At 68.5% G+C, this 112120-nt stretch carries 114 protein-coding genes, 1 tRNA gene and 1 riboswitch (2 of these 116 cut by a window edge); of the genes, 70 read left to right on the top strand and 45 right to left on the bottom strand.

Features of this window, described 5'->3' with window-relative positions:
- Nucleotides 1-841, bottom strand: partial view of a phosphoenolpyruvate carboxylase gene (locus GLO27_RS09905; protein WP_167254621.1) — the beginning only. The gene continues 1856 nt to the left of window position 1, outside the view; only the first 841 of its 2697 coding nucleotides appear in the window; it begins with the start codon at nucleotides 839-841; the stop codon falls past the left edge of the window.
- A gap of 110 nt (nucleotides 842-951) precedes the next feature.
- On the opposite strand from GLO27_RS09905, the gene nhaA reads away from it, so the two are divergent.
- The 4 genes from nhaA (at nucleotide 952) to GLO27_RS09885 (ending at nucleotide 5054) form a co-directional block, all read left to right on the top strand.
- Nucleotides 952-2121: a Na+/H+ antiporter NhaA gene (gene nhaA, locus GLO27_RS09900; protein ID WP_029260412.1), complete on the top strand. Its 1170-nt coding sequence runs from the start codon at nucleotides 952-954 to the stop codon at nucleotides 2119-2121.
- A 136-nt stretch (nucleotides 2122-2257) separates the two neighbouring features.
- Nucleotides 2258-2863 carry a MazG family protein gene (locus GLO27_RS09895; RefSeq protein ID WP_208323757.1) on the top strand — a complete coding sequence of 202 codons (606 nt, stop codon included), beginning with the start codon at nucleotides 2258-2260 and terminating at the stop codon, nucleotides 2861-2863.
- A gap of 69 nt (nucleotides 2864-2932) precedes the next feature.
- Nucleotides 2933-4183 carry a histidine--tRNA ligase gene (gene hisS / locus GLO27_RS09890; protein WP_208323756.1) on the top strand — a complete coding sequence of 417 codons (1251 nt, stop codon included), beginning with the start codon at nucleotides 2933-2935 and terminating at the stop codon, nucleotides 4181-4183.
- 64 nt (nucleotides 4184-4247) lie between these two features.
- Entirely contained in the window at nucleotides 4248-5054 is an 807-nt protein-coding gene (locus GLO27_RS09885) for an SGNH/GDSL hydrolase family protein (protein WP_347878403.1), read from the top strand.
- Here GLO27_RS09885 and GLO27_RS09880 read toward each other — a convergent pair.
- The gene (locus GLO27_RS09880) at nucleotides 5023-5589 is read right to left on the bottom strand and encodes a VOC family protein (protein WP_167254617.1); all 567 of its coding nucleotides are present in this window, start codon (nucleotides 5587-5589) and stop codon (nucleotides 5023-5025) included. The genes GLO27_RS09885 and GLO27_RS09880 overlap by 32 nt on opposite strands.
- Nucleotides 5590-5676: 87 nt before the next feature.
- Between GLO27_RS09880 and GLO27_RS09875 the strand changes: the two genes are divergently transcribed.
- Nucleotides 5677-6468 carry a helix-turn-helix domain-containing protein gene (locus GLO27_RS09875; protein ID WP_167254616.1) on the top strand — a complete coding sequence of 264 codons (792 nt, stop codon included), beginning with the start codon at nucleotides 5677-5679 and terminating at the stop codon, nucleotides 6466-6468.
- 79 nt (nucleotides 6469-6547) lie between these two features.
- On the opposite strand, the gene GLO27_RS09870 is transcribed toward GLO27_RS09875, so the two are convergent.
- The 5 genes from GLO27_RS09870 to GLO27_RS09850 are packed head-to-tail and all read right to left on the bottom strand — an operon-like array spanning nucleotide 6548 to nucleotide 12884.
- Nucleotides 6548-7777 (bottom strand): APC family permease, encoded by a 1230-nt coding sequence (locus GLO27_RS09870; RefSeq protein WP_021199516.1) that lies wholly within the window; start codon nucleotides 7775-7777, stop codon nucleotides 6548-6550.
- Between the two features lie 4 nt (nucleotides 7778-7781).
- The gene (locus GLO27_RS09865) at nucleotides 7782-9530 is read right to left on the bottom strand and encodes a CocE/NonD family hydrolase (protein ID WP_167254614.1); all 1749 of its coding nucleotides are present in this window, start codon (nucleotides 9528-9530) and stop codon (nucleotides 7782-7784) included.
- On the bottom strand, nucleotides 9527-10825 hold the full coding sequence (locus GLO27_RS09860; RefSeq protein ID WP_031207206.1) for an MFS transporter: 1299 nt from the start codon (nucleotides 10823-10825) through the stop codon (nucleotides 9527-9529). Before GLO27_RS09860 ends, GLO27_RS09865 begins: the two co-directional genes overlap by 4 nt.
- Nucleotides 10826-10860: 35 nt before the next feature.
- Nucleotides 10861-11877, bottom strand: a complete 1017-nt coding sequence (locus GLO27_RS09855) for an alpha/beta hydrolase fold domain-containing protein (RefSeq protein WP_021199519.1) — start codon at nucleotides 11875-11877, stop codon at nucleotides 10861-10863.
- A complete protein-coding gene (locus GLO27_RS09850; RefSeq protein WP_029260402.1) occupies nucleotides 11874-12884 on the bottom strand; it encodes an alpha/beta hydrolase in 1011 nt (336 codons plus the stop codon). The genes GLO27_RS09855 and GLO27_RS09850 overlap by 4 nt, the downstream gene beginning before the upstream one ends.
- A 104-nt stretch (nucleotides 12885-12988) precedes the next feature.
- On the opposite strand from GLO27_RS09850, the gene GLO27_RS09845 reads away from it, so the two are divergent.
- On the top strand, nucleotides 12989-13993 hold the full coding sequence (locus GLO27_RS09845) for a LacI family DNA-binding transcriptional regulator (RefSeq protein ID WP_167254611.1): 1005 nt from the start codon (nucleotides 12989-12991) through the stop codon (nucleotides 13991-13993).
- Here GLO27_RS09845 and GLO27_RS09840 read toward each other — a convergent pair.
- Entirely contained in the window at nucleotides 13974-14444 is a 471-nt protein-coding gene (locus GLO27_RS09840) for a DUF4442 domain-containing protein (RefSeq protein ID WP_021199522.1), read from the bottom strand. The two genes, GLO27_RS09845 and GLO27_RS09840, sit on opposite strands and share 20 nt — an antisense overlap.
- Before the next feature lie 109 nt (nucleotides 14445-14553).
- Here GLO27_RS09840 and GLO27_RS09835 point away from each other — a divergent pair, with 109 nt between their 5' ends.
- The 11 genes from GLO27_RS09835 to GLO27_RS09785 all read left to right on the top strand — a co-directional run bounded on the left by GLO27_RS09835 (nucleotide 14554) and on the right by GLO27_RS09785 (nucleotide 25090).
- A complete protein-coding gene (locus GLO27_RS09835) occupies nucleotides 14554-14982 on the top strand; it encodes a GntR family transcriptional regulator (protein ID WP_021199523.1) in 429 nt (142 codons plus the stop codon).
- A complete protein-coding gene (locus GLO27_RS09830) occupies nucleotides 14979-16049 on the top strand; it encodes a DUF1648 domain-containing protein (RefSeq protein ID WP_167254609.1) in 1071 nt (356 codons plus the stop codon). Before GLO27_RS09835 ends, GLO27_RS09830 begins: the two co-directional genes overlap by 4 nt.
- Nucleotides 16046-16996: a type II CAAX endopeptidase family protein gene (locus GLO27_RS09825; RefSeq protein ID WP_021199525.1), complete on the top strand. Its 951-nt coding sequence runs from the start codon at nucleotides 16046-16048 to the stop codon at nucleotides 16994-16996. Before GLO27_RS09830 ends, GLO27_RS09825 begins: the two co-directional genes overlap by 4 nt.
- 31 nt (nucleotides 16997-17027) lie before the next feature.
- On the top strand, nucleotides 17028-17687 hold the full coding sequence (locus GLO27_RS09820; protein WP_167254606.1) for an O-methyltransferase: 660 nt from the start codon (nucleotides 17028-17030) through the stop codon (nucleotides 17685-17687).
- A 132-nt stretch (nucleotides 17688-17819) separates the two neighbouring features.
- On the top strand, nucleotides 17820-19100 hold the full coding sequence (gene eno, locus GLO27_RS09815; RefSeq protein ID WP_021199527.1) for a phosphopyruvate hydratase: 1281 nt from the start codon (nucleotides 17820-17822) through the stop codon (nucleotides 19098-19100).
- Nucleotides 19101-19175: 75 nt separating this feature from the next.
- Complete coding sequence (locus tag GLO27_RS19780; RefSeq protein ID WP_021199528.1) at nucleotides 19176-19751, top strand: septum formation initiator family protein; 576 nt, start codon at nucleotides 19176-19178, stop codon at nucleotides 19749-19751.
- Nucleotides 19752-19798: 47 nt separating this feature from the next.
- Nucleotides 19799-20341, top strand: coding sequence for a DUF501 domain-containing protein (locus GLO27_RS09805; protein ID WP_021199529.1), 543 nt, complete (start codon nucleotides 19799-19801; stop codon nucleotides 20339-20341).
- Nucleotides 20338-21645: a S8 family serine peptidase gene (locus GLO27_RS09800; RefSeq protein ID WP_029266635.1), complete on the top strand. Its 1308-nt coding sequence runs from the start codon at nucleotides 20338-20340 to the stop codon at nucleotides 21643-21645. The genes GLO27_RS09805 and GLO27_RS09800 overlap by 4 nt, the downstream gene beginning before the upstream one ends.
- Before the next feature lie 25 nt (nucleotides 21646-21670).
- Nucleotides 21671-23185 (top strand): FAD-dependent oxidoreductase, encoded by a 1515-nt coding sequence (locus GLO27_RS09795; protein ID WP_167254790.1) that lies wholly within the window; start codon nucleotides 21671-21673, stop codon nucleotides 23183-23185.
- A gap of 624 nt (nucleotides 23186-23809) precedes the next feature.
- Entirely contained in the window at nucleotides 23810-24418 is a 609-nt protein-coding gene (locus GLO27_RS19775; protein WP_235045223.1) for a hypothetical protein, read from the top strand.
- Nucleotides 24419-24424: 6 nt separating this feature from the next.
- Nucleotides 24425-25090, top strand: coding sequence for a DedA family protein (locus tag GLO27_RS09785; RefSeq protein WP_167254602.1), 666 nt, complete (start codon nucleotides 24425-24427; stop codon nucleotides 25088-25090).
- Nucleotides 25091-25113: 23 nt separating this feature from the next.
- Here the strand turns inward: GLO27_RS09785 and GLO27_RS09780 are convergent.
- A tRNA-Leu gene (locus GLO27_RS09780) sits at nucleotides 25114-25186 on the bottom strand.
- 86 nt (nucleotides 25187-25272) lie between these two features.
- Here GLO27_RS09780 and GLO27_RS09775 point away from each other — a divergent pair.
- The 3 genes from GLO27_RS09775 (at nucleotide 25273) to GLO27_RS09765 (ending at nucleotide 28485) form a co-directional block, all read left to right on the top strand.
- On the top strand, nucleotides 25273-26520 hold the full coding sequence (locus tag GLO27_RS09775; protein WP_021199534.1) for an alanine racemase: 1248 nt from the start codon (nucleotides 25273-25275) through the stop codon (nucleotides 26518-26520).
- Complete coding sequence (locus GLO27_RS09770; RefSeq protein ID WP_167254599.1) at nucleotides 26517-27830, top strand: D-arabinono-1,4-lactone oxidase; 1314 nt, start codon at nucleotides 26517-26519, stop codon at nucleotides 27828-27830. Before GLO27_RS09775 ends, GLO27_RS09770 begins: the two co-directional genes overlap by 4 nt.
- A gap of 88 nt (nucleotides 27831-27918) precedes the next feature.
- A complete protein-coding gene (locus tag GLO27_RS09765; protein ID WP_021199536.1) occupies nucleotides 27919-28485 on the top strand; it encodes a LemA family protein in 567 nt (188 codons plus the stop codon).
- Nucleotides 28486-28510: 25 nt separating this feature from the next.
- On the opposite strand, the gene GLO27_RS09760 is transcribed toward GLO27_RS09765, so the two are convergent.
- Both GLO27_RS09760 and GLO27_RS09755 read right to left on the bottom strand, forming a co-directional pair.
- The gene (locus GLO27_RS09760; RefSeq protein ID WP_167254597.1) at nucleotides 28511-29416 is read right to left on the bottom strand and encodes a hypothetical protein; all 906 of its coding nucleotides are present in this window, start codon (nucleotides 29414-29416) and stop codon (nucleotides 28511-28513) included.
- A complete protein-coding gene (locus GLO27_RS09755) occupies nucleotides 29413-30666 on the bottom strand; it encodes a crosslink repair DNA glycosylase YcaQ family protein (RefSeq protein WP_167254595.1) in 1254 nt (417 codons plus the stop codon). Before GLO27_RS09755 ends, GLO27_RS09760 begins: the two co-directional genes overlap by 4 nt.
- An 88-nt stretch (nucleotides 30667-30754) precedes the next feature.
- Between GLO27_RS09755 and GLO27_RS09750 the strand changes: the two genes are divergently transcribed.
- Both GLO27_RS09750 and ilvA read left to right on the top strand, forming a co-directional pair.
- Nucleotides 30755-31951, top strand: coding sequence for an AI-2E family transporter (locus GLO27_RS09750; RefSeq protein WP_167254593.1), 1197 nt, complete (start codon nucleotides 30755-30757; stop codon nucleotides 31949-31951).
- A complete protein-coding gene (gene ilvA, locus GLO27_RS09745) occupies nucleotides 31948-33177 on the top strand; it encodes a threonine ammonia-lyase (RefSeq protein ID WP_021199540.1) in 1230 nt (409 codons plus the stop codon). Before GLO27_RS09750 ends, ilvA begins: the two co-directional genes overlap by 4 nt.
- A gap of 69 nt (nucleotides 33178-33246) precedes the next feature.
- Here the strand turns inward: ilvA and greA are convergent, their stop codons facing one another.
- Together greA and GLO27_RS09735 are read right to left on the bottom strand one after the other, a co-directional pair.
- Nucleotides 33247-33735, bottom strand: a complete 489-nt coding sequence (greA, locus tag GLO27_RS09740; RefSeq protein ID WP_021199541.1) for a transcription elongation factor GreA — start codon at nucleotides 33733-33735, stop codon at nucleotides 33247-33249.
- A gap of 98 nt (nucleotides 33736-33833) precedes the next feature.
- On the bottom strand, nucleotides 33834-34220 hold the full coding sequence (locus GLO27_RS09735; RefSeq protein WP_021199542.1) for a DUF4307 domain-containing protein: 387 nt from the start codon (nucleotides 34218-34220) through the stop codon (nucleotides 33834-33836).
- 67 nt (nucleotides 34221-34287) lie between these two features.
- Between GLO27_RS09735 and GLO27_RS09730 the strand changes: the two genes are divergently transcribed.
- Nucleotides 34288-34587, top strand: coding sequence for a hypothetical protein (locus tag GLO27_RS09730; protein ID WP_021199543.1), 300 nt, complete (start codon nucleotides 34288-34290; stop codon nucleotides 34585-34587).
- A 7-nt stretch (nucleotides 34588-34594) separates the two neighbouring features.
- Here the strand turns inward: GLO27_RS09730 and GLO27_RS09725 are convergent, their stop codons facing one another.
- Complete coding sequence (locus GLO27_RS09725) at nucleotides 34595-35326, bottom strand: hemolysin III family protein (RefSeq protein ID WP_021199544.1); 732 nt, start codon at nucleotides 35324-35326, stop codon at nucleotides 34595-34597.
- 97 nt (nucleotides 35327-35423) lie between these two features.
- Between GLO27_RS09725 and GLO27_RS09720 the strand changes: the two genes are divergently transcribed.
- The 3 genes from GLO27_RS09720 to GLO27_RS09710 all read left to right on the top strand — a co-directional run bounded on the left by GLO27_RS09720 (nucleotide 35424) and on the right by GLO27_RS09710 (nucleotide 38930).
- Nucleotides 35424-36203, top strand: coding sequence for an isoprenyl transferase (locus tag GLO27_RS09720; protein ID WP_029260386.1), 780 nt, complete (start codon nucleotides 35424-35426; stop codon nucleotides 36201-36203).
- A 55-nt stretch (nucleotides 36204-36258) separates the two neighbouring features.
- A complete protein-coding gene (locus GLO27_RS09715) occupies nucleotides 36259-37389 on the top strand; it encodes an aminotransferase class V-fold PLP-dependent enzyme (protein ID WP_167254591.1) in 1131 nt (376 codons plus the stop codon).
- Between the two features lie 254 nt (nucleotides 37390-37643).
- Nucleotides 37644-38930 (top strand): PhoH family protein, encoded by a 1287-nt coding sequence (locus GLO27_RS09710; protein WP_208323748.1) that lies wholly within the window; start codon nucleotides 37644-37646, stop codon nucleotides 38928-38930.
- Between the two features lie 63 nt (nucleotides 38931-38993).
- Here GLO27_RS09710 and GLO27_RS09705 read toward each other — a convergent pair whose 3' ends face one another.
- The 5 genes from GLO27_RS09705 to xseA are packed head-to-tail and all read right to left on the bottom strand — an operon-like array spanning nucleotide 38994 to nucleotide 43268.
- Nucleotides 38994-40388, bottom strand: a complete 1395-nt coding sequence (locus tag GLO27_RS09705) for a class II fumarate hydratase (RefSeq protein ID WP_021199548.1) — start codon at nucleotides 40386-40388, stop codon at nucleotides 38994-38996.
- Nucleotides 40385-41074 (bottom strand): carbonic anhydrase, encoded by a 690-nt coding sequence (locus GLO27_RS09700; RefSeq protein WP_167254587.1) that lies wholly within the window; start codon nucleotides 41072-41074, stop codon nucleotides 40385-40387. Before GLO27_RS09700 ends, GLO27_RS09705 begins: the two co-directional genes overlap by 4 nt.
- Nucleotides 41071-41715 carry a DUF4245 family protein gene (locus GLO27_RS09695; RefSeq protein WP_021199550.1) on the bottom strand — a complete coding sequence of 215 codons (645 nt, stop codon included), beginning with the start codon at nucleotides 41713-41715 and terminating at the stop codon, nucleotides 41071-41073. Before GLO27_RS09695 ends, GLO27_RS09700 begins: the two co-directional genes overlap by 4 nt.
- Nucleotides 41712-41954, bottom strand: coding sequence for an exodeoxyribonuclease VII small subunit (locus tag GLO27_RS09690; protein WP_021199551.1), 243 nt, complete (start codon nucleotides 41952-41954; stop codon nucleotides 41712-41714). Before GLO27_RS09690 ends, GLO27_RS09695 begins: the two co-directional genes overlap by 4 nt.
- Nucleotides 41955-41990: 36 nt before the next feature.
- The gene (gene xseA, locus GLO27_RS09685; RefSeq protein ID WP_021199552.1) at nucleotides 41991-43268 is read right to left on the bottom strand and encodes an exodeoxyribonuclease VII large subunit; all 1278 of its coding nucleotides are present in this window, start codon (nucleotides 43266-43268) and stop codon (nucleotides 41991-41993) included.
- A gap of 66 nt (nucleotides 43269-43334) precedes the next feature.
- On the opposite strand from xseA, the gene GLO27_RS09680 reads away from it, so the two are divergent.
- The 3 genes from GLO27_RS09680 (at nucleotide 43335) to GLO27_RS09670 (ending at nucleotide 45995) form a co-directional block, all read left to right on the top strand.
- Nucleotides 43335-44414, top strand: coding sequence for a 4-hydroxy-3-methylbut-2-enyl diphosphate reductase (locus GLO27_RS09680; RefSeq protein WP_172889151.1), 1080 nt, complete (start codon nucleotides 43335-43337; stop codon nucleotides 44412-44414).
- Between the two features lie 2 nt (nucleotides 44415-44416).
- Complete coding sequence (locus tag GLO27_RS20255; protein ID WP_167254585.1) at nucleotides 44417-45208, top strand: IclR family transcriptional regulator; 792 nt, start codon at nucleotides 44417-44419, stop codon at nucleotides 45206-45208.
- Nucleotides 45209-45455: 247 nt separating this feature from the next.
- Nucleotides 45456-45995 carry a DUF6264 family protein gene (locus GLO27_RS09670; RefSeq protein WP_021199555.1) on the top strand — a complete coding sequence of 180 codons (540 nt, stop codon included), beginning with the start codon at nucleotides 45456-45458 and terminating at the stop codon, nucleotides 45993-45995.
- Nucleotides 45996-46088: 93 nt separating this feature from the next.
- On the opposite strand, the gene fbaA is transcribed toward GLO27_RS09670, so the two are convergent.
- Nucleotides 46089-47117 (bottom strand): class II fructose-bisphosphate aldolase, encoded by a 1029-nt coding sequence (fbaA, locus tag GLO27_RS09665; RefSeq protein WP_021199556.1) that lies wholly within the window; start codon nucleotides 47115-47117, stop codon nucleotides 46089-46091.
- 185 nt (nucleotides 47118-47302) lie between these two features.
- On the opposite strand from fbaA, the gene glpX reads away from it, so the two are divergent.
- Together glpX and GLO27_RS09655 are read left to right on the top strand one after the other, a co-directional pair.
- Nucleotides 47303-48289 (top strand): class II fructose-bisphosphatase, encoded by a 987-nt coding sequence (gene glpX, locus GLO27_RS09660; protein WP_017828697.1) that lies wholly within the window; start codon nucleotides 47303-47305, stop codon nucleotides 48287-48289.
- Between the two features lie 180 nt (nucleotides 48290-48469).
- Nucleotides 48470-48754, top strand: a complete 285-nt coding sequence (locus GLO27_RS09655; RefSeq protein WP_021199558.1) for a hypothetical protein — start codon at nucleotides 48470-48472, stop codon at nucleotides 48752-48754.
- Between the two features lie 30 nt (nucleotides 48755-48784).
- On the opposite strand, the gene GLO27_RS09650 is transcribed toward GLO27_RS09655, so the two are convergent.
- Nucleotides 48785-50080, bottom strand: coding sequence for a DNA recombination protein RmuC (locus GLO27_RS09650; protein WP_167254583.1), 1296 nt, complete (start codon nucleotides 50078-50080; stop codon nucleotides 48785-48787).
- Nucleotides 50081-50176: 96 nt separating this feature from the next.
- Nucleotides 50177-50779, bottom strand: coding sequence for an exonuclease domain-containing protein (locus GLO27_RS09645; protein WP_167254581.1), 603 nt, complete (start codon nucleotides 50777-50779; stop codon nucleotides 50177-50179).
- Between the two features lie 59 nt (nucleotides 50780-50838).
- Here GLO27_RS09645 and GLO27_RS09640 point away from each other — a divergent pair, with 59 nt between their 5' ends.
- Nucleotides 50839-51579 (top strand): class I SAM-dependent methyltransferase, encoded by a 741-nt coding sequence (locus tag GLO27_RS09640; RefSeq protein ID WP_167254579.1) that lies wholly within the window; start codon nucleotides 50839-50841, stop codon nucleotides 51577-51579.
- 143 nt (nucleotides 51580-51722) lie between these two features.
- Here the strand turns inward: GLO27_RS09640 and GLO27_RS09635 are convergent, their stop codons facing one another.
- Nucleotides 51723-52160, bottom strand: a complete 438-nt coding sequence (locus GLO27_RS09635; protein WP_021199562.1) for a hypothetical protein — start codon at nucleotides 52158-52160, stop codon at nucleotides 51723-51725.
- A gap of 77 nt (nucleotides 52161-52237) precedes the next feature.
- On the opposite strand from GLO27_RS09635, the gene ychF reads away from it, so the two are divergent.
- The 6 genes from ychF to GLO27_RS09605 all read left to right on the top strand — a co-directional run bounded on the left by ychF (nucleotide 52238) and on the right by GLO27_RS09605 (nucleotide 57333).
- Nucleotides 52238-53314, top strand: a complete 1077-nt coding sequence (gene ychF / locus GLO27_RS09630; protein ID WP_167254577.1) for a redox-regulated ATPase YchF — start codon at nucleotides 52238-52240, stop codon at nucleotides 53312-53314.
- Between the two features lie 17 nt (nucleotides 53315-53331).
- On the top strand, nucleotides 53332-53769 hold the full coding sequence (locus GLO27_RS09625; protein WP_167254575.1) for a DUF6228 family protein: 438 nt from the start codon (nucleotides 53332-53334) through the stop codon (nucleotides 53767-53769).
- A gap of 36 nt (nucleotides 53770-53805) precedes the next feature.
- The gene (locus tag GLO27_RS09620) at nucleotides 53806-54375 is read left to right on the top strand and encodes a hypothetical protein (protein ID WP_167254573.1); all 570 of its coding nucleotides are present in this window, start codon (nucleotides 53806-53808) and stop codon (nucleotides 54373-54375) included.
- Nucleotides 54376-54387: 12 nt separating this feature from the next.
- Nucleotides 54388-56049, top strand: coding sequence for an ABC-F family ATP-binding cassette domain-containing protein (locus GLO27_RS09615; protein ID WP_167254571.1), 1662 nt, complete (start codon nucleotides 54388-54390; stop codon nucleotides 56047-56049).
- Nucleotides 56046-56600 (top strand): GNAT family N-acetyltransferase, encoded by a 555-nt coding sequence (locus GLO27_RS09610; RefSeq protein WP_021199568.1) that lies wholly within the window; start codon nucleotides 56046-56048, stop codon nucleotides 56598-56600. The genes GLO27_RS09615 and GLO27_RS09610 overlap by 4 nt, the downstream gene beginning before the upstream one ends.
- A 157-nt stretch (nucleotides 56601-56757) precedes the next feature.
- Nucleotides 56758-57333 carry an alpha/beta hydrolase gene (locus GLO27_RS09605; RefSeq protein ID WP_167254569.1) on the top strand — a complete coding sequence of 192 codons (576 nt, stop codon included), beginning with the start codon at nucleotides 56758-56760 and terminating at the stop codon, nucleotides 57331-57333.
- Between the two features lie 39 nt (nucleotides 57334-57372).
- Here GLO27_RS09605 and GLO27_RS09600 read toward each other — a convergent pair whose 3' ends face one another.
- The 3 genes from GLO27_RS09600 to GLO27_RS09590 all read right to left on the bottom strand — a co-directional run bounded on the left by GLO27_RS09600 (nucleotide 57373) and on the right by GLO27_RS09590 (nucleotide 58723).
- Complete coding sequence (locus GLO27_RS09600) at nucleotides 57373-57717, bottom strand: LysR family transcriptional regulator (protein ID WP_021199570.1); 345 nt, start codon at nucleotides 57715-57717, stop codon at nucleotides 57373-57375.
- Between the two features lie 107 nt (nucleotides 57718-57824).
- The gene (locus tag GLO27_RS09595; protein ID WP_017828684.1) at nucleotides 57825-58124 is read right to left on the bottom strand and encodes a hypothetical protein; all 300 of its coding nucleotides are present in this window, start codon (nucleotides 58122-58124) and stop codon (nucleotides 57825-57827) included.
- Nucleotides 58125-58231: 107 nt separating this feature from the next.
- The gene (locus tag GLO27_RS09590) at nucleotides 58232-58723 is read right to left on the bottom strand and encodes a GNAT family N-acetyltransferase (RefSeq protein ID WP_084487307.1); all 492 of its coding nucleotides are present in this window, start codon (nucleotides 58721-58723) and stop codon (nucleotides 58232-58234) included.
- A 139-nt stretch (nucleotides 58724-58862) separates the two neighbouring features.
- On the opposite strand from GLO27_RS09590, the gene GLO27_RS09585 reads away from it, so the two are divergent.
- The gene (locus GLO27_RS09585; RefSeq protein ID WP_167254567.1) at nucleotides 58863-59405 is read left to right on the top strand and encodes a DNA starvation/stationary phase protection protein; all 543 of its coding nucleotides are present in this window, start codon (nucleotides 58863-58865) and stop codon (nucleotides 59403-59405) included.
- A gap of 26 nt (nucleotides 59406-59431) precedes the next feature.
- Here GLO27_RS09585 and GLO27_RS09580 read toward each other — a convergent pair whose 3' ends face one another.
- Nucleotides 59432-59959, bottom strand: a complete 528-nt coding sequence (locus tag GLO27_RS09580) for a DUF6328 family protein (protein WP_167254566.1) — start codon at nucleotides 59957-59959, stop codon at nucleotides 59432-59434.
- A 69-nt stretch (nucleotides 59960-60028) separates the two neighbouring features.
- Here GLO27_RS09580 and GLO27_RS09575 point away from each other — a divergent pair, with 69 nt between their 5' ends.
- Nucleotides 60029-60232 carry a hypothetical protein gene (locus GLO27_RS09575; protein ID WP_021199574.1) on the top strand — a complete coding sequence of 68 codons (204 nt, stop codon included), beginning with the start codon at nucleotides 60029-60031 and terminating at the stop codon, nucleotides 60230-60232.
- 25 nt (nucleotides 60233-60257) lie between these two features.
- Here GLO27_RS09575 and GLO27_RS09570 read toward each other — a convergent pair whose 3' ends face one another.
- The gene (locus GLO27_RS09570) at nucleotides 60258-60851 is read right to left on the bottom strand and encodes a 1-acyl-sn-glycerol-3-phosphate acyltransferase (protein ID WP_021199575.1); all 594 of its coding nucleotides are present in this window, start codon (nucleotides 60849-60851) and stop codon (nucleotides 60258-60260) included.
- A 95-nt stretch (nucleotides 60852-60946) separates the two neighbouring features.
- On the opposite strand from GLO27_RS09570, the gene GLO27_RS09565 reads away from it, so the two are divergent.
- A complete protein-coding gene (locus tag GLO27_RS09565; RefSeq protein ID WP_021199576.1) occupies nucleotides 60947-61093 on the top strand; it encodes a hypothetical protein in 147 nt (48 codons plus the stop codon).
- Between the two features lie 34 nt (nucleotides 61094-61127).
- On the opposite strand, the gene GLO27_RS09560 is transcribed toward GLO27_RS09565, so the two are convergent.
- Nucleotides 61128-62606 carry an MDR family MFS transporter gene (locus GLO27_RS09560; protein WP_021199577.1) on the bottom strand — a complete coding sequence of 493 codons (1479 nt, stop codon included), beginning with the start codon at nucleotides 62604-62606 and terminating at the stop codon, nucleotides 61128-61130.
- A 165-nt stretch (nucleotides 62607-62771) separates the two neighbouring features.
- Between GLO27_RS09560 and GLO27_RS09555 the strand changes: the two genes are divergently transcribed.
- On the top strand, nucleotides 62772-64829 hold the full coding sequence (locus GLO27_RS09555) for an ABC transporter ATP-binding protein (RefSeq protein ID WP_167254788.1): 2058 nt from the start codon (nucleotides 62772-62774) through the stop codon (nucleotides 64827-64829).
- A 43-nt stretch (nucleotides 64830-64872) separates the two neighbouring features.
- Here the strand turns inward: GLO27_RS09555 and GLO27_RS09550 are convergent, their stop codons facing one another.
- The 7 genes from GLO27_RS09550 to GLO27_RS09520 are packed head-to-tail and all read right to left on the bottom strand — an operon-like array spanning nucleotide 64873 to nucleotide 72241.
- Nucleotides 64873-65646 (bottom strand): SDR family oxidoreductase, encoded by a 774-nt coding sequence (locus GLO27_RS09550; RefSeq protein WP_029260361.1) that lies wholly within the window; start codon nucleotides 65644-65646, stop codon nucleotides 64873-64875.
- Between the two features lie 31 nt (nucleotides 65647-65677).
- Nucleotides 65678-66625: a glycosyltransferase family 2 protein gene (locus GLO27_RS09545; protein ID WP_167254563.1), complete on the bottom strand. Its 948-nt coding sequence runs from the start codon at nucleotides 66623-66625 to the stop codon at nucleotides 65678-65680.
- 22 nt (nucleotides 66626-66647) lie between these two features.
- Nucleotides 66648-67784 carry a cysteine desulfurase family protein gene (locus tag GLO27_RS09540; RefSeq protein ID WP_031207225.1) on the bottom strand — a complete coding sequence of 379 codons (1137 nt, stop codon included), beginning with the start codon at nucleotides 67782-67784 and terminating at the stop codon, nucleotides 66648-66650.
- Nucleotides 67785-67819: 35 nt separating this feature from the next.
- On the bottom strand, nucleotides 67820-68671 hold the full coding sequence (gene nadC, locus GLO27_RS09535) for a carboxylating nicotinate-nucleotide diphosphorylase (protein ID WP_021199582.1): 852 nt from the start codon (nucleotides 68669-68671) through the stop codon (nucleotides 67820-67822).
- Nucleotides 68671-70194, bottom strand: coding sequence for an L-aspartate oxidase (gene nadB / locus GLO27_RS09530; RefSeq protein ID WP_167254562.1), 1524 nt, complete (start codon nucleotides 70192-70194; stop codon nucleotides 68671-68673). The genes nadC and nadB overlap by 1 nt, the downstream gene beginning before the upstream one ends.
- Nucleotides 70191-71528, bottom strand: a complete 1338-nt coding sequence (gene nadA / locus GLO27_RS09525) for a quinolinate synthase NadA (RefSeq protein ID WP_167254560.1) — start codon at nucleotides 71526-71528, stop codon at nucleotides 70191-70193. Before nadA ends, nadB begins: the two co-directional genes overlap by 4 nt.
- Nucleotides 71525-72241, bottom strand: coding sequence for an NUDIX domain-containing protein (locus GLO27_RS09520; RefSeq protein ID WP_167254558.1), 717 nt, complete (start codon nucleotides 72239-72241; stop codon nucleotides 71525-71527). The genes nadA and GLO27_RS09520 overlap by 4 nt, the downstream gene beginning before the upstream one ends.
- A 269-nt stretch (nucleotides 72242-72510) precedes the next feature.
- Between GLO27_RS09520 and GLO27_RS09515 the strand changes: the two genes are divergently transcribed.
- The 13 genes from GLO27_RS09515 to GLO27_RS09455 all read left to right on the top strand — a co-directional run bounded on the left by GLO27_RS09515 (nucleotide 72511) and on the right by GLO27_RS09455 (nucleotide 88788).
- Nucleotides 72511-74199, top strand: coding sequence for an ABC transporter substrate-binding protein (locus tag GLO27_RS09515; protein WP_029260355.1), 1689 nt, complete (start codon nucleotides 72511-72513; stop codon nucleotides 74197-74199).
- Nucleotides 74200-74239: 40 nt separating this feature from the next.
- On the top strand, nucleotides 74240-75235 hold the full coding sequence (locus GLO27_RS09510) for an ABC transporter permease (protein ID WP_021199587.1): 996 nt from the start codon (nucleotides 74240-74242) through the stop codon (nucleotides 75233-75235).
- A complete protein-coding gene (locus GLO27_RS09505; RefSeq protein WP_021199588.1) occupies nucleotides 75228-76205 on the top strand; it encodes an ABC transporter permease in 978 nt (325 codons plus the stop codon). Before GLO27_RS09510 ends, GLO27_RS09505 begins: the two co-directional genes overlap by 8 nt.
- Nucleotides 76202-77053 carry an ABC transporter ATP-binding protein gene (locus GLO27_RS09500; protein ID WP_021199589.1) on the top strand — a complete coding sequence of 284 codons (852 nt, stop codon included), beginning with the start codon at nucleotides 76202-76204 and terminating at the stop codon, nucleotides 77051-77053. Before GLO27_RS09505 ends, GLO27_RS09500 begins: the two co-directional genes overlap by 4 nt.
- Nucleotides 77050-77925: an ATP-binding cassette domain-containing protein gene (locus GLO27_RS09495; RefSeq protein WP_167254556.1), complete on the top strand. Its 876-nt coding sequence runs from the start codon at nucleotides 77050-77052 to the stop codon at nucleotides 77923-77925. Before GLO27_RS09500 ends, GLO27_RS09495 begins: the two co-directional genes overlap by 4 nt.
- 145 nt (nucleotides 77926-78070) lie before the next feature.
- Nucleotides 78071-78165: riboswitch (glycine riboswitch) on the top strand.
- Nucleotides 78166-78319: 154 nt separating this feature from the next.
- Nucleotides 78320-79444, top strand: a complete 1125-nt coding sequence (gene gcvT, locus GLO27_RS09490) for a glycine cleavage system aminomethyltransferase GcvT (protein WP_167254554.1) — start codon at nucleotides 78320-78322, stop codon at nucleotides 79442-79444.
- Nucleotides 79441-79818 carry a glycine cleavage system protein GcvH gene (gene gcvH / locus GLO27_RS09485; RefSeq protein ID WP_167254552.1) on the top strand — a complete coding sequence of 126 codons (378 nt, stop codon included), beginning with the start codon at nucleotides 79441-79443 and terminating at the stop codon, nucleotides 79816-79818. Before gcvT ends, gcvH begins: the two co-directional genes overlap by 4 nt.
- Complete coding sequence (gcvP, locus tag GLO27_RS09480; protein WP_167254550.1) at nucleotides 79796-82729, top strand: aminomethyl-transferring glycine dehydrogenase; 2934 nt, start codon at nucleotides 79796-79798, stop codon at nucleotides 82727-82729. The genes gcvH and gcvP overlap by 23 nt, the downstream gene beginning before the upstream one ends.
- A gap of 217 nt (nucleotides 82730-82946) precedes the next feature.
- Nucleotides 82947-84581, top strand: coding sequence for an ABC transporter substrate-binding protein (locus GLO27_RS09475; RefSeq protein WP_292776304.1), 1635 nt, complete (start codon nucleotides 82947-82949; stop codon nucleotides 84579-84581).
- A 104-nt stretch (nucleotides 84582-84685) separates the two neighbouring features.
- A complete protein-coding gene (locus tag GLO27_RS09470; protein WP_045263068.1) occupies nucleotides 84686-85612 on the top strand; it encodes an ABC transporter permease in 927 nt (308 codons plus the stop codon).
- On the top strand, nucleotides 85605-86546 hold the full coding sequence (locus GLO27_RS09465; RefSeq protein WP_045263069.1) for an ABC transporter permease: 942 nt from the start codon (nucleotides 85605-85607) through the stop codon (nucleotides 86544-86546). The genes GLO27_RS09470 and GLO27_RS09465 overlap by 8 nt, the downstream gene beginning before the upstream one ends.
- Complete coding sequence (locus GLO27_RS09460; RefSeq protein ID WP_167254546.1) at nucleotides 86543-88216, top strand: ABC transporter ATP-binding protein; 1674 nt, start codon at nucleotides 86543-86545, stop codon at nucleotides 88214-88216. The genes GLO27_RS09465 and GLO27_RS09460 overlap by 4 nt, the downstream gene beginning before the upstream one ends.
- Before the next feature lie 2 nt (nucleotides 88217-88218).
- Nucleotides 88219-88788 (top strand): PH domain-containing protein, encoded by a 570-nt coding sequence (locus GLO27_RS09455; RefSeq protein ID WP_167254544.1) that lies wholly within the window; start codon nucleotides 88219-88221, stop codon nucleotides 88786-88788.
- A gap of 848 nt (nucleotides 88789-89636) precedes the next feature.
- Here the strand turns inward: GLO27_RS09455 and GLO27_RS09450 are convergent.
- Complete coding sequence (locus GLO27_RS09450; RefSeq protein WP_167254542.1) at nucleotides 89637-90443, bottom strand: type II CAAX endopeptidase family protein; 807 nt, start codon at nucleotides 90441-90443, stop codon at nucleotides 89637-89639.
- 102 nt (nucleotides 90444-90545) lie between these two features.
- On the opposite strand from GLO27_RS09450, the gene typA reads away from it, so the two are divergent.
- The 4 genes from typA to GLO27_RS09430 all read left to right on the top strand — a co-directional run bounded on the left by typA (nucleotide 90546) and on the right by GLO27_RS09430 (nucleotide 96336).
- Nucleotides 90546-92459 (top strand): translational GTPase TypA, encoded by a 1914-nt coding sequence (gene typA / locus GLO27_RS09445; RefSeq protein ID WP_021199602.1) that lies wholly within the window; start codon nucleotides 90546-90548, stop codon nucleotides 92457-92459.
- Nucleotides 92460-92654: 195 nt separating this feature from the next.
- Nucleotides 92655-93551: a hypothetical protein gene (locus GLO27_RS09440; RefSeq protein ID WP_021199603.1), complete on the top strand. Its 897-nt coding sequence runs from the start codon at nucleotides 92655-92657 to the stop codon at nucleotides 93549-93551.
- A 98-nt stretch (nucleotides 93552-93649) separates the two neighbouring features.
- Complete coding sequence (gene glsA, locus GLO27_RS09435) at nucleotides 93650-94690, top strand: glutaminase A (protein ID WP_167254540.1); 1041 nt, start codon at nucleotides 93650-93652, stop codon at nucleotides 94688-94690.
- Entirely contained in the window at nucleotides 94687-96336 is a 1650-nt protein-coding gene (locus GLO27_RS09430) for an MFS transporter (RefSeq protein ID WP_243844758.1), read from the top strand. The genes glsA and GLO27_RS09430 overlap by 4 nt, the downstream gene beginning before the upstream one ends.
- On the opposite strand, the gene GLO27_RS09425 is transcribed toward GLO27_RS09430, so the two are convergent.
- Complete coding sequence (locus GLO27_RS09425; protein ID WP_029260342.1) at nucleotides 96317-96865, bottom strand: XRE family transcriptional regulator; 549 nt, start codon at nucleotides 96863-96865, stop codon at nucleotides 96317-96319. The two genes, GLO27_RS09430 and GLO27_RS09425, sit on opposite strands and share 20 nt — an antisense overlap.
- A gap of 104 nt (nucleotides 96866-96969) precedes the next feature.
- Between GLO27_RS09425 and GLO27_RS09420 the strand changes: the two genes are divergently transcribed.
- The 6 genes from GLO27_RS09420 (at nucleotide 96970) to GLO27_RS09395 (ending at nucleotide 101397) form a co-directional block, all read left to right on the top strand.
- Nucleotides 96970-97692 carry an AzlC family ABC transporter permease gene (locus tag GLO27_RS09420; protein ID WP_167254538.1) on the top strand — a complete coding sequence of 241 codons (723 nt, stop codon included), beginning with the start codon at nucleotides 96970-96972 and terminating at the stop codon, nucleotides 97690-97692.
- A complete protein-coding gene (locus tag GLO27_RS09415; RefSeq protein WP_021199608.1) occupies nucleotides 97689-98003 on the top strand; it encodes an AzlD domain-containing protein in 315 nt (104 codons plus the stop codon). The genes GLO27_RS09420 and GLO27_RS09415 overlap by 4 nt, the downstream gene beginning before the upstream one ends.
- 50 nt (nucleotides 98004-98053) lie before the next feature.
- Entirely contained in the window at nucleotides 98054-98464 is a 411-nt protein-coding gene (locus GLO27_RS09410) for a hypothetical protein (RefSeq protein WP_052514691.1), read from the top strand.
- Between the two features lie 9 nt (nucleotides 98465-98473).
- Nucleotides 98474-98794 carry a ferredoxin gene (fdxA, locus tag GLO27_RS09405; protein ID WP_021199610.1) on the top strand — a complete coding sequence of 107 codons (321 nt, stop codon included), beginning with the start codon at nucleotides 98474-98476 and terminating at the stop codon, nucleotides 98792-98794.
- A gap of 9 nt (nucleotides 98795-98803) precedes the next feature.
- Nucleotides 98804-99916, top strand: a complete 1113-nt coding sequence (dapC, locus tag GLO27_RS09400) for a succinyldiaminopimelate transaminase (RefSeq protein ID WP_167254536.1) — start codon at nucleotides 98804-98806, stop codon at nucleotides 99914-99916.
- 191 nt (nucleotides 99917-100107) lie between these two features.
- Nucleotides 100108-101397, top strand: a complete 1290-nt coding sequence (locus GLO27_RS09395; protein WP_046398932.1) for a citrate synthase — start codon at nucleotides 100108-100110, stop codon at nucleotides 101395-101397.
- Between the two features lie 73 nt (nucleotides 101398-101470).
- Here the strand turns inward: GLO27_RS09395 and GLO27_RS09390 are convergent, their stop codons facing one another.
- Both GLO27_RS09390 and dapD read right to left on the bottom strand, forming a co-directional pair.
- The gene (locus GLO27_RS09390; protein WP_167254534.1) at nucleotides 101471-102856 is read right to left on the bottom strand and encodes a DEAD/DEAH box helicase; all 1386 of its coding nucleotides are present in this window, start codon (nucleotides 102854-102856) and stop codon (nucleotides 101471-101473) included.
- A gap of 282 nt (nucleotides 102857-103138) precedes the next feature.
- Nucleotides 103139-104086: a 2,3,4,5-tetrahydropyridine-2,6-dicarboxylate N-succinyltransferase gene (gene dapD / locus GLO27_RS09385; protein WP_021199614.1), complete on the bottom strand. Its 948-nt coding sequence runs from the start codon at nucleotides 104084-104086 to the stop codon at nucleotides 103139-103141.
- Nucleotides 104087-104151: 65 nt separating this feature from the next.
- Here dapD and dapE point away from each other — a divergent pair, with 65 nt between their 5' ends.
- The 3 genes from dapE to GLO27_RS09370 all read left to right on the top strand — a co-directional run bounded on the left by dapE (nucleotide 104152) and on the right by GLO27_RS09370 (nucleotide 106692).
- Nucleotides 104152-105225: a succinyl-diaminopimelate desuccinylase gene (dapE, locus tag GLO27_RS09380; protein ID WP_021199615.1), complete on the top strand. Its 1074-nt coding sequence runs from the start codon at nucleotides 104152-104154 to the stop codon at nucleotides 105223-105225.
- Nucleotides 105207-106424, top strand: a complete 1218-nt coding sequence (locus GLO27_RS09375; protein WP_167254532.1) for a hypothetical protein — start codon at nucleotides 105207-105209, stop codon at nucleotides 106422-106424. The genes dapE and GLO27_RS09375 overlap by 19 nt, the downstream gene beginning before the upstream one ends.
- A 94-nt stretch (nucleotides 106425-106518) precedes the next feature.
- Entirely contained in the window at nucleotides 106519-106692 is a 174-nt protein-coding gene (locus GLO27_RS09370; RefSeq protein ID WP_017203323.1) for a DUF3117 domain-containing protein, read from the top strand.
- Between the two features lie 86 nt (nucleotides 106693-106778).
- Here GLO27_RS09370 and GLO27_RS09365 read toward each other — a convergent pair whose 3' ends face one another.
- Nucleotides 106779-107417, bottom strand: a complete 639-nt coding sequence (locus tag GLO27_RS09365) for a class I SAM-dependent methyltransferase (protein WP_167254530.1) — start codon at nucleotides 107415-107417, stop codon at nucleotides 106779-106781.
- Nucleotides 107418-107506: 89 nt separating this feature from the next.
- Here GLO27_RS09365 and GLO27_RS09360 point away from each other — a divergent pair, with 89 nt between their 5' ends.
- Entirely contained in the window at nucleotides 107507-107914 is a 408-nt protein-coding gene (locus tag GLO27_RS09360) for a twin-arginine translocase TatA/TatE family subunit (RefSeq protein WP_021199618.1), read from the top strand.
- 47 nt (nucleotides 107915-107961) lie between these two features.
- Here the strand turns inward: GLO27_RS09360 and GLO27_RS09355 are convergent, their stop codons facing one another.
- Genes GLO27_RS09355 through GLO27_RS09340 form a run of 4 tightly spaced genes read right to left on the bottom strand, consistent with a single transcriptional unit; the run spans nucleotide 107962 to nucleotide 111411 of the window.
- Nucleotides 107962-108456, bottom strand: coding sequence for a YcxB family protein (locus GLO27_RS09355; protein WP_167254527.1), 495 nt, complete (start codon nucleotides 108454-108456; stop codon nucleotides 107962-107964).
- Nucleotides 108457-108476: 20 nt separating this feature from the next.
- Entirely contained in the window at nucleotides 108477-109598 is a 1122-nt protein-coding gene (locus GLO27_RS09350) for an Mrp/NBP35 family ATP-binding protein (protein ID WP_021199620.1), read from the bottom strand.
- Nucleotides 109595-110107, bottom strand: a complete 513-nt coding sequence (locus GLO27_RS09345; RefSeq protein WP_021199621.1) for a DUF1003 domain-containing protein — start codon at nucleotides 110105-110107, stop codon at nucleotides 109595-109597. The genes GLO27_RS09350 and GLO27_RS09345 overlap by 4 nt, the downstream gene beginning before the upstream one ends.
- Nucleotides 110107-111411 carry a CBS domain-containing protein gene (locus GLO27_RS09340; RefSeq protein WP_167254525.1) on the bottom strand — a complete coding sequence of 435 codons (1305 nt, stop codon included), beginning with the start codon at nucleotides 111409-111411 and terminating at the stop codon, nucleotides 110107-110109. Before GLO27_RS09340 ends, GLO27_RS09345 begins: the two co-directional genes overlap by 1 nt.
- 85 nt (nucleotides 111412-111496) lie before the next feature.
- Between GLO27_RS09340 and GLO27_RS09335 the strand changes: the two genes are divergently transcribed.
- On the top strand, nucleotides 111497-112120 hold the 5' portion of the coding sequence (locus tag GLO27_RS09335; protein WP_167254523.1) for a general stress protein. The gene runs 135 nt beyond the window's last position; 624 of the gene's 759 nt are visible here — the first part of the coding sequence; its start codon is at nucleotides 111497-111499; its stop codon lies beyond the right edge, outside the window.

The raw sequence follows: 112120 nt of genomic DNA, 5'->3' as shown, positions 1-112120 counted from the left end.
CGCCGACCCACGAGCCGATCCGCACGAAGGCGGGGACGACGGGGGCGCTGGCACCCGAGTCCTCTCCCCGGAGCGCGTCGTCGATGCGACGGTACACATGAGGCACCGTCGTGAAGAGCGTCTCGTCGAAAACGCCCATCACGGTGCGGACCTCGTCGGTCGGAGACGGCTTCTGGGAACGCAGCGGAGCGGTGCGCCAGAGCGTGTCGATCTCCTCCAGCATCCGTCGGCGGGCACGGTGCTCTTCCGATCCGCCCTCGCTCGCGGCGTCGTGCTGCGTGAGCAGTTCCGACAGGCGGCGGATGCTCGACGAGACCGCACGGCGGCGGGCCTCGGTCGGGTGCGCGGTGAAGACCGGGTGGAAGCGGAGGCCCTCCAGGCGGCGGCGCGCCTCGTCGTCGCCGACCTCGGTGCGCAGTCGGGCGTACGCGGTCGCGACGGTGTCGGCGGCGTCCTCACGTCCCGGCTGTCCGGCACGCTCGCGCAGCACGCGCACACGCTGGTGCTCCTCGGCGAGGTTGACCAGGTGGAAGTAGCAGGTGAAGGCGCGGGCGACCTCGTCGGCCCGCTCGACCGTGAACGACTCGGCGATCGCCGCCGCGCGCTCGAACGCGTCGGGGGTCTCCTCGTCGTAGGCCTGGATCGTCGCGAGTCGCAGCCGTTCGACGTCTTCGAAGAGGCCGTCGCCGCCGGCTTCGCGCAGCACCTGCCCGAGCAGCTGCCCGAGCATCCTGACGTCTGTGCGCATCGCATCCGGGATGCCGCGGCCGGCTTCGAAGCGGCCGATCACGCGGATGGCCTCGGTGTTCGTGGGCTCGGAGAAAGAGTGTGCGGGGGTCACCCTTCGAGAGTATCCCTCGGGGAAGGGGTGTCCTGCACGCATGACGGACTGCGTCCGGGCACGGGATCGAGAGAAGCACCGGGGCTTCCCGGCGACCTACGATGGGGGGAATGCGCATCTCAGCGAATCCCCTCCGCGGACAGCAGTTCCCTGCCGTCCTCCTCCTCGTCGCGGCCGGGCTCGGGCTGCTCCTCGCGAACCTCCCGACGCACGACGCGCTCGCCGCCTTCCTCGACTTCCACATCGCGATCCCCGGCACCGCTCTCGACCTGTCCATCGCGCACTGGGTGTCCGACGGTCTTCTCGCCGTCTTCTTCCTCGTCGTGGCCATCGAGCTGCGTCACGAACTGACCCACGGCGAGCTCGACTCCCCACGCAAGGCCGTGCAGCCCGCGATCGCGGCAACCGGAGGCGTGCTCGTCCCGATCGCGGTCTACCTCCTGATCGCCGGCGGCGACGGCACCACGGCGCCGGGCTGGCCCATCCCCACGGCGACCGACATTGCCTTCGCCCTCGGGGTGCTGGCGATGTTCGGCAAGGGGCTGCCGTCGCGGGTGCGCGTCTTCCTGCTCGCGCTGGCCATCCTCGACGACATCATCGGCATCATCTTCATCGCGGTGCTGTTCGCCGACGACGTGCAGTGGCTGCTGTTCGGCCTCGCGATCGTCGGCGTCGCGGTGTTCTGGGCGCTGAGCCGGCTCCTGCACGCCAAGGGGCACCCGCTGATCGCGGTGGCGATGGTCCTGGTCGGCGTGCTCACCTGGGGCCTGGTCGCTTCCTCCGGCATCCATGCCACGATCGCCGGTGTGCTGCTGGGCCTCGTGATGTCGCCCGTTCCCGCCGGTCGCACCCGGCATGCGCTCGAACCGACCGTGAACGGTGCGATCCTGCCGCTGTTCGCGTTCGTCGCGGCGTTCGTCGTGATCCCCGCCGTGTCGATCACGCAGCTGTCGCCGGCGTTCTGGGCCATCGTCGTGGCCCTGCCCGTGGGCAAGATCATCGGCATCTCGCTGTTCGGCTGGCTGGCGATGCGCATCCGCCCGAAGGGCGCCGATCCGGCGCTGCCGTTCGCCGACATCCTCGCCGCGGGAGCCCTCGGCGGCATCGGCTTCACGGTCTCTCTGCTGCTGGCGAATCTCGCCTTCGCCGACGACGGCGGCATCAGGGACCAGGCGATCCTCGGCGTGCTCGTGGGGTCGCTGATCGCTCTCGTGCTCTCTGGGATCATCGTGTCGCTGCGGGCCCGCTGGTACCGTCGGGTCGCATCCGCAGCATCCTGAGAGGCATCATGACGGGAAGTCCGACTCGGGGCCTCTCCGCGCCCGACCGATTCGAGGAGGAAGCGTGAGCGCTCAGCCCGAGACCGATGCCGGCGTCGACGACGCACAGGATCCGCTCCGTCAGGCCGCCGACACCATGCACGCGGTCAGGGACCGCTGCGTGTGGTCGCAGCAGATCACGCACCGCGACCTCGTGCCGTACCTCATCGAGGAGTCGCACGAGGTGATCGACGCGGTCGAGGCCGGCAGTCGCGACGACCTTCGCGAGGAGCTGGGCGATCTGCTGTGGCAGGTGCTGTTCCACTCCGCCATCGCGGCTCAGGACCCGGATGATCCGTTCGACATCGACGATGTGGCGCGCACGCTCACCGAGAAGATGGTGCGTCGCCATCCTCACGTGTTCGCCGGGGAGGTCGCTGACACCCCCGAACAGGTGCTGGTTCACTGGAACGCGGCGAAGGCGGCCGAGAAGCGCACGCGACGCAGCGTGCTCGACGGTGTGCCGCGGGGGATGCCGGCGCTCGCGCTCGCGCAGAAGCTCGCGGGCCGCGCCGCCGGTGCGGGCGTGACGATCGACCCGACACCGGCCGCCGTCTCGCCGGACTCGGAAGCGGAGCTCGGCGAAGCGCTCCTCGCCCTCGTCGCGACGGCGCGCGCCGAGGGCTGGGATGCCGAGCGGGCGCTGCGCGAGCGGCTGCGGGTGCTCGAAGACGACGTGCGCGCGGCCGAAGCCGCCTCCTGACGCCCGGCGCGACGACGCCGACAGACCTGGGAAGATGGAACCGTGGCTACCGTGAATCCGCCGCGCGGCATGCGCGACATCCTCCCCGCCGACAAGGCCCGCCGTGAGCGTGTGCTCTCCGTCATCCGCGAGCGCTACCTCGCACACGGATTCGACGAGATCGAGACGCCCGTCGTCGAGGACTACGACCGACTGCATGCCGGTATCGGCGGCGACAACGAGAAGCTCTCCTACAACATCCTGCGCCGTGGTCTCGATGCCGATGCGATCCGCGCCGCCGCCGACGACCCGGCCGCGCTCTCCGATCTCGGCCTCCGGTACGACCTGACCGTGCCGCTCGCGCGCTTCTACGCGAGCAACCGTGGCCAGCTCCCCACCGTGTTCCGCTCGATCCAGATCGGTCCGGTCTGGCGCGCCGAGCGTCCGCAGAAGGGCCGCTACCGTCAGTTCGTGCAGTGCGACATCGACATCATGGGCGATGACTCCTCGCGCGCCGAGGCCGAGCTGATGGTCGCCTCGCTTGACGCCGTCGACGCGCTGGGCCTCGAGGGCGCGACCGTGCGCATCAACGACCGCCGGGTGCTGGATTGGATGCTCGACAGCTTCGGGTTCACGGCGGAGGAGCGCCCAGGGGTGCTCATCACGATCGACAAGCTCGACAAGATCGGCCCCGAGGGGGTGGCGGCCGAGCTGCGGGAGCGCAGTGCCTCGACTGCGGCCGCCGACGCGTTCGACGCCTTCCTGCGACGTCCGCAGACCATGGAGTACCACCCGTTCGGCGAGCGGCAGATCCGCAAGGCGCTGCCCGAGGGGGCACCGGCCGAGCTGATCGAGCACCTGGTCGGCATCGGCGAGGCCGTGGCCGCGGGGCGCGGGCAGTCCGACATCCCGCTCGTCTTCGATCCGTTCCTCGTGCGTGGCATGGGGTACTATACGGGCACGATCTTCGAGCTCGCGCACCCCTCCGTCGGGTACTCGCTCGGAGGTGGCGGCCGGTACGACGGCATGATCGGGCGCTTCCTCGGGCAGCAGGTACCGGCGGTGGGCTTCTCGCTCGGATTCGAACGCCTGGTCGACTTGATCGCCGATGAGGCCGATGCCGGGGCGCGGGCGGTCGTGCTCATCCACGATGCCGAAGTTCCGGTGCACGAGCTGGTCCGGCACAAGGCGGCACTGATCGCCGGCGGGGCCAGGGTGCGGCTCGAGCGACGCACCAAGAACGTCAAGGCGCTGCTGGAGCGATCGGCTGCCGACGGCTACACCGCCTTCGCGACCGTCTCCACCGGTGCCGACGAGCTGGAGCTCAAGCCGCTCTCCTGACGAGCCGGGGTCGTCGCCGGATCCCGTTCACGCCGCGTTCACGGTGTCGGGATGGAATCAGGGCGTGAGCCGCTTCCGCATCCCCGTTCTGGCCGGGGTGACACTCGTTGCGCTCCTCATCGGCTTCCGGCTCGTGCTCCGCCGACAGGCGGCGCTCGCGCGACGGCGGATCGGGAAGCCGCTGGGGGAGGAAGCACTCGATGCGGATCGCCTCTGGCGTCGAGGTCTCGACGGAGCGCCCCTCGACCTGCTGGTGCTCGGCGACTCGATCGCCGCGGGTCTCGGAGCCGAGCACCGCAAGGAGACGCTCGGCGGGCGTCTGGCGAAGTCGACGGGACGCCGGATGCACCGCCCCGTGAGGCTGCGCACGGCGGCAGTGGTCGGTGCGGAGTCGCCCGATCTCCCCGCTCAGCTCGACGCCCTGCCCGCCGAGTACCGCCCACACGTGGCCGTGATCGTCGTCGGAGGGAACGACGTGACCCACCGGCTGCCGGTGGGGCTGTCCGCGCAGCATCTGCACGAGACGATCCGCCGGCTGCGCGAGATGGGTGCCGAGGTCGTCGTGGGCACCTGCCCCGACCTCGGTGCGTTGCGCGCCGTGCCGCAGCCCCTTCGGCGGATCGCGTCGAGCCTGTCGCGCCGTCTCGCTGAGATCCAGGACGAGACGGCCCGACAGGCGGGCGCCGAGCCGGTGGATCTGCGCCACGCGGTGGGATCGATGTTCTTCGACGAGCCCGAAGCGATGTTCAGCCTCGACCGCTTCCATCCGAGCGCGCTCGGGTATCGCCGCACAGCCGAGGCGCTGCTGCCGGCGGTGTATCGCGCGGCGGAGAGGTCGCTCAGCTCGCGCCGTCCGCCGGCTCCGCGCTGAACGACGCTGCCCATTCGGCCACCCGGCGGCTGCTCTCCTCGTCGGAGATGTCCTCGACACGGGTCATGACCGACCAGCGCACACCGAACGGATCGCGGATGCTGGCGAACCGGTCGCCCGAGACGAAGGGCGCGGGCGCTTCACGCACGGCCGCTCCCGCGGCGACGGCCTTCTCGACGACCGCATCGACGTCCGAGACGTACAGACCCATGGAGTAGCAGTCGTCGTCGCCGTCGGGGGAGCGCACGAGGTGGTAGTCGGGGTTCGGCTCTCCGAGCTGGAGCAGGCCGAGACCGAAGTCGAGGTCGGCGTGCGCGACCACCCCGCCGAACTCCGTGACGTCGATGACGCGGGCGCCGAAGACGTCGCGGTAGAACTCGATCGCCTGCTTCGCGTCGGGGATCGCCAGGAAGGGCGTGAGGGAGGTGGCGCTGTTCGGGCGGCCGTTCGTCGTGTATGTCCCGTTCGTCCCGGTCGTCGGGGCGTTCGCGGGGGTCTTCGCGGTGGTGTCGTTCGTGGTGTCGTCAGTGCTCATGCCGCCACGTTAGGCGGGTCGGGATGGCGGTGGCTTGAAGATCTGCGACAGCATCCGGATGTCGGGTCCGGAGCCTACGCTGGGGCTATGGTGAACCCGAGCCGCGGTGTGCTGTATCCCGCACGTCTGCCGCAGTTCCATCGGTTGCCGGCACCGTCGTCGGTGGCGGATCTGGTCGCGTGGTTCTGGATTCCGGAGTGGGACATCGAGCCCGGGCGCTCGTCGCGGCAGGAGGTGGTCGCCTATCCGGCGCTCAACCTCGTCGTCGATGCGGATGCCGTGACGCTGTCGGGCGCGACCACCCGCCTGTCCCACCGCGATCTGCGGGGGAGCGGATGGGCTGTCGGTGCCCTTCTGCGACCGGCAGCAGTCGTCGCGCTGATCGACGATCCGTCATCCCTGGTCGACGCGGAGCGGGTGCTCGACGCGGGAGAGGTCGTCGCCGACCTCCGCCGTGCCGTGGCCGACGCGATGGAGGCGGGTGAAGGGCGCCGGGAACGGGCGGTCGAGGCTGTCTCCCGGTGGCTCGAGAAGCGTGTGGGACCGGTTGGCGAACCTGCACGCCAGGCCAATGCCGCCATGGAGGTGCTGATGGGAGACGGGGCCGCCCTCACCACGGAGGAGGCCGCCACACGCCTGGCGGTCTCGGTGCGGACCCTGCAGCGCATGACGCACCGCCACGTCGGGCTCTCGCCGGCCGCGATGATCCGGCGTCGGCGCCTGCAGGAGGCGGCGCAGCGGGTACGCGACGAGCCGGGAGTCGACCTGGCTTCGATCGCCGCAGAACTCGGGTACGCCGATCATGCGCATCTCACGCGGGACTTCCAGGCTGTGCTCGGCATCGCGCCGCGGGTGTACCGTTCCGAGACGCGCGGCTGAGATCGGACAGGCGGAGCCCCGGAGTCGTGAGAGCTCAACCCCGAGGGCTCAACCCCGAGGAGCTCAGCGCCCGAGGAGTTCAGGCCCGTGTGAGCCGCAGACGCAGCAGGCGGTATCCGATGCCGAGCAGCACGACGGCGGTGCCGATGATCGACGCGAACACGGGCAGGGTGTTCACCAGGACCAGACATCCGAGGGCACCGAGAACCTGCAGCGCTCGCGGGTAGCGTCGCGCACGCCCGCGCTGCCGGAAGGCCGCGGCGTTCGCGATGAGGTAGTAGAGGAGGACACCGAAGGAGGAGAAGCCGATGGCACCGCGCAGGTCGGCGACGAGCACGATGGCGATCACGATGAGGGCGATGGTGATCTCGGCACGCTGCGGAACCTGGTGGTTCCGGTCGATCTTCGCGAGGAACCGCGGAACATCGCCCTCGCGGGCCATCGCCAGGGTCGTGCGGCCGATTCCGGTCAGCAGCGCCAGGAGCGCGCCGAGCGAGGCGGCAGCCGCGGCCACGCGGAGCACCGGAATCCACACCGATGCACCGGCTGCGGCGAGCAGATCGACCAGCGGCGCCGTCGCCCCGATCGCTTCGGCACCGAGCACGAGCACGACGACCGACCCGACCAGTGCGTACACGACAACGGCGCCGCCCAGGGCGAACACGATCGCACGGGGGATCGTGCGGGCGGGGTCGACGACCTCTTCGCCCATCGTCGCGATGCGCGCGTATCCGGCGAACGCGAAGAACAGCAGCCCGGCTCCCTGGAGCACCCCGTAGACCGTCGCCTCGGGCAGCGGAGGAGGAGCGGCCGTCGGGGCGGCTGCTATACCGAATCCGACCGCGACCGCGAGCCCGAGCAGCGAGCACGCCACGAGGATGCGGGTGACCAGTGCTGTGCGGGTCACACCGAAGCAGTTCACGACGGCGAGAAGCACGACGGCCGAGACGGCGACGGGCACCTGCCAGCCGGCGGGGGCTGCATAGGCGGCGAACGTCATGGCCATGGCTGCGCAGCTCGCGATCTTGCCGATCACGAAGCTCCACCCCGCGATGAAGCCCCACCAGGGGCCGATCTCGGCGCGGGCATAGGCATACGTGCCGCCGGCGACGGGGTGGGCGGCGGCGAGCTGCGCCGACGAGGTGGCGTTGCAGTACGCGACGACGGCGGCGATCGCGAGGGCGATGAGGATCCCGCTCCCGGCGACCCCGATCGCGGGTGCCCACACCGCGAAGACGCCGGCGCCGATCATCGATCCGAGGCCGATGGCGACGGCATCCGCGAGTGTCAGGCGACGGGCGAGGGGCATCCCGTCATCGTGGCACGCGGCGGTGAACGGCGGGTGACGCCGCCCCCGCGTGCGCCCCAGCCGTCACTGCGGCGGGCAGGGTGAGGGTGGCGGGATCGGAGCCTCCCACACGCACGGTCTGCTCGCTGGCGATCAGGCGCGAGTGATCGCGCACCGGATCATCGGTGCCGGAGTTGCGCAGATGCAGCGGGTGGGCGCCGGACGACACCTGCACGCGCAGACGCGACCCTGCGGCGAAGCGGTGGGCAAGGGGCGCGAGTTCGAGCCGGATACGGCCGGTGTCGTCGGTGCCGGTGTCGTCGGTGCCGGTGTCGTCGGTGCCGGTGACGTCGGTGCCGGTGTCCTCGGTGCCGGTTTCGTCGGGCGAGAGACGTCGATACCCGTCGGTGACCGCTCGGGAGACGCCCCTGGAGTCGACCTCGCAGAGACGCACGAACAGGTCGGCTCGAGGATTCGACGATGCGAGACGCAGGGCGATCTCGGGCACTCCGATGACGATCAGGTCTTCCGGAAGCGGATCACCGGTGAACACGAGGACATCGTCCCGGCGTTCGCGGGTGCTTTGTCTGCGTCGCCCTGCGGAGAAGGGATTGAGCGTGCGTCCGCCCCCGTCCGGCGTCGGGTCCGCCGGGTCGTAGCGGTATGTCAGCTCGGCGGTGGGGTGCTCGACACCGCTTCGGTCGAGTCGTCCGTCGGCGGTGAGGGCCATCGACATCGCCGAATGCGGCGGGGGCCAGATCTCCAGCTCCCGCGGGCCACCTCCTCCGGTCACGTCGAGGCGTACGCCCTCCGCGGCGGCGTCCGCGCGGAAGGAGCGCAGTACCTCGCGGGCGCCGATCACCGTGATCTCGGGGGCACCGTGCACCCAGTCGCCGATGATGAGGCGCACCGGGCGCCCCGCATCGCGGAGTGCGGCGTAGTCCGCCAGCTGACCGACCAGGAACAGGTCCTGCCATCCGGCCACGAGAGTGACCGGCGGGATGCTCTCGATGTCCTGTGCGAAGTGCATCGGCTCCCACCAGGGGTCGCCTTCGTCGCTGTGCTCGACCCAGTCGCGGAAGAACTGCGGGTCCGCGCCACGTGCCACGCGCACCGCGTCTGCAGGCGGGATCGCGAGCGCACCCCGACGGAAGGCGCGGCGGGCGCGCAGCAGTGCCCACGCCTTCGACGGCAGCGACCGCTCCTGGATGTCCAGCGCGTACGCCCACGTGAGCGGCGTGTCGATCGAGAATCCGCCGCCCGGGTAGAGGATCGCGTCGTCGAACCGCCGCGCCGAGATCGCGATGCCCAGGGCGTCCGGACGCACGTCGCCGTCGCAGTAGGCCCACTGGGTCACGCCGAAGTAGCTTCCGCCCCAGGAGTGCACGCGTCCTGTCGCCCACGGCTGCGCGCGCAACCACCGCATCGTCGCCTGTCCGTCGGAGACCTCGTCGTGCAGCGGGTCGAACACTCCTCCCGACCCGAATGTGCCCCGGCAGCTCTGCACCACGACATGGTGCCCGCGTTCGGCGAGGAACAGGGCCACCCCGGCGATGCCGTCACGCCCGTACGGGGTGCGGATCAGCACGGTGTGCCCGTCGGATCCCTCCGCATGCCAGTGGTCGGTGAGGAGTGCGGCTCCGTCGTCCGCCGAGACCGGGATGTCGGCCGTGCGCGTGACCTTCCGATGCGTCTGCGGGGGCATGTCGACGGATCGGGAGAGGCGTCGGTACTCACGGCGGGCTGTGCCGCCGAGACGGGGAGCATCGGTCATCGCACGCCCTTCACTCTGGTGACCGCGAATGCGGCGATCACGGCCATCACGACCGCGCCGATGTAGAGGGCCGCGAAGTTCTCACCTGTCGGCGAGCCTATGCGGGTGGCGAAGAATCCGAAAACGGGCACGAGGATGCCCGGCAGCAGATAGGCGAGGGCCACGATGCCGAGATCCTTGCCGGCGTCATCCACGGAGGGGAGGCACTCCGTCATCAGGGCGACATCGGCCGCGATGTAGGCGCCTTGACCGGCCCCGACGACCGCGATCCCGACGAGGAAGAACGCGATGTCACCGAAGGAGATCGCCAGTATCAGGCCTCCCGCGCTGGCGAGTGCGCCGATGACGACGCTCGGCTTGCGGCGGCCCGTGCGATCGGAGATCACCCCGAACACGAATGCCATCACCAGGTTCATGAGCGTGAAGGCCGCCGTGGCCTGCGTCTGCACCGCGGCGATCTCCGTCGGGTCGTCGATGCCGAAGCGGCCCGAGATCGTCAGGTAGAGGTAGCTCGTGACCGACACGATCGATGCGGTCATGAAGAAGCGGCACAGCCAGGCCCAGGCGAAGTCGGGGTAGCGGCGGGGGCTCAGCCAGAACGTCGCCAGAACGGCGTTCCAGTCCATCGGGTCGGCGGGCTGCCGGCGACGGATGTCCTTCAGCGTGAAGAACAGCATCAGTGCCAGGAGCACGGAGAACCCGCCGGGGATCAGGAACATGCCGACCTGGCCGATCGGGGCGACCACTCCGGCGAGCGACACTCCGCCGAGGATCCCGATCGCGGTGGCGGCCCCCGTGACGGCCGACATGATGGCGCGGATGCTGCGGCGGATCTGGTCGGCGAACAGCGTGTGGACCGTCATCGACACGGCGCCCCAGCCGACCAGGACCAGGATGGTGCCGGCTCCGAGCGCGAGGAGGGAGGGGGCGGTCGCCTGCACGACGTATCCGGCCAGGGCGATCAGCGAGCCGGAGAGGATCCAGGGGCGGCGGATGCCGAGGCGGGACATCGATCGATCGCTCAGACGACCGAAGATCGGCGTCGTGATGAGGATGGCGGCGCCGCCGAGCGTGAGGATGATGCTGAGGTCGCCCGTCGCCTGGTCGGGGTCCCACTCCTTGAGGAGCTGGGGGATCGCGACGCTGGCGACGCCCTGGGCGATGCCGGACCCGAGCCACGCGAGCACGAAGGCGATCCAGAACCAGCGTGTCTGGCGCTGACCGGGGATCGCGTCGGTGGTGAGTGGCGGAGCGGGGTCTGCGGGGAAGACAGGATCGACTGCGTGGGTGGACATCATCGTCTCCGGATCTCGGTCGGGGTGGGGAAGGGTCACAGGTGCGCTCCCGTGGTCGTCACTGCATCCGCGGGGGAGTGGCCGGCGGAGCGGTAGGCATCGGCGAGTTCCCGGACGAAGACGTCGCGCCACTGGCGTGCCCTCTCCCACCGGCCGGTCAGGCCGGGGGAGGCATGGTCGTGGCCGGCGCCGATGCGCAGGACCACGGGGACTCCGGCCTCGCGCAGCGCGTCGGCGTACGCCATCGCGCCGTCCAGGAGGGGATCGAATTCGGCGGCGAGGATCAGGGCGGGAGCGAGGTCGCGGTGGTCTGGCGCGTCCAGCGGAGAAGCGTCGGCGAGGGGAGCGCCGGCGCGATAGACCTCGGCGAGGTGCATGGCCGCCTCCCAGTCCGCGGCGGCGAGGCGGCGGGGCATCGATGCGCCGACGAGGCGCAGCGCGGCCGGAAGCACTTCGAGCGCCTGGTGGTGCAGAGATGTTCCGGCGTCGCGCTCGCGCAGCGCGGCGGAGGCTGCGATGGTCGCGCCGGCGGAGTTGCCGCCCACGCCCAGCCGATCCGCATCGATCGCGAGCTCGTCGGCACGTTCGCGCAGATCCGCCAAGGCCGCGACGGCGTCGTCGACCGGAGCGGGGAACGGGTGCTCGGGCGCCAGCCGGTATTCGAGCGAAATGATCTGGACGCCGGAGCGCAGTGCGCGATCCGCACAGAGCCGATCGTTGAGCGACTCGTCGATCGTGCCGCCGGTCCAACCGCCGCCGTGCAGCCACAGCATCGTGGGGAGGGCGCCCGGCGCGGCTGCGGTGCGGAACCGTCGGGCGCGCAGCGGACTTTCCCCTCCCGCCACCGTCAGATCGTCGATCTCCACGCCCGAGGGGACCGGCGCGGTGAACTCGGAGGCCAGGAGGTCGCTCAGCTCCCGCTGCGCCCGGCGACGCGCACCCATGGCGGGCGACTCCAGCTCGGGGAGGGTCGCGGAGAGCTCGCGGATGCGCTGGATCCACTCCAGGATCGCCGGACTCAGCGGCGGCTCGTGCTGCTCCTGGTCGCTCATGACGGCGTCCTTCCATGGAGGGTGCGCAGCTCGGAGACGACCAGGCGATGCGCGGCATCCGCTGCGGGCACGAATCCGGTCGAACCGAGCGAGCCGTGCGTCTGTCCGATGAAGCGCATCGCGGTCACCGGGACCCCGGAGGCGGAGAGCGCTCGGGCATAGGCTTCTCCGTCGCCGCGCAGGGGGTCGAGCTCGGAGGTGAGGATCACGGCGGGCGGAAGCCCCTCGTGCGATGCGGCCCGCAACGGGGACGCATACGGGAGGCGAGCGGCCGCGGCATCCTCGCCGACATACTGCCGGACCAGGGTGCGGCCGACCGCGCGCACGATGACTCCCGGCATCCGCGCATCGATGCCGGCCATATCGGCATGACCCATGGTCAGGTCGAGTGCGGGGTTCTCCAGCAGCTGCAGGGCGATCGGATGCGCCGAGCGATCGCGGTTCATCAACGTCACGGCTGCGGCGAGGTCGCCTCCCGATGAGGCCCCACCCACGGCGAGGCGGTCCGGCGATGCCCCCAGCTCCGTCGCGTGGGTGTGCGTCCACTCGAAAGCCGCCCAGCACTGCTCCGGTTGGGTCGGGAACTGCTGCTCCGGGGCGTGGGCGTAGTCGGCGGCGACGATCACGATCCCCGCATCCCGCGCTCGGGCTCGGAACCGCGCGTCCCACGAGACCCAGTCGATCCCGGCGATCGTGAATCCGCCGCCGTAGAAGTACACCAGCGCGGGGAGGCCCGAGCCGGGTGGCGTGCGCTCCTCGCCGGGCCAGTAGACGCGCACGCGTACGTCGGGGTGCCCGTCGACCGGAACGATGTGCTCCTCGGCGGCGGTGGGGAGCGGCGTGATCCCGAGCGCGGCGCTCACGGTGTCGTCGTTCCTGGCAGCGACCCGGCGTCGTCCTGCGGGGTCTGCGGGTTCCTCCTCGAGCAGAGGCGCGACCCGCTCCTCCCACGCCGCCACGGCGCTGTCGAGGGTCGGGCGCCGGAATCGGGACCGCGGTGTCGGCATCGGGCATCTCCTTCGACGGTTCCGCACCGGTGGGTTCCGACCGGGGCGGGTTCCGACCTAGTCTGAGGAATCGAAGAACTTCGATGAAGAAGGGAGGTCCGAGCATGCGCGCACGACCGGGGCGGGTCACCATCTACGACGTCGCGGAGCGCGCGGGAGTGAGCATCTCCACCGTGTCGCTGGCGGTGAGTGCGCCGCACAGGGTGCGACCCGAGACCCGCGAACGCATCGTCGCCGCGGCCACCGCGCTCGGGTATCGGATGACGCAGGGGCGACGCGTGGGGGCCGCGCGCATCGCGGTCGCTGCACCGTTCACGACCTACCCCTCGTACCTGCGTCGCCTGTCCGGGATGCTCCGCAGGGCCAGGGATGCGGCGGTCGACATCATCCCCTACGACCTCGATTCGGCGGCGGCCGCCGATGAGCCGCTGCTCGACGTGCTGCCCACGCGCACGGACGCCACCGGCCTCGTGGTGATGGGGGTTCCGCTCGGCGGCGCGGCGCGACGGGCGAGCAGGGCCGCGCGCATCCCGGTGGTCTACGTCGACGTGGTGCCGACGCGGTCGGACGTGGGAGGTCCGGTCGTCCTCGTCGACGACCGTGACGGCGGTGCGCAGATCGGCCGACACCTCGCCGGCCTCGGACATCGTCGTGTCCTGTTCGTGCATGAGCCGCAGCGCTCGCCGGCCTACGTGTCGGCCGGGATGCTCCGTATCGAAGGGCTCACGCAGCACCTGGCGATGACCGACCTGGCGGTCCCCGATCCCTCCGCGGTCGACGGCCGGGTGATCGCTGCGGCCCGCGCCGCGGGTGCGACGGCGATCGTCGCGAACCACGACCAGTTCGCCGCCGCGGTGCTGTCGGCGTTGCGCGCGGACCCCGACACCGCTCCGCTCGCTGTCGTCGGCTACGACGACGGCGAGGTCGCTGCGGCGCTCGACCTCACGACCGTGCGGCAGCCGTTCGAGGAGAGCGGTCGCACGGCTCTGGAGCTCGTCCTCGGACTGGTGTCGGGCGCATCGACCGCGCACGACACCGTGCGCCTCGCCCCCACCCTGATCGCGAGGGCGTCGACGCTCGCCGGCGGGATCAGCCCCGCGAAGCGGTGACGCGCTTCTTCTCCCGGATGTAGACCTCGCGGCGCACCTTCGCGACGACGTCGCCCTCACGGTCGGTGATGACGGTCTCGAACCACTCGAGCACCTTGGCTCCGCCGCGTGCACGCTCGCGGATCTCCTCCGCCTTCTCCTTCGACACCTCGAACTCGGCGGTGAGCACGCCTCGGCCGGGCTTGAGGAACTCGATCTCGCCGCGGGTGTCCCACACGACGTGGTCGCGTCCGAGCTGGTGCATGACCAGCATGAAGAAGTACGGGTCGGTCATCGCCGACATCGAGCCGCCGAACGCGGTCTTGACGTAGTTGCGGGTGAAGACGTTGACGTGCAGCTCGACGGTCGCGTGCGTCCAGTCCTCGCTGAAGCGGCGGATGCGGATGCCGCTGAAGAGGTTGGGGATCCACAGGCTCATGCCGATCGCGAGACGGCGGGGAGTGATGCGCATGAAGGCCAGTGTGCGGCACCAGGGCGGAAGCGACGAAGACGTCTGGAGGGTTGGCACAGTTATTATAGTTCGCATAGAATAAGTAGCGATTATAGGAGAGGAGGGCCGGATGCTCATCCGCGTCGATCCCGACAGCCCCCGCGCGCTCTACGACCAGGTGGCGGCCTCCATCCGCTCCGACATCCTCACCGGGGTCCTCGCGCCCGGCGATCGCCTTCCCGCGGCCCGCGACGTCGCCGAAGCGCTCGACATCAACCAGCACACCGTCCTGCACGCCTACCAGCGGCTGCGCGATGAGGGGTTGGTCGATCTGCGTCGCGGGAGGGGAGCGGTCATCGCGGCCTCGGCTGCGCCCCTCGCCGAACTCGCTCACGACATCGACGAGCTGGTGCGCCGTGCCGCAGCCCTCGGCGTCTCCGCCGACACGCTCGCCGGCATCGTTCATGCGCACCGTGACGCCCGATCCGATCTCGACCGTTCTGATCTCCCCCGTTCCGATCCCGACCGCCCCGACAGCCGCGAGGAGGACTCGCCATGACCATCCACGACCTCACCCGCACGCCGCCTGCGCTGCTGCGACGCGCTCGGCTGACCTTCTTCGTCGTCGCGGTGATCCTGCCGATCGTGATCACCGCCGTCGCCGTCGTGATCCTGCTCGCCTGGCTGCCCACGCTGCCGCCACAGGTGGCGACCCATTGGGGTGTGAGCGGCGCCGACCGGTTCGGCCCGCCGTCCGTGTATCTCTGGATCCTCGTCGGGGTCGGGCTCGGCTTGCCGGCGCTGATGGCGATCGTCACCCTCGCGTCCGTCGGTGCGCACTGGGGCGGGGCGGCCCGGCTGATGGGCGCACTCTCCGCGGGGATGTCCGCCTTCGCGGCCGTGATGAGCCTCGGATCCCTCGCGATCCAGCGTGAGCTCGCCGACCCCGCGGAATCGCCCGGCATCGGGGGCACCATGGCACTCGCGTTCGCCGCACTCCTTCTGGTCGGCGGCATCGCCTGGGCCGTGCAGCCGCGCGTGCGGCCGGAGCAGGGGCGCACGCTCGAACCCCGCTACTCGGTGCACGTCGCGAAGGGCGAACGCGTCGTGTGGGTCGCCACGACGACGATGCCGCGCGGCGCGCTCGCCTTCCTGCTGTTCGTGCTCCTCGGTCTCGTCGCGCTCGCCGCGTACATGCTCGGCACCGGCGTCGAGGGTGGCTGGATCGTCGCGCTGGTCGTGGTCGTCGTGGGCTTCGCCCTCGCGGCGACCGCCTCGTTCCGCGTCACGGTCACACCGGAGGGCTTCTCCGCTCGTGCCCTGCTGGGCTGGCCGCGCATCCGTGTCCCGCTCGACGAGGTCGAGGCGGCGCGCGCTGTCGACATCTCCCCGTTCGGCGAGTTCGGCGGCTGGGGATGGCGCATCGCCGTCGACGGGCGCACCGGGATCGTCATGCGCCGCGGATCTGCGATCGAGGTCTCCCGACGGGGCCGGCGACCCTTCATCGTCACCATCGACGGCGCGGAAGAAGCCGCGGCGCTGCTCCAGGCCTATGTCGACCGCGCGGGGACCGCGGCCATCGCCTCGACCGATCGATCGACGGACTCCGGAAAGGGGACCTCATGAACGACCAGACCCTGAACCCGCGCCGTGTGCCGTGGACCGCGGTGATCGTCTTCGTGGCGGTCTCCTTCGTCCTCTCCTGGCTGGTCGCCCTGCCCCTGTGGCTGGGCGACGGGCTCGCCGAGCCGAGCTCGGTGTTCCTGCTGCCGGTGATGATGTTCACGCCTGCGGTGGCGGCTCTCATCGTCACTTTCGCGATGCGCGTCCCCGCACCCGGGCAGCGCGCCCGCTTCCTCGGACTGTGGCCGCTGCGCCCCGCGAAGCGCGTGATCTGGCTCATGGTCGCGGGGTGGCTCGTTCCGCCGCTGCTCGTGGGCCTGGGCGTCCTGCTCTCCGCCGCGCTCGGTTTCGTGCAGCTCGACCTGACATTCTCGGCTCTCGCAGCCGAGCTCGAGAAGGCAGTGCCGGCCGGAACGCCACTGCCTCCTGTCCAGGTCGTCGTGTTCGCGCAGCTCGCGATGATCCCCATCGGCGCGCTGTTCAACAGCCTCTTCGCGTTCGGCGAGGAGCTCGGCTGGCGGGGGTGGCTGCTTCCGGCGCTGCGTCCGCTCGGCACGTGGCCGGCTCTGATCCTCAGCGGCGTGATCTGGGGCGTGTGGCACAGCCCGATCATCCTGCTCGGCTACAACTTCGGGCGCACCGACATCACGGGCATCCTGTTCATGATCGGTGGATGCGTGGCCTGGGGCGTCCTGCTCGGCTGGCTGCGGCTGCGGTCCGCATCGGTGTGGCCGGCGGTCATCGCGCACGGATCTCTGAACGCCGCGGCGGGGCTCATCCTCATCGTCGCCGCGACGCAGCCCGACCTGGCGTTGGCGGGACCACTCGGCGTCGCGACCTGGGTCGTCCTCGCGCTCGTCGCGGTGGTGCTGCAGCTGACGGGACAGTTCCGTGCCCAGCCCGAGCTCGCCGACGCGTCGGGGCGGCTGCTCTCGGCACCGCGGCCTTGACGGAGGGCGGCGCCGGGGGTTGGCTGAGGCCATGGAATCCACCCCCGCCGCCTGGTCCGACGCCGACAGCTTCCTCTCCGATCTGCTCGTCGGTCCCGATCCGGCGCTGGAGTCGGCCCTCACTGCGCAGCGGGCCGCCGGCCTCCCGGAGATCGAGGTCGCGCCCGTCGCCGGCAAACTGCTGAACCTGCTGGTCCGCATCAGCGGCGCGCGCCGCGTGCTCGAGATCGGCACGCTCGGCGGCTACTCGACGATCTGGCTCGCCCGCGCCGTCGGCGCCGAAGGACGGATCGTGACGATCGAGGCGGAATCGGACAACGCGGCGGTCGCCCGTGCCAGCATCGACGCCGCGGGGGTCGGTGATCGCGTCGACATCCGGGTGGGGCGGGGAGCGGACGTGCTGCCGACCCTGGTCGGCGGATTCGATCTGGTGTTCATCGACGCCGACAAGGAGTCGAACACGATCTACCTCGATTGGGCGGCGAAGCTCGGGCACTCCGGCACGGTGATCGTGCTCGACAACATCGGGCGCGAGGGCGAGATCGTCCGCGACGACAGCACCGATCCCAAGGTCGTGGGCACCCGCGACGGACTGCGGATGCTGGGGGAGGATCCGCGCTTCGATGCCACGGCCCTGCAGACCGTGGGCGTGAAGGGATGGGACGGCTTCGCGATCGCCGTGGTCGTCTGACCTTCCGGGGCTTCCCGCCGCGGGCGATTCGCGTCCGGGCGAGTCCCGGAGTCCGTCGGGAGGCCGGGCTAGACTGGGCGCGGATCGACGACGCTCCACACAACGTTTTCCCCCTGAGCAAGGAGCACATCAGTGGCACTGATCGAGGCTGTAGGCGCACGCGAGATTCTCGACTCGCGCGGAAACCCGACCGTCGAGGTGGAGGTCCTCCTCGACGACGGCATCGTGCAGCGGGCGGCCGTTCCGTCCGGCGCATCCACGGGCGCGTTCGAGGCGTACGAGCTCCGCGACGGAGACAAGAGCCGCTACGGCGGCAAGGGCGTGCTGAAGGCCGTCGAGGCCATCATCGATGAGCTCGGACCGGCGATCGAGGGTGTCGAGGCGAGCGAGCAGCGCATCGTCGACGAGATCCTGATCGATGTCGACGGCACCGAGAACAAGAAGCGCGTCGGCGCCAACGCCATCCTCGGCGTGAGCCTGGCCGTGGCCAAGGCCGCCGCGGACTCGGCCGACCTCCCGCTGTTCCGCTACCTCGGCGGCCCGAACGCGCACGTGCTGCCCGTTCCGCTGTTCAACGTCATCAACGGTGGCGAGCACGCCGACAACGGCATCGACATGCAGGAGTTCTTCCTCGCGCCGATCGGCGCCGAGACCTACTCCGAGGCACTCCGGTGGGGTGTCGAGACCTACCACGTGCTGCGCGCCGAGCTGAAGGCCGCCGGCTACGCGACCGGTCTGGGCGACGAGGGCGGCTTCGCTCCCGACCTGCCCAGCAACCGTGAGGGCCTCGACTTCCTGGTGAAGGCGATCGAGAAGGCCGGGTTCACGCCCGGAACCGACATCGCCCTCGGGCTCGACGTCGCCGCGACCGAGTTCTTCAAGGACGGCGTCTACCGTCTCGACAACAAGGACTGGGACGCCGCCGCGCTCACCGAGTACTACGTCGGACTCGTGAACGACTTCCCGATCGTCACGATCGAAGACGCTCTCGCCGAGGACGACTGGGACAACTGGAAGCACCTCACCGACGTCCTGGGCTCCAAGGTCCAGCTGGTCGGCGACGACCTGTTCGTCACCAACCCGCAGCGTCTCGCCGACGGCATCAAGCGTGGCGTCGCCAACTCGCTGCTCGTCAAGGTCAACCAGATCGGCACGCTCACCGAGACGTTCGACGCCGTCAGCCTGGCGCAGCGCTCCGGGTACACGGCGATGCTCTCGCACCGCTCGGGCGAGACCGAGGACACCACGATCGCCGACCTGGTCGTCGCGACCAACGCGGGCCAGATCAAGGCGGGCGCCCCTGCCCGCAGCGAGCGTGTCGCGAAGTACAACCAGCTGCTGCGCATCGAGGAAGAGCTCGGCGACGCCGCGGTCTTCGCCGGCCGCTCGGCGTTCCCGCGCTACCAGGCCTGAACGCACGACACATCGAAGAAGCCGCCGACACGGCGGTGAACACCGCCGCTGAGCCGGCACGACGAAGGAGGAGCCGTGGCACGACGACCGGCTCCTCCTTCGTCGTCTCCGCGAGCGCAGCCGACGCCCTCGCCCACGAAGAAGGGCGCGAAGCCCCGGGCGCAGGCAGCGACGACGTCGTCTCGGCGTGCGTCGAGCGCGTCCCGAGGCGAGGCGCCTCGCGTCGACGTGCGCGAGTGGGCATCCGGCATCCGGCTCTCGGCTTTCTCCGTCATCATGCTCTCTCTCGTGGTGCTGGGAGCCTGGGTGCTCGTGCCCACGCTCGGGACCTTCATCGATCAGCGTCAGAAGATCGCTGCTCTCGAGGCATCGGTGAAGGTGAGCGAAGACCAGATCGAGGCGCTCGTCGCGGAACGCGAGCGTTGGAACGACCCCGCGTACATCGCCACCCAGGCCCGCGAACGCCTCTACTACGTCAAGCCCGGCGAGGTCGTCTACCTGGTCGACAACGACCTCGACCCCGCAGCACTTCCGCGTGAGCAGGACCCCGTGAGCGAGACGCTCGTCGAGACGCCGACGGACTGGATGCCGCAGTTGCTGCGCACCGTGGTCTCGACCGGGCTCAGCGACACGGCCGCCGTCGCTCCCTGAGCATTCGCTCCGAGCATCCTCCCTGGCGGCTCCCCTACGCTGGTGGGGTGACCACGCCGCCGTTCCCCGCCCCCACGCCCGCCGAACTCGCCGTCGTATCGGCTCAGCTCGGTCGTCCCGCCCGAGGCGTGGTGGGCATCGCGGCCCGCTGCGTGTGCGGCAACCCGACGGTCGTCGCGACCACCCCGCGTCTGCCGGACGGCACGCCGTTCCCCACGTTCTACTACCTGACGCACCCGGCGGCGACCGCGGCGATGTCGACGCTCGAGGCCACCCAGGTGATGCCGGAGCTCGCCGCCCTCCTCACCGACGACGAAGACGTGGCCGCGGCCTACCTCGCAGCCCACGAGGCCTATCTCGCCGACCGTGGGCAGTTCGGAGAGGTCTCCGAGATCGACGGCATCTCCGCCGGAGGCATGCCCACGCGTGTCAAGTGCCTGCACGCCCTGGCCGGACATGCCCTGGCTGCGGGCCCCGGGGTCAACCCGATCGGCGACGCCGCACTCGCACGCTCTTCATGGTCGCCCTCGGTCTGCCGCTGCGAAGACCCCGGTGCCGCCGTGCGCGACGGGGCGGCCCCCTCGGCATGACCGCGCGCCGGAAGCTGCGCAGCGCTGCCGCCATCGTGGTGGTCGCGGCGACCGTGCTGCTCATCGGCGCTTCCGCCACGCCGCCGCCGATCCCCGATGACCCCGCAGATCCGGTCCGCGCCTCGGAGTACTGGCTCGACGGCGCACGCATCCGCGAGGCCTGGCAGACGACCCGCGGCAAGGGCGTGACGATCGCGGTGATCGACACGGGCATCGGCAAGGTGCCGTCGGTCTTCGGCGACGCGGTCGTCGGGGGCACGGACGTGTCGGGGGCCGGGACTCCGGACGGACGCACCCCGCTGGGCGCGGTCGACGGCAACCACGGATCCTGGGTGGCTTCGCTGGCTGCCGGACGCGGTGCACCGGACGGAACGGGCATGATCGGCGTGGCTCCGGAGGCCAACCTGCTCTCGATCTCCGTGGGTTTCGGTGCGGCCGCGGCGGTGCCGTTCACGGAACAGGTGGCGAAGGGCATGAAGTGGGCCGTCGACAACGGGGCCGACGTCATCAATCTGTCGTTCACCACGAACACGCTCGATTGGGACGAGAGCTGGGACGAGGCGTTCCTGTACGCCTTCGAGCACGACGTGGTGGTGGTCGTCGCCGCCGGCAACCGGGGGAGCGGGACGAACATCATCGGCGCCCCGGCGACCATTCCCGGCGTGCTCACCGTCGGCGGCGTCGACCAGACGGGCACGGCCAGCATCGAGGCGTCGACGCAGGGCATCACGATCGGGATCTCGGCGCCCAGTGAAGGCCTGATCGGTGTCTCGGCCGACGGCTCGGTCGTCCCCTGGCGCGGCACCAGCGGTGCGGCGCCCATCGTCGCCGGAGTCGCGGCGCTGATCCGCTCGGCGCACCCCGACATCAAGGCGATCGACGTCATCAATCGCATCATCAAGACCGCGATTCCGGTCGAAGATGCGATCAAGCCCCAGGATCCGCTGTACGGGTACGGGCTGGTGGATGCGGCGGCGGCGATCTCTGCGAACATCCCCGCGGTGAGCGAGAACCCCATGGGAGACCTGGCGGAGTGGATCCGCGTGTTCCGCCGTGCGCAGTCGGAACCGCAGCCGGTGGAGACGAGGACCCCGGTCGCCGTTCCCCCTCTTCCGGCCGCAGACGCGCCGACCGAGGCCGGTTCACCGTTGCTTCCCAGCGCGGATTCACTGCGCTACGGTACCCTGCCGCTCATTGCGCTCACCGTCCCTGGTATCCTGGTAGCGCTTGGCGTCACCGCAGCTGCCCGGCGCATCCGATCGGCGCGCATTTCCGTACGCCACACCCCCGACTCCGAGGAGTAGTTCTTCTGTGCCTCAGAACAGCACTGTGCCCAAGATCCTGATCGTCGGCGGAGGGTACGCGGGTTTCTACACCGCGTGGAAGCTCGAGAAGCACCTGCGCAAGGGCGAAGCCGACGTGACCATGGTCGACCCGCTGCCGTACATGACGTACCAGCCGTTCCTGCCCGAGGTCGCCGCCGGCTCCATCGAGGCGCGACACTCGGTGGTCGCGCACCGTCGTCACCTCAAGCGCACGAACGTCCTCACCGCCAAGGTGACGAACATCAACCACGCGCAGAAGGTCGCGACCATCACGCCGCCCGTGGGCGAGCCGTACGAGTTCGCGTACGACCAGATCGTCGTCACCGCCGGTGCCGTGTCGCGTACCTTCCCGATCCCCGGCATCGCCGACAACGCGATCGGTCTGAAGACGATCGAAGAGGCCGTCGCGATCCGCGACAAGGTCATGTCGAACTTCGACAAGGCCGCCTCCCTCCCGGCCGGGCCTGAGCGCGACCGTCTGCTGACCGTCGTGGTCGTCGGTGGTGGCTTCGCCGGCATCGAGGTGTTCGCCGAGCTGCGTTCGCTGGCGTCCGCGCTGGTGGCCAAGTACCCGCAGATCAGCTTCGACGACACGCACTTCCACCTCATCGAGGCGATGGGCCGCATCATGCCCGAGGTCTCGCTGCAGACCAGCGAGTGGGTGCTCAAGGACCTGGCCAAGCGCGGAGCCAACGTGCACCTCGACACGCAGCTGACGAGCGCCGTCGACGGCAACGTCGAGCTCTCCACCGGTGAGGTCATCCCGACCGACGTCATCGTGTGGACCGCGGGTGTCATGGCCAACCCGACCGTCGTCCGCGGCGGAGACCTGCCGGTCGAGGAGCGCGGTCGCATCCAGACCCGCGCCGACCTGCGCGTCGGCACTCCCGAGGCGTTCGTCGAGGGAGCGTGGGCGGCCGGAGACGTCTCGGCCGTTCCCGACCTGTCCGGTGGCGGGGTCGGCGGCTTCTGCGTGCCGAATGCCCAGCACGCGGTCCGCCAGGCCAAGCTGCTCGCGAAGAACCTCGTCGCGGTCCTCCGGGGAGAGAAGCCCAAGGAGTACTTCCACAAGAACCTCGGTGCCGTCGCCGGCCTCGGCCTGTACAACGGTGTCTTCCAGTCCGGCAAGATCGCCCTCAAGGGTTTCGTGGCCTGGGTCGCGCACCGCGGCTACCACGGTCTCGCGATGCCCACCTGGGAGCGCAAGTTCCGCGTCATCTGGGGCTGGTGGAACAACCTGTGGCTCGGCCGCGACCTGGTGAACCTCGAGACCGTGCAGAACCCGCGCTACGTCTTCGAGGAGTTCGCGGCGCGCCCGCGCCCGGCTGCTCCGGCCGCGAAGGCTGCTCCGGCTGCGAAGAAGTCGGCGGCCAAGGCCGCTCCGGCCGCATCGGCCGAGGTGACGGAGAAGCCGGTCGCGAAGAAGCCGGCGGCGAAGAAGCCGGCGGCGAAGAAGCCCGCAGCGAAGAAGCCCGCCGCCGAGAAGGCTCCCGAGCCGGCCGAGGCTGCCGCCAAGTAGCAGACACGCTCGCACACGAACATCGGCCCCACGCGCTCCGCGTCGGGGCCGATGTTCGTCTCTGCGGGGCGGCTCCGAGGCCATGCATAGGTACGGCCGGTATCGTCACGCGAGCAAGGGGAGTACTCCCGAATGCGGCGACGTCGTCATTACGAGCACGAGATCGTGCTCCGGCCCGCCGGCCCGTGAGGGTGGAGGAGACCTTGGCACCCGCATCGCGGGCTGCCGAGAGAACCCTGCCGTCGTCCCGGCGTCGTGGATCCGCGGTGGTCCGCACCACGAAAGGGACCACTCATGGGAAAGCTCTCCCGACTGATCGGAATGGCATCCGAAGCACTCGAGAAGAACGCCGGCACGGGGCGCGACCCTCACGCGGGCGACCGATCGCGCTCGCAGGACGGGTCCCGGTCGACGGACTGGGGAGGCATGCTCCGTGGAGCAGTCGACGCGGTCCGCGGTCCTGCCGACCCCGCACGGTCGTCAGGCCAGGACAGGCCTTCGTCGGCCGACCCGTACGCGCCGCCGGCCGCGTCCGGTGGACGACCGCGTCCCGCGCACACGGCACCATCTGCTGCAGACCCGTACGCGCCGCCTCCTCCCGGAACCGCGCGGGGCTCACACGCCGTGACCGACGCCGACCGAGCGGCCATCGCCCGCTACGACTACCTCCTCCAGACGGCGGATCCGCAGCGTGTCGAACAGATCCACCGCGAGGCGTTCGCCCGCCTCACACCTGACCAGCGCGCGCAGGTCGAGGCCCGGATGAGGCAGGAGCTCGAACCCGGTGAGCGACCGCGGTCCTCGTCGGCGGACGACCTCGCCCGCGCCGCCGGACGTGCTGAGGCCATGAAGCCGGGCCGGATGCGCGGACTGCTGTCGCGAGCACGTGGAGCCGGTATCGGTGGCGCGGGTGGTGGTGCGGCGGTCGCGGCTGGTGGCGCGGCCGTCGGATTGCTCGGCGTGGTGGCGGGCGGGGCCGTCCTCAGCACCGTGGCGGGGCCCCTGTTGGAGCAGGCCGCGAACATCGGCGTCGACTTCGGCGCGATGGCGGAGGGCATCGACATCGAGTCCCTGGCCGCCGGCATCGACGTCGAGTCGCTCACGGGAGGTGCCGGTGAGCTCCTGGGCTCGGCCGGCGAGACCGTGTCGGGTCTGGGCGATGCGGCGAGCGGGTGGGGCGAGCAACTCGGCAATCTCGGCATCCCCGGTATCGGCGACATCTTCGGGCGCTGATCGCGGATGGTCCTCACTGCTGCCGCCGATCATGGCTTCACCGGGCTCACCGGATTCGCGGCCGACGTCCTCACCGCACTCGGGGATGTCGGGGTGGGTGTGCTGGTCTTCCTCGAAGTCCTGGTGCCCCCCATCCCGAGCGAGGTCATCCTGCCGTTCGCGGGGTACCTCAGCCAGAGCGGCGCCCTGAACCTGGGGTGGTTGATCTTCTGGAGCACTCTCGCGTCCCTGCTGGGCGCTTTGCTGCTGTACGGACTCGGTGCCGCGATCGGCATGGATCGGGCCGTGCGCATGCTGGCGGCCACTCGGCTGGTGAGCCGGTCCGACCTCGAGCGGGGAGGGGACTGGTTCGTGCGCAGCGGCGGTTGGACCGTGCTGGTCGGGCGGATGGTCCCCGGCGTCCGCAGCCTCATCTCGATCCCGGCGGGCGCATCCCGCATGAACCTCGTGACGTTCAGCATCTACACGGTCATCGGCAGCGGCCTCTGGAACACACTCCTGCTGGGCGTCGGCGCAGCGCTGGGCACGCAGCACGAGCAGTTGGAGCAGTATCTCGGCTATCTCGACTACGTCGTGTACTCGGCGATCGCGATCGCACTCGTCGTCCTGATCGTGCGGAGGATCCGTGAGGCCTCGGGCGAGAAGAAGCGAGCCATCGACCTCGAAGACTGAGAGGGCGGGGGCGAACCCCGGTGTGCCCCCGCTGGGACTCGAACCCAGACTGAAGCGATTTTAAGTCGCCTGCCTCTGCCATTGGGCTACGGGGGCCTCGCCGCCAGCCTATCGCCGTGCCCGCATGCGACGCGGTGCCGCAGGGGGTGATCCCGAGTCCGATGAGGCCTTAGGGTGGGGGAGTGCTCGACCTCATCGACGAACTGAGCCCCGTCCATGGTGCGCCCGCGGTCGCCCCCGAGTGGGAGGACCCGGCCCGCTACTGGCCGCGCCTGTCCGCCGTGACCGGGCATCTCCCCGCCCCGGTCGCGGTGATCGACAGGGAGGCGCTCCGCTACAACGCCATGGACCTTCTGGTGCGGGCCGGCGGGCTGCCGATCCGTGTCGCCTCGAAGTCGGTGCGCGTGCGATCCGTGCTCGATGCCGTGCTCGCGCTGCCCGGGTTCCACGGCATCCTCGCCTTCACGCTGGAGGAAGCGCTCTGGCTCGCCGAGACGCACGACGACATCATGCTCGGCTACCCGACCGTGGATCGCGGAGGACTGGAACGGCTGTTCGCCGACGAGCAGGCCGCGCAGCGCATCACCCTGATGGTCGACGACCTCGTGCATCTCGATCTGATCGACAGCGTCGCCGGCCCGGGGTCGCGACCCGAACTCCGCGTCGCGATCGACGTCGACGCCTCCTGGCGCTCGTCGCTCCTCGGCCACATCGGCGTCCGACGCTCGGCGCTGTTCAGCGCCGGAGAGGTGGCGGCATTCGCTCGCAAGGTGGTCGCGCGGCCAGGGTTCCGGCTCGTCGGACTGCAGATGTATGACGCGCAGATCGCGGGACAGGGCGATGACGCCGGGCCCGATGCGCCGTTGATCCGGATGGTGCAGGCCCGCTCGCGCAATGAGCTGCGGGAACGCCGGGCAGCCATCGTCTCCGCCGTCGGCGCGATCGCTCCGCTGGAGATCCTCAACGGCGGTGGCACCGGATCGCTCGAGTTCACTGGAAGCGACGAGTCCCTCACCGAGGCGAGTGCGGGGAGCGGGCTCCTGGGCGGCCATCTGTTCGACGGGTACCGTTCGTTCCGACCTGCTCCAGCCTCGGCGTTCGCGTTCGACGTGGTGCGGCGCCCGGCCGTCGACATCGCCACCGTGCTCGGCGGAGGCTGGATCGCCTCCGGCCCCGCAGTCGCGTCCCGTCAGCCGCGTCCCGTATGGCCGGAAGGGCTCCACACGCTCTCCCGGGAAGCGGCTGGAGAAGTGCAGACACCGCTCCAGGGGCCGACGGCCACGTCGCTGGGCGTGGGGGACCGGGTCTGGTTCCGTCATGCCAAGAGCGGCGAGCCGGCCGAGCGCATCGAGAGTTACCACCTGGTCTCGGGCGACGAGATCATCGACGAGCTGCCGACCTACCGCGGCGAGGGAAAGGCCTTCCTGTGACGAGAATCGGCGGCACCTGGCAGAACTGGGGCCGCTCGGCCTCGGTCCGACCCGTGCGTGTGGAGCGTCCGCGCAGCCCGGAGGGCGTGCAGCGCGCGGTGATCGCCGCAGTCAAGCACGGGTTGCCGGTGAAGGCCGTCGGCGCCGGTCACAGCTTCACGGGCATCGCGGTGGCCCCGGGCGTCCTGCTCGAGCTCGACGACCTGCAGGGCCTCGTCTCCGCGGACGCCGCCACCGGGCGCGTGACGTTGCTCGCCGGCACTCGGCTGCACCGCATCCCGGCTCTGCTCGCGCCCTACGGGCTCGCGATGGAGAACCTCGGCGACATCGATCGGCAGTCGATCGCCGGTGCGATTTCGACGGGCACGCACGGAACGGGAGCCGGATACGGCGGCCTCGCGACCCAGGTGGTCGGTGTCACGATGGTCACGGCGGCCGGCGAGTTCCTCCGCATCGACGAGGAGCACGAGAATGAGCTCCTGCCCGCCGTGGCGTTGGGCCTCGGCGCGCTCGGCATCGTCGTCGAGGTGACTCTCCAGTGCGTGCCCGCGTTCGTCATGCACGCGATCGACGAGCCGGTGGCCCTGGACGAGGTGCTGGCCAGCCTCGACGAGCGCGTCGCTGCCGCCGATCACTTCGAGTTCTACTGGTTCCCCCACACCGATGTGGCCCTGACCAAGCGCCAGACGCGCATGCCGGAGGCGACGGTCCGCAAGCCGCTACCGGCGGTCGGGCGATGGATCGATGAGACGCTGCTCTCGAACGGCGTGTATCGCGTGGTGTGCGCGGCGGGCCAGGTCATCCCCGCGATCACTCCACCCTTCAGCCGGCTCGCCGTCAAGCTCACGGGCGATCGCGAATACACCGAGCTGTCGCACCGGGTGCTCATCCAGAGCAGGACCGTGAGATTCCGCGAGATGGAGTACGCGATCCCCGCCGAGAACGCCGTGGCCGCCTTCCAGGCGGTCCGGGCGCTCATCGACCGACGAGGGTGGCGGATCGAGTTCCCGATCGAGGTGCGGTTCGCGGCCGCCGACGACCGCTGGCTGTCGACGGCCCATGGGCGTGCCAGCGCCTACATCGCCGTGCACCGGTACTGGCGAGCCGACCCCACGGAGTACTTCGGTGCCGTCGAAGAGATCATGCACGAATACGGGGGACGCCCGCACTGGGGCAAGCTCCACACGCTGACCGCGGAGACGCTCCGGGAGCGGTACCCGCGGTTCGACGATTTCGTCACGCTGCGCGATCGCCTCGACCCCGAACGTCGATTCGCCAACCGCTATCTTGAACGGGTCCTCGGCAGCTGATCGGTCTGCGGTTGTCGCCGGGCATGCCCAGTCCACGTGCAGGCTGCGCGTCTAGGATGAGAGAAACACGAGGAAGGGTGGGCCTCTGATGGAATGGCTCGTGCCGGTACTGATCGTTGTCGGAGTGATCCTGCTCGTCGGCATCTATCTGTGGGCCACGTACAACTCGCTGGTGCAGCTAAACGTCCGCGTCGATGAGGCGTGGAGCGGAATCACGGTGCAGCTGAAGCGACGAGCCGACCTCATCCCCAACCTGATCGAGACGGTCAAGGGATATGCCTCCCATGAGAAGGCCGTCTTCGAGAACGTGACTCGTGCGCGTGCCGAGACCCTGTCGGCGGGAGGCCCCGGGGAAGCGGGCATCGCCGAGGGACACCTGCAACAGGCTCTGCGCAGCCTGTTCGCGGTCGCCGAGGCGTACCCGCAGCTGCAGGCGAGTACGAACTTCCTCCAGGTGCAGCAGGCACTGGTCGACACCGAGGACAAGATCCAGGCCGCACGCCGTTTCTACAACGGCGGTGTGCGCGAGCTCAACACCAAGATCAAGGTGTTCCCGAACAACCTGTTCGCGAAGGGCTTGGGCTTCTCCGAGCGGGAGTTCTTCGAGGTCGCCGACAGCAGCGCCATCTCCGAGCCACCGCGCGTGCAGTTCTGATGACCTCCGCCTGACCAGACCCCGCTCACCACGGTGAGAGGACGAGGCCGTCAGTGGTGAATGAGACGTCGCCGCGCAGGCTCCAGGAGTCGGTGCGATACGTGGTGGTGCGACGTTCGCCGTTCTGGCCGGTCCCGGTGACGGTGGCCACGAGAACTCCACCCTCCGCTGTGAAACCGGCTGGGGAGAGCGCGATGGTCGGTGACTCGTCGATCCGATAGCGGATGCCGGTCACATCGCGGAACTCCGTCCCCCAGGGGATTCGGATTCCGCAGCCCTCCGCCTCCGTGGTGGCTGGGGCGGTACAGGTCTCGAGGAGCTCGTCGAGCCTGTCCTGTGCGGCAGCAGTCGCTTCCGGGCGCACGGCGACATCGACCGTCGCCGTGGTCTTCGCGCCGGGCAGCACCGACACCGATCTCTCGCCGTCGAGCAGCGTCGTCGGCGCGACAGCCACGGTGTAGGTCGCAGGCAGCAGCGGAACACCCTTCCCTGCCGGAATGGTCGCGTCGCCGATCGCCACGTCGGAGCCGATGCCCGACTCGATGGTCAGGCTGCCCAGACCCGCGGAGTCGACGATCCAACGGTCCTCCACGACGCCGAGGCTCAGCTGCGCCTCCTGCTCCGCGCCGTCCAGGCGGAACGAGATGTCGGCGACGGCGGATGCTCCGTCGGTGTCTTCACGGACGCGCGTGACCTCCGCATCCTCGATCAGAGAGGTCGCGGCGTCGAACGCGTCGAGGGCGGTCGTCGAGACCTTCATCCCGGTGGCCGCCACAGCACCGGCGTCGCCGGATTCCAGGGCGTGCAGGTAGTCGAGTGCCGCCTCCTCGGGAGTGGACGAGTGGGCTGTCGACTGCCAGATCCACAGGCACGCGGCGGCCAGGACGAGTCCCGCGGCACCGCCGATGAGCCACCAGCGCGCCTTTCTCACGTCCGGCTCTCCCGCGCATGCAGATGACGGCCCACGGCACGGCTGTTCGCCAGCGCTGCATGCAGGGCATCGGTGGCGTCGCCCCAGCCGGAGACCGAGACGTTCTCCAGACCCTGCCACCCCGCCGCGAGGGCGAGCTCTGCCGCGATCGGTTCCGCATCGCCGGGGCGCGCCTGCGGTTCCCACCAGGCGGACTGGACCTGCAGCGTCGACGTCGCGCGGTCGGCCTTGAGGTCGACCCGCGCCACGATGCGGTCGCCGACGAGGACGGGCAAGGAGTAATAGCCGTACCGACGCTTCTCCGCCGGCACATAGATCTCGATGCGGTAGTCGAGTTCGAACGCGCGGAGTGCTCGATCGCGGAACCACACGACGGGGTCGAACGGGGTCAGGATCGCGGCCGCATCGATTCCCCGGGGAAGCACCGCGTCACGATGCCGCCAGGCCGCGAGCGGACGCCCGCCACGTTCCCAGCCGCGCACCTGCACCGGCTGCAACTCGCCCGCATCGGCGAGGTCGGCGATCGAGCGGGCGACGGCCGCCCGGTCGCGGATCCGGTAGTAGTCTGCGAGGTCGGACTGCGTCGCGACACCGCTCGAACGGGCCGCGCGACGCGTCAGCTCGAGAATCGCATCGGCGCGGGAGACCTCCTCCGAGCGGATGCCGTCGGGGATCACATGCTCGGCCAGCGCATACGTGCGCTCGAAACCGCGGCGCCCGCTGATCGCGACGTCGCCGACACGCCACAGGTGCTCGAGGGCGAGCTTCACATCGTCCCAGTCCCACCACGTTCCCCGCTCTCGGGGTGCATCGGCGCGGAGGTCGGCCGGCCGCAGCGGCCCACGCGCGCGCAACTCGTCCTGCACCCACTGCACCGTGCGCGCGTTGCTGCTCATCCAGGAGTCCTCGCCGGCCCACCGCCGACGGAAGTCCTCCATGCGGAACCGCCACAGCGGCCAGTCCTGGATCGGGATGAAGGTCGCCTCGTGCGCGAGGTACTCCACGTAGTGGGTCGTGCGGGAGAGGAAGACGCGGTCGAGGAGAGCGGGTTCATACGCGCCGAGTCGCGAGAACAACGGCAGGTAGTGGGACCGGGCGAACACGTTGACCGAATCGATCTGGAGCACCCCGAGCCGGTCCATGACCCGGTGCACGTGCCGCCCCGTGACCGATGCGGGGCGGGTGCGTGTGAAGCCCTGAGCAGCCAGAGCGATGCGGCGTGCCTGGGTGGAGCTGAGGGTGTCGGTCACACGGCCAGGGTATCTCCGGCCGCCGACATGCCACCCCCCGGAGAAAGGATGCGTCCGACGGCATACGGCATGACCGTAGACTTGGGCGATGAGCGAGGACCAGCGACCCCGGCTGCGAGATCTGTTCCGTCCGCGCCCGGTCTCCACCGACCGCACCGTGACGACCGAGGCCGACGAGGCGGTGCCCCTGCCCCTGCGGATAACGGCGGGATATGCCTGGCGGCTGCTCCTGATCGCCGCCGCGATCGGCGTCTTCATCTGGCTGGTGATGCTGCTCAAGCTCCTCGTCATCCCGCTGATGGTGGGCATCCTCATCACGGCGTTGCTGTGGCCGGCGTTCTCGTGGATGCTGCGACGTGGTCTTCCGCGCTGGCTGGCGATCGCGCTCTCGCTGATCGGCACGGCCGCCATCGTCACCGGATTGATGTGGCTCGTCGTCTGGCAGGTGCGGGCTCAGCTTCCCGACGTGCAGGCGCGCTCGACCGAAGCGTTCGATCAGTTCCAGGTGTGGCTGCACGACGGTCCGCTGAACCTCTCGGACACGCAGATCGCCGACTACCTCCAGCAGGGTCTGGATCTCATCAGCGAGCAGGCGCAGGTCCTCTGGACGGGCGCGCTCGCCATCGGCACGACGGTCGGTCACGTCGCCACGGGCGCCCTGCTCGCGCTGTTCATCCTCATCTGCCTGCTGGCCGATGGTGCGGGGATCTGGCGCTGGACCCTCAAGATCTTCCCGCGTCGCGCCCGCCTGGCCGTCGATGGTGCCGCGCGCAACGGCTGGACCACGATCGTGAACTACGCGCGCACCCAGCTCTTCGTGGCCACCATCGACGCGATCGGCATCGGCCTCGGGGCGTTCCTCCTCCAGGTGCCCCTCGCGCTCCCGGTCGCCGTGCTCGTCTTCCTCGGCTCGTTCATCCCGATCGTGGGTGCGGTGGTGACCGGCGCCGTCGCCGTGTTCCTCGCGCTCGTGTACAACGGTCCGTGGATCGCGCTCTGGATGCTCGTGGTGGTCCTCGCCGTCCAGCAGATCGAGGGGCATATCCTGCAGCCGATCATGATGGGTTCTGCGGTCAAGGTGCACCCGCTCGCCGTCGTCCTCGTGGTGGCGGGTGGCGCGATGATCGCCGGCATCCCCGGCGCCCTCTTCGCTGTGCCGCTGGCGGCCTTCGTCAACGTCGCCGCGGTGACCATCAGCTCGGGCTCCTGGCGCACCGGCGTCGGGCCGAGCGGAGACCTTATCTGGAGCACAGTTCCGCGCGAGCGGAGACGGAGGAATCGATGAGCGCAGTCCCCAGCCTGACCGAGTTCGAGCACGCCGCTCAGAGTCTGGCTGAGGTGATCTCGCACACGCCGACGCTGCCCTCGCGAGCCCTCTCCGACATCCTCGGAGCCCCCGTCCTGCTGAAGATGGAGAATCTCCAGCGCACCGGGTCGTTCAAGATCCGCGGGGCGGCGTACCGGCTGTCGAAGCTGAGCGCCGAGGAGCGCTCGCGCGGCGTGGTCGCGGCGTCCGCGGGAAACCATGCGCAGGGAGTGGCGCTCGCCGCGCAGGAGCTCGGCATCCCCGCCACCATCTTCATGCCGTTGGGCGTTCCCGTGCCGAAGCTGCTCGCCACGCGTGGCTACGGAGCGGAGGTCGTGCTGGAGGGCGAGACGGTGGCGACATCCCTGCGTCTCGCCGCCGAATTCTCGGAGCGTACGGGGGCGGTGCTGATCCACCCGTTCGACCACCGCGACGTGGTGATCGGGCAGGGAACGCTCGGTCTCGAGCTTCTCGAAGATGCACCCGATGTCGACACCGTCGTGCTCGGCATCGGCGGGGGAGGTCTCATCGCCGGCGTCGCCGCGGCGGTGAAGGCACGCGCCGCCGAGCTCGGGCGCACGGTCCGCATCATCGGCGTGCAGGCCGAGAACGCGGCCGCGGTCCCGCCCTCGCTCGAGGCCGGAGAGCCCGTCGACATCGTGACGCGACCGACCATCGCTGACGGCATCCTGGTCGCTCGACCGGGCGCGGTCCCCTTCGACATCATCAAAGAGCTCGTCGACGAGGTTGTCACCGTCTCCGACGATGACCTGGCGAGGGCCATCCTCATCCTGCTCGAGCAGTCGAAGGTCGTGGTGGAGCCCGCCGGTGCGGCCGGTGTGGCGGCGATCCTGGCCGGCAAGGTGTCGGCCATCGGGACCACGATGGCCGTGTTGTCGGGCGGGAACATCGATCCGCTCCTGCTGCAGCGCGTGGTCTCCCACGGACTCGCCGCCTCCGGTCGCTATCTCACGATCCGCATCCCTCTGCCCGACCGTCCCGGCCAGCTGGCCCGCGTGTCGGAGCTCATCGCCGAGGCCGGTGCGAACGTGATCGAGGCGATGCATACCCGCCACGGCCACGGCCTCCAGATCAGCGAGGTCATCCTCGAGCTCAGCGTCGAGACGCGTGGACCTGAGCACTCGGAGCACACGCTCGACACGCTGCGCCGCGCCGGCTTCGAGCCCATCCTCGTCCCCGATTGAGCACACCGATCGATCACGCAGAAGCGCCCCCGCGTCCGACAGGATGCGGGGGCGCTTCTGACAGGATGCTCAGCCCGTGTAGGTCTCGACGTTCACGATCTCGACGCTGATCGATCGCCCGTTGGGAGCCTCGTAGGAGGACTTCTCGCCGACCTTCAGGCCGAGGATGGCCTGACCGAGGGGGCTGGCTTCGCTGTACACGTCGAGGTCGCTGCCGGCCGCGATCTCACGGCTGCCGAGGAGGAAGACCTCTTCACCGCCCGCGACGAGGGCGGTGACCACGGTGCCGGGCTCGACGATCCCGCGGCTGGCAGGAGCCTCGCCGACCTTGGCGGTCTTCAGCAGGCCTTCGAGAGTGCGGATGCGCGCCTCCTGCTTGCCCTGCTCGTCCTTGGCGGCGTGGTATCCGCCGTTCTCCTTGAGATCGCCCTCTTCGCGGGCCGCCTCGATGCGCTTGGCGATCTCGTCGCGGCCGAAGGTGGACAGGTGCTCCAGCTCGGCGACGAGCCGGTCATACGCTTCCTGCGTGAGGAAGGGAACCTGAGCATCGGTGGACATGACGAAGCTCCTTCTTTCGGGATCCCTCCGGCATGCTGCGGGGGATATGCCAAGACGCCCCGGCACGGTGCCGGGGCGTCGTCTTGTCTGGCACGAGTCTAAGCGACCCAGCAGGCGTTCACCAAACCTGTGGTGGCTGCCGAGACGGTCGGAATGGTGACGGAGCGGGCCTGGGAGTGGCTGTCTCCGGCCTCGATCTCGACGATCTTCCAACCCACTACGCCGAACTCCTCGTCGAGGGCCTCCACGGCGCACACGACATCCTTGCCCTGCACGCCGGTCACCTGGAAGCTGATGTTCACGGAGTGCTCGTCGACGAGTTCGAAGCCCAGGTCGTCCGCGTCGACGGACGCCATCGACTGGGCGACGGTCATCCAGCTGAACGCGCCCACGATCAACAGCGCGATTACGCCACCGATGATCCACGGCGTCCGGCGTCGTCGGGTTCGGCCATAGCGTTCGTCGAGCTCTTGTGCGGTCGTCACAGGTGGGTCTTCCGGTCGTTAGGCTGGTGTTACCAGGTTATGCGACCTGCGTACGAAAGGCCGATTCATGTTCTCTCTGTCCGAGACCCCGATGCCGACGCCGAGCATGACCGTCGATCCGGTGTCGGTCACCCCGGGGTTCGTCGGCTTCGCCGCGATCGTCGTGGTCGTGATCGCGGTGATCCTGCTGATCTGGGACATGAACCGTCGCATCCGCCGGGTCCGGTACCGCGAAGAGGTGCGTGACGAGCTGGACGCCGAAGAAGCGGCGCGGGCCGAGGGCGGTGCCGCTGCACCCGGAGCGAACGAATCGACAGCCGACGGCACGACCTCAGCGGAGGGCGAAGGCGACACGCCCGCTCGCTGACCGACCGCTACGGTGCGCCCAGCGAGGGCGACAGCGGTGACAGCGCGATGAGCAGGCACGCGGTCCAGTGGCACAGGAACGCGAGCACCGTGCACACGTGGAAGATCTCGTGGAACCCGAAGTGCCCCGGCCAGGGGTTGGGCTTCTTGAGCGCGTAGACGACGGCGCCCCCCGTGTAGAGAAGGCCTCCCACGATCACCAGCACCATCATCGCGAAGTTCGCGTTCATGAGGTCGACGATGTACATCACGGCCGCCCAGCCGAGCAGCAGGTACAGGGCGACGTAGAGCCAGCGCGGCGCGTGGATCCAGAAGACCCGGAAAAGGATGCCGACGAGGGTTCCGCCCCACACCAGGCAGAGGAGCAGTACGCCCTTCGCGGGCGGGAGCGCCAGAACCGCCAGAGGAGTGTAGGTACCGGCGATCAGCAGCAGGATGTTGGCGTGGTCGATGCGCTTGAGCAGCACCTTCACCTTCGGCCGCCAGTCGATGCGGTGGTAGAGCGCCGAATTGCCGAAGAGCAGCAGCGAGGTGAGCATGAACACGGCGGAGGCCCACTTCGCCGGGGCGCCATCGGCCACGACGATGAGGACGATGCCCGCGATCAGAGCCACCGGGAACGTGCCGGCGTGGATCCATCCGCGCCAGGTCGGTTTGACCTCGGTCGCCGCATCCACGGCGGCCGCTTCGAGCAGGGGCAGCTGGGGGACGTCGGGGCCGGAGGGCTCGGGAGTGCTCACGTGCTCACTCTAAGCCGACGCGCATACCCCACAGGGCACATATCCTCAGCGCGCACACACGATGCCGCGGGCCTCGACACGGTAGCGTAGGGAGGTGATGTCACGCGAGAGCCCGGGGCGAGGGCCGCTGTATCGGCTCTACACCAGCCGGCTGCGTCGCCACCTCGATCCGGCCAGCGTGCCGCATCATGTTGCGATGATGATCGACGGCAACCGTCGCTGGGCGCGTCAGCTCGGACTGGACACGCCCGCAGAGGGCCACAGGGCGGGCGCCGCCAAGATGCGCGAGTTCCTCGGCTGGTGCGACGAGCTCGGTGTGCGCGTGGTGTCGCTGTATCTGCTCTCGAGCGACAACCTGCGAAAGCGCGATTCCGCGGAGCTCGCCGACCTCATCGAGATCATCGCCGAACTCGCCGAGGCTCTGTCCCGTGAAGGCAACTGGCGGGTCAAGCACGTCGGCCGATCCGACATCCTCCCGGCGGAACTCGCGCGCGTCCTCTCCGACGCCGAGAAGCGCACGAAGGATCACACCGGATTACACGTGAATCTCGCCGTCGGCTACGGCGGACGCAATGAGATCGTCGACGCGGTGCGGAGCATCATCACGAAGCACGAGGCATCCGGCGGCACGCTGGAAGACCTCGCCGCCCATCTCACGCCCGAGATGATCGGCGAGCACCTCTACACCGGCGGTCAGCCCGATCCCGACCTGGTGATTCGCACGAGTGGGGAGCAGCGGCTGAGCGACTTCCTGTTGTGGCAGAGCGCGCACAGCGAGTTCTACTTCGTCGAGGCGCTGGGTCCTGATCTCCGACAGGTGGACTTCCTCCGTGCGATCCGCGACTACGCCGATCGGGACCGACGCTTCGGGCGCTGAACGGGTGTCGGGAGGCCGGGGACCAGGGACCTGTGAGCCGTGCCACAATGACGCAGTGAGCACTTTCCGGGACTATGTCGACACGTTCGACACCGAGTCCGGCTATCTGAACTGGGCGGCCTTCGGTCCGCTGTCGCCGTCCGTCCGTGAAGAGGTCTTCGCCGACGCCGATCTGCTCGGCAGCGGGCGGCCGTCATCGCTCTCCCTGGTCGCCGAGCGCATCGGTCAGGCCCAGGAGCTCGTCGCCGAGCTGCTGGACGCGGAGGCCGACGACGTCACTTTGCAGCCGTCGTCGACCCACGGGCTCATGCACGCGCTGTTCGGGCTCTCCGGCGACGTGATCGCGAGCACCGCCGAATTCCCGAGCGTCAGTCTGACCCTGGAGCGCGCATCCACGGCATCGGATCGAACGGTCGCACCGCGCTGGATCACACCCGACGACGGGCGGGTGACACCCGACACCGTGATCGAGGCCCTCGATGACGAGGTGGTCGCGCTGGCGGTGAGCCACGTCGACTTCCGCACCGGATTCCGCGTCGATCTCGCGGCGCTTCGCGAGTCGATCGGGCCCGACCGCCTGCTCATCGTCGACGCCGTCCAGTCGTTCGGTGTGATCGACGCCGACTACTCCGCTGCCGACGTGGTGGTCGGACACGGCTACAAGTGGTTGCGCGCGGGTCGTGGCAGCGCCTTCGCGTGGTTCTCGCCCCGTGCACGAGAGCGCATCACCCCCGTGTTGTCCGGTATCACCGGCACGACGGCTGCGGGGCTGTTCGTCGACGAACTGCCTGCACCTGCGCCGTCGGCCCGCGCCTTCACCGTGAGCCAGCCCGACACGCTCGCGGCCGGCCGACTCGCGATCGGCGTGCGCGACGTGCGCGATGCCGGCGTCGACTCGATCGAGGAGCGGCTCGCCCAGAACGTCGACACCGTGATCGAGATCGCCGACCGCCACGGCATCGAGGTGAGCTCCCCGCGCGAGCGCAGCCGGCGTGCGGGCATCGTCGCGCTCGCTCCGGAGGAGCCCGCGCGACTCGCCGCGGCACTCGCCAACGCCGGAGTGGTCGTCACGGCACGGGGTGCCTCGGTGCGGATCGCGCCGCACGCGGGCACCGACGCCGCGACATTCGAGCTCCTCGACGATGCTCTGCGGGCGTTCGGCAACGAGACGTTCATCAGCGCGTAACGAATCATTGGCGTGTCGAATTCGGGTTAATCACCCGCACGGTCGTACGTTCTAGGCATCGGGCAAGGCGCCCGTTCGAGTCGGCCTCAGGTTGACGACTCGTGACCCCCTGGTCGACTCGTTCGAATAGCCGGGATTCCCCGGGTCGGGAGTGGGTCGTGACCACACGTACAGCGCAGCAGGCCACCAGCACCGCGCAGCAGTCCACCCGTAAGACGTCGAGCCGGGCATCGTCCGCCGATCCGGATCAGGATCTGCGCACGTATGTCCTCGACACCTCTGTCCTGCTGAGCGATCCGCAGGCGTTCTTCCGTTTCGCGGAGCACTCGGTCGTCCTTCCCGTCGTCGTGATCACGGAACTCGAGGGCAAACGCCACGACCCGGAGATCGGCTACTTCGCACGGCAGGCCCTGCGCCACCTCGACGACCTGCGCATCGAGCATGGACGGCTCGACTTCCCGGTGGAGGTCGGCGAGGGTGGCACGCTCCGCGTCGAGCTGGCGAACACCGACTCCTCCGTGCTTCCCGCCGGCATCCGCCTCAGTGACAACGACACGCGCATCCTCTCGGTCGCCATGCACCTCGCGCAGGACGGGCAGGACGTCACGATCGTCTCGAAGGACCTGCCGATGCGCGTCAAGGCCGCCTCTCTCGGCCTGCGCGCCGAGGAGTATCTGGCCGAGCAGGCGGTGGACTCCGGGTGGACCGGCATCTCGACGCTCGACCTCTCCGGTGACGACATCAGCGACCTCTACGAGAGCGAGGTCGGCATCAGCGAGCAGGCACGCGGTCTCCCGGTGAACACCGGACTGATCATCCACTCCGAGCGCGGTTCCGCGCTCGGCCGGGTCACGGGCGACGGCGAGTACCGACTGGTACGAGGAGACCGCGACATCTTCGGTATGCACGGCCGATCTGCCGAGCAGCGCATCGCGATCGACCTGCTGCTCGATCAGGAGGTCGGCATCGTCTCCCTCGGCGGACGTGCCGGTACCGGCAAGTCGGCGCTCGCGCTCTGCGCCGGGCTCGAAGCGGTGCTGGAGCGGCAGCAGCAGAAGAAGATCATCGTGTTCCGGCCGTTGTTCGCTGTCGGCGGGCAGGAGCTCGGCTACCTTCCCGGCGACCAGGGCGAGAAGATGGGGCCCTGGGGTCAGGCGGTGTTCGACACGCTGGGCTCGGTGGTGTCGGGAAACGTGATCGAGGAGGTCATCGAGCGCGGACTGCTCGAAGTGCTCCCGCTGACCCACATCCGCGGACGCTCCCTCCACGACGCGTTCGTGATCGTCGACGAAGCCCAGTCGCTCGAGCGCAACGTGCTGCTGACGGTGCTGAGTCGGATGGGCCAGAATTCCCGGGTGATCCTCACTCACGACGTCGGTCAGCGCGACAACCTCCGGGTCGGACGTCACGACGGAATCGCCAGCGTGATCGAGACGCTGAAGGGGCACGGCCTCTTCGGGCACGTGACTCTGACGCGCTCCGAGCGTTCGGCCATCGCCGCGCTCGTCACCGAGCTCTTGGAGGGTGGAGAGCTCAGCTGACGACGGAAACAGCGGATGCCGCGAGGAAGAGTCCTCGCGGCATCCGCTGTTTCGCGCTATGGGTCAGCCCGGGTGCGTCATCGACAGCAGATCGAGCTTCTCGTCGAGCTGCTCCAGAGTGAGGTCGCCGCGCTCCACGTAGCCGAGGTCGATCACGGCATCGCGCACCGTGATCCCCTTGGCGACCGAGTGCTTGGCGATCTTCGCAGCGGCTTCGTAGCCGATGAGCTTGTTCAGCGGGGTCACGATCGACGGGCTCATGCCCGCGAAGGCAGCGGCACGCTCGACGTTGGCCTGCAGGCCGTCGATCGTCTTGTCCGCGAGAACGCGCGAGGCGTTCGACAGCAGACGGATCGACTCGAGCACGGCCGTGCCCATGACGGGGATGGCGACGTTGAGCTCGAAGGATCCGGATGCGCCGGCCCAGGCGACGGTCGCGTCGTTGCCGATCACACGCGCGCACACCATCAGCACGGCTTCGGGCACGACCGGGTTGACCTTGCCGGGCATGATCGAGGATCCGGGCTGCAGGTCGGGGATGTGCAGCTCTCCGAGACCCGTGTTGGGGCCGGAGCCCATCCAGCGCAGGTCGTTGTTGATCTTGGTCAGCGAGACCGCGATCGTGCGCAGGGCGCCGGAGGCCTCGACGAGACCGTCGCGGTTGGCCTGCGCCTCGAAGTGGTCCTTGGCCTCGGTGATCGGCAGCTCGGTCTCGGCTGCCAGCAGCGCGATGACCTTCTGCGGGAAGCCGAGCGGGGTGTTGATGCCGGTGCCGACTGCGGTGCCGCCGAGCGGGACCTCGGCGACGCGGGGGAGGGCCGACTGCACGCGCTCGATGCCGAGGCGGATCTGGCGGGCGTAACCGCCGAACTCCTGGCCGAGCGTGACGGGCGTCGCGTCCATGAGGTGCGTGCGACCGGACTTGACCGCGTCCTTCCACAGCTCTGCCTTTGCCTCGAGGGCGACGGCAAGGTGGTCGAGCGCGGGGATGAGAGTGTCGATGAGGGCCTGGGTGACCGCGATGTGCACCGAGGTCGGGAACACGTCGTTGGACGACTGCGAGGCGTTCACGTGGTCGTTGGGGTGAACCGTCGCGCCGAGGATGCGCGTCGCGAGCGTGGCCAGCACCTCGTTCATGTTCATGTTCGACGAGGTGCCGGATCCGGTCTGGTACGTGTCGACCGGGAACTCTCCGTCATGGGCGCCGGACGCCACCTGATCGGCGGCCTGGGCGATGGCGTCGGCGATGGCGCCGTCGAGGGTGCCGAGTTCCTTGTTGGCGAGCGCTGCGGCCTTCTTGATGCGGGCCAGGGCGGCGATCTGCGTCGATTCCAGACCCTTGCCCGAGATCGGGAAGTTCTCCACGGCGCGCTGGGTCTGCGCTCCGTACAGCGCGTTCACGGGCACCCGCACCTCACCCATGGTGTCGTGCTCGATGCGGTAGTCCTGCTCGGTCATTCCGAACCCTCCTCGGTTGCGGGGTCAGTTCCCTCGGTGGTGACGCCGTCGGCGTCGATTCCGACCGTGATCACGGGCACTGCGGTGCCCTCGGCCAGACGGTAGTTGGCGCCGACGATGCCCAGGCGGCCCGCGGAGACGGCGTCGCTGATGATCTCGGACGACTGCAGCAGGTCGCTCACCGTGTTGCGCAGGTGTTCGATGCCGACGAGCTCCGAGTCGATCTCGGCGACGGTGGTTCCGCCGTTCTCGGCCAGCACCTTCCGCGCCGCGGGGACGATCGGGGCGATCAGCTTCCAGATGTGCGGTGGCAGGGGAGCGGCGTCGATCGCGGTGCCCTCGATCGCTGCGCGCACGGCGCCGCAGGAGTCGTGGGCGAGAACGACGATCAGGGGCACTTCGAGCACCGCGACGGCGTATTCGAGGCTCGCGACGATCGACTCGCCGATCACCTGTCCGGCGTTGCGCACCACGAACAGGTCGCCGAGGCCGAGGTCGAAGATGATCTCGGCGGCCAGACGCGAGTCCGAGCAGCCGAAGAGCGTCGCGACCGGGTGCTGGGCCGCTGTCAGATCCTTGCGGCGGGCGACGTCCTGGTTCGGGTGCCGCGGCTCGTCCTGCACGAAGCGGCGGTTGCCGTCCTGCATCTGCTTCCAGGCGGCGGTGGGGGTCAGCGGGTGCGTCATGAAGCCTCCGAGATGGTGCGGATCTGCGGAATGAGCGACTCGGCGAGCTCAGCGGTCGAATCCGCCGACCGCGATCCGTAGAGCAGGATGTAGTCGTCGCCGGCCTGGGTGCCGATGGCGTAGGTGACGTTCGCGTTGGATTCGGCGCTGCCCGGCTTGTAGACGTCCCAGTCGAGTCCGCCGATGCGCACCGTGTCGGTGGGGGCGATGCCGTTCAGGCGCTGCGGTGCCCAGGAGGAATCGGCGTCGAACGCTTGCGCGACCTTGATGAAACCACGTTCCTTGTCGGACTTGGGAGCGAGGGTGACCTCCCACACCACGGTGGCTCCACCCTGCATCTCTGCACCGTTCGCACGCCAGAAGTCGCCGAGCTCGGGGATGAGGACAGGGCGGTCCATCGAGGACTCCACACCTTCGGCGACCGCGGCGACGTCGAGGGGCTTCTGCTCGACGGGGGCGCCGCGAGGCACGGCGAAGATGATGACGGCGACCACGGCGAGAGTGACCAGCAGCGCGGCGACGAGGTTGCGCACCGTCTGGCTCGATCGGTAGGCCTTGCTGGATGCGGCCTTGCGTGCGGCGGTCTCGTCCGGAGTCTCGGGGCGGCCGAGTTCGGCGATGATCGGGGGCTGCTTGCTCATGAATCTCCCGCCGGGGTCTCGGCGTCCGAAGCCGCGGCGCGGGCGGCATCCAGGCGGCGCTTGGCCCCCAGCAGCCACTCCTCGCAGCGGGCGGCGAGAGCCTCACCGCGTTCCCAGAGGGCGAGGGAGTGCTCGAGCGTCGGGGAACCCTGCTCGAGTTCGGCCACGACCTTGACCAGCTCGTCACGGGCCGCCTCGAACGACAGCGTGTCCACAGGGGTGTCGTTCAGGGCGCTCACTCCTCCATCTTACGTCGTGTGCCGCGGGTGCTCGGCTCAGGCGTCTTCCGCGATCTCACCCTCCGAGCGGGCGCTCAACGAGCCCCGATCGAGGGTGATCGTGAGCGCGCTCCCGGCCGGCGCGTCGGCGGCGTCACGCAGGATCACGCCGCCGTCGAGATGGGCGATGGCATAGCCCCGGGCCAGCGTCGCCGCGGGGGAGAGCGCGCGCAGCGACGCGCGGAGCTCGCCGGTGCGGCGGCCGGCGTCGTCGAGCTGTCGGTTCACGGCGTCTCGTCCACGTCCGAGCAGCAGCCAGATCTCCTGGGCGCGGGCGTCGATGATCGGCGCGGGCGAGCGCAGCACGGGGCGCGAGCGCAATTGCTCCAGCTGCGAGATGTCGTGGGTGAGTCGCTGCGTCAGCCGCGTGGTGGCGCGGGAACGCAGCTGGGCGATGAGCGCACGCTGTTCGCCGACGTCGGGCACGACGCGTTTCGCGGCGTCGGTCGGGGTCGAGGCGCGCAGATCGGCCACGTCGTCGAGCAGCGGGTGGTCGTTCTCGTGCCCGATCGCACTCACCACCGGGGTGGAGACCGCGGCGACCGCTCGCACCAGCTTCTCGTCGCTGAAGCCGAGCAGCGTCTGCGGGTCGCCGCCGCCGCGGGCGATGATGATCACGTCGACCTCGGGGTCGGCGTCGAGTCGAGCGAGGGCCGCGAGCGTGTCGGGAACGCAGCGGTCGCCCTGCACAGCGGCGTACTCGGTGCGGAAGCGCACCTGCGGCCAGCGCAGTTCGGCATTGCGGTGGACATCCTTCTCGGCGTCGGACCGCTCACCGGTGATCAGACCGATCACGTGCGGGAGGAACGGCAGGCGCCTCTTCCTGGCCGGGTCGAACAGACCCTCCTGCCGCAGCTGCACGCGGAGCTTCTCGAGCCGCTCGAGCTGGTCGCCGAGCCCGACGTGCTTCATCGCGGAGACCGCGAAGCTGAAGTCGCCGGCCTTGACGAAGTAGTCGGCCTTCACTGCGGCGACGACGTGATCACCGACGCCGATGTCGGACGGGATGCGTCCGCGCACGCTCGACCACACCCGGATGGAGATCTGCGCATCGGAGCGGGTGTCCTTCAGTCGCGCGAACACGTTGCCGGCGCGGACGTTCCAGGAGGTGATCTCGCCCTCGACCCAGACGGTGTTCCACCGGGCGATGAAGTCGCGGATGGTCGCATTCAGACGCGTGACCGAGGTGGGGGCGTCAGCGGTCGAGTCGCGGGGTGCGACGGAATCGGCCGGAGGGGTCTCGCCCTGGCCCGTCGTCGCTTCGAAGACTGTCATCCGCTCCCGTTCCGTGCCCCTGAACCTCCCCGGCCGCGCACAGCTGTGCGACGGTAGAATTCAAGGGTGACTTCGACTGCCGTTCATCTCCCCGTGCCCCGCCTTCCACGAGTGCGTGCGGCGGCCGGGCGGCTTCAGGATAACCCGGTGGCCGGACACAAGCGCGTTCTGCTCGCCGCACCGCGCGGCTATTGCGCCGGCGTCGACCGCGCTGTGGTCGCCGTCGAGAAGGCCCTCGAGCGCTATGGCGCTCCGGTCTACGTGCGCAAGCAGATCGTGCACAACATCCATGTCGTGACGGAGCTCGAGGAGAAGGGCGCGATCTTCGTCGAAGAGGTCGACGAGGTCCCCGAGGGCGCTCACGTGGTCTTCAGCGCTCATGGCGTCTCGCCGGCGGTCGTGAACGCGGCCGCCGATCGCGGACTCCACGCGATCGACGCGACGTGCCCGCTGGTCACGAAGGTGCATCGCGAGGCCGTGCGTTTCGCCCGGGACGACTTCGAGATCCTGCTCATCGGCCACGACGGCCACGAAGAGGTCGAGGGAACGGCCGGTGAGGCTCCCGAGCATGTGACGGTCGTGAACTCTCCGGAAGAGGCCGACACGGTCGTCGTGAAGGATCCGAACAAGGTCGTCTGGCTCTCGCAGACCACGCTCTCGGTCGACGAGACGATGGAGACCGTCAACCGCCTGCGCACTCGTTTCCCCGAGTTGCAGAACCCGCCGTCCGACGACATCTGCTACGCCACGCAGAACCGCCAGGTGGCGATCAAGAAGGTCGCCGCCGGTGCGGATCTCGTGATCGTCGTGGGCTCGTCGAACTCGTCCAACAGTGTGCGCCTCGTCGAGGTCGCGCTCGAGTACGGGGCGAAGGCCGCTTATCGCGTCGACTACGCCGAGGAGATCCAGCAGGAGTGGCTCGACGGCGTCGAGACCGTCGGCGTGACCAGCGGCGCCTCGGTGCCCGAGGTCCTGGTGCGCGAGGTGCTCGACGCGATCGGCGACGCCGGTTACCGCGACGTCGAAGAGGTGAAGACGGCAGAGGAGGACCTCATGTTCTCCTTGCCCAAGGAACTGCGTCAGGACGCTGCGGGACAGCGCGACGCGCGGGCACTCGGCGGTCGTGCATCAGGAGGAGGCGCGTAGCGGTGAACGCCGCGGAGGCGGAGCCCACCCTCATCGGGTCGGTGCAACGCGCTCTGCGGCTGGTCGACATCGTGGCCAACTCTCCTCGTCCTCTTCCGCCCAAGATGCTCGCGGCGATCACCGGTCTGACCCCGGGCACCACCTACAACCTGGTGCGCACGCTCGTGCACGAGGGGTATCTCGCGTCGGAACCCGACGGGGTCGTGCTCGGCGCCCGGTTTCCGTCTTTCCAGGAGCAGATCAGCTCGCGGGGCGTGTTCCTCGCCCGCGTGCGCGCGGCGCTCCGCGAGGTGACGGAAGACGTGGGTGCCACGGCCTATCTCTCACGCTTCGACGACGGGGAGATGCACCTGGTCGATATCGTCGACGCGGTCCGCAACCCCCGCATCGAACTATGGGTGGGGCTACAGTCGAGCGCCCACGCGACGGCGTTGGGGAAGCAGATCCTCGCAGCCCTGCCGGAAGCCGATCGCCTGGACTACCTCTCGAGGCACCGTCTGCCGGAACTCACCCCGCGGACGATCACCGACCGCAGGGCGCTGCTCACTCAGCTGGACCGCTCGCCGGGCTGGGCGATCGATCGGGAGGAATACGCCATCGGCGCCACCTGCGTCGCCGTGCCGGTCATCGCGCCGGGGATCACCGCGTCCCTGGCGATATCGCTGCCGGCGGATCGGGCCGTCGTGGATCGCACGCTCGTCTCGGCTCTACAGCAGACCGCGCGGAAGCTCTCGCTGCAGTTGGGGGCGGATGCGCTGGACGAGGGGAGCTCCGGAGCGGAGTTCACTATCTGAAGTACGACCCCTGGTATTGCGGCATGCGTTTTCCTACTATGGGGAGAGTAGCGGCATACATGAACGCTACTGATCGCCTTCAGCGTCCCCAGCGCTGGCGATCAATCTGGATGAGGAGCGTCCCCAGTGCTCCACGTCCGCGGCCCCGAGAAGTCCCCACTTCTCCGGGGCCGCTATCGTTTCCGGCGCGCGGTCCCGCGGCGATCGGCTGCGAACCGGCCAGAGGTGGGGCCGTTAGCATGGCGAGATGAGTGAAGAACGGCCCCGGTACGGCGAAATCGCGACTCCCGAGGAGCAGCGACGAGCGGCCGGTCTGCCGCCGCTCGAAGACGTGGTGATCGCACCGCCCACGACGCCCCTGCCGCCTGCTCCACAGGCAGGTCCTTCGACGAGTGATCCCGCGACGAAGCGATCGCACCCTCTCGATCGTTTTGCGACGATCGCGATGCTCGCCTACGGGCTGATCAACATCGTCGTCACCGGTCTGTCCTACCTCGACCTGCCCACGGTCATGAACCAGACGATGAAGGTCCTCGGCATCGAAGGGGAGTTCACGAACTTCGCGCAGGGGAAGACCTGGGGGACGATCGCCGCGATCGTGCTCGCGGTCGGATGGTCTGTCACCGCCGCGCTCTCGATCCGTCGCCTGCGTCGAGGACGGATCACCTGGTGGCTCCCGATCGTCGGCGCAATCATCACGATGGGCGTGGTGTCGATCTGCATCGCGGTGCCGATGATGAGCGATCCGGCGTTCGTCGCCCACCTCGAGCAGATGACGGCTCCCTGACCTCATCCCGTCGGCGTCGACGCACGACGCCCCTCGGCTACGAAGAAGGGGCCCGGCAGGAATGCCGGGCCCCTTCTCTCGTCTCGCGACCGATCAGCTCTGGGACTGGCCGTACGAGCCGAGCTGACGGGTCGACTCGACCACGCGGGCAGCCATCGCCGACTCGGCGATCTTTCCCCAGGCGCGCGGGTCGTACTGCTTCTTGTTCCCGACCTCGCCGTCGACCTTGAGGACGCCGTCGTAGTTCTTGAACATGTAGTCGGCGATCGCACGCGTGTAGGCGTACTGCGTGTCGGTGTCGATGTTCATCTTGATCACGCCGTTGGCGACCGCGAGGGCGATCTCCTCATCGGTGGAACCCGATCCGCCGTGGAACACCAGGTCGAGCGGCTTGGCGCCGGTGTTGTACTTGGCGGCGACCTCGGCCTGGATCTCGCCGAGGAGCTCCGGGCGCAGCTTCACTCCACCGGGCTTGTACACGCCGTGCACGTTGCCGAAGGTGAGGGCGGCGATGTAGCGGCCCTGCTCGCCGAGGCCCAGTGCCTGGACGGCCTGGTCGACATCGGCGAAGGTCGTGTAGAGGGCTTCGTTCGAGCCTTCGTGCTGCACGCCGTCCTCTTCGCCGCCGACGACGCCGATCTCGACCTCGAGGATGGCGTTGATGTTCTTCATGCGGGGGAGCAGGTCCTTCGCGATCTCGATGTTCTCCGCGAGGGGAACTGCCGAGCCGTCCCACATGTGGGACTGGAAGATCGGGTTGCGACCGGCCTTGACCTCTTCTTCGGACGCGGCGATGAGCGGCTCGACGAAGCCCGCCAGCGCATCCTTCGGGCAGTGATCCGTGTGCAGTGCGACGGTGATCGGGTAGTTCTTCGCGACCTCGGTGGCGAAGCGGGCGAACGCGAGGGCGCCCGTGGCGCGGGCCTTCACCGTGTGGCCGGCGAAGTAGTCGGCTCCACCCGTGGTGACCTGGATGATGCCGTCGGAGCCGGCTTCGGTCAGCCCCTGGAGGACGGAGTTGATCGTCTGCGAGCTGGAGACGTTGAATGCGGGGTACGCGAAGCCGCCGGCCTTCGCGCGGTCGAGCATTTCGGCGTACTGATCCGGGGTGGCGACGGGCATGAGAACTCCTGCGATAGGGGAAGCCGGGACAGCTGCCACTCTATCGGGGCGTGTGGGCCTCTACCGCAGTCATGACCTCCAGTGCGCAAGACCGCTTCTGCTTCCTTGTTAAGAATCGCGAATCCTTCGCGGGATACGGGCCGAAAGGGGCCGGATTCGGACCCGTCGGTGGCTAGGCTGACCGCATGGTGAGTCTGACAGCGGATCTGAGCCCTCTTCGTCCCGACCGTAACCTCGCGATGGAGCTGGTGCGTGCGACGGAGGCCGCGGCGATCCGCGCGGTGCCGTTCATCGGCCGCGGTGCCAAGGAGGCGGCGGACGGTGCGGCTGTCGATGCCATGCGCGCCTTCCTCGGCACGGTCGACTTCCAGGGCCGCGTCGTCATCGGCGAGGGGGAGAAGGACAACGCCCCGATGCTCTTCAACGGCGAGGTGGTGGGCACGGGCCGCGGACCTCTGTGCGACATCGCGGTCGACCCCATCGACGGAACCTCTCTCACGGCCGCCGGTCGGCAGAACGCCCTCTCCGTGATCGCCGTCTCGGATCGTGGCACGATGCTCGACGCATCGACCGTCTTCTACATGGACAAGCTCGTCACGGGCCCGGCAGGTGTCGGGGTCGTCGATATCCGTCTGCCGATCGGTGAGAACATCCGCAAGCTCGCGGGTGCGCTGGACAAGCCGGTCGACGAGATCGTCGTCTCGGTGCTGAACCGCCCGCGTCACGAGCAGCTGATCCAGGAGATCCGCGACGCCGGCGCCGGCACCCGTCTGATGAGCGACGGTGATGTCGCCGGTGGCATCAACGCCGCCCGTCACGATGCGCGCACCGACATGTGCGTCGGGGTCGGCGGCAGTCCGGAGGGCATCGTCACGGCGTGTGCGATCAAGGCTCTCGGCGGGCACATCCAGGGTCGCCTCTGGCCCCGCGACGATGACGAGCGTCAGCGCGGCATCGACGCCGGACTCGACATGGACAAGGTCTACGAGGCGGATGACCTGGTGCAGGGGAACAACACGATCTTCGTCGCGACCGGTGTCACCGACGGGCAGCTCGTCGCCGGCGTCCGTCGCGAACGCGGCTACGTCTACACCGAGAGCGTCGTGCTCCGCGGGGCATCCGGAACCCTTCGGCGCATCGCATCGGAGCACCTCGTCTCGAAGTGGCTCTGATCGTTCGGGAGCCTGCCTTCACGTGATCGTCGGCCGGGGAACCGGTGGCATCGTTATCGAGCCGGTATCGCCCGGCAGGGGCACGATCCACGGTTCTCCGGGGCGCCGTGTCACAATTGTCACTGGGTTTGTCGCCGTCGACGGAGCCGCCAGGCACCGCAGGCACAGGAGGGCGAACAGATGACAACGCAGCACACGAGCGGCTCGAAGGCCGCCCCGACGAAGATCATCACGACCAACACGGGCCGCATCCTGCGGGTGAGCGCCGATGCGGAATCCGTTCCGACACCGCCCGTCGCCACACCGGCCGCTTCGGTGGTCGATCCGGCTCGCCGGGCCGACGTGCTCTTCCGTGTGCGTCGAGACGAGGGACACGAGATCAGCGCCTGGTGGATGATCGGCGCGTTCCTCGCGACCAGCGGTCTCGTCATCCTGCTGCTCAGCGGCGTTCCCGGCATCGCCTGAGGGCCGTCCCCGGTCGCTGATCCGCCCGCATCATCCCTCGTCGAGTCGATGCCGCACGTCGCCGACGTCCGCACGGACCGTCTCGCCACGCGTGGCCTCGAGAGCGGCGATCCCGCCGGTCTGCGACGCATGATCGCCGGAGGCGGTGTCATCCGTCGTGAGGAGCTCAGGTGCGGTGAATCTTCTGGCTGCGCCCACCGTGGTGGCAGATGCGGTCGCGAGCGCAGAGGCATCGACGCCTGGGAACTGGCGGGCGGTGACGAGCACGCGCGTCTCGAGTGAGCCGGCGAATCGGTTGTAGCTGTCGACGGTGCGCTCCAGCGCCCGACGCAGGTCGTCGGCATGCCCGGCGAGCGTACCCAGCCGGTCGTACAGCTGTGTGCCGAGGGCGAGCAGCGTGCGCGCCTCGGTCGACACCTCCTGCTGCGTCCAGGTGAAGGCGACGGTCTTCAGCACCGCCCAGAGGTTGACGGGGGAGGCGAGCGCCACCCGGCGGCTGAACGCATAGTCGAGCAGGGTCGGGTCCTCATCGATGGCGGCGGCCAGCAGCGACTCGCTCGGCAGGAAGCAGATCACGAACTCGGGACTGGCATCGAGTCCCGCCCAGTAGGCCTTCTTCGCCAGGGCGTCGATGTGCGCACGGACCGCCTTGACGTGCTTCTGCATCAGCGTGCGGCGTTGCGGCTCTCGCGCGTCGCCCCCGGGGAGAGCGGAGGCCTCGAGGTAGGCGTCGAGAGGGACCTTGGCGTCGACCGCGATCGAGCTGCCGCCGGCGAGGCGGATGACCATGTCGGGTCGCCCCTGACCGCGGTCGGAGGAGATCGTCGCCTGCAGGTCGAAGTCGATGTGACGGGTGAGTCCGGCAGCCTCCACCACGCGGCGCAGCTGGGTCTCTCCCCAGACACCGCGCGTGGCGGTGGAACGCAGAGCGCCGGCCAGCGATTCCGTCGTCGCCCGCAGCGCCTCGTCGGACTCCTGGGCACGACGCAGCTGCTCTTCGAGAGTGCCGAACTGGGCGTGCCTCTCCCGCTCGATGGCCGTGACCTTGGTCTGCATCTGCTGCAGACTCTCGCGGACCGGAGCCAGGGCGGTCAGCACGGCGTTCTGCTGCTGCACCCGCTGCGCCTCCGCACGCTGCTCGTTCCGCGCATGCTCGACGGCGTCGCGGTACAGGTCGTACTGCCGGTCGCGATCGTCGCGCGCGGACGCGAGCTCGGCCTGAGCACGCGCGAGTTCGGCTGCCCCGCGACCAGCACGGAGGAACCAGCCCACGGCGACACCCGCCGCGAGGGCGACGAGGAGGAGAACCACAGCCAGAGCATCCATGTGTTCATGATGCGGCCGGCATCCGACATTCCCGGGTCGCCGCGCACGGATCTGCGTGACGAGTCGTACGCGTTGCGGTGGTTCAGGCCCGGCGGTTCAGGCGACGGCGCGCTCCAGAACGGGCGCGACGGGTGCGACGGGGGCGGTCACGCGCAGGCTCAGGGCATCGGCGAGTGCGAACACGTCGGCCGCGCCGGCCCTCGCGGCCGCATCGATGACGATCTGCGCGCAGGCGCGGGCATCGGCGAGGGCGTCGTGGTGCGCGAACTCCTCGAATCCGGCAGCGGCGGCGGCGATCGGCAGGCGATACGAATCGAGTGTGTACGTCTTGCGGGCGACCTGCAGGCTGCACAGCGAGCGGTAGGGCGGGCAGAGCTGCCCGGTCGCCTCGGAGGCGCGACGCAGGACGTTGAGGTCGAAGCCCGCATTGTGCGCCACGAGCACGTCGGCCCCGGCGAACGCGCACAGGCGATCGAATTGATCGACCCACGTGGCGGCCGACAGCACGTCCTCGGGCTGGATGCCGTGGATGCGGACGTTCCACTCCTGGAACTCGTCGTGCCCTGGCGGTGGCTGGATCAGCCATCCCGTGTTCGCGACGACTTCTCCGCCGCGCACGCGGACGAGACCGACGGAGCAGGCAGAGGCCGGACTGGAGTTCGCGGTTTCGAAGTCGATCGCAGTGAAATCCAGTGGCACATCCCCACTTTCCCCCGGCGGCTCGCAGAGGGGTCGGAGACTCGCCGTATGCTGGCGACATGGCTGAGGACATGGCGACGTCGTTCGGAGCGCAGGCCGGGGACTACGAGGCCGGAAGGCCCGACTATCCGTTCGAGGCGGTGGCGTGGATGCTCGAGCGGATGCCCGCGGATTCCCGCCGCGTCGCCGATGTCGGCGCGGGAACGGGCAAGCTCACGCGCGTGCTCTCGCAGGCTCCAGACGCCGAGGTCGTCGCGGTCGACCCCGACCCGGAGATGCTTGCCACGCTCCGCGCTGCGGTTCCGGGGGTGCCCACCTTCGTCGGGTCCGCGGAGCAGCTGCCGCTTCCGGACGCGAGCGTCGACGCCGTCGTGCTGGGGCAAGCCTGGCACTGGGTGGATCCGGTCGCCGGCTCCGCGGAGATCGGGCGCACCGTACGCAGCGGGGGAGTGCTCGGCCTCATCTGGAACATCCGCGACGATCGTGTCGAGTGGGTCCGCAGGCTCACCGAGATCATGCACGGCAGTCACGCCGAGATCATGCTCGCCGAGGGCGATCCTGTCGTCGCCGCACCCTTCGGCCCGATCGAGCAGGAGCGGTGGGAATGGGTCCGCCCCGTCACCCGTGAAGTGCTGCACCGGATGGCGGCGTCGCGCAGCTACATCATCACCGCCCCTGACGAGGAGAAGGAGCGCATCCGCCGGGAGCTCGACGCCCTCTTCGATGAGCTCGACCTGCATGGCGATGCGACCATCGACCTTCCGTACGTGACCCGCGCGTACCGCGCCGTCCGCGACTGACGCACAGCTCCCGCAGGATCGCCGGGCACCGGCCAGGTAGACTCGTGCCCCGCGGCTCTCACTATCGGCATCGTCCGTGATGGCAACGTCTAAGTAAGTCCACTTCTATCGCGGGGCAGCACATGGCAGGCCCCGCCAGTGGTCTAGGACGTCGCCCAACTCCGTATCTCGGCCTCCATCGATGGGTCAGCAGCGCCGTGGAGTGCGAATACGGGGGCCGCGGGCGAGCCGCCAATGGTGCAGTACGAGATGGTGTCGCCAACTGCGGATGTGGCGGGTACGATGACGAGCCACGGCGGGTCGGCTTCGATTGCTTCCACCGTCGCTTGGTCCTTCTTGAACTCCGGCGAGCCGCCGTGGTCTTGCGTGGTCTTTTCGATGCAGAGATCGACGAGTAGTGAGTCGGTGAACTCCGCCTCAGCAACCGGAGCTGACGTCGGGGAAGAGGTGGGGGTCGCGGTCGCGGCGGAGCCGTTGGTGGCCGACTCGACCGGTGCCGGAGAATTGATGGGTCCGGTCGCGGTACAGCCGGTCAGGGCGACGAGGGTGAAAATAGCCGCGAGGCCGATTCGTGTGCGCATATTCGAATGCTACTGAGCTTGCGGCGAACTGCACGAGTGACCACGCGGGAAGGAGCGCCCGATAAGCTCTTCATGCCATGCCTAACTTATCCATAGGAATCGTCGGCCTGCCCAACGTCGGCAAGTCCACCCTCTTCAACGCACTCACCAAGAACGACGTGCTCGCGGCGAACTATCCGTTCGCGACGATCGAGCCCAACGTCGGCGTGGTGAACCTGCCCGATCCGCGTCTGGAGAAGCTCGCGGAGATCTTCGGCAGCGAGCGGATCCTCCCCGCCGCCGTGTCGTTCGTCGACATCGCCGGCATCGTGCGCGGTGCGAGCGAGGGGGAGGGCCTGGGCAACAAGTTCCTGGCCAACATCCGTGAGGCCGACGCCATCGCGCAGGTCGTTCGCGGCTTCGCCGACGACGACGTCGTGCACGTCGACGGCACGGTCAACCCGGCATCCGACATGGAGACGATCAACGCCGAGCTCATGCTCGCCGATCTGGAGACCGTCGATAAGGCGATCGCCCGGTACGAGAAGGAAGTCCGCGGCAAGAAGATCGAGCCTGTCGTGCTCGAGACTGCGAATGCGGCGAAGGATGCGCTGGAGCGCGGCGTGCTGCTCTCGGTCGCCGGCATCGACCTGACGCCCATCCGCGAGCTGGGTCTGCTCACCGCGAAGCCCGTCATCTTCGTCTTCAACGTCGACGAGGCCGTGCTGACCGACGACGCGCGCAAGGCGGAGCTCGCCGCTCTCGTCGCCCCGGCGAAGGCCATCTTCCTCGACGCGAAGATCGAGTCGGAACTGATCGACCTCGACCCGGAGGATGCGGCGGAACTGCTGGCTTCGACCGGCCAGGACGAGTCCGGACTCGACCAGCTCGCCCGCATCGGGTTCGACACGCTCGGCCTGCAGACGTACCTCACGGCCGGTCCGAAGGAAGCTCGCGCCTGGACGATCCCCAAGGGGTCGAAGGCGCCTCAGGCGGCCGGTGTCATCCACACCGACTTCGAGAAGGGCTTCATCAAGGCCGAGATCGTCTCGTTCGAAGACCTGGTCGAGACCGGATCCGTCGTCGAGGCCCGCGCCAAGGGCAAGGCCCGCCTCGAAGGCAAGGACTACGTCATGCAGGATGGCGACGTGGTGGAGTTCCGCTTCAACAACTGAGTGAGGTCTGAGGACCCATGGTGATCGATGAGCCCCGGCTGACCGCGAGTCTCGGCGATGCCGGTATGTCGATCGCGTTCAGCGATCCGCAGTTCGATGCGGCGGGCACGCTCCGATACCTGCAGGTGAGATTGCACGGGAATCAGCTCGACGCTCGGCTGACCTTCTACGTCTACGACGTCGCGGAGATCGTGCGCTACTTCCAGGGGCTCGATGAGGAGTGGCGCGGGTGGCCAGGCGAGCGTCGGTTCGAGTCCGTCGAGAGCGAGCTGCAGCTGAGCGCGCGCCATGCCGGGCGCATCGAGCTGTCCGCCAGGTTGACGGGGGAGGCTGCCCGCGAAATCTCGAGCCACGTCGGCTGGACCGCCCAGGCGATCGTCGGTGTCGAGCCGGGGGAGGAGCTGTCGCGTTTCGTCCGCGACTTGGACGCCCTGACCACCCGGGTGACCGCATAGGCTCTCTTCGCTTCGATGTGAGGGCCGGAGGCCGCGATGGAATTTGAGACACCGGAGTCGCACCTGGCCGCGCTCGCCCGACGCCGCACGTTCCTCATCCGCACCTGCCTGACCATCGTCATCGTCGGGCTCGTGGTGAGCGGGGTCACCGCCTTCCCGCTCCGCGAGGAGTTGATGCTCGGACGCGACGTCCTGAACAACACAGGACTTAGCGCGGTCTTCCCAGATCTCGCATTCTGGGTGCAACGGGTCGCTGAGGGGCTCGACGTCACGGGCACCGACTACCCGTTCCTGGCCTACGGAACGGACTGGCTGGCGTTCGCCCACCTGGCGATCGCGGTCGCTTTCGTCGGGCCGCTCATCGATCCGGTCCGCAACGTCTGGGTGACCATCTGGGGACTCATCATGTGCGCGGGCATCGTTCCGCTGGCACTCATCGCCGGGGCGATCAGGGGTCTTCCGTTCGGCTGGCAGCTCATCGACATCTCCTTCGGCGTCGTCGCGGCCGTGCCGCTGACGATCGCGCTCGTGCTGACCCGCCGACTCGAGAGATCTCGTATCGGCGCTCGCGGAGAACCCGCGTCCGCGGCCCACCCGCACGGGTGACAGGATTGACGGATGACCGCAACACTCGTGGCCCAAGGGCTGGCCGGCGGGTATGGCCACCGCACCCTGTTCGATTCCCTCGACCTGACCGTCACCGCGGGTGACGTCGTCGGCCTCGTCGGGGCGAACGGGGCGGGGAAGTCGACCCTTCTGAAGCTGCTGGCCGGTGTCGACGAGCCCCAGGCCGGCACGATCCGGCTCTCACCGGCGGATGCCTTCGTCGGCTGGCTGCCGCAGGAGCACGAACGCATCGTCGGGGAGAGCGTCATCGACTACATCGGCCGTCGTACCGGTTGCGCGGCCGCGACCGAAGCCATGGATGCTGCCGCAGCGGCCCTGGGGGACCCGTCTCTCGCCGCTCCTGGCACCGATCCTGCCGACACCTACTCCGTCGCGCTGGACCGCTGGCTGGCGAGCGGTGCCGCCGACCTCGACGAGCGACTTCCGGTGGTGCTCGCCGACCTCGGACTCGACCTGGGCGACGACCTGGCCGCAGCGATGATGACCTCGCTGTCGGGCGGACAGGCCGCCCGCGTGGGGCTCGCCGCGCTGCTGCTCTCGCGCTTCGACATCGCGCTGCTGGATGAGCCGACCAACGACCTCGACCTCGACGGGATCGAGCGGCTGGAGGCCTTCGTGCGCGGACTCCGCGGCGGTGTCGTCGTGGTCAGCCACGACCGCGAGTTCCTCGCGCGCTGCGTGACCCGCGTGCTGGAACTCGATCTCGCGCAGAACAGCAACCGGGTGTTCGGCGGTGGCTACGACGCGTACCTGGAGGAGCGGGCCACGGTCCGGCGGCACCAGCGTGAGAAGTACGACGAGTTCGCCGACAAGAAGGCCGACCTCGTCGCTCGTGCCCGGACCCAGCGCGAGTGGTCGAGCCAGGGTGTGCGCAACGCGATGAAGAAGGCTCCGGACAACGACAAGATCAAACGCAAGGCGTCGGCCGAGTCGAGTGAGAAGCAGGCGCAGAAGGTGCGTCAGATGGAGAGCAGGATCGCCCGGCTCGAAGAGGTCGAAGAGCCGCGCAAGGAGTGGCAGCTCGAGTTCACCATCGGCTCGGCGCCGCGTTCCAGCTCCGTCGTGTCGACACTGAGCTCGGCCGTGTTCCGGCAGGGAAGCTTTCAGCTCGGGCCCGTGTCGCTCCAGGTGAACGCGGGGGAGCGGATCGGCATCACCGGCCCCAATGGCGCGGGGAAGTCGACGCTGCTGCGCGGGCTGCTCGGGCGGCAGCTTCCGGACGAGGGCACGGCGAGTCTCGGTGCGAGTGTGCAGATCGGGGAGATCGACCAGGCCCGCGCCCAGCTCGTCGGCACGCAGCCGCTCGCGGTCGCCTTCGAGGGGCTCGTGCCGGAGATGGCGTCCGGCGAGGTCCGTACTCTCCTCGCGAAGTTCGGACTCAAGGTCGATCACGTGATGCGCGCTGTCGACGAACTGTCGCCGGGGGAGCGCACCCGCGCCGGACTGGCGTTGCTGCAGGCGCGGGGCGTCAACCTGCTCGTGCTCGACGAGCCGACGAACCACCTCGACCTGCCCGCGATCGAGCAGCTCGAACAGGCGCTCGAGTCCTACGAGGGAACCCTGCTGCTGGTCACCCATGACCGGCGGATGCTCGCGACCGTGCAGACCGACCGGCAGTGGCGGGTGGAGGCCGGGCAGGTCGTCGAGGCATGACGAGCGTCGTCATCGACAGCGTCCCGCACGATCGGCTGACCACGAACGACCTGGCAGGGCTGCGGGAGCTTTTCCACGCCGAGTACTCCGCGGAACTCGGGGTGTGGAATCCTGATCAGCCCTACGGTTACGCGCCGCACGACCTCCATGTCATCGCCCGACTCGATGATGCCGTGGTGGGACACGTCGGCTGGGCGCGGCGCACCATCAGCGTCGGTGCAGCCGAGGTCGTGATCGCCGGAGTCGGTGGGGTTCTGATCGCCCCGCAGGCACGAGGAGAGCGGGTCGGCGCCCAGCTCATGGAGTGCGCAGCCGCATCGATGACGGAGGCCGGGGGCATCGCGTTCGGGTACCTCGGATGCCGTGAAGAGGTCGTCGCCTTCTACGAATCCTGCGGATGGCACCGCGTCTCTGCAGCGGAGCACTCGATCGATCGCGCCGGTCAGCCCACCACGCAGCCTCCGGGGCCACCGATTCTGACACTCCCGCTCGGCTCCCCACCGCGCAGGTGGCCCGAGGGCACGATCGATCTTCGCGGGCGGGCCTGGTAGCGGCCGACTCTGCTGATCCGCTGCCGGAACGTCTTGCTGACCGCCGGGTCGGGATACGCTGGAACATGGCGGCTTCGGCCGCGGTTCGGTCGCTGGCGTCCACCGTGGACGTTCCGCCGGAGTTCCTGACCCTGACGGCACGAGGAGATTGACGCCGATGACCGACACCCAGATCTTCGAGCCCGACGGCCGCGCGATCCCCTTCGTCGACGAGGGCGACGGTCCCGTCAAGCTCGTCCTGATCCAGGAGCGCGATCTGGCGGCGGATGTTCTCGGCGTCGTCGCGCACTACCTCGCCGAGGAGGCGGGCTTCCACGTGCTGCGCATCGGTCATCGCGCTGAGGTCAAGCATGAAGAGGTCTCGCTGGAGGATCGGGTCGAAGACGTACTCGCCGTGATCGATCACGTCGGTCTGGGCGACAGCTGGATCGGCGGCCATGGCTTCGGCGGTACCGTCGCACGGGCCTTCGCTCTGGCCCACGCCGATCGCGTGAACGGCCTGGCCCTGCTGGCTGTCGAAGAGAATGACATTCCGCTCGCGCCGGTGATGCCGATCCTCATCATCCAGGGCACGAAGGACATCGACGCTCCGTTCGCAAACGGAGAGCAGCTGCAGTCGACGGCGCCGGAGCGCGCGAGCGTGAAGAGCATCGACGGGGCCGATCACATGTTCCCGATGACGCACCCGATCGAGACCGCCGTGGTCATCGAGGAGTACCTCGACTGGGACTGAGCACCTCGCCCAGAGGCCCTCGCCGAGCGACTTGACCCGCTATCGACCCTGACGCTTCTTGTACGGCTTCGGCTGCCCCTTCACGGCGGGCGTGCGGCCCTTGCCCTTCGATGCTTTGGCCTTTCCTCCGGCCGGGGCGGGTGCATTGCGCACCGGCTCCGGAGCCGCGGCGACCTCTGCCTTCGCTTCGACGAGGAGGAGTTCGCCGACAGGGGTGAGCCGGGTCGGGCCTTCGCGATGGACGATCGGATGACCGACCTCGGCTTCGAGCTTGTCGATCGACGTGTAGAGGGAAGCCAGCGGGATGCCGAGCTTTTCCGCCGCACGCGGGAAATGCAGTTCCTCCGCGAGGACGACGAAGCGGCGGAGCAGAGAGATCTTCACGGTGGCCTTTCCAGAGTTCGCACGGGTGTGCGAGCTTCTTCCAGGTTACGCGGTGCAGGCAGACGGATGCCGCGACCCCATCGGCCGCGGCATCCGGAATCCTTCGGTCAGGCGACCTGAGGGGTGACGGCGAAGGACACGGAGCCTTCGTCGTCGACGCCGGCATCGAGGATCTTGTCGTCGAGTGCAGCGGCCGCCGACTCATCGAGGAACAGCCGGGTGCCGGCGACCTCCACGACCTGGTCCTGCGGCTCGGGGTCCGCGGCGACGAGCACGGCGAGGCGTGCACCGCCCTCGGGTCCCTGGGCCTCGGTGGAGTGGATGCGGAGCCCGGCATCCGGTGCGTCGGTCTGACGGCTGACAAGGGTCGTCACGATGGCGGAGGCGTTGTCGGTGAGGGTGAGCACGAGACTCTCCTTCCGGTTGGGGCATGCCACGGTCGCGGCATGTCCGGGCCACGATGCCGGACCTCGGAGATCGTCTCAACCCCCTTGCGCGGATTCGGAGGAGGCTCTTACCCTGCTCGCAGGTTCTTGCGCAGAAACACCTGCGCGGTGCCGTCGCCGTCGGGCACCCGCTCATGCTCTTCATAGCCGCACGACTCGTACAGGCGGATGTTCGCCTCGCTCAGGCTTCCGGTGAACAGCTCGGCGACGTCTGCGCCCGAGGCCTTCTCGGCGCTCTCGAGCAGCAGCCTCCCGATTCCCTCGCCCTGCATATCGGGGGCGATCGCGATCCTGCCGATCAGGAGCAGACCGTCCTTCTCGACGTAGCGGATGGCACCGACGAGGCGCCCGTCGATGCGCGCCGTCAGCCCGGACTCGGACCGCAGCTCCGCCTCCAGCTCGGAGAGCGTCTGCGTCAGCGGCGGCATGTCGACGCTCCCGTAGATCGCGGCCTCCGAGACGAAGGCGGCGCGCTGCACGGTCAGCACCTCGCCGGCATCCGCGTCGCCGATCGGGGAGATCACGATCGCCGGCCGGGTTCTGCTCGGATCTTCGTTCACGGCGTCTTCGTTCACGGAGTCTGCTTTCACGTTGTCTGCGTCATTCACCCGAGCCACATTCCGGGTCGCCTCCCCACGGTGTCAACCCCCTCGCCGCGCGTCGCCGCCCCGGCTAGCGTCACCGGTAGGAGGTCACACCATGGCTGAAAGCAAGACCACGAAGACCGGCGGCTCGACGAAGGGCGCGGCGAAGACGACCAGGCAGCAGAACGCGGAGAAGGGGTTCACTGCCTCGACGACGCTCGCGAACAACCTGCAGGCGGTGCTCGTCGACCTGCTCGATCTCGCGATCCAAGGAAAGCAGGCTCACTGGAACGTCGTCGGACGCAACTTCCGCGACACGCATCGCCAGCTCGACGAGATCATCGACGATGCACGGACCTTCAGCGACACGATCGCGGAGCGCATGCGTGCGCTGCACGCCGTGCCCGACGGGCGCAGCGCGACCATCGCGAAGACGACGTCGCTTCCCGAGTTCCCTGCGGGGGAAGTGTCGACGACGGAGACCATCGACCTGATCACCGAGCGCCTCGAGGCCGCGGTGGGAACGGTGCGCGATGTGCACGACGCCGTCGACGAAGAGGACCCGACCTCGGCCGACCTCCTGCACGCCATCATCGAGCGGCTCGAGCAGTTCGCGTGGATGGTCAGTGCGGAGAACCGGAGTCCGGCGGGTCGCTGAGCCCTCTCGCGTCCGCGGAATCGCCGTCACTCGTCGGCGGCTCCGCGGACGAGAGGACGGCCACGCATGACCCGGGGCAGCGCCACCCACAGGGATACCACCAGGACGACCGCTGCGACGAGAGCGATGATCCCCGCCGTACGGTCCACCGTGAAATCGACGATCAGGGTCGTCACGCCGATGGTCAGGGCACCGATGACGACCAGGTCGATACGGACGATCCGGGCGGCGATGCGGACGAGGTCGGGCTTGCGACGGCGGCCGAAAAGTGCACGATGCATCCCCACCGGCGCGAGTGCGAGGATGGTCGCCACCGCAGCGAGAGCGACGAGGACGACGTACAGATCTCGCTGGAGCTCGTCCATGTCGGTGAAACGCGGTTGGAAGGCGACGGCGAGGAGGAATCCGGTGAGGATCTGCGTACCGGTCTGCATGACGCGCAACTCCTGCAACAGCTCGTCCCAGTTGCGATCCGCGCGTTCATTCGCGGTCTCGTCGCGTCCGTCGGCACGGTCGTCGAGACCGTCCCCACGACCAGATGGTTCTGATGTCATGGTCTCAGTGTGGATTCCGCACTCCGGTGCTGTCCAGACGCGTGCACCCGCAGAACGAAAGAAGGCACGATGACGCTCCCGCCGATCCGCGACTGGTGGTCCGAACTCTCGGAAGACGGGCGCCGGGCGGTGCTCGACAGCAAGACCCCGCACCTGGAAGAGGAGGTGCGCGAGGAGATCCGCGTCATCACCGGCGCCGTGGTCGGGATGGTGGAGTCGCTGAGCGACGACGACCTCGAGTACGCCCGCTCGCACGCCGAGCACGAGGAATGACCTCCTGCGTGCACGGCTCGGTTGCTTACGCGTCGTCGGTCTCGGTCGTAGCCGCATCCTCTTCACGCAGCCGTGGTTCGGTGCGTCGTTCCGGGCGCACGCCGGCCTTGTCAGCGTAGAACGCGCGGATCCGGTCCATGTCCGACGCGACATCGCCGGTCAGGTCGATCGTCGGCCCGAGTCCCGTGGTCATGGTCGTCCGATCGACGAACCCGAGCGTCACCGGCATGCCTGTTTCTCGGGCGATCCGGTAGAAGCCCGATTTCCAGTACTCGTTGCCGCCGCGGGTGCCATCCGGGGTGACCACCAGGCCGAAGACCGTGCCGTCGTGGACTTGGCTCACGACGTCTTTCACCACGCGTGCCGGATCGGCGCGGTCGACGGGGATGCCGCCGAGGCGACGCATGACCGGTCCTCTCCAGCCGTGGAAGAGGCTCTTCTTCCCCAGCCAGTGCACGTCGATATCGAGCTTCCAGGCGATGGCGAGCATCAGGACGAAATCCCAGTTCGACGTGTGGGGCGCGCCCACGAGCACGGTCGGGCGCGTCGGCGCGGCCTCGCTCACGAGCGTCCATCTGCTGAACGCCCAGAAGATGCGGGCGAGGAGTCGTGTGAGCATGGATCAACCGTAGGGGAGAACGGCTGTCCGCCCGCTGTCGACGCCCACCGGGCAGGTTCGGCGCCACCGCCTCCGGGCGGGCGTACGATCGAGGGATGAAGAAAACGCAGCAGGACTCCGTGCAGCAGGAAGCGCCCGTCGGGCTGCAGCCGCTCCTGGACTCTCTGAATCTGCTCGAGGGCGATGCTGCCGGCTATTGCAGCAATGGCGTCTGCCAGTTCCCCGCCCCGAAGAGCGAGTAAGCGGCAGACGCCATCGCAGGCCGTCTACGGACGGTCAGTGACCGCCGTGGAAACCCTCGCCGGCATCGTCGGCGGGCTTGCGCACGAACGGGCTGAGCGCCACAGCCGCGAGCGAGATGATGGCGGCGATGAGGAACGCCATGCGCGCGCCGGGGGCGCCGGCGACCGCGGTCGACAGCCCCTCCTGCTCGCCCGCGTGCAGGATCGACGAGTACGTCACCAGCAGCAGCGCGACACCGGCCGCGCCGCCGACCTGCTGCAGCGTGTTCAGCACCGCAGAACCGTGCGAGTACAGCGATCGCTGGAGCGACCCGAGCGAGGCGGAGAACAGCGGCGTGAAAGACATCGCCAGGCCGACCGACATCGCCGCCTGCACGATGATGAGAACCCACCACACGGTGTGCTCGCCCACCGTCGAGTAGAAGAAGAGCGACGCCGAGACCAGGATCGTGCCGGGGATGAGCAGCGGACGCGTGCCGCGCGCATCGTAGACACGGCCCATGACGGGCCCGAGCAGCCCCATGAGCAGCGAGCCCGGAAGCAGGATCAGGCCGGACTGCAGCGGGTTGAGACCGGCGACGTTCTGCAGATACTGCGGAAGCAGCGTCAGCGTGCCGAACATCGACAGCGCCAGGATCGACATGATGATCACCGACAGCGTGAAGTTGCTGGAGCGGAACACGCGCAGATCGAGCAGCGCGTCGTCGACGCGCTGCAACACGAGCTGACGCCAGACGAACAGGCCGAGCGACACCGCGCCGACCACCAGCGAGATGATGCCGGCGGTCTCGCCCGATCCGCCCTCGCCGCCGAACTGGCTGAGTCCGAACACGATGCCGCCGAAGCCGAGCGCCGCGAGCGGGATCGACAGCACGTCGAGCGGCACGGCGCGGGTCTCACCCAGGTTCGTCATCCACTTGACGCCCATGAACAGGGCGATGAGGGAGATCGGGAGGATGATTCCGAAGAGCGCGCGCCAGCTGGCGAGTTCGAGCACCGCACCCGCGAGGGTCGGGCCGATGGCGGGAGCGAGCGAGATCACGAGGCCGACACGGCCCATCATGCGACCGCGGGACTGCGGCGGCACGACGTTCATGATCGTCGTCATGAGCAGCGGCATCATGATGCCGGTACCGGCCGCCTGGATCACACGGCCGACGAGCAGCACGGCGAAGCCGGGGGCGACGAGCGCGACGAGCGTGCCGAGCGAGAACGCGATCATCGCGGCGATGAAGACCTGACGCGTCGTGAACCGCTGCAGGATGAACCCGGTGGTCGGGATGACCACGGCCATGGTGAGCATGAAGGCGCTCGTGAGCCACTGGCCGAGCTCGGGCGGAATGCCCAGGTCGGTGTTCAGATGAGGGATCGCGATCCCCATCGTGGTCTCGTTGAGGATGGCGACGAAGGCGGCGACCAGTAGCAGCCAGATCACCCGCATGTCCTTGCGGGAGATCTCGCCCCCTGCCGCTGCGGGGGTCGTCGAGATGGAGCCGGTATCGACGGCAGACATGGGCGGCCTCCAGGGCGAAGAAGAAACGGAGTATCGCGAGAGTTCGCAAGAGTCACTCAGCGTAACGGCAGCCGCGGACATTTCATTCCGAATTCACAGATATCCGCCGACGGCGGAGGCGCGGGCCTCGGTGTCCCCGCACGTGAGTACGCTGGCGCCATGAGCATGGGCGGCGGCATGGGCGGTGGCCCGCGGGGTGGTGGCTTCCGCGGGGTCGACGAGAGCGCGCAGCGGAAGCTGAATGCCGAGGCCCCCCGGATCAACGGCCTCGGTGCGCGGGTCGTCTCGCTGTTCCGCGCGTATCGCTGGCGCATCTTCTCCACCGGCATCCTGGTGGTGGTCGGCGCCGCGATAGCCGTCGTGCCGCCGCTGATCGTGCAACGGATCTTCGACGATGCACTCTTCCCCGTCGCCGGGGGAGGGCCGCACCTCGAACTGCTGGCCTGGCTCGTCGCCGCCATGATCGGTCTCTTCCTGCTCTCCGCTGCTCTCGGAGTGGCCCAGACCTGGCTCACGGCAACCGTCGGCAACAGTGTCACCGGCGACCTGCGTGTGAAGCTGTTCGAGCACCTGCAGGCGATGGAACTCGGCTTCTTCACCCGCACCAAGACGGGCGTCATCCAGTCACGCCTGCAGAACGACGTGGGTGGCGTCTCCGGCGTGCTGACGAACACCGTCACCAGCATCCTGGGCAACGTCGTCACGGTGATCGCCTCGCTCGTCGCGATGATCCTGATCGACTGGCGTCTCACGCTCATCGCCGTGATCATGATGCCGTTCCTGATCTTCGTCCAGCGCAAGGTGGGCCAGGTGCGGGCACGTATCGCGGGAGAGACGCAGGAATCGCTGTCCGAGCTCACCTCGATCACGCAGGAGACGCTGAGCGTCTCGGGCATGCTGCTGTCGAAGGCCTTCAACCGCCAGCGCACCGAGTCAGAGCGCTACCAGGCGGAGAACCGCAACCAGGTGGTCCTCCAGGTGCGCCGGGCGATGAGCGGCCAGGGTTTCTTCGCCGTCGTGCAGGTGCTGATGGCCAGCGTTCCTGCCGTGATCTATCTCGTCTCCGGATACCTGATCGCCGGCGGCACCGGGGCGATCACCGCAGGAACCGTCGTCGCGTTCACCACGGTGCAGGCGCGGCTGCTCATGCCGTTGATGGGTCTGATGCGGGTGTCACTCGATCTGCAGACGTCGTCGGCGCTGTTCGCGCGCATCTTCGAATACCTCGACCTCGTCCCGGAGATCCAGGATGCGCCCGACGCGATCACGGTCGACGACGCACCCGGGCCGCGAGGACGCCTGGAGTTCGCCGAGGTGGTGTTCCGCTACCCGGACGCGTCCTCCGACGCCCGTCCGACGCTCGACGGAGTGTCCTTCGTGGCGGAACCCGGCCAGCACGTCGCGTTCGTGGGCACCTCGGGCGCCGGCAAGACCACGATCCTGTATCTGGCTCCTCGCCTGTACGAGGCGAAGGGAGGAGCCGTGATGTTCGCCGGTGCCGACGTGCGCGCGCTCACGCAGGAGTCGATCATCGACAACGTCGGCATCGTGTCGCAGGAGACGTACCTCTTCCATGCCACGATCCGTGAGAACCTGCGCTACGCCAAGCCCGATGCGACCGAGGAAGAACTGATCGCCGCTTGCACCGCCGCGAACATCCACCACATCATCGCCGGCTTCGAGCAGGGCTACGACACCGTGGTGGGGGAGCGCGGCTACCGGCTCTCCGGTGGCGAGAAACAGCGCATCGCGATCGCCAGGGTGCTGCTGAAAGACCCTCCGGTGCTGCTCCTCGACGAGGCGACCTCGGCACTCGACACGGTCTCGGAGCGCGTGGTGCAGGAGGCGCTCGACGAGGCCGCGAAGGGGCGCACGACCCTCTCCATCGCCCACCGGCTCTCGACGGTGATGGGCGCGGACGTGATCCACGTTCTGGAGGCCGGGCGCATCGTCGAGTCGGGTTCGCACGTCGAACTGCTCGCCCGCGGCGGTCTGTATGCCGAGCTCGCGGCCGAGCAGGTTGCGGCGTCGCGCGTGCTCGAGACCGAGGCCGCCGTCGAGGAGGAAGTGACCGGGGGCGCCGTGGCACCCCTCGCCGATCGCCGCGCGGACAAGGCGCCCGCCGATTCCGCGGGGGCGGATGCGGTCGCGACCATCACCGCTGCGGTGCCGCTGCTCGCCGAGCCTCGACCGGACGAACGGGTCTACCCGCCTGAGCACTGAGTACTGAGCCCTGAGCCCTGAGGAGGCGTCGTGGCACCGCGCGTCAGTGCACCGAGAGGCCGCCGTCGACGAACAGCGACTGGCCGGTGACGTAGGCCGAGCCGGCTCCGGCAAGGAACACCGCCGCTCCCGCGAAGTCGCTCGGCAGACCGTTGCGCCCGATCATCGTGCGCGCGGCGAGCTCCGCGACCTTCTCCGGGTCCTGCTGCAACCGGGCGTTCAGAGGGGTGAGCACGAAGCCGGGGACGAGCGTGTTGCTGGTGACGCCGGTTCCACCCCAGGCCTCGGCCTCGGAGCGCATGAGCGATTCCACCGCGCCTTTCGACGCGCCGTAGATGCCGCTGCCCACGAAGGCGCGGTGGGCCTGCTGGGAACTGATGTGAATGAGTCGACCGTATCCGCGTGCGGCCATGCCCTGCGCATAGCGCTGACCGAGCAGGAACGGCGCGAGGGCGTTGACTGTCATCGTCGCGTCCCAGTCGTCTTCGGTGATCTCCGCGAACGGCGGGCGGATGTTGATGCCGGCGGAGTTGACGAGGATGTCGGGCGCGCCGAACGGTGCGGCCGCTGCTTCGCCGACCGCGTGGATCCCGTCCCTCGTGCTGAGGTCGCCGATCACGCCGTGGGCGCGGCATCCGAGCGCGCGCAGCTCGTCGACCGTCTCGCGGACGCGATCCTCACCGCGCGCGACGATGACCGTCGACGCTCCGGCGCGAGCGAGTGCGGTGGCGATCCCCCGGCCGATCCCGGAGCTGCCGCCGGTGACGACGGCGGTGCGACCGTCGAGTGAGAACAGGGAGGAGAGGTAGTCGTTCATGTGTTCACCGTCAGGGTTCGGAGGGCGGGGATCACCACGCGAGCGCGGCGGCGATGGCGGGGTCGGGCGCGGCGTCGGCGAACTCGGGGAGGGCCCGCAGCTCCGAGATGAAGGCGTCGACCTCGGCGGCGTAGGTCGGGTCGGCATGGCTCTCGGCGATCTCGAGGAGCGAGGCGACGTCCATCGCGAGGATGAGTTCGATGCGAGCGGTCACCGAGGCGTGGGCACCGGCCTCGTGCAGCACGTGGAGGCCGCCGCGGAGGGCCGCGAGGTAGTCGCGCAGCACCGGCAGCTGTGCCTTGCCCTGAGTGATTGAGGTGCCATCGGCGCGGAGCCGCCAGCGCACGACCACATCGGGGATCACATCGAATGCGCGTGCCCGGGTGTACATGAGCTGCGCGACCACCTGGTCTTCGTAGGCGACCCCCTCGGGGAAGCGCAGGTCGTGCCAGAACGAGGTGCGGCTCACCTTCGACCAGGCGACGATGTTCGAGACCGCCAGGGGGTGCGCGGCGAGGGTCGTGCCGAGTCGCTCCGGAGACGTGGCCGCAGCGACCCAGGGCTGCACGCGGCCGGCGACGTAGCCGTCACCGCGGACCCGCGAGCGTACGTAGGCGCCGGCGACGAAGTCGCTTCCGGTCCGGCCCAGTGTCTCCGTCATGCGGGCGAGGGCGTTCGGCAGCAGTTCGTCGTCGCCGTCGAGGAAACCGAGGTACGGGGTGTCGACGAGCTCCAGACCGACATTGCGCGCGGCGCCGAGACCGCGGGAGGCCCCGTGGCGGATCGTCGTGAAGCGGGGGTCTTCGGCTGCGGCGGCGTCGAAGATCGCTCCTGTGTCATCCGTCGAGCCGTCGTCGATGAGGATCGCCCGCCATCGTGACTCGGTCTGCGCGCGCAGCGAGTCGAGAGCGGCGCGGGCGAAGGCCGCGATGTCGCGTCCGGGGACGATCAGCGTCACGATCGGGGCGGAGGCAGTCACCTGCTGAGTCTATGACCGTGGCTCAGCCGCGGGCCGCGCGCACCGACTCGGCGACGAGCACAGCCAGCCGTTCGGGAGCATCCGGGGGCAGAGCCGCGCGATCGAACGTGAAACGTACGGCGGTCTGCGCCACTTCGGGGGCCACACCGCAGGCGAGCAGCACGTGCGACGGCTCGTCGCTGCCCGCCGCGCATGCCGATCCGCTCGACGAGATGACCCCGCGGCGCTCCAGCTCGAGCAGAATCGACTCCCCGCTGGTGCCGGCGAACGTGAAGCTCGCCGTTCCGGGCAGACGGCCTCGGGAATCCCCGGTGAGCGTGGCATCGGGGATGCTCGTGAGCACCTGGGTGATGAACCGCGCGGTCGCCGATCCGACCTGCGCCGCAACCGTTACGCGTTCCGTCTCGGCGAGTTCCAGCGCCGTCGCGAGTGCGACGGCGCCCGCGACGTTCTCGGTGCCTGAGCGTCTCCCGCGCTCCTGGCCGCCGCCGTGCAGCAGCGGCTCCACCGGCACGCGCCCACGGACGGCCAGGGCACCGATGCCTTTCGGAGCCCCGAGCTTGTGGCCGGCGATCGACACCGCGTCTGCGCCGAGATCACCCAGAGGGAGCCATCCCGCCGACTGCACGGCATCCAGATGCAGGGGGACGCGGGCGGCACGGGCGACGGCGGCGAGCGCCGACACATCCTGGACGGTGCCGATCTCGTTGTTGGCGTGGCCGATCGAGATCAGAGCGGAGTCGTCCCTGATCGCCGCAGCCAGGTCATCCGGGTCGATCCGTCCGCGCGAGTCCACGGGCAGGAGGGAGACCTCGATGGCGTGGAAGCGTCGTAGATAGTCGGCGGATCCGAGGATCGACTCGTGCTCGATCGGCGAGGTCACCAGATGCCGCCGCCCCGTCTCGAGAGCCGCGAGCATGATGCCCTTCACCGCGAGGTTGTTCGCTTCGGTGCCGCCGGCGGTGAACACGACGTCGCCCGTCCGCATCCCCAGCACGCGCGCCACCCGTGCACGGGCATCGTCGAGCGCGCCCGCCGCGGCCTCGCCGGCCGTGTGATGGCTCGACGGGTTTCCGAACACGCCGGAGAGGAACGGCCGCATCGCTTCGAGCACCTCCGGTCGTACCGGGGAGGTCGCGGCGTGATCGAGGTAGAGCATGCCGGTGCGGGGCAGGTCCGAGGGCGACATCGCGGTCAGTCGATCCGCAGATCCAGGCCCAGATCGAGGGCGCGCGCGGAGTGTGTCAGCGCCCCCACCGAGATCACGTCCACTCCGGTGCGGGCGATGTCGCCGACCGTGTCGAGGTTCACGCCTCCCGAGGCCTCGACCGTGGCACGGCCGGAGATGAGGGCCACCCCCGCGCGCAGGTCGTCGAGCGAGAAGTTGTCGAGCAGCACGGTGTGGGCACCGCCGTCGAGGACGGCGGGGATCTGGTCGAGCCGGTCGACCTCGACGACGACGTGGGTCGTGTGCGGGAGGCGGGACAGTGCCTCGCGGAGCGCCGTCGCGAGGTCGAGCCCCGAACGCGTGAGCACGGCCAGGTGGTTGTCCTTCGCCATCACGGCATCCGACAGCGAGTACCGGTGGTTGTGTCCGCCGCCCGATTCGACCGCATGCCGTTCGAACGCCCGCAGTCCCGGCGTGGTCTTGCGGGTGTCGGCGATGCGAGCACCAGTGCCCTCGATCGCGGCGACGTACGCGGCGGTGAGGGTGGCGATACCGCTCATCCGCTGCGTGAAGTTCAGGCCAACGCGCTCTGCGGTGAGCACACTGCGGGCCGACCCCGAGACCGAGGCGAGCACATCGCCCGCGGCGAACTCGTCGCCGTCACCGACGTGCAGGTCGATGTCGAGAGTCGCGTCGGTGAGCCGGAACGCGGCGGCGAAGACCTCTCCACCACTGAAGACTCCGGGTTCCCGGGCGACGAGATCGGCGGTCGCGGTGGCATCCGCTGGCAGCAGCGTGGTACTGGTGACGTCCCCCCAGGGCGCGTCTTCTTCGAGGGCCGCGCCGACGACGCGGTTCATGGTGGCGGTGGTCAGCATCAGACGGGCTCCAGGATCGATGAGGGGAGGCGAGAAGAGGCATCGGCGGCGGTTCCGGCCGCATCGACACGATGGTGGGCGCCGACGGATACCGTGCGGGCGAGCGCTGCGGTGGCCGTCGCCTGCGCGAGCAGCAGCAGATTCGCGTCTTCGTGCGCCGACACGGTCGTCGGCGCCGGGCTCTCCGCGGTCCAGGTCTGCAGGACGTCGAGCGCGCGGGAGAGACCGTCTCTGTTCCGCAGCAGTCCGACGTCTTCCCACATCAGCCGCTGCAGCGCAGAGCGACTGAACGCGGGGGCGATCGCACCGCGGCTCCCTTCCGCACGGGGGCGGGCCTGAGGGGAGCCGTGCGCGACATCCGCCCAGGGTCTCGTCAACGCCGCCGCCGCACGGGCCCCGAACACCGCGCCTTCGAGCAGCGAGTTCGACGCCAGACGATTTGCCCCGTGCACCCCGGTGCGTGCCACCTCTCCCGCGGCGAAGAGGCCGGGCACGGTGGTGCGGCCGTCGAGGTCGGTGACCACGCCACCCATCAGGTAGTGCGCGGCCGGCGTCACGGGGATCGGTTCGCGGGCCCAGTCGAAGCCGCGTTCTCTGGTCACCCGATCGATCGTGGGGAACCTCCGCGCGAGGGTCTCGGCACCGAGCATCGTGGCGTCGAGCCTGACCGGGGCGGCCTGAGCCGTGGCGCGGCGTGCGATCGCTCGCGCCACCACGTCGCGCGGTGCGAGCTCGCCGTCGGGGTGGCTGTCGAACACGAACCGACGGGCGTCGTCGTCGATCAGTGTCGCGCCCTCGCCGCGCACCGCCTCGGAGATGAGGAACGCGGGGCCCTTCGCCAGGATCGTCGGATGGAACTGGACGAACTCCAGGTCGGCGACCGCAGCGCCCGCCCGTATCGCGGCGGCGATGCCGTCTCCGGTCGTCCCCGCCGCGTTCGTCGTGTGCGCGTAGAGGTGGCCGGCGCCGCCGGTGGCGAGGATGACGGCATCGGCGGGGATCTCGGAGACCTCACCGTCGAGGAGGATCCGGATTCCGCGCACGGCGCCTTCCTGCCTCAGCAGGTCAACCAGGAAGGCATGTTCGATGAGGGGGATGTCCGTCCGCCGCACGGACGCGACGAGCGCCGCGGAGATCGCCGCGCCCGTGGCGTCACCTCCCGCGTGCACGATGCGGGCGTGGCGGTGGGCGGCTTCACGCCCGAGCAGCAGAGTGCCGTCCACCGCACGATCGAAGCCGACACCGCGTGCGATCAGCTCGGCGATCCGTGCCGCTCCGTCCGTGACCAGCACCTGCACGGCGTCCCGGTCCGACAGCCCGGCACCGGCGTCTCGGGTGTCGGCGGCGTGCAGTGCGGCAGAGTCGTCCGGACCGTAGATGCCGGCGACGCCACCCTGAGCGAGCCCGGTGCAGCCGTCTCCGAGGTCGCGCTTGGTGACGATCGTCACGTCGTGTCCGGCCTCGTGCGCATGAAGCGCCGCGGTGAGTCCCGCAATGCCCGACCCGACGACGATGACGTTCATCGTGCGCCCGCGACCACCGGAGGCCTCGCCGCGAGCATCCGCTCCAGCGCCACACGCGCGGGGTCGGCCACATCGTCGGAGACGGTGATCCGGTTCGGCGTGCGGCCGGCCACCAGCTCCTCCAGAACCCAGGCCAGGTATCCGGGGTGGATGCGGTACATCGTCGAGCAGGGGCACACCACCGGGTCGAGGCAGAAGATCTCGTGCTGCGGGTACTGGGCGGCGAGCCGGCGGACGAGGTTGATCTCCGTGCCGATCGCGAATGTGGTCGGCTCGGTGGCCGTGTCGATCGCCCGGCGGATGTACTCGGTCGAACCGGCCTCATCCGCGGCGTCGACGACCTCCATCGGGCACTCGGGGTGCACGATCACGCGCACGCCGGGGTGCTCGGCACGGGCCTGGTCGATCTGGCCGACGGTGAAACGCCGGTGCACCGAGCAGAAGCCGTGCCACAGGATCACGCGCGAGTCGAGCAGGTCTGCGGCCGAGGATCCGCCGAGCGCTCGCCGTGGGTTCCACATCCGCATGTGTTCGAGCGGCACCCCCATCGCCTTCGCGGTGTTCCGACCCAGGTGCTGGTCGGGGAAGAACAGCACGCGGCGCCCACGCTCGAAAGCCCACTCGAGCACGGTCTCAGCGTTGGACGAGGTGCAGACGATCCCGCCGTGCCGTCCGACGAAGCCCTTGATCGCCGCTGAGGAGTTCATGTACGTCACCGGGATCACCGGCACGCGGCCGTCGGCGTCGACGGCGTCGAGGTCGCCGAGCACGTCTTCGAGCTGTTCCCAGCAGTCCTCGACCTGGTCGATGTCGGCCATGTCCGCCATCGAGCATCCGGCGGCGAGGTTGGGCAGGATCACCGCCTGGTCGGGCTGCGAGAGCAGATCAGCGGTCTCGGCCATGAAGTGCACGCCGCAGAACACGATGGCTTCGGCATCCGTCCGTCCCTTGGCCGCGGTCGCGAGCTGGAACGAGTCGCCGACGTAGTCCGCATGCTGCACGACCTCCTCGCGCTGGTAGAAATGGCCCAGGATCACGACGCGGTCGCCGAGGGTGGCCTTCGCGGCGCGGATCCGTCTGTCGAGCTCCTCCTCCGTCGCCTCGCGGTACTCGGTGGGCAGCTCTCCCTGACGCGGCGCCCCCGTCGGGATCACGTCGCCCATGGAAGAGCCGGGTCCGTAGCCCGGTCGCGCGTCGAAGTCCCACGGACCGGCGGCGAGGTCGGTGGTGCATGTGGCGTCGGTCGACGCGCCGCTGACGATGGCCTGGATCGCATGGTCGACCGAGGCGTCCAGCGGCGGGACGGCCGGCGCGGGGACGAAGGTGATACTCATCGGGTGCTCGTTTCTTCGGGACCGAGCGGGCCGCGATCGGCCAGCTCGACGTCGGTGTTGTCGCGGTACAGACGTGCAGGTCGGTGGCTTCCGGTGCGGAACCGGTCGGTGGGGAGCAGGTTGCCCGCGGCCTCCACCTGACGCCGGAAATTGGCGGGGTCGAGGGTGCGGCCGAGAATCGCCTCGTAGGCTTCGCGCAGCTCGGCGAGGGTGAACTCCGCAGGAAGGAATCCCTGGGCGACGCGGCTGTAGCCGACCTTGTTGCGCAGACGCCACAGCGCGTACTCGATGATCTTCGCGTGGTCGAAGGCCAGCTGCGGCAGCTCGTCGATGTCGAACCACTCCACGTTCTCGGGCGCGTGACCGGACGCGCGATGCGCCGCGCTCTGCGCTGTCACATCGTCCTGTCGCAGCAGCGCCCAGTAGACGATCGACACGACCCGGGTGGGGGAGCGGTCGACGGCGCCGAAGGCGTAGAGCTGCTCGAGGTAGCTGGGGGAGAGTCCTGTGGTCTCGGCCAGGGTGCGTGCCGAGGCGTCGACGGGCGATTCGGTCGGGGTGAGCCAGCCGCCGGGGAGAGCCCATCGATCGGCGTACGGCTCGCGGGTGCGCCGCACGAGGGGCAGCGCGAGGACCGCGCGTCCGTCGTCCGTGCGACGCAACGTCAGGATGACCGTCGAGACGGCGACCCGGATGTCGCTAGTTTGAGTCATGGACACCTTAACCTCCGACACCGATCTTAGTGTCATTCGGACACTTAGTGGGCGCCGATGACGGCGGTCCGCGTCGAGTCCGAAACGTTATCTCGTGGGCGCAGGGAAGCTTGTTCGGCGGGGCGGGGTTTGTTAGGTTACTGTCCTAACAAACCCCTTCGGGAGGAGCCGACCGGCTGCCTCCCAGGGCCCAGGAACCCCACCTCCGGGGTTCTGCTCCATCCGGAGCGATCCCTCCTGCAGTGCAGCACCGAGAGGAAACAAGAGAAATGATCCGTAACGGAAGGCGCAAGATTGCGCTCACCGCGATTGCCGGAGCATCCGTCCTCGCCCTGGGCCTCACGGCCTGTGGTGGCGGCAGCGACAGCGGCAACGCCGATGGCGACCGGGCCCTGCGTGTCTGGGCCGGCAGCCAGACCCCGATCGCCGCGAACTACAACCCGTTCGCACCGACAGTGCTTCATGGCGCGCTCGGACCGATCTACGAACCGCTGTTCTTCTACAACAAGACCGCGGACTCCGAGCCGGTCGGCCTGATCGGCGACTCGTTCGAGTACAACGAGGACGGCACGGTCATCACCGTGACCATCAAGCCCGACCTCAAGTGGAGCGACGGCGAGCCGCTCACGGCCAAGGACGTGGCGTTCTCGTTCAACTACGAGGCCAACAACCCCGAAGGCAACGGTCTGGTCTCCGCCGAGGCCACCGACGACACGACCGCCGTCCTGACCTACTCGTCCGCGCAGTACACCACGGAATTCCAGCGGATGGGGTCGAGCTACATCCTCCCCGAGCACGTGTGGAAAGACGTCAAGGACTTCGCCAACTTCACGAACGAGGACCCCGTCGGGTCCGGCCCCTACGTCGTCGACAAGACCACGAGCGAGTCCTACACGCTGGTGGCCAACGAGAACTACCGTGATGCCGACAAGCTCGGCATCAAGAAGGTCCAGTACATCGCGGTCGACAACAACCAGACCGCTCAGGATCTGCTCGCCGCCGGCAAGCTCGACTGGACCGGCATGTTCATCCCGAACCCGGACGACGTGACCGGCAACGGCAAGATCGACTGGATCAACACGCCCCAGGACCCGACGGTTCTCTACACCTGCTCGAACGCCGACCTCGGCTGCACCGGTCCGCAGACCGACGTCGCCGTGCGTCAGGCGCTCAACGTCGCGATCGACCGCTCCACCATCAAGGACAAGGCGTTCGTCGGGCTGACGGGCGACATCTCTCCCGCGTTCACTCTGCTGCCGCGCGACGAGAAGTGGCTCGCCGATCCGGCCAACGAGGTCAGCCCGCAGGAGGCGAACGCCGCCGAGGCCGGTTCGATCCTCGAGGCCGCCGGCTACACCAAGGGCTCCAGCGGCATCTACGAGAAGGGTGGCGTGCCGCTCGAGCTCACGCTCACCTCGGTCGACGGGTGGACCGACTACAACGACGCCGCGAAGCTGATCGCCGAGCAGGCAGAGGCGGCCGGCATCAAGATCACGGCATCGACCGTGCAGTGGCAGGAGTTCTCCGACTCCCGTCAGGGTGGCGACTTCCAGCTGATCATGGGTGGTGTGATCGGCACGTCCGTCGCCGACCCGTTCCAGATCTACCGCGACTGGTTCGGCGGCACCGCCGTCGAGTCGACGAGCCCCGTCGGCACGGAGGTCCCGGCAGGCCGTTGGAACTTCAGCCGTTACAGCAACCCGGTCGTCGACACCGCGATCCAGTCGGCGATCAGCACGAACGACGAGGCGACGAAGAAGGAGCTGTACGCGACGATTCAGACCGAGATCGTCCGTGACCTGCCCTACATCCCGCTCGTGATCAACGCGACGCAGACCTTCTACAACACGAAGGACTACACGGGCTGGCCGACCGAGGAAGACCTCTACGCCTTCCCGCCGTCCTGGGGTGCGATCGCGGCAGGCTACGTGCTGACGCAGCTGCAGCCGGTCAAGTAGTAAAGGAGTCGGGGAAGAAGGAAGTCAGGAAAACAGTGACATGAAGTTCTATGCACGAAGAATCGGGTTCTACGCGTTCACGCTCTGGGCCGCGATCTCCATCAACTTCCTTCTTCCCCGGCTCATGCCGGGGAACCCGGCCGACATCATGATCGCCAAGATGCAGCGAGCAGGCGGTGAGGTCTCCGAGACCGCCATCCGCAACATCAAGCTCCTGCTCGGCGGCGACGATTCCTCTCTCTGGGAGCAGTATCTGTCCTACTGGGGACGCATGTTCCAGGGCGATCTCGGAGTATCGGTCACCAAGTTCCCCACTCCGGTGACGGAGCTCATCGCCGGTGCGCTTCCCTGGACGCTCGTCCTGGTCGGCACCGCGACCGTCATCTCCTTCGTCCTCGGCGTCGTGCTCGGCGCCTGGGCCGGATGGAAGCGAGGCACCTGGGTCGACCACCTGATCCCCGTCACGACTGTGCTCCAGTCGATCCCGTACTTCTGGTTGGCGCTGATCCTCGTCTCGGTGTTCGCGGTCGGTCTCGGCTGGTTCCCGATCTTCGGCGGGTACGACGTCTTCGACTACCCGGACGGCCCCGAGCCGACCTGGGCGTTCTTCACCGACGCCGTCGCGCACGCGATCCTGCCCGCTATCACGATCGTGATCAGCTCGGTCGGCGGGTGGATGTTCGGCATGCGCAACATGATGGTCTCCACGCTCGCCGAGGACTACGTGCTGACGGCGGAGGCGAAGGGTCTCCGGCCCCGTCGCGTGCTCACCACCTACGCGGCCCGCAATGCGGCGATCCCCTCGATCGCGGGCTTCTCGATCACGCTCGGTTTCGTGGTCGCCGGCTCGATCGTGATGGAGCAGGTGTTCACCTACCCCGGAATCGGCAAGCTGATGTTCCAGGCCGTGACCAACAACGACTACGCGCTGATGCAGGGACTGTTCCTCGTCATCACCCTGACGGTGCTCGCCGCCAACTTCATCATGGACCTCGTCTATGGCTTCATCGACCCGAGGGCTCGCCAGAATGTCTGACACGAAGAACCCGCTCCTGACGCAGGAGCCACCCGTCACCGCCCCGGCCAGCACGGTCTCGCTCGCCACGCAGCAGGGGCGCAAGCGTCGTCGCATCCTTCCCAGCACTTCGCCGAAGTTCATCGTCGGCGTGATCCTGGTCGCGGCCATCGTGCTGTTCGCGATCATCGCGCCGATCTTCTCGCAGGACCCGCGCAGCACGGCGAACCCTGCGCTCCAGCCGCCCTCCGCGGAACACTGGCTCGGCACCACCAAGCTCGGCAACGACATGTTCGCGCAACTGGCGATCGGCGCTCAGGGGTCCCTGCTCATCGGTGTGACCGCCGGCGGCATCGCGATCGTGCTGTCGTTGTTCTTCGGCGTTCTGGCCGGATATCTGGGCGGCTGGCGCGAAGACGGTCTCGCACTCCTCACGAACGTGATGATCGTGATCCCCGGGCTTCCGCTGGTGATGGTCATCGCCTCGTTCGTGCCGCAGCGCAGTTGGCAGCTCGTCGCGTTCGTGCTCGGCATCACCTCCTGGGCCGGGGCGGCATATGTGCTCCGGCTCCAGACACGATCGCTCCGTACGCGTGACTACGTCTATGCGTCGAAGGTCGCAGGGGAGCGGTCGTTCCGCGTGATCCTGGTCGAGATCATGCCCAATCTCCTGCCGCTGCTCACGGCCCAGTTCCTCTTCGCGATCATCTTCGCGATCCTCGGAGAGGCCGGCCTGTCCTACCTCGGTCTCGGCCCCAACTCCTCGATCACGTGGGGATCGATCCTCAACGACGCGCAGTCGGGGCAGGCCCTCGGACGCGGTGCCTGGTGGTGGTTCGTCCCGCCGGGGCTCATGATCGCGATTCTCGGTGCCGGCCTGTCGCTCATCAACTTCGCGATCGACGAGGTCATCAATCCGAAGCTGCGCAATGCGCCCGAAGCCGCGCGGCGTGTGCGCAAGGCCGCCAAGACCAAGGGAGTCACCGCATGAGCGAGCCGGTCCTGACGGCGCGGAACGTGTCGATCGAGTATGAGGTGGATCCGCCGGTGAAGGCCGTGCGGGATGTGTCGCTGACGTTGAACCGGGGCGAGATCCTGGGGTTGGCGGGGGAGTCGGGCTGCGGGAAGACGACCCTGGCCTACGGCATGAACCGTCTGCTCAAGGCTCCGGCTCTGATGACGGGCGGGGAGATCGTGTTCCATGACCGGGATGGTCATGACATCGACATCGTGGGACTGGACGGCGAGGGTCTGCGCGCGTTCCGGTGGGACAAGATCTCGATGGTGTTCCAGGGGGCGATGAACTCGTTGAACCCGGTGATCAGTGTCAAGGCACAGATCTTCGACATCTTCGACACGCACCGGCCCGGGATGAGCAAGAAGGCGAAGACCGCGCGGGCGGAGGAACTGCTGACGCTCGTCGGCGTGGACCCCAACCGCCTGTCGAGTTTCCCGCACGAGCTGTCGGGTGGCATGCGGCAGCGCATGATGATCGCGATGGCTCTGGCCCTCGATCCGCAGGTGATGATCATGGACGAGCCGACCACGGCGCTGGACGTGGTCGTGCAGCGGGGCATCATCCGGGAGATCATGCGGCTGCGGGAGAAGCTCGGATTCGCGGTGATCTTCATCACGCATGATCTGCCGATGCTGATCGAGATCAGTGATCGGATCGCGATCATGTTGCAGGGGCAGATCGTCGAGGAGGGAACGGCGGAGGAGATCTACCGGACTCCGCAGCACGAGTACACGAAGCGGTTGCTGTCGAGCTTCCCGTCGCTCAAGGGCGAGCGGGGCGACTTCGTCCGCACCGGTGTGAGCCAGGAGGGCGTCCGATGACCACGAGCATCACGAGCTCCACCGCGGCCGTGCCGCAGGTGGCGACGTTGGAAGCGCGGAATCTGGTGAAGGATTTCCACCTGCGGTCGGGATTCAAGACCAGCATCCTCCATGCGGTGAAGGACGTGTCGTTCACCATCGAGGCGGGCAAGACGGTCGCCCTGGTGGGGGAGTCGGGGTCGGGGAAGTCGACGATCGCCCGGATGCTGATGAAGCTGGAGACGCCCACCAGCGGCGAGATCCTGTTGGACGGGAAGGCGTCCGGGGCTCGGGGGCGGGCGTTGGAGCGCTACCGCGCGGACGTGCAGATGGTGTTCCAGGACCCGTTCGCGTCGTTGAACCCGTTCCACACGATCGTTCATCATCTGGAGCGGCCGATCCGTCTGCACCACCCGGAGCTGTCGCGGGCGCAGGTGCGGGAGCGCGCGGTGGAGCTGTTGGAGCGGGTGCGTCTGACCCCAGGGGAGAGTTTCGCGGAGCGGCGCCCGCACGAGCTCTCGGGCGGGCAGCGACAGCGTGTCGCGATCGCGCGGGCTCTCGCCCCGGGCGCCCGGTTCATCGTCGCCGACGAGCCGGTCTCGATGCTGGACGTGTCGATCCGGCTGGGGGTGTTGAACCTTCTCGCAGATCTGCAGCGCGAGGAGAACCTGGGTGTGCTGTACATCACACACGACCTGGCCACGGCGAGGCACTTCTCGGATGAGATCATGGTGCTCTACAAGGGCGACGTCGTCGAGCGCGGCCTCGCGGACGAGGTCATCCTCAACCCGCAGCACGAATACACCAAGACGCTCCTCGGGGCAGCACCAGAGCCCGACAACCTCGGCCGCCTGCGCGACGAGGTGCGGGCCGAACTCGGCATCACCCGCTGACGGCCGGCGCTCCGCCTTCGAATCGCGTGAATGGTCGCGTCTGACCCCGGAACGGGACCATTCGCGCGATTCGAACGCGCTTCCGGAGAATCCGGCACCGAGGATCCGACCGGCTAGACTGGACCCACAATTGAAGACAGGCCGAATGAACCACGCGGGAGAGCCCCGGCGAACGCAGCCGGGCACCGAAGGAGCAAGCCTCCCCGCCAATCTCTCAGGTACGCGTACCGCGCGGTTCCGGCCACTCTGAAAAGCGATCCGGCGACTCTGCGGATCCGCCGACGGTGAAAGCCCCGCCTCCGCGCACGGGTGAAGCTCTCAGGCCCATGACAGAGGGGGAGTTCCGAGGAACGACGGTGCCGCCGTTCCGCCCGACACAGCCCGGGAGAACTCCATGTCCGACCCCCGCTACACCCCGCTGCGCGCATGCCATGAGGCGCTGGGCGCATCGTTCACCGACTTCGGCGGCTGGCAGATGCCGGTGCGGTACACCTCCGACCTCGCCGAACACCACGCCGTGCGCCAGAGCGCGGGCATCTTCGACATCTCGCACATGGCCGAGTTCACGGTCCAGGGCAGCGGAGCCGCCGATTTCCTCGACAACGCCCTGGCCGGCCGCCTCTCGGCGCTGGCCGTCGGGAAGGCGAAGTACTCGCTCCTGCTCGCCGAGTCCGGCGGGATCATCGACGACGTGATCGTCTATCGCCTCGAGGGCGATGACTTCCTCATCATCTCCAACGCGGGCAACCGCGACGCCGTCTCCGCTGCTCTGCGCGATCGCACCGACGGCTTCGACGTCGTGGTGCAGGACGTCTCCGACGACTATGCACTCATCGCCGTGCAGGGACCGAACGCCGAGGCCATCCTCGCCGAGACCCCGGGCATCACCGACGTCAGCATTCCCTGGACCGAGCAGAAGTACTACGCCTGGGCGTCCGCGAACTACGACGGCGTGCCCGTCCTCCTCGCGCGCACCGGTTACACCGGCGAGGACGGCTTCGAGCTTCTGGTCGCCGCCGACCGCGCCGCGTCGCTCTGGGATGCGCTCCTCGCCGCGGGCGCACCGCACGGCCTCGTCCCCGCCGGACTCGCCGCGCGCGACACCCTGCGGCTCGAGGCGGGTATGCCCCTGTACGGACACGAGCTGAGCCTCGACACTCGGCCGGCGCAGGCGGGCCTTGGCCGGGTCGTCGTGAGCGCGAAGGAGCAGTTCGTCGGCAAGGCCGCTCTCTCCGCCGCTGCGGAGTCGGCCGAAGCACCGGAAGCGCCGGTCCTGGTCGGACTCGTCGCCGAGGGCAAGCGCGCCGGTCGCGCCGGCTACGCCGTGGTCGACGAACACGGGTCGGTGCTCGGTGAGATCACGAGCGGCGCGCTCAGCCCCACGCTCGGTCATCCGATCGCGATGGCCTACGTGACCCCGTCTTCCGCGGAAGAGGGAACCGCAGTATTCCTTGATGTGCGGGGGACCAGAATCCCCGCGACCGTGACCGCCCTGCCTTTCTACCGGAGGACCAAATGACCGATCTCGCCGCACTCCACTACACCGAAGAGCACGAGTGGATCGCCGCTGACGGCGACACCGTGACCATCGGGATCACCGACTACGCCGCCGAGAAGCTGGGCGACGTCGTGTTCGTCGAGCTCCCCGCCGTCGGCACCGAGGTCACCGCAGGATCGGTCGTCGGCGAGATCGAGTCGACGAAGTCGGTCGGCGAGCTCTACGCTCCCGTCTCGGGCACGGTCGTCGAGATCAACGACGCAGCGGTGGATGACCCGTCGCTCGTCAACGCGGCGCCGTTCGAGGGCGGATGGCTGCTGAAGGTCACCGTCGCCGCCGGTGCTCTCGACGGTCTGCTCGACCGCGACGCCTATGTCGCTCTCACGGAGGGCTGATTCTCCAGTGGTCACTTTCGCCGATCGTCACATCGGACCCACGGATGCCGCGCAGCGCACGATGCTCGCCGCCCTCGGTCTCGACACCACCGCAGCCGACTCTGCGCTGAGTCCGGTAGAGGCGCTCATGCGCCAGGCCGTGCCGGCGTCGATCTACACCGGTCCGTCTGCCGAGGCCACGGATGCGCCCTCGCTCATCCCGTCCGCGGCGAGCGAGACCGAGGCTCTCGCCGAGCTCCGGACGCTCGCGTCGCGCAACACCGTGAACCGCCCGATGATCGGCTTGGGATACTACGGCACCATCACGCCGCAGGTGATCCAGCGCAACGTGCTGGAGAACCCCTCCTGGTACACGGCGTACACGCCGTACCAGCCGGAGATCTCCCAGGGGCGTCTGGAGGCGCTCATCAACTTCCAGACGATGGTCGCCGAGCTCACCGGGCTGACCACGGCCAACGCGTCGATGCTCGACGAGTCGACCGCGGTCGTCGAGGCGATGCTGCTCGCCCGTCGTGCCTCGAAGTCGGCGTCGACCGTGTTCGCGGTCGACGCCGATGCCCTCCCGCAGACGAGGGCGATGCTCGACACGCGTGCTGAGGCCCTGGGTATCGAGATCGTCACGGTCGATTTCGCCGCTGGCGAGGAGCTGCCGGCCGACCTGTTCGGTGTGTTCGTCCAGTACCCCGGGGCATCCGGACGGGTCTGGGACCCGTCCGCCGTCTTCGACGCCGCGCACCTCTCCGGTGCTCTCGCCGTCGCGGCGGCGGATCTGCTCGCACTCACCCTGATCGCCTCGCCCGGATCCCTCGGCGCCGACGTGGCGGTCGGCACGACCCAGCGCTTCGGCGTGCCGATGGGCTTCGGCGGGCCGCACGCCGGCTACATGGCGGTCCGCTCCGGCCTCGAGCGTCAGCTGCCCGGTCGACTCGTGGGAGTGTCGGTGGATGCCGACGGCAAGCTCGCGTACCGGCTCTCGCTGCAGACGCGCGAGCAGCACATCCGTCGCGAGAAGGCGACGTCGAACATCTGCACCGCCCAGGTGCTGCTGGCCGTCATGGCATCGATGTACGCGGTGTACCACGGCCCTGACGGGCTCCGGGCGATCGCTCTGGACGTGGCCCGCAAGGCGGACGCTCTGGCCACGTGGCTCATCGAGCTCGAACTCGACATCGAGCACAGGGAGTTCTTCGACACTCTCCGTGTCCGTGTGCCGGGCCGCGCCTCCGAGATCGTCGCCGCCGCGCACGACGCGGGCTATCTCCTCCACGAGGTCGACGCCGACACCGTCGGCGTCTCGGTCGATGAGACCACGACGTTCACCGACCTCGATCGGGTCGCGGGCTGCTTCGCGTCGGGTACAGGGCGCTCTTTCGGCTACATCGCCGCCTCCGAGCACGGCCGGCTTCCCGAGGCGCTGCGGCGTCAGGACGAGTACCTCACGCACCCGGTCTTCCACTCGCATCGCTCGGAGACCGCCATGATGCGGTATCTGAAGAGCCTCTCCGACCGCGACTACGCGCTCGATCGCGGCATGATCCCGCTGGGCTCGTGCACCATGAAGCTCAACGCCGCCACCGAGATGGCTGCCATCACCTGGCCCGAGTTCGCCGGCATCCACCCGTTCGCCCCGGCGTCCGACGTGCAGGGCTACCTCGAGCTCATCGACCAGCTCGAGGGCTGGCTCGCCGAGGTCACCGGTTACGACGCGGTCTCGCTGCAGCCGAACGCCGGTTCGCAGGGTGAGCTCGCGGGTCTCCTGGCCATCCGCGGGTACCACCACGCGAACGGCGACACCCACCGCACCGTGTGCCTCATCCCCTCGTCGGCCCATGGCACGAATGCGGCATCGGCCGTGCTCGCCGGCATGAAGGTCGTCGTGGTCGCGACGGACGAGCTCGGCAACGTCGACCTCGACGACCTGCGCGCGAAGATCGCCCAGCACGCCGACGACCTCTCGGCCCTGATGATCACCTACCCCTCCACGCACGGTGTGTACGAGGAGCAGGTCGTGGAGATCACGTCCGCCGTGCACGACGCCGGTGGGCAGGTGTACGTCGACGGCGCCAACCTCAACGCCCTGCTCGGCTATGCGCGCTTCGGTGACCTGGGCGGCGACGTCTCGCACCTCAACCTGCACAAGACGTTCGCGATCCCGCACGGCGGTGGCGGCCCCGGCATCGGGCCGGTCGCGGCGAAGTCGCACCTCGCACCGTTCCTGCCTTCGCACCCCCTCGCGCAGAGCGCGGAGCACTTCGGCGGCTTCACGTTCGAGGGCGGTGTGATCTCCGCCGCTCCCTACGGGTCCGCGGGGATCCTGCCGATCTCGTGGGCGTACGTGCGCATGATGGGCGCCGACGGGCTGCGTCGCGCCACGGCAGCGGCCGTGCTCTCGGCGAACTACATCGCCGAGCGCCTCGGCGGCCATTTCCCGGTGCTGTACACCGGCGAGAACGGTCGGGTGGCGCACGAGTGCATCCTCGATCTGCGTCCGCTCAAGGAAGCCACCGGCATCACGGTCGACGACGTCGCCAAGCGCCTCATCGACTACGGCTTCCACGCGCCGACCATGTCGTTCCCCGTCGCGGGAACCCTGATGGTCGAGCCGACGGAGTCGGAGGACCTCGACGAGATCGAGCGCTTCATCGAAGCGATGATCATGATCAAGGCCGAAGCGGAGGCCGTCGCTGCCGGTCGCTGGCCGGCCGATGACAACCCGCTGGTGCACGCGCCGCACACCGCTGTCTCGCTCATCGCGGGGGAGTGGAACCACGCGTACTCGCGCGAGGACGCCGCCTACCCGGTGCATGCGCTGGTCGCCGGAAAGTACTGGCCGCCCGTGCGCCGCATCGACCAGGCCTACGGCGACCGCAATCTGGTGTGCGCCTGCCCGCCCGTGGAGGCCTTCGCCTGAGCCTCGTGCTCATCCGAGCAGGCGGTGTCGCGCTTCCGAGTGGAGCGCGGCACCGTCTTCTGTTTCGTGGTGTTTCCCCGGTGTTACAGATGGTCACCACTCAGTAACAGTTCGTTAGCTGAGGGCGGCTGCGACAGAGGCGCGGGTTACTCTCAGGTATCCCTGCGTGCTCGACGATGCGCACGCAGAACCCCGAATGTCCACAGGAGGACACAAAGTGAAGCGCAACAAGATCGCCCTTGCGGGCACCGCGTTGTTCGTGATCGGCGCGCTGGCGCTGGCGGGCTGCGCCAGCGGTGGCGGAAACGACTCGAAGGGCGACGCCGGCGGCAACGTCGACGCGGACGCTATCATCACGACGAACGGATCCGAGCCGGAGAACCCGCTCATCCCGACCAACACCAACGAGGTCGGTGGCGGAAAGATCCTCGACGAGATCTTCGCTGGGCTGATCTACTACGACGCCGACGGCAAGCCGGTCAACGACGTGGCTGAGGAGATCACCACCGAGGACCCCCAGCACCTCACGGTCAAGCTCAAGAAGGGCGAGACCTTCACCGACGGCGAGGAAGTCACCGCCGACAACTTCATCAAGGCGTGGAACGAGGGCGCGAAGCTCTCCAACGGCCACCTCTCCAGCTACTTCTTCGAGGACATCGAGGGCTTCAGCTACGACGAGGACTCCGAGCTGACCGGCCTGCAGCAGGTCGACGACTACACCTTCACCATCGCGCTGAACAAGCCTGCGTCTGACTTTGCTCTGCGTCTCGGCTACTCCGCGTTCTACCCGCTGCCCGATGTCGCTTTCGAGGACATGGACGCCTTCGGGCAGAACCCGATCGGCAACGGTCCGTACAAGATCGCCGGCGATGACGCGTGGCAGCACGACGTCCAGATCGAGCTCGTCCGCAACGACGACTACGACGGCGGTCGCAAGGCAGCCAACGGCGGTCTCACCATCAAGTTCTACGCGACGCAGGAAGCGGCTTACGCCGACCTGCTGTCGAACGAGGTCGACGTCATCGACGCGATCCCGACGAACTCCCTGGCGGTCTTCACCGACGAGCTCGGCGACCGCGCCGTGAACCAGCCCTCCGCTGTGTTCCAGTCGTTCACGATCGGCCAGTTCCTGCCGCACTTCAGCGGCGAAGAGGGCAAACTGCGTCGTCAGGCGATCTCCATGGCGATCAACCGCGACGAGATCACCAAGACGATCTTCTCGGGCACGCGTACGCCCGCGAAGGACTTCACGTCGCCCGTCATCGACGGCTGGTCCGACTCGGTCCCCGGCAGCGAGGTCCTCGACTACGACCCCGAGAAGGCGAAGGAGCTGTGGGCCAAGGCCGACGCCATCGCCCCCTGGGACGGCGAGTTCAAGATCGCGTACAACGCAGACGGCGGGCACGACGCCTGGGTCGACGCGGTGAGCAACAGCATCAAGAACACGCTCGGCATCGAGGCGTCCGGCGACCCGTACCCGACCTTCCAGGACCTGCGGACCAAGGTCAACGACCGCACCATCACCACCGCTGCACGTTCGGGATGGCAGGCCGACTACCCGGGTCTGTACAACTTCCTCGGACCGCTCTACGCGACGGGCGCCGGTTCCAACGACGGCGACTACTCGAACCCCGAGTTCGATGACCTGATCAAGGCCGGCATCAGCAACCCCGACGCCGACGCACAGATCGAGGACTTCACCAAGGCGCAGGAGGTTCTGTTCAAGGACCTCCCGGCGGTCCCGCTGTGGTACTCGAACGTGACCGGCGGCTTCAGCGAGAACGTCAGCAACGTGACGTTCGGCTGGAACTCGGTTCCGCTGTACTACGAGATCACGAAGGCCGGCGAGTAAAGCCCGACGGCACTTCACCTGTGAGGCGGTGACGATTCTTCGTCACCGCCTCACAGGCTTGTGTTCGCCTCGCTTCTCTCACCCCTCTAAGAAGGGACAAGCGGATGCTCGGTTACATTCTGAGACGTCTTCTGCAGGTGATCCCGGTCTTCTTCGGAGCCACCCTGCTCATCTACTTCCTCGTGTTCGCCATGCCTGGCGATCCGATCCTCGCTCTGTTCGGGGACAAGACCCCGAACCCGGCTGTCATCGAACAGCTCCGCGAGCAGTACCACCTGAACGACCCGTTCATCGTGCAGTACTGGTACTACATCACCGGCGTCTTCCAGGGTGACCTCGGAACGACCTACTCGGGTCGTCCGGTCTCGGCGGTCCTGGCAGCCACCCTCCCCGTCACCGGGCGCCTCGCTGTCATGGCGATCGGGATCGAGTTCACGCTCGCGATCATCATCGGAACGATCTCGGCGCTGCGCAAGGGCAAGCTGTTCGACAACGTGTCGCTCGTCGTCGCCCTCGTGGCGATCGCGATCCCGATCTTCGTGGTCGCGTTCCTCGCACAGTACTTCCTCGCGATCCAGCTCGGATGGTTCAAACCCACCGTGGGTGCGGATAACGACTGGGGCGGTCTGTGGCTTCCGGCGATCGTGCTCGGATTCAGCCTCTATGCCGTGAGCATGCGTCTGATGCGCAGCTCCGTCATCGAGACCCTGAACCAGGACTGGGTACGCACCGCCTACAGCAAGGGACTGTCCAGGGGTCGCGTGCTTCCCGTGCACGTGCTGCGCAACTCGCTGATCCCCGTCATCACCAACTCCGCCACGAACTTCGGCGTGCTGCTCGTCGGTGCGACCGTCACCGAGGGAATCTTCAACGTCCCCGGTGTGGGTAACACGCTGTTCCAGGCGATCCAGCGCGGCGAAGGCCCGACGGTGGTCTCGTTCGTCACGGTGTTCGTCATCCTTTACGTGCTGGTGAACCTTCTCATCGACCTGCTCTACGGTCTGCTCGACCCGAGGATCCGCTATGCCTGACACCACTCCGCAGCACTACGTCGCCCCGGTCGAGACCGAGTCGATCTCTGTCGACGCCGTCCGCATCTCGGACAAGCCCAGCAACCTGTGGAGGGATGCCTGGGCCGACCTGCGCCGTCGTCCTCTGTTCTGGTTCTCGATCGCGCTCGCGCTGTTCTTCCTCGTGATGGCGTTGTGGCCGACGCTGTTCACCACGACGCCGCCGAACGACGACTGCCAGCTGTCCAACAGCAACGGCGGCCCGACCGAGGGACACCCCCTCGGCTTCACGTTCCAGGGATGCGATATCTACGCCCGCATCGTGTGGGGATCGCAGACGTCGCTGGCCGTGGGCCTGATCGCCACGGTGATCTCGTCCGTGCTCGGCCTGATCATGGGAGCCCTCGCCGGTTTCTACGGCGGCTGGCTCGACGGGCTGCTGTCGCGCATCGGCGACATCTTCTTCGCCATCCCGTACATCCTCGCGGCCGTCGTCGTGATGACGGTGTTCCGTGACGCCCGTTCGGTGTGGACCCTGGCATTCGCGATCGGCGCCTTCGCCTGGGCCTCCACTGCGCGAGTCGTGCGAGCGGAGGTGCTCCGAGTGCGACAGGCCGACTTCGTGATGGCGTCCCAGGCTCTCGGGCAGTCGAAGTTCCGGATCCTCGTGAATCACGTCGTCCCGAACGCGATCGCTCCGCTTCTCGTCGTCTCGACCCTCGGGCTCGCCGCGGCCATCGTCGCCGAAGCCACGCTCTCGTTCCTCGGAGTGGGTCTCGGCAGCAATGTGATGTCGTGGGGTAACGACATCGCGAAAGCCCAGGCCTCGCTTCGCGTCGCTCCGATGGCTCTCATCTATCCGTCGATCGCCCTCACCCTGGCGGTGCTGGCGTTCGTGACCCTGGGCGAGCTCATCCGAGACGCCCTCGACCCGAAGGCGAGGGCACGCCGATGAGCGAGCGCATCACCGAACAGGTCCCTCTGCTGAGCGTCCGCGACCTGAAGGTCGCCTTCCGCACCCAGGAGGGGCTGCGCGAAGTGCTCCACGGAGTCAGCTTCGACATCATGCCGGGAGAGACCGTCGCCATCGTCGGCGAGTCCGGGTCGGGCAAGTCCACGACGGCGACCGCCATCGTGAACCTGCTTCCCGGAACCGGACAGGTCACCGGCGGGTCCATCACGCTCGAGGGGCGAGAGCTCACGACGCTGAACCGTCGCCAGATCGAAGCCGTCCGCGGCCGGGACATCGGCTTCGTGCCGCAGGACCCGATGTCGAACCTCAACCCGGTCTGGAGCATCGGCTTCCAGGTCAAGGAAGCGATCCGAGCGAACGGCATCGCGGGAGATCGTGGGAGCGCCAAGGCGCGCACGGTCGAGGTCCTGCAGCAGGCGGGGCTGGCTGACGCTGAGAAGCGACTGCATCAGTTCCCGCACCAGTTCTCGGGCGGAATGCGACAGCGCGCGCTGATCGGGATCGGTCTCGCCGCCGACCCGAAGCTGCTGATCGCCGACGAGCCGACCTCCGCGCTGGACGTGACGGTGCAGCGCGTGATCCTCGATCACATGGCTTCGCTCACGCGCGACAAGGGCACCTCGATGCTTCTGATCACGCACGATCTGGGCCTCGCAGCCGAGCGTGCGAACAAGATCATCGTGATGAACAACGGCAACATCGTCGAGGCAGGTCCGAGCCGGCAGATCCTCGAGGACCCTCAGCACCCGTACACGAAGCGTCTGGTCGCCGCGGCGCCCAGCGTCGCCTCGCAGCGCATCCAAGCGGTGGTGGAGGACCGGGGCATCGAGACGACCGAAGACCTCGCTGCCATCCCTCCGACGGTGCGGGTCGCCGGCCTCACGAAGGACTACAAGATCCGTCAGGGGAACTTCCGCAGCGAAGCCTTCCGTGCTGTCGACAACGTGTCCTTCGAGATCCCGCGCGGCAAGACCCTCGCTCTCGTCGGAGAGTCGGGATCGGGCAAGTCCACGGTCGCCAAGATGGTCCTGAAACTCGAGGAGCCGACCAGCGGCACCATCGAGATCGACGGCGTGGACGTGTCAAAGCTGTCGAATGCTCAAGCATTCGGCCTGCGTCGACGGATGCAGCCGGTCTTCCAGGACCCATACGGTTCGCTCGACCCGCTGCGCAACATCGGCAACACCATCGCCGAGCCACTGCAGATCCACGGCGTCGGCGATCGCTCGTCGCAGCGCGAGCGGGTCGAGGAGCTGCTGGATCAGGTCTCGCTGCCGCGCGTGCTCGCCACCCGGTACCCGAATGAGCTGTCGGGTGGGCAGCGTCAGCGCGTCGCGATTGCTCGAGCGCTGGCCCTCAAGCCCGACATCATCGTGCTAGACGAGGCGGTGTCGGCGCTTGACGTGCTGGTGCAGGATCAGGTCCTGCAGCTCCTCGCCGAGTTGCAGTCCGAGCTCGGCCTAACCTATCTGTTCATCACGCACGACCTTGCCGTCGTCCGCGTATCGAGCGACCTCGTGTGCGTGATGGAGAAGGGGAAGATCGTCGAACAGGGCACTGTCGACGAGATCTTCGCCAACCCGCAGCAGGAGTACACCGACCGTCTGCTCAAGGCGATCCCCGGGGCGTCGATCCCTCTCGGCGGTCGCTGACGGTGATCGAGCCACAGCACCCCGAGGGCGCGCGTACCTATCGCGCGTCCTCGGGACTGGTCATCCTGATCCCGAGCACGCTACTCGCGCTCTTCCTTCTTGGCGACGCCGTTGTCCGAGGGAGCTGGGCGCAGATGCTGCTCCTCGCGCCTTGGGTGCTGCTCGCACTGTGGATCGTGTACGAGTTGAGCTACGTCTCCTCGGTCCGGGTGGACTCCGAGGGGGTCGTGGTGCAGAACATGCTGCGGCGGACCAGCTTCGGTTGGGCCAATGTGCGCGACATCGATCTTCGCTGGCAGCTGCAGTTCTCGCTCACTGACGGACGTGAACTGACCTGTTACGGCGGTCCTGCTCGTGCACGACCACCGCGTCCGGTGAGGGGCGGTGAGAGCGATACCAAAGCCCCGTCCGGACTGCGAGAGCTCACGTCGATCCGCGATCTGTGGGAAGCGGCCCCCGCTGGGGACTCGTCGATTCGTCGCACCTGGGATGTCCCCGGGCTCATCGTGCTCGCTGTGATCGCAGTCTGGGCAGCCGGCGCGGTCCTGGTCGTCAAGTCCACGATGCTCTGAGCGACCGGTATCCCCCCGCGCTCGTCGGAGAAAGGCGATCCCGGATACCCTTCCTTCGCCCTTTCGCAATCCTCCCTGTGTCAGGCTTTGTTCCTGCGCGCGTTCTAGACGTAGACATACGAGTTCGTTTCCTGGCTGAAGGTCGCTTTTCACTGATGCGCAGAGTGACATTTACTTGAGTTCTTCGGTGGCAACGAGATCGGGGCATAGAAGTCATTGCCGCCAACGACAAAGGAGGGGCAATGATGCTCAGAAAGAAGATTGGCTCTATCGTTGCGGCAAGTCTCTTGGCTGCGGGGCTCGTGGTCGGGACTACGATCCCCGCTTCCGCGGCTTCGTCCACGACCATAAACCTCGCTGATACCGCCGCAATTCAAGACGCCACACGAGATATGTCGATCGTGGACTCGGCCGGGAAGACGTGGTGGATCACCGTGACAACTTCCTGGCAGCGGCAGTCGAGTACGAAGGGTGTGCTGAGGACCATCATTCTTCGGCCGAAGACATTTCCAAGAAACGAGTGTCTATCGATCTCCGTCGGATCGACATCTAACATAAATTACAGCTCTTCACCACGCACATTGTGCGGCTCCGGAACTTTGACGTACACGCCGATGAGAACCACGACTGCGAATGCGGGATCGACGAACTTGGGTCAGCTTTGGTTCCAGATGCCCGACCCTTGGGCGCCACTCAGTGGCGGCTCGAGGACGATCACGATTCAGTACAACTCCTAGTGGCTTCGCGACACGCTTGTTTGGGATCTGTTCACATCTGAGGCGCGTCTGAACTGTCCCGGTCATCGGCGTAACTGCGCCGGTGACCGGGCCGGTGCGAGTGTCCAACACTCAGCCCGGCAACCCGAACAACTCCGGCCACATCGACGCTGCCCACGGATACCCGACGAACGCGGCGGCGTCGATCACGAAGTGCGCCACGAGGAACGGCATCAGTCGGCCCGTGCGCTGGTACAGCCAGCCGAAGAGCAGCCCCATCACCAGATTCCCGATGAAGGCGGGGTATCCCTGGTAGAGGTGATAGCTCGCGCGGAGGATCGACGTGGAGATGATGATCGCCCACGGACTCCACCCGAGCTGCCGGAGCCGGGTGAAGAGATAGCCGAGCACGACGAACTCCTCCTGCAGGGAGGCTCGGGCGGCGGCCAGCAGCAAGACGGGAACGGTCCACCAGAAAGCGCCCACCCCTGCGGGGTCGATCGCGACCGTGAGCCCGAGGGCGCGGCCGGCGAGGTAGAGGCCGAGTCCGGGGATTCCGATGGCCAGGACGAGGAGCACCCCACGTCCGACATCCTTCGCGATCCCCGTGCCGTCCAGCCCCAGCCGCGCCAGGTGCGGGCGACGCGACTGCCACAGCAGGAAGCACACCAGCAGGACGGGGACGAGGGAGAAGCCGATGGCGAGCACCTGGTAGATGAGGTCGAAGATCTCCCGGTCGCTTCGCGAGGGGTTGAGCGCGGCCACCTGGTCGGCGATGGGGGTCTCGTCGGTGAGCCGGTAGGCGAGCTGCACGATCGCATACACCGCCGACTGGCCGAGGCCCAGCGCGAGGACGATGGCGATCTCCCACCACAGTCGTGCGCGGGAGGGAGCGGGGGAGAGGTCGGGGAGGTCCCACGGAGCCTGCGGTCGGGTCACGATCTCGATGCTACGACCTGCTTTTCAGGAACAAGCCCTGAGCTTGCGTTATCCTGGAACGTCGGCTTCCCGGCGAAACCCCACATCTTTTAGGACACCTGCATGGCGCACGCCCTTCGTTCTGACCTCCGCAACGTCGCGATCGTCGCGCACGTCGACCACGGCAAGACCACTCTCGTCGACGCCATGCTGCGTCAGACGGGCTCCTTCGGCGAACACGCCCACGTCGATGAGCGCGCCATGGATTCGAACGACCTGGAACGTGAGAAGGGCATCACGATCCTCGCCAAGAACACGGCGATCACATACAAGGGCAAGCACGCCCAGGGCAAGGAGATCACGATCAACGTGATCGACACCCCCGGTCACGCCGACTTCGGTGGCGAGGTCGAGCGCGGCCTGTCCATGGTCGACGGTGTCGTGCTGCTGGTCGACGCGAGCGAGGGTCCGCTGCCGCAGACCCGCTTCGTGCTGCGCAAGGCGCTCGAGGCGAAGCTCCCCGTCATCCTCCTGGTCAACAAGACCGACCGTCCTGACGCCCGCATCGCGGAGGTCGAGGAAGAGGCGCACGACCTGCTGCTGGGTCTCGCCTCCGACCTGGTCGACGATGTGCCCGACCTCGATGTCGACGCGCTCCTCGACGTTCCGGTGGTCTACGCCTCCGGTCGTGCCGGTGCGGCATCGCAGAACCGTCCCGCCGACGGTTCGCTGCCGGACAACGACGACCTCGAGCCGCTGTTCGAGGCGATCCTCGAGCACGTTCCCGCTCCGGAGTACGACGACGAGCACCCGCTGCAGGCCTGGGTCACGAACCTCGACTCCAGCCCCTTCCTCGGCCGTCTGGCGCTGCTGCGCGTCTTCAACGGCACGCTGAAGAAGGGCCAGACCGTGGCCTGGGTCCGTTCCGACGGCACGCACCAGAACGCGCGTATCACCGAGCTCCTGAAGACCCGCGCGCTCGAGCGCTACCCCGCCGAGTCCGCCGGTCCCGGCGACATCGTCGCCATCGCCGGCTTCGAGAACATCACGATCGGCGAGACCATCGCCGACCCCGAGGACGTGCGCCCGCTGCCGGCCATCACGGTCGACGACCCCGCCATCTCGATGACGATCGGCACCAACACCTCGCCCCTCATGGGCAAGGTCAAGGGGCACAAGCTCACTGCTCGCATGGTCAAGGACCGTCTCGACAAGGAGCTCATCGGAAACGTCTCGCTCAAGGTCGTCGACATCGGGCGTCCGGATGCGTGGGAGGTGCAGGGCCGTGGAGAGCTGGCCCTCGCTATCCTCGTCGAGAACATGCGTCGCGAAGGTTTCGAGCTCACCGTCGGCAAGCCGCAGGTGGTCACGAAGAAGATCGACGGCAAGACCTACGAGCCGTTCGAGCACCTCACGATCGACACTCCGGAGGAGCACCTCGGGGCGATCACCCAGCTGCTCGCGAACCGCAAGGGTCGCATGGAGAACATGACCAACCACGGCACCGGCTGGGTGCGCATGGAGTTCATCGTCCCGTCGCGCGGCCTCATCGGCTTCCGTAGCGAGTTCCTCACCACCACGCGTGGTACCGGAATCGCGAACGCGATCTCGCACGGGTACGAGCCGTGGGCCGGTTCCATCACGACGCGTCAGAACGGCTCCATCGTCGCCGACCGCCAGGGCGTCGTCACCCCGTTCGCGATGATCGCCCTGCAGGAGCGCATGTCGTTCTTCGTGCAGCCCACGCAGGAGGTCTACGAGGGCATGGTCATCGGCGAGAACTCCCGCGCCGACGACATGGACGTGAACATCACCAAGGAGAAGAAGCTCACCAACATGCGTGCGGCGAGCTCCGACACCTTCGAGTCGATGACGCCTCCGCGCCAGCTGACGCTGGAGGAGAGCCTCGAGTTCGCCCGCGACGACGAGTGCGTCGAGGTGACCCCCGAGGTCGTCCGCATCCGCAAGGTGAACCTCGACGCGAACACCCGCGCGCGGGAGACCGCTCGTCTGAAGCGTCAGGACGCGAACGTCTGAGACCACACTCGGCGAAGCTCCGAGTGAGAGGGCCTCGTGCCGCCGGAAGGCGTGCACGAGGCCCTCTTCTCATGTAAATCCCAGGTGAGGGATGGTTTTCGCTCAGGTTCGTGGTTCAGAGTGGTTGACTTGCGCCTGGGACGAGCTCCCGATGAGTCTCCTGCAAGGGCGTACGACCACCCGAAAGTCGAACCCATGCTTCAGAAAACCCGTGCGCTTCGGCGCGCCTCCGCGGCGGCGTCCGCCCGTTCCGCCGCCCACCGCCCCATGACCCTCCTCGGCCTCGCCTCCGCCACCCTGGTCGGCATCACCCTCAGCGTCGGCCTCGCGTCCGCGCCGGCGGTCGGAGCCATCAACCCCGCGGTGGCCGTCACCGCCCCCGCGCTGGCCGGTGCAGAACCCCTCGCGCAGATCACCGAGGATGCGGCCGCCACGCTGGCGAAGGCGAAGGATGCCGCGACGGCGGCATCCACGCTGGAATCCGAGGTCGTCGCGTCCGGGCTCGACGTCGGCGCGGTGACGTCCGTCGACACCACCGACCTGCAGAAGGACATCGACAAACTCGACGACATCGACGTGACGCCGGTGCTCCTGGTGGGGGTCCTCGCCGACGAGGTCGAAGAGGAGACGGCGAACGTCGTCTCCGATACCGACGAGCTTCGGAGCGCGCTCACCGCTGCGCAGCAGAAGCAGGCCGAGGAGGAGGCAGCCAGGGTCGCGGCGGAGCAGGCCGCTGCGCAGGCCGCGGCGGAACAGCAGGCCGCAGCTGCTCTGGCCGCAGCCAACACCCCGGAAGGCGCCAAGGCAGCCGCGCAGCAGATCATGTCGAGCACCTACGGATGGGGCGGCGATCAGTTCTCCTGCCTGAACTCGCTGTGGAACAAGGAGTCCGGTTGGAACTACCAGGCGTACAACCCGAGCGGCGCCACCGGCATCCCGCAGGCCCTTCCCGGCAGCAAGATGTCGTCCGCGGGCTCCGACTGGCAGACGAACGCCGCCACCCAGGTCGCCTGGGGTCTCGGATACATCTCATCGGTGTACGGAACGCCGTGCAGTGCGTGGTCGCATTCCCAGGCCATGAACTGGTACTGACCCCGGGTCATCCCGCCGAGGATTCTCTAGCCGAAGGCGGCCGTCGAGCGCTACGGTGACTCTGACGGCTGGGGGCGTCACGGATCCGAGGAGGAGAAGTGCTCGACCCGACGGCGTGGCGCGGTGTTCCGCAGGAGGTGTCCACCGGCACCCTGCCGGGATGGGATCGCGTCGAGGAGCTCGTACGCGAGGCGCACTCCCGCTACGCGTGCGAGCACTCGGGCGGCGTCGCCGACTACATCCCCGTGCTCGCGGAGGTGGATCCGGAACTGTTCGGGCTGGTGGTGATCGAGGTCGGCGGCGGGCTGCACGACGCCGGCGATGCCCTGCACCCGTTCTCCATCCAGTCGATCTCGAAGATGTTCGTCTACGCACTGGCGATCCAGGAGCACGGCCACGAACGTGTGCGCGACATCGTCGGCGTGAACAACACCGGACTCGCGTTCAACTCCGTGATGGCGGTCGAGCTCAACGATGGGCACCCGATGAACCCGATGGTCAACGCGGGTGCCATCGCGACGACCGCGCTCATGCCGGGCGGCACCGCCGTCGAGCAGTGGGAGCGCGTGCGGGAAGGACTCTCCGCCTTCGCCGGGCGACCGCTGAGCCTCGACGGCGTCGTCTATGCCTCGGAAGCGCAGACGAACGACCGCAATCGTGCGCTGGGGCGTCTGCTGCGCAGCTACGGTCGGCTCGAGGGGGATCCCGATGAGGTGGTCGACGTCTACACGCGTCAGTGTGCTCTGGCCGTGACGGCTCACGATCTGGCGGTGATGGGGGCGACGCTCGCCGACGGGGGAGTCAACCCCGTCAGCGGTGAGCGGGTCGTCTCGGAAGAGGTGTGCCGAGACACCCTGGCCGTGGTCGCGTCGACCGGGCTGTACGAACGCTCCGGCGACTGGCTGTTCGAGATCGGGCTCCCGGCGAAGTCCGGCGTCTCCGGAGGCGTCGTCGCGGTCGCCCCCGGGAAGGGCGCGGTGGCCGGCTTCTCGCCACGGCTCGACGAGGCCGGAAACTCGATCCGATCGCAGATGGCGATCGGCTATCTGTCGCGCGTCCTGGGGCTGAACCTGTTCGCCTCCGCCCCGGCGCGCAGAGATCCACCCGCACCCTCGGCCGCACCGCAGGAGCACTCATGATCCAGCCGGTGCAGAGCCCGACCAAGACCTCGTGGCTGCCGATGGTCAGCCTGTTCCTCGCTCAGGTGCTGATGTCGTTCAACGTGGCGGCGCTGCCGATCTCGCTCGGCGGCATGGTGAGCGAATTCGGTGTTCCGCCCACGGTCGCGAGCACCACCATCGTCATGTACGGCCTCGCGGTGGCCGCCCTCGTGATGACCGGAGCGAAACTCGGCCAGCGGATCGGCTGGGTCGTCATCTTCCGGATCGTGATCGCGCTGTTCGCAGGCTCCTCGGTCATGATGATCCTCGCTCCCACCGTGTGGTGGGCGATCGCCGGCCAGGCGGTCGCGGGAGCAGCCGCGGCGATCATCGTGCCGTCGATCGTCGCACTCATCGCCGAGAACTACCGCGGACCGCAGCAGGCGACCGCCATCGGCGCGATCGGTTCGGCCCGCGCGATCTCGGGGGTGAGTGCCTTCCTCATCGGCGGCACCCTGGGAACGCTGGTCGGCTGGCGCCCGATGTTCTTCATCGTCCTGGGGATCGCCGTGGTGGTCTTCGCGCTGAGCTTCACCCTGCGCGGTGATCGCGGTGACGCCTCGATCCGCATCGACCTCGTGGCGTCGCTGCTGATCGGAGCGGCGATCGTGCTGCTGACGCTGGGTTTCAACAACCTGAACTCCTGGGGTGCCGTGGCGGCGACGACCGACGCTCCCTTCAACATCCTCGGCCTCTCGCCCGCTCCCGTGTTCATCGTCGTCGGCCTCGTGCTCGGCCAGGCATTCTTCCTGTGGACGAGGAAGCGGATGGCGGAGGGGAAGGTGCCCCTGATCGACCTGAGCGTCCTCGGCTCTTCGCGGGAGCGGGCCGCCGTGTACGCCATGTTCATCGTGGTCGCGCTGGAGGCGTGCGTGAACTTCACGATCCCGCTCTACATCCAGATCGTGCAGGGCCGTACGCCGTTCGACACCTCCATGGCCATGATGCCGTTCAACCTCACCGTCTTCGTGACGGCCACCCTGGTGGTGCGACTGTACCGGCGCTTCCCTCCACGCACGATCGGTGTCGTGGGGTTCATCCTCACCACGGTCGCCCTGGTGTGGTTGTCGTTCGTCGTGAACAACAACTGGGAGACGATCCCGACCATCGTCGGGCTCATCGTGTTCGGCATCGGTCAGGGCGCGCTCGTCACGCTGGTGTTCAACGTGCTCGTGACCGCAGCCCCCGCCGAGCTCGCCGGTGACGTCGGGTCGCTGCGCGGCACCACCCAGAACCTCGCATCGGCGGTCGGCACCGCGCTGGCGGGCGCACTTCTGGTGTCGCTCCTCGGACTCAGTGTCGGTCGTGCCGTGGTCGAGCACCCCGAGCTGCCCCCCGTCGCTCGTCGCCCAGGTCGACATGGACAATCTCAACTTCATCAGCAACGACGACCTGCGCGTCGCGCTCGAAGCGACCGACGCGACGCCCGCGCAGATCGACGCGGCGGTGGTGGTGAACGAGGAATCGCGGCTCGGCACGCTCAAGCTCGGCCTGCTGCTGCTGGCGGGGGTCAGCGCGCTGGCGATCCTCCCGGCCTCGCGGCTGCCGCAATACCGGCCGCACGAGATCCCCGACCCGTCTCCGGCCGCCGGTCCGGAATGACGGTCAGCGCAGCTCGGAGATGAGCACGGCGCTGGTTCCCGATGCGGTCGCCTCGAAGATGTGCGGGGCATCGCCGGGGTACGTGAGATAGTCGCCGGGGTTCAGCAGCACCGGTTCACCCGCCGGGCCGATCCGCGCCTGCCCGGCCATCAGAATCACGTGCTCGATCGTCCCGGGGTGATGAGGATCGGAACGGCGGGCATCGCCGGGCTCGGCCTGGATCAGGTAGACGTCACGGCGGGCTCCCGGCGGGCTCGCCGACAGCAGCGTCGCACTGTACGCCGCGGCGGAGGAGGGGACGCCGGCGAGATCGTCGGCGCGGATGAGCGTCGGTGCGTTCGCCTGCTGATCGACCAGCACGGCGAAGGGCACGCCCAGCGCGACGCCGAGAGCCCACAGCGTCTCGACGCTGGGGTTCCCGGCGCCGCTCTCGAGCTGGGAGACGGTCGCCTTGGAGATGCCGGCGCGTCGAGCGAGCTCGGAGACCGACAGGCCTGCGGTCTCTCGCTCCCGGCGCAGGGTGCGGGCGATACGTGTGCGGAGTTCCTCCATGTGTTCATCATGTCAAACGTTCGTTCGCTTGACTATCCGATCTCGACTGTTCAGAATTATGATCATGTGTTCAGTAGAGCGAACGACAATGCGCGGGATGCCTGATGACCGCGGAGCGTGAGGTCTGGCGCGAAGCGCTCGGGGTCGTCATCGCGACCAGTGCGTACGGTGTCTCGTTCGGTGCGCTCGCCGTGGCATCGGGCCTGGACGTCTGGCAGACCTGTGTGCTGAGTCTGCTGATGTTCACGGGCGGATCGCAGTTCGCCTTCGTGGGCGTCTTCACGGCCGGGGGGCTTGCGGCCCTGCCATCGGCGGTCGCTTCGGCGGCACTCCTCGGCGTCCGCAACGTCGCCTACGGCATGCGGATGTCGCCGATCGTCGGGGGAGGTCCCGTCCGTAGGGCGGCGGCCGCCCATTTCACGATCGACGAGTCGACGGCGGTGGCGATATCGCAGGGCGACCCACGGCTGCGACAGGTCGGCTTCTGGGTGACCGGGATCGGCATCTTCGTCGGCTGGAACATCACCACCCTCATCGGAGCGCTGGTGGGGGATGTGCTCGGAGATCCTCGGACATGGGGGCTGGATGCGGCGGCAGCCGCCGCCTTTCTGGCTCTGCTCTGGCCTCGTCTCCAGCAGCGCCAGGCCATCGCGGTCGGCATCGCCGCGGCGGTCGTCGCCGCGGCCCTCACTCCGTTCCTGATGCCCGGCCTGCCCGTGCTCGTCGCCGCGGTCGTCGCTATCGCGGTCGGCTGGTTCAACTGGATGGGGCGTCCGACCGCGCCGGGCCGCCCATCGTCGGGTGCGGGGTCGGAGGTGAGCTCATGAGCCTGTGGAGCGCGATCCTCCTCGCAGCGTTGATCTGTCTGGCGCTGAAGGCCGCCGGCTACCTCGTTCCTCCCCGGGTGCTCGAGGCGCCACGCACGGCCCGCATCTCGGATCTTCTGACGGTCGCGCTGCTGGCCGCCCTCGTGGCCGTCCAGACCCTCGGCGATGGGCAGGCGATCATCGTGGATGCACGTGTGCCCGCACTGCTGGTCGCCGGTGGGCTCCTGTGGTTGCGGCAGTCGTTCCTCGTGGTCGTCGTGGCGGCCGCGCTGGTCGCCGCCCTGCTGCGCCTGTTCGGCCTCGCCGGCTGATGCTGCGCCCCTCCGCCTGTTCGTCGGGGCCTCGTCGGTAAGATCGACAGGTGCGCGTGAGCTGGATGTCGAGAGTGTTGTCATGGATCGCTGCCGCCCTGGTGGGCGGTGTCTACGGCATCGCCGGCACCATCAGCCACAGTGTGATGTGGGGCCCGATCCCGATCGGCATGATCGTGGCAGCCATCGCCTGCGCGGCCATCCTCATCGCCGTCCGCGCTCTGACCCACGACAGGGGCGCGGCCGTGGCCGCCGGTCTCGGGATGATCGGCATGCTGGTGCTGATCTCCGGCGAAGGGCCCGGAGGATCCGTCGTGGTTCCGGCCTCGTTCGCCGGACAGATCTGGACCTATCTGGTCGCCGGAATCGTGCTGCTGGTCGTCGCGTGGCCGTCCGTTCGGCGTCTTCCCGTTCGCACCGAGGGGCCAGCCGCGCAGGAACCCGAGCCCCGCGAGTCGTAGACTGAGGGGGTGACGTATGTGATCGCCCTCCCATGCGTCGATGTCAAGGATCGCGCCTGCATCGACGAGTGCCCCGTTGACTGCATCTACGAGGGCGAACGCTCGCTCTACATCCACCCTGACGAGTGCGTCGACTGCGGTGCGTGCGAGCCGGTGTGCCCGGTCGAAGCCATCTACTACGAAGACGACCTTCCCGACGAGTGGCAGGACTACTACAAGGCCAACGTCGAGTTCTTCGACGAGATCGGGTCGCCCGGTGGCGCAGCCAAGGTCGGTGTGTACGCGTTCGACCACCCGATCATCGCCGCTCTCCCGCCGCAGGGCGAGTAGGCGCATTCCGTGAGCGTCCGCGACCTCGCCGACTACCCGTGGGATGCCGTCATCCCGTTCCGTGAGCGTGCCGCGCGGCATCCGGACGGTCTGATCGACCTCTCGGTCGGTTCTCCCGTCGACCCGACTCCCGAGATCATCCGGCGCGCACTGGCGGAAGCCACGGACGCCCATGCCTACCCGCAGACGGTCGGAACGCCGAGCCTGCGCGAAGCCATCGTCGAGTGGTACGCGCGACGTCGGGGGGTGCCCGACCTCCGTGTCGACAACGTTCTTCCCACGATCGGCTCGAAGGAGCTCGTCGCACTGCTGCCGACCCTGCTCGGTCTCGGCGACGGCGACATCGTCGTCCACCCCCGCGTGGCCTACCCGACCTATGAGGTGGGCGCCCGTGTCGTGGGGGCGTCGCCGCTGCCCGCGGATGATCCGGAGGAGTGGCCGGAGGGCACGAAGCTCATCTGGATCAACACCCCGGGCAATCCGGACGGTCGCACCTGGACCGTGAGCGAGCTCGCCGCCGCCGTGCGTCGTGCCCGTGAACTCGGTGCCGTGCTCGCGAGCGATGAATGCTACGCGGAACTCGGCTGGGACGGCGAGTGGGCGACCGAGCCGATCCCCTCCATCCTCGACCCGCGGGTGACGGACGGGAGTCGAGCGAACCTGCTCAGCGTGTACTCCTTGAGCAAGCAATCGAACCTCGCCGGGTACCGCGCAGCCTTCGTGGCCGGATGCGCACGCATCGTCGGCGAGCTTCTCACGGCGCGCAAGCACCTCGGTCTCATGCCGCCGGCGCCGGTGCAGCACGCGATGGCGGTCGCCCTCGGCGACGACGAGCACGTGGCGGAGCAGAAGGAGCTCTACCGCGTCAGGCGCGACGCCCTGCGTCCTGCTCTGGAGGCGGCGGGCTTCCGCATCGACGGCTCCGAGGCAGGACTCTATCTCTGGGTGACGGAGGGGCGCGATGCCTGGGAGTCGATGGAGCGACTCGCCGCTCTCGGCATCCTCGCCGGTCCCGGGCCCTTCTACGGCGCTGACTCCGGGGAGCATGTCCGGCTGGCGCTCACGGCGCCGACCGCGCACGTCAGAGAGGCGGCGCGCCGACTCTCTGACGGCGATATATAGGTTCTCTCCCTGAAATGGGCTTCCCTTTGGCGGATGTCACAGTAGGCCTGCGCGACTACTAGGCTGTAAAGGCGATTCGGTCGTGACCCGACCTGGCGCTTCAGCGCCGTGAGATCGCCAGTTCAGGCTTGATCAAGATCTTGTCCGACAGCACCGCGACGAGCGGGCTCGGACACTACGAGGAGGTCCGCGTGAGTGCAGCGGCAGACCAGACGGCGAAGCTGACGATCGGCGACACGACCGCCGAATTCCCGGTGCTGCGCGGCACGGCGGGGCACGACAGCATCGATTTCTCCACGCTGACGCGGCAGACGGGGTACACGGGCCTGGACTACGGGTTCGTGAACACGGCCTCCACGAAGTCCGAGATCACGTTCATCGACGGTGACAAGGGCATCCTGCGGTATCGCGGGTATCCGATCGAGCAGCTCGCGGGCTCCACCAGCTACCTCGAGGTGGCCTGGCTGCTCATCTACGGCGAGCTGCCGTCCGCCTCCGAACTCGCGGAGTTCGACGAGAAGATCCGTCGCCACACTCTGCTGCACGAAGACCTCAAGCGCTTCTTCTCGGCGCTGCCGCACACGGCGCACCCGATGTCCGTGCTGTCTTCGGCGGTCGCCGCACTTTCGACGTACTACGAAGGTCAGACCGACCCGCACAACCCGGAGCACGTCGAGCTGAACATGGTGCGCATGCTCGCCAAGCTCCCCGTGATCGCGGCGTACGCGCACAAGAAGAGTGTGGGCCAGGCCTTCCTCTACCCGGACAACTCGCTGAGCTTCGTCGACAACTTCCTGAAGCTGAACTTCGGTGTGCACAGCGAGGAGTACGAGGTCAACCCGGTGATGTCGAAGGCTCTCGAGCTGCTCCTCATCCTGCACGAAGACCACGAGCAGAATGCCTCGACGTCGACCGTCCGCCTGGTCGGTTCCACCGGTGCGAACCAGTTCGCCTCGGTCTCCGCCGGCATCCAGGCGCTCTCCGGCCCGCTGCACGGCGGTGCGAACGAGGCCGTGCTGACGATGCTCGGGCAGATCCGCGACTCCGGCCAGAGCGTCTCGCGTTTCGTCGAGCGGGTGAAGAACAAGGAAGAGGGCGTGAAGCTGATGGGCTTCGGGCATCGGGTCTACAAGAACTACGACCCGCGCGCCAAGCTCGTCAAGGACGCGGCCGACGAGGTGCTCTCCTCGCTGGGCGTCACCGACCCGCTCCTCGACCTCGCGAAGGAGCTCGAGGAGCTCGCGCTGGCCGACGACTACTTCCGCGAGCGTCGCCTGTACCCGAACGTCGATTTCTACACCGGCGTCATCTACAAGGCGATGGGCTTCCCGACCCGTATGTTCACGGTGCTGTTCGCCATCGGGCGCCTGCCCGGTTGGCTCGCGCAGTGGCGTGAGCTGCAGCTCGACCCCCAGACCAAGATCGGCCGCCCGCAGCAGCTGTACACAGGATCGCCCGAGCGGTCCTTCCCGACGCGCTGAGCTCCGGACCAGAAAGCGCCCCCTCCGTCGAGACGGAGGGGGCGCTTTTCTGCGTGAGTGCTGCCGGCCGGGGTCAGCGGCCCTGCGAGCTGCGGCCACCCTGGCGGGACTGGCTGCTTTGCGTGGAGTATCCACCGCCCTGGCCGGCGCCGGAAGCGCCCGAACGGGGACGACGACGGCGACGCGACGGCGGGTTCGCCGCGCTGTTCCTCTCGCCTCCTGCGGGGCGCTGCTTCGAGGACTGGCGCTGCTGCTGCTGCTGAGCTTGCACGGGTGCCGGGCGCACGTGCGGTGCACGCTCGGGGACCAGAGCCGTGACGGCAGCGGTGGTGACATCTTCCAGCGGGGCCGAGATGGCGGCCTTGCGCAGGAGGTCCTTGACGTCGCGGCGCTGCTCGGGGAGCACGACCGTGACGACGGTGCCTGCGGCCCCGGCGCGGGCCGTGCGGCCGGAACGGTGCAGGTACGCCTTGTGCTCGACGGGCGGGTCGACGTGGACGACGAGATCGACGTTGTCGACGTGCACGCCACGGGCGGCGACATCGGTGGCGACGAGCACGCGCACTCCACCGTCTTCCGGGGCCGCGGAGAAGGCACCGAGGTTGCGTTCGCGGGCGTTCTGCGAGAGGTTGCCGTGCAGGTCGACCGCGGGGATCCCCGCGGCGGTGAGCTGCTTCGCGAGCTTCTTCGCCTGGTGCTTGGTGCGGGTGAAGAGGATGCGACGACCGGTGCCCGAGGCGAGCTCACGCACGAGGGCCGTCTTGTTGTCGGCCGAGTCGACGACCAGGACGCGGTGCGTCATCTCGCCGACGGGCACGCTCTCCTCGTCGACCTCATGGCTGACGGCGTTCGAGAGGAAGCGACGGGCGAGGGTGTCGATGCCGCGGTCCAGCGTGGCGCTGAACAGCAGGCGCTGCCCACCGGCCGGCGTGGCCGTGAGGATGCGGGTGACGCCGGGGAGGAAGCCGAGGTCGGCCATGTGGTCGGCCTCGTCGAGCACGGTGACTTCGATCGCACTCAGGCGCACGACCTGCTGCTTCATGAGGTCTTCGAGTCGACCGGGGCAGGCCACGACGATGTCGACGCCGCCGCGAAGCGCCTGCTCCTGCGGGCGCTGGCTGACCCCGCCGAAGACGGTCGTGACGCGCAGGCCTGCGGCCTCCGCGAGAGGCGCGATGGTCGCGGCGATCTGGGTCGCGAGTTCACGGGTGGGCGCGAGGACGAGTCCGCGCGGAAGGCCGGCGCGACGCTGACCGCCCGAGGCGGCGAGGCGTGCGACGAGCGGCAGAGCGAAGGCGATGGTCTTGCCGCTTCCCGTGCGTCCGCGGCCCAGGAGGTCGCGTCCGGCGAGGGAGTCGGGAAGGGTATCGCGCTGGATGGCGAATGCCTCGGTCTTGCCGGAATCGGCGAGAACGGCGGCGAGCTCGGCAGGAACGCCGAGTTCAAGGAAAGTAGACATGCAGAAACTCCGTCAGCGCACGAGTGAACGGCGCGAGATAGGGGGTGAGGTGGGCGACGGCGCAGGAATTGCGCATCGGTTCGCCGTTCGAAAGGCCAGCTCATGCTGGTGGTGGGAGCAGTTCCGCTCGCTTCGGTCCTCGGAGACCCCGTGACGACGACGATGTTGCGGGACCGGCGGTACGCGCAACGATGTCAGTCTACCAGTGCGCGCATGCCGTCGGCTGCATGTCGCCTCCCGCGCGGGTCGTCGGCTCCGCGGAGACGGGCCGGAAGACTGCTCTCAGGCGTGCAGAGCCTCGTTCAGGGTCACTCCGACACCGGCGCGACGGACGGCTTCCACCGCACCGCTGAGCGAGTTGCGGCGGAAGAGCAGGCCGTCCTGACCGGAGAGCTCCGCACCCTTGACGGTCTTGCGCCCGCCGTCGGCGGTCACGGGTCCGTCGACGAGGACGATCTTGGTGCCTGCGGTGACGTAGAGCCCCGCTTCGACGACACAGTCGTCACCGAGCGAGATGCCGATGCCCGCATTCGCGCCGAGCAGGGTGCGGGCGCCGATCGACACCCGATGCGTTCCGCCACCCGAGAGGGTGCCCATGATGGATGACCCTCCGCCGATGTCGCTGCCGTCTCCGACGACCACACCCTGCGAGATGCGGCCCTCGACCATCGATGCGCCCAGTGTGCCGGCGTTGAAGTTGACGAATCCCTCGTGCATGACGGTCGTGCCGGGGGAGAGGTACGCCCCCAGGCGCACTCGGGAGGCATCGGCGATGCGGACGCCCGCCGGCTGCACATAGTCGGTCAGGCGGGGGAACTTGTCGAGCCCCTGCACCTGGATGCCCGCGCGCTGGAGCTGCGGGCGCAGGCGGGCGGCGTCAGCGGGGAGGACGGGCCCGGCGTTGGTCCAGGCGACATTCGGAAGGTGTCCGAAGACGCCGTCGAGGTTCAGCTCGTTCGGGCGCACGACGAGATGCGACAGGGCATGCAGGCGCAGATAGGCGTCGGCGGTGGAGGCCGGTGCCGTGTCGAGGTCGATCTGCAGCTGCACCACCTCGATCGTGACGTCGCGTCGTTCGTCGCTCCCCGCGAGGGGTTCGAGCGCAGCGACAGCCACCTCGTCGGTCGTGACCGCACCGGTGTGCACCTCGGGGTACCAGGCGTCGAGAACCGTGCCGTCCCCGGCGATGGTGGTCAGGCCGATACCCCATACGGTGCGTGCGTCGCTCATCCCTCCACGCTATCGCGCTCCCGGGGCGACGACCGCACTCATGACGGGGTAAGTAGGCTGGACCCATGGTGCTCGATCTGACCGCGTCCTCCGTCGACCTCACCCGTGCGATCTGCGACATCCCGAGCGTCTCCGGCGACGAGAAGACACTCGCCGATGCGATCGAGGCCGCAGTGTCCCCGCTCGACCATCTGGAGGTCTTCCGCCACGGGAACACGATCGTCGCCCGCACCGACCGCGGCCGGGCACAGCGCGTCGCCATCGCCGGTCACATCGACACCGTGCCGATCAATGCGAACCTGCCCACGCGCGACATCGAGATCGACGGAGTCCCCCATCTCTGGGGTCGCGGCACCGTCGACATGAAAGCGGGCACCGCCGTGCAGCTGAAGCTCGCGGCCGAGCTGACCGACCCCGCGATCGACATCACGTGGATGTGGTACGACAACGAGGAGATCGAGGCGTCGAAGAACGGTCTCGGTCTGCTCGCCGCCGTGCGTCCCGACCTGTTCGAGGCGGACTTCGCGATCCTCGGCGAGCCGTCCAACGGTGAGGTGGAAGGCGGTTGCAACGGAACGCTCCGTGCGATCGTGCGCACCACCGGCGTGCGTGCTCACAGCGCGCGTGCCTGGATCGGCGAGAACGCGATCCACCGCGCGGCGCCCGTCCTCACGCGTCTGGCGGAGTACCGTGCCAAGGAGGTGCTGGTCGAGGGGCTGCTGTACCGCGAGAGCTTGAGCGCCGTGCGCATCGCGGGCGGCGTCGCGGGGAACGTCATCCCCGACGCCTGCGAGGTGGAGGTCAACTACCGGTTCGCGCCGAGCAAGTCTGCGGCCGATGCCGAGGCTCACCTCCGCGCAGTCCTCGCCGGCTTCGACGTCGAGATCACGGATGCCGCCGAGGGGGCGCGTCCCGGGCTCGACGCCGAGATCGCGAAGCAGTTCGTGGCGGCGGTCGGCGCCGAGCCGCGCCCGAAGTACGGGTGGACCGACGTCGCACGATTCTCCGCGCTCGGGATCCCGGCTGTGAACTACGGGCCCGGCGACCCGCACCTCGCCCACCACGATGAGGAGCGTGTACCCCTCGCGCAGATCGACGCCGTGGAGCGGGGCCTGCGCGCATGGCTCACCTCGCACTGAGCGCAAGGCGCCGCTGGGCGAAGGCGCCGGTCGCCCTGCGCGTGGCCGTCGTCTACCTCGGAGCCCGGGTCGTCACGACGGTGTTCCTGGTCATCGCCGCCTCACTGTCGACCTCGTCCTCGCGGTTCGGCGCGGAGGCGGGGATCATCGATTTCGTCCTCGGCTGGGACGCGCAATGGTACTGGTTGGTCGCCGAGAACGGCTACCCGACGGATCTTCGGCTCACCGACTCGGGTGACGTCGCCGAGAACGCCTGGGCGTTCATGCCGGTGTTCGCATATGCGGCCAAGGGGATCGGCGTACTGCTCGGGTCCTGGGGTGCCGGTGCGCTCCTGCTCTCGCTCGTCGCCGGCTACCTGGCCTGTCTCGCGCTTCACCGCCTGCTTCGTGATCGCATCGGCAACTCCGCGGCGACGTGGGCCGTCGTATTCTTCGCGGCGGGACCGATCGCGGCGATGTTCCAGGTGGGGTACGCCGAGACGCTGTTCCTGCTGCTGCTGTTCCTCGCCCTCGATGCGACGACGCGGCGCACCTATGCCTGGCTGTACATCCTCATCCCCGTGATGGCCTTCACACGACCCGGTGTCCTGGCCTTCGCCCTGTTCCTCGGGCTGCACGGACTGCTGCGGTGGATCCGACGTCGGCAGGATCCGCTCACCGGGCGCGAGATCGCACACATCCTCGCGCTCGGCGCGCTCGCGACTCTGTCCGGTTTCGCCTGGCAGGTGATCGCCGGCATCGCGACGGGGGATCCCGGTGCGTATCTCGCGACCGAGCTCGCGTGGCGCCAGCACTGGATCACCGGCGGAGTCGAGGGTTTCATCCCGTTCGAAGGGTGGATCCAGGCATCGCAGTTCTGGTTCGCCCTCTGGGGGATGCCGCAGTGGTGGGGGCCGATCGTGCTGGTGCTGTCGGTGGTCGGCGCTGCTGCCGCACTCCTCTTCTCTCCGCAGGTGCGCGCTCTGGGCGCCGACATCCGTCTGTGGAGTGCGAGCTACCTGCTGTATCTGCTCGCGGTGTTCTTTCCGCAATCGAGCACGTTCCGCCTGCTTCTCCCCCTGAGCCCGCTCTGGGGAGCGGTCGCGGTGCCGCGATCGCGGCTCTGGCGTGTCGGCGTGCTGGCCGCATGTCTCCTCGGGCAATGGTTCTGGATCTACCACGTGTATGCGCTCGGAAGCACGTTCTGGCAGGTGCCGTGAGGGTGAAGCTCGACCCAATTGTTGCTCCGTGACCTCCAGGTCCCGGTGACACCCGATAAACTCATCCCATACCACCGGAGGAAAGGGAGCCACGATGGCAGCGATGAAGCCGAGGACCGGAGACGGACCTATGGAAGCCGTGAAAGAAGGACGACTCATCATCGTGCGCGTTCCACTCGAAGGCGGCGGCCGCCTGGTCGTCTCCGTGAACGACGCCGAGGCCAAGGAGCTTCACGACGTGCTTGCCGCCGTCGTGGCACCGGCCTGATCGACCTGGGGTCCGCGTCGGCGGATCCGAAAGGGCGATGGATCCTCGGATCCATCGCCCTTTTCGCACGGTCTCGAGCCGCGCGGTCAGCCGCGTTCGGCGAGACTGATCAGCTGCAGCAGACCTTCGCCGGCGGGGGAGACCGTGGCGAGGACCGCCGAGGATTCCTGCGTCTCCTGCACGAGGGACCGGTAGGCGGAAGTGATCTCGTCGCGCTGGACCGGATCGGCGACGCGACCGCCGGCCAGCACGCGGGGCACGAGCACGAGTCCGCTGGTGCGTGCGAGACGCAGACCGTGTTCGACGTACTCGATGACATGCTCGGGGTCGGCGTCGACCAGCACGATGTCGTAGGAGTTCTCGTTCATGCGGGGGAGAACGTCGATCGCGCGGCCCGTGATGAAGCGGGCTCGGGTGGACGGCACCTTGGCATCGGAGAAGGCCTGTCGCGCCGCGGCGAGGTGCTCCGGTTCGTTGTCGATCGAGGTGAGGACCGCCTGGGGTGCGCCGCGCAGGAGCCAGAGACCGGAGACTCCGGCGCCGGTGCCGATCTCGACGATGGAGCGTGCCGAGGTCGCGGCCGCGAGCACGGCGATCTGCGAACCCACGGCGGCGCTGATCGGCATCGCTCCCAGTTCGACCGCATGCGCGCGTGCGCGGCTGATGGCGTCGGGTTCCACGATGGACTCGCGCAGGAAACGCGCGTTCGCGTCATGCTCGCTCATGGCCTGTTTCTCCCTGCCTGACTGTGATCCTCTCCAGAGTATTCGGTCGGCGAGTGCGGGGACCGCAGGCGCGGCGGTAGCCTGTAGAGATGACGTTCGGGCTCACCTTCGAGAAGCTGTTGCTGATCGGCCTCATCGCGGTTCTGATCATCGGCCCCGAACGTCTCCCGCGAGCCGCGGAGAGCTTCTCGCGCATGGTCCGCAAGGCCGGCGAGTATCTGCGCGCGACCAAGTCGAGGGTGCGCGAGGAGATGGGGCCGGAGATCGACGACGTCGACTGGCGCAAGCTCGACCCGCGCCAGTACGACCCGCGCCGGATCATCCGCGATGCGCTCATGGAAGAGCCCCAGCCGGCGACCCCGCTGCAGGCGGCCCAGACCATCGCGGAGCCGATCGCCGGAGCTGCGGCCGCGGCGACCACGGCTCCCGCGACCCGAGCCGTTCCGCAGGAGTTCAGTGCATCGAACCGCCCTCCCTTCGACGCCGAAGCCACCTGACGGGAACGCTCGCCGATCGAGCGCGCAGGGCTCTGCGCGCTCGGCGCCTAGGAGATCTTCGAGCGGAGGGTGGCGATGTCGTCGTCCGTGAGCAGGCCACGAGGGATCGCGGTCGCGGCCGAAGTGTCTCGCAGCTTCAACAGCACGGCGTACTTGCCCACTCGCATCCTCTGGAAGGTGCGGTAGGCGATGTCGGAGCGACGACGGCCGCTGCCCATCTGCAGGCTGTCCTCTTCCAGCGATACCCACACGACGGTTCCGACGGGCATCGCGATCCGGACGGCGGTTCGCGCGCCCGATACGGTCATCACGACGGCGAAACCCGCGAGCGCGACGATGATGACCGGCATCCATCCTGCTCCGAAAGGGCCCTGTTCCCCCGGACGGACGGGCGTGCCGAGGTTGAGGATGCTGAGCACGAGGGCTGCGGCGAGGGCGACCCACATGACGAGGGCGGCGGGTCGGGTCAGCGAGTAGATCGCTGCGTCCCGAGCCATTCGTCGCAGCAGACCCTCATCGACGGTCAGAGAGCGGGGAGGCATCGGTCCATCTTCCCACGCGTTCAGGTGAGCGACATCGGCAGCGATCGACCGGAGAGGCCCCTGCCCCGCCGCGCCAGGGTGCTCGCGAGGTCGCGGATGGTCGTCGCCGCGACATCGTCGCTCTCGGTGGAGACGATCGGCTCGCCTGCGTCTCCGCCCTCGCGCAGAGCGGGGCTCAGGGGGATCGAGGCCAACAGTGGCACAGGGACTCCCGGTTCGGAGAGAGCCTCCGATACGGCGGCGCCTCCGCCCGAGCCGAACATGTCGATGACCGTTCCATCGGGCAGTGTGTACGCCGCCATGTTCTCGATGACGCCGATCACGCGCTGACCCGTCTGACGCGCGACGAGACCGCTGCGGATCGCCACCTCGGCGGCAGCGGTCTGCGGGGTGGTCACGACGAGAACTTCCGCATGGGGGAGGAGCTGGCCGATCGAGATCGCGATGTCGCCCGTCCCCGGCGGCATGTCGATGAGGAGGACGTCGAGGTCGCCGAAGAAGACGTCGGTGAGGAACTGCGAGACCGTGCGGTGCAGCATCGGCCCACGCCACGCCACCACCGATTCGCCGTCGCGGAGGAACATCCCGATCGAGATCGTCTTCACGCCGTGCGCGACCGGGGGGAGCATCAGGTCGTCGATGCGTGTCGGCTGCGTGCCCGCAGGGATGCCGAGGAGCCCGGGGATCGAGAACCCGTGCACGTCGGCGTCGACGAGACCGATGGACAGACCCTGCGCGGCAAGTGCGACGGCAAGGTTCGCGGTGACGGTGGACTTGCCCACACCCCCCTTGCCGCTGGAGACGAGGATCACACGGGTGAGGGAATCGGGCCCGAACGGCATGTGGCGTGCGGGCCTCCCGGCGCGGAGTTTCTCGGTGAGAGCCTTGCGTTCTGCCGGCGTCATCACGCCGACCTCGACGTCCACCTCCGCGATGCCCGGAACGGACGCCGCGGCATCGCGGACGTCCGACTCGATCCGCGCCGCCGCTGGACAGCCGACGATCGTGAGGACGATGCCGACGCGGGCTCGACCGCCGTCGACGGAGATGTCCCGGACCATGTCGAGATCCCCGATGGGTCGACGGAGCTCGGGATCCGTCACCGCGGCGACAGCCGCGCGGACACGCTCCGCCGCGGTCACGACGCGGCGCCGGATCGGGGCTTCTCCGGCACGTCTTCGAGCTCGGCGAGAAGGGCTTTGAGCTCCTGGCGCAGCACGTCGCGCGTGACGACCTGCGAATTGCGCTCTTCGAGCGACATGCGCAGAGCCACGATCTCGCGGGCCAGGTACTCGGTGTCGGCCAGGTTGCGCTCCGCACGCTGGCGGTCCTGCTCGATCTGAACCCGGTCGCGGTCGTCCTGACGATTCTGCGCGAGCAGGATGAGCGGTGCGGCGTATGAGGCCTGCAGGGAGAGCATCAGGGTCAGTGCCGTGAAGCCGAGGGCGGCGTCGTCGAAGCGCAGCTCGTCGGGCATCAGCGTGTTCCAGACGATCCAGACCACACAGAACAGGCTGAGGATCAGCAGGAACGCGGGCGTCCCCATCGCGCGAGCCACCCACTCCGTGAAGCGTCCGAAGCGGTCGCGAGACGTCGCCCGCGGCCGTGTCGTGGTGCGGCCCGGCGCATCGAGGCGCGGAGAGCGGGGCATCAGCGCGTCTCCTTCGTCGGGGCGGCGGGGGTGGACCCAGGGAGGGTGCTCGCAGCGGGGGAGGTGTCCTCGCTGTCATGCGAACGCCAGTCGTCCGGAAGGAGGTAGTCGAGGACGTCGTCGATGCTGATCGCTCCGACGAGGCGATGCGCCGCATCGATCACGGGGAGCGAGACGAGGTCGTAGCTCGCCAGCAGCCGTGCCACCTCGGCGGCGGAAGCGGTCACGGGCACGGGCTCGAGGCTGTCGTCGAGGATCGCGCCGAGTCGCTCATGCGGCGGGTAGCGCAGCATCCGCTGGAAGTGCACGAGCCCGAGCAGGCGCCCGGTCGGAGTCTCGAACGGCGGGAGGGTGACGAACACCGCGGCGGCCAGCGCGGGGTGCAGTTCGTGGCGGCGGATCAGCGCGAGCGCCTCGGCGACGGTGGCGTCGGCCGAGAGGATGATCGGCTCAGGCGTCATCAGACCGCCGGCGGTGTCCGGGCCGTAGCGCAGCAGCATCCTGACGTCTTCGGCTTCTTCCGGCTCCATGAGCTCCAGGAGCTGCTCCAGGCGGTCAGGCGCCAGCTGGGCGAGCAGGTCGGCCGCGTCGTCCGGTTCCATCTGGTCGAGGATGTCGGCGGCGCGTTCGTCTCCCAGACGGTCGAGGATGTGCACCTGTTCGTCTTCGGGCATCTCCTCGAGGGCATCGGCAAGGCGGTCGTCCGACAGCTCTTCGGCCACCTCGATCATGCGCTGCTGCGGAAGGTCGAGAAGCGTGTTGGCGAGATCGGCGGCGTGCAGCTCGGAGTACGAGGCGACGAGCTGCTCAGCCGACTGCGACTCACCGGGAGCGCGTTGCTCGGCGACCTCGCTCCATGCCGCGAACGTCGTCGGACCCTTCGCAAACGGGGAGGCACTGGTCTTCGGTCGGCGGAGGAAGAGCTGGCTGATCGCCCATTCGCCGAGGCGGTTCGGTTCGATCGCGATGTCCTCGATGACCGCGGTACCGCTGCCATCGACGAAGCTCACGCGTCGTCCCAGCATCTCGGCGAGCACGCGCACCTCGCCGGCGCGCGGGGAGAACCGCCGCACGTTGATCAGGCCCGTGGTGATGACCTGGCCGGAACGGATCGAGGTGACGCGTCCGATCGAGAGGAACACGTGGCGTCGTCCCGGGATCTCCACGACCAGACCGATGACGCGGGGCGCCGCGGTACTTCGATACACGACGACGACATCTCGGACCTTGCCGAGCCGGTCGCCGACGGGATCGAAGACGGCGCACCCGGCAAGGCGCGCGGCGAAAACCCGTTGTGTGCTCACTTCTCCAGCGTAGTCGGCGGCTCGCGTCTCCGGCGGGTCGGCCGTGCCTCGGGCCGTCCGACGGCACGCGTGGAAGAATAGCCGGATGAGCATGCTGAACCGGCCCGCGAGCGGCACAGACACCGGCGAGATCGTCGCGTCGATGCGCGACTACGAGAGCGCGCAGAAGACGGTCTCGAAGCTGATCGCGGGGGAGGTGCCGGCGCGCGACATCGCCATCGTCGGTCAGAGCGTGCGCACGGTCGAACGCGTGACCGGCAAGCTCGGCTACGCCGCCGCCGCGCGCTCCGGGGCGATCAACGGTGTGTTGATCGGGCTCTTCCTCGCCGCCATCCTCGTGCTCGGCAACCCGGAGGTGCCGATCCAGCTCTTCCTCGGCTTCGTCCTCATCGGCGTCGCGGTCGGGATGATCCTCAGCCTGGTCACCTACGCGATCGTCCGTCGCCGGCGCGACTTCGCCAGCGTCACGCAGTTCGCGGCCGATCACTACGAGGTCACCGTGCTGTCCTCGTCGCTGGGCAAGGCCCGGCAGGTCCTCGGCGCGAACAAAGTGGCGCCCGTGCGACCGCCGGTCAACCTCGACGAGCCGCCGCGTTACGGCGAGCGGATCACGCCCGGTGCGACTGCTCCTGACCCCGCCCCGGCACCCGGGGATCCCGTGATCCCGCCGCGCCCGGCCGACCCCGTCGCACCGCCAGTCGCCGACCCG

This window comes from Microbacterium sp. Be9 (assembly GCF_011754135.1).
GTDB lineage: Bacteria > Actinomycetota > Actinomycetes > Actinomycetales > Microbacteriaceae > Microbacterium > Microbacterium maritypicum_A.
This window is presented reverse-complemented; position numbering and strand designations above follow the sequence as displayed.

Coding starts and splice junctions, on each gene's coding strand:
- nhaA (WP_029260412.1), top strand. CDS start 952: ATGCGCATCTCAGCGAATCCCCTCCGCGGACAGCAGTTCCCTGCCGTC.
- GLO27_RS09895 (WP_208323757.1), top strand. CDS start 2,258: ATGCACGCGGTCAGGGACCGCTGCGTGTGGTCGCAGCAGATCACGCAC.
- hisS (WP_208323756.1), top strand. CDS start 2,933: ATGCGCGACATCCTCCCCGCCGACAAGGCCCGCCGTGAGCGTGTGCTC.
- GLO27_RS09880 (WP_167254617.1), bottom strand. CDS start 5,589: ATGAGCACTGACGACACCACGAACGACACCACCGCGAAGACCCCCGCG.
- GLO27_RS09875 (WP_167254616.1), top strand. CDS start 5,677: ATGGTGAACCCGAGCCGCGGTGTGCTGTATCCCGCACGTCTGCCGCAG.
- GLO27_RS09870 (WP_021199516.1), bottom strand. CDS start 7,777: ATGCCCCTCGCCCGTCGCCTGACACTCGCGGATGCCGTCGCCATCGGC.
- GLO27_RS09865 (WP_167254614.1), bottom strand. CDS start 9,530: ATGACCGATGCTCCCCGTCTCGGCGGCACAGCCCGCCGTGAGTACCGA.
- GLO27_RS09860 (WP_031207206.1), bottom strand. CDS start 10,825: ATGTCCACCCACGCAGTCGATCCTGTCTTCCCCGCAGACCCCGCTCCG.
- GLO27_RS09855 (WP_021199519.1), bottom strand. CDS start 11,877: ATGAGCGACCAGGAGCAGCACGAGCCGCCGCTGAGTCCGGCGATCCTG.
- GLO27_RS09850 (WP_029260402.1), bottom strand. CDS start 12,884: ATGCCGACACCGCGGTCCCGATTCCGGCGCCCGACCCTCGACAGCGCC.
- GLO27_RS09845 (WP_167254611.1), top strand. CDS start 12,989: ATGCGCGCACGACCGGGGCGGGTCACCATCTACGACGTCGCGGAGCGC.
- GLO27_RS09840 (WP_021199522.1), bottom strand. CDS start 14,444: ATGCGCATCACTCCCCGCCGTCTCGCGATCGGCATGAGCCTGTGGATC.
- GLO27_RS09835 (WP_021199523.1), top strand. CDS start 14,554: ATGCTCATCCGCGTCGATCCCGACAGCCCCCGCGCGCTCTACGACCAG.
- GLO27_RS09830 (WP_167254609.1), top strand. CDS start 14,979: ATGACCATCCACGACCTCACCCGCACGCCGCCTGCGCTGCTGCGACGC.
- GLO27_RS09825 (WP_021199525.1), top strand. CDS start 16,046: ATGAACGACCAGACCCTGAACCCGCGCCGTGTGCCGTGGACCGCGGTG.
- GLO27_RS09820 (WP_167254606.1), top strand. CDS start 17,028: ATGGAATCCACCCCCGCCGCCTGGTCCGACGCCGACAGCTTCCTCTCC.
- GLO27_RS09800 (WP_029266635.1), top strand. CDS start 20,338: ATGACCGCGCGCCGGAAGCTGCGCAGCGCTGCCGCCATCGTGGTGGTC.
- GLO27_RS09785 (WP_167254602.1), top strand. CDS start 24,425: ATGGTCCTCACTGCTGCCGCCGATCATGGCTTCACCGGGCTCACCGGA.
- GLO27_RS09765 (WP_021199536.1), top strand. CDS start 27,919: ATGGAATGGCTCGTGCCGGTACTGATCGTTGTCGGAGTGATCCTGCTC.
- GLO27_RS09750 (WP_167254593.1), top strand. CDS start 30,755: ATGAGCGAGGACCAGCGACCCCGGCTGCGAGATCTGTTCCGTCCGCGC.
- ilvA (WP_021199540.1), top strand. CDS start 31,948: ATGAGCGCAGTCCCCAGCCTGACCGAGTTCGAGCACGCCGCTCAGAGT.
- greA (WP_021199541.1), bottom strand. CDS start 33,735: ATGTCCACCGATGCTCAGGTTCCCTTCCTCACGCAGGAAGCGTATGAC.
- GLO27_RS09730 (WP_021199543.1), top strand. CDS start 34,288: ATGTTCTCTCTGTCCGAGACCCCGATGCCGACGCCGAGCATGACCGTC.
- GLO27_RS09720 (WP_029260386.1), top strand. CDS start 35,424: ATGTCACGCGAGAGCCCGGGGCGAGGGCCGCTGTATCGGCTCTACACC.
- GLO27_RS09705 (WP_021199548.1), bottom strand. CDS start 40,388: ATGACCGAGCAGGACTACCGCATCGAGCACGACACCATGGGTGAGGTG.
- GLO27_RS09700 (WP_167254587.1), bottom strand. CDS start 41,074: ATGACGCACCCGCTGACCCCCACCGCCGCCTGGAAGCAGATGCAGGAC.
- GLO27_RS09695 (WP_021199550.1), bottom strand. CDS start 41,715: ATGAGCAAGCAGCCCCCGATCATCGCCGAACTCGGCCGCCCCGAGACT.
- xseA (WP_021199552.1), bottom strand. CDS start 43,268: ATGACAGTCTTCGAAGCGACGACGGGCCAGGGCGAGACCCCTCCGGCC.
- GLO27_RS09670 (WP_021199555.1), top strand. CDS start 45,456: ATGAGTGAAGAACGGCCCCGGTACGGCGAAATCGCGACTCCCGAGGAG.
- fbaA (WP_021199556.1), bottom strand. CDS start 47,117: ATGCCCGTCGCCACCCCGGATCAGTACGCCGAAATGCTCGACCGCGCG.
- glpX (WP_017828697.1), top strand. CDS start 47,303: ATGGTGAGTCTGACAGCGGATCTGAGCCCTCTTCGTCCCGACCGTAAC.
- GLO27_RS09655 (WP_021199558.1), top strand. CDS start 48,470: ATGACAACGCAGCACACGAGCGGCTCGAAGGCCGCCCCGACGAAGATC.
- GLO27_RS09650 (WP_167254583.1), bottom strand. CDS start 50,080: ATGGATGCTCTGGCTGTGGTTCTCCTCCTCGTCGCCCTCGCGGCGGGT.
- GLO27_RS09640 (WP_167254579.1), top strand. CDS start 50,839: ATGGCTGAGGACATGGCGACGTCGTTCGGAGCGCAGGCCGGGGACTAC.
- GLO27_RS09635 (WP_021199562.1), bottom strand. CDS start 52,160: ATGCGCACACGAATCGGCCTCGCGGCTATTTTCACCCTCGTCGCCCTG.
- ychF (WP_167254577.1), top strand. CDS start 52,238: ATGCCTAACTTATCCATAGGAATCGTCGGCCTGCCCAACGTCGGCAAG.
- GLO27_RS09625 (WP_167254575.1), top strand. CDS start 53,332: ATGGTGATCGATGAGCCCCGGCTGACCGCGAGTCTCGGCGATGCCGGT.
- GLO27_RS09620 (WP_167254573.1), top strand. CDS start 53,806: ATGGAATTTGAGACACCGGAGTCGCACCTGGCCGCGCTCGCCCGACGC.
- GLO27_RS09615 (WP_167254571.1), top strand. CDS start 54,388: ATGACCGCAACACTCGTGGCCCAAGGGCTGGCCGGCGGGTATGGCCAC.
- GLO27_RS09610 (WP_021199568.1), top strand. CDS start 56,046: ATGACGAGCGTCGTCATCGACAGCGTCCCGCACGATCGGCTGACCACG.
- GLO27_RS09605 (WP_167254569.1), top strand. CDS start 56,758: ATGACCGACACCCAGATCTTCGAGCCCGACGGCCGCGCGATCCCCTTC.
- GLO27_RS09585 (WP_167254567.1), top strand. CDS start 58,863: ATGGCTGAAAGCAAGACCACGAAGACCGGCGGCTCGACGAAGGGCGCG.
- GLO27_RS09580 (WP_167254566.1), bottom strand. CDS start 59,959: ATGACATCAGAACCATCTGGTCGTGGGGACGGTCTCGACGACCGTGCC.
- GLO27_RS09575 (WP_021199574.1), top strand. CDS start 60,029: ATGACGCTCCCGCCGATCCGCGACTGGTGGTCCGAACTCTCGGAAGAC.
- GLO27_RS09570 (WP_021199575.1), bottom strand. CDS start 60,851: ATGCTCACACGACTCCTCGCCCGCATCTTCTGGGCGTTCAGCAGATGG.
- GLO27_RS09565 (WP_021199576.1), top strand. CDS start 60,947: ATGAAGAAAACGCAGCAGGACTCCGTGCAGCAGGAAGCGCCCGTCGGG.
- GLO27_RS09560 (WP_021199577.1), bottom strand. CDS start 62,606: ATGTCTGCCGTCGATACCGGCTCCATCTCGACGACCCCCGCAGCGGCA.
- GLO27_RS09555 (WP_167254788.1), top strand. CDS start 62,772: ATGGGCGGCGGCATGGGCGGTGGCCCGCGGGGTGGTGGCTTCCGCGGG.
- GLO27_RS09550 (WP_029260361.1), bottom strand. CDS start 65,646: ATGAACGACTACCTCTCCTCCCTGTTCTCACTCGACGGTCGCACCGCC.
- GLO27_RS09540 (WP_031207225.1), bottom strand. CDS start 67,784: ATGCTCTACCTCGATCACGCCGCGACCTCCCCGGTACGACCGGAGGTG.
- nadC (WP_021199582.1), bottom strand. CDS start 68,671: ATGCTGACCACCGCCACCATGAACCGCGTCGTCGGCGCGGCCCTCGAA.
- nadB (WP_167254562.1), bottom strand. CDS start 70,194: ATGAACGTCATCGTCGTCGGGTCGGGCATTGCGGGACTCACCGCGGCG.
- nadA (WP_167254560.1), bottom strand. CDS start 71,528: ATGAGTATCACCTTCGTCCCCGCGCCGGCCGTCCCGCCGCTGGACGCC.
- GLO27_RS09520 (WP_167254558.1), bottom strand. CDS start 72,241: ATGACTCAAACTAGCGACATCCGGGTCGCCGTCTCGACGGTCATCCTG.
- GLO27_RS09515 (WP_029260355.1), top strand. CDS start 72,511: ATGATCCGTAACGGAAGGCGCAAGATTGCGCTCACCGCGATTGCCGGA.
- GLO27_RS09510 (WP_021199587.1), top strand. CDS start 74,240: ATGAAGTTCTATGCACGAAGAATCGGGTTCTACGCGTTCACGCTCTGG.
- GLO27_RS09505 (WP_021199588.1), top strand. CDS start 75,228: ATGTCTGACACGAAGAACCCGCTCCTGACGCAGGAGCCACCCGTCACC.
- GLO27_RS09500 (WP_021199589.1), top strand. CDS start 76,202: ATGAGCGAGCCGGTCCTGACGGCGCGGAACGTGTCGATCGAGTATGAG.
- GLO27_RS09495 (WP_167254556.1), top strand. CDS start 77,050: ATGACCACGAGCATCACGAGCTCCACCGCGGCCGTGCCGCAGGTGGCG.
- gcvT (WP_167254554.1), top strand. CDS start 78,320: ATGTCCGACCCCCGCTACACCCCGCTGCGCGCATGCCATGAGGCGCTG.
- gcvH (WP_167254552.1), top strand. CDS start 79,441: ATGACCGATCTCGCCGCACTCCACTACACCGAAGAGCACGAGTGGATC.
- gcvP (WP_167254550.1), top strand. CDS start 79,796: ATGTCGCTCTCACGGAGGGCTGATTCTCCAGTGGTCACTTTCGCCGAT.
- GLO27_RS09470 (WP_045263068.1), top strand. CDS start 84,686: ATGCTCGGTTACATTCTGAGACGTCTTCTGCAGGTGATCCCGGTCTTC.
- GLO27_RS09465 (WP_045263069.1), top strand. CDS start 85,605: ATGCCTGACACCACTCCGCAGCACTACGTCGCCCCGGTCGAGACCGAG.
- GLO27_RS09460 (WP_167254546.1), top strand. CDS start 86,543: ATGAGCGAGCGCATCACCGAACAGGTCCCTCTGCTGAGCGTCCGCGAC.
- typA (WP_021199602.1), top strand. CDS start 90,546: ATGGCGCACGCCCTTCGTTCTGACCTCCGCAACGTCGCGATCGTCGCG.
- GLO27_RS09440 (WP_021199603.1), top strand. CDS start 92,655: ATGCTTCAGAAAACCCGTGCGCTTCGGCGCGCCTCCGCGGCGGCGTCC.
- GLO27_RS09430 (WP_243844758.1), top strand. CDS start 94,687: ATGATCCAGCCGGTGCAGAGCCCGACCAAGACCTCGTGGCTGCCGATG.
- GLO27_RS09425 (WP_029260342.1), bottom strand. CDS start 96,865: ATGGAGGAACTCCGCACACGTATCGCCCGCACCCTGCGCCGGGAGCGA.
- GLO27_RS09420 (WP_167254538.1), top strand. CDS start 96,970: ATGACCGCGGAGCGTGAGGTCTGGCGCGAAGCGCTCGGGGTCGTCATC.
- GLO27_RS09415 (WP_021199608.1), top strand. CDS start 97,689: ATGAGCCTGTGGAGCGCGATCCTCCTCGCAGCGTTGATCTGTCTGGCG.
- GLO27_RS09390 (WP_167254534.1), bottom strand. CDS start 102,856: ATGTCTACTTTCCTTGAACTCGGCGTTCCTGCCGAGCTCGCCGCCGTT.
- dapD (WP_021199614.1), bottom strand. CDS start 104,086: ATGAGCGACGCACGCACCGTATGGGGTATCGGCCTGACCACCATCGCC.
- dapE (WP_021199615.1), top strand. CDS start 104,152: ATGGTGCTCGATCTGACCGCGTCCTCCGTCGACCTCACCCGTGCGATC.
- GLO27_RS09375 (WP_167254532.1), top strand. CDS start 105,207: ATGGCTCACCTCGCACTGAGCGCAAGGCGCCGCTGGGCGAAGGCGCCG.
- GLO27_RS09370 (WP_017203323.1), top strand. CDS start 106,519: ATGGCAGCGATGAAGCCGAGGACCGGAGACGGACCTATGGAAGCCGTG.
- GLO27_RS09365 (WP_167254530.1), bottom strand. CDS start 107,417: ATGAGCGAGCATGACGCGAACGCGCGTTTCCTGCGCGAGTCCATCGTG.
- GLO27_RS09360 (WP_021199618.1), top strand. CDS start 107,507: ATGACGTTCGGGCTCACCTTCGAGAAGCTGTTGCTGATCGGCCTCATC.
- GLO27_RS09355 (WP_167254527.1), bottom strand. CDS start 108,456: ATGCCTCCCCGCTCTCTGACCGTCGATGAGGGTCTGCTGCGACGAATG.
- GLO27_RS09345 (WP_021199621.1), bottom strand. CDS start 110,107: ATGCCCCGCTCTCCGCGCCTCGATGCGCCGGGCCGCACCACGACACGG.